Consider the following 115,343-nt stretch of genomic DNA (forward strand, 5'->3'; position numbering starts at 1 on the left):
TCTATGTCCATGTTCCCTTCTGCGCCTCGGTCTGCATCTTCTGCCCCTTCAACAAGATGGCCTATCAGGAAAAGCAGGTGGAGCAGTACATGGAGGCCGTCAAGGCCGAAATCGGCATCTATGCCTCTTCCCCGTATGGTTCGCAGTCCACGATCAGTGCAGTGACGTTCGGGGGCGGAACGCCTTCGGCTCTGTCGGCTGAACGGATGGTGGAGATGCTAAAGAGTGTCCAGGCGAATTACCGGGTGACGCCGGATGCGCAGATCTCTTTCGAGGGCAGTCCGGCAACCTTGACGCTGGAGAAAATGCAGGCCATCCGCGCCCAGGGGGCGAACCGGATCAGCATCGGCATCCAGACCTTCAATGACAAGATGGGGCATCATCTGCGGATGAGCCATGATTCCCGGCGGGCCTTCGAGGTGCTGGAGGAAGCGAAGGAGGCGGGCTTCGAGAACATCGGGATTGATCTGATGTATAACCTGCCTGAGCAGACCATGGAGGAGTGGCTGGAGGATGTGCGAACAGCGGTGCGGCTCGGCATCGACCATATCACGGTATTCTCTCTGTGTGTAGTACCCTTCACAGCACTGTTCAAAATGATCAAGGAAGGCAAGATTCCCCCTACCGGCAGTGTCGAGCTGGAAGTGGATATGTACCTGGAAGCCAAGCGGCTGCTGCAGGAAGAGGGTTATGTCCAGTACAGCGTGTGGGATTTCGCCAAGCCGGGCTTCGAGGACCGGCATGTCCTCTTGTACTATACCCAGCAGAAGGATCTGTTCGCGCACGGCCCGGCCGCCTTCGGTTATGTCAATAAGCTGATGTATATCAACCAGGGAGATATCCAGGAGTACAGTGACCGGCTCCAGCAGCAGTTCCTGTCCGTCTTCATCGCCAGCCAGGCGGATGATCTGGAAGCGATGCACGGCATGATGGCCAAGGGCCTGCGGATGCTGTCCGTGAAGCGGAAGGATTTCACCGGCATGTTCGGATTCCAGCCGGAGGAGGTCTTCGGTACGACGATCGATGAGCTGGTAGCCAAAGGCCTGCTGGAAACGGATGAGCATGAGATCCGCCTGTCGGCGAGAGGTATTGTCTGGGGCAACAACGTCTGCAAGGAATTCTTCTCGGAAGCGAACCAGCAGACCTTCGAGAGCCGTGTGAAGCTGGCACGCGGACAAAAGCCGGCTGAGGCTGCCGGAGAGGAGCTGAAGGGATGAAGCTGTCTGTTGGCACCAACTTTGATGACCGGTTGCCTATCCTGCTGAAGGATTCGCATGTGGATGTTTTCTATGGCAAGCTGTCCTCTGATCTGGTGGGCGGCGGAAGACCAACCTTTGCACTGCCAACCATAGACCGGGCGAGGGTGGAGGAGCATGTGAAGCTGCTGCATGCCTACGGGTTCAAGTTCAATTATCTGCTGAACGCTACCTGCCTGGATAACCTGGAGACCACGAAGGATTTCCATTACCGCCTGCGCGAGCTGCTGGAATGGATCGGCACGCTGCAGCCGGAATATGTGACGGTATCGCTCCCGATGCTGATTGATATGGTGCGCACCGCGCTGCCGGATGTGAAGATCAGTCTGTCTACCTTTGCTAATGTGAATACGCTCAGACAAGCCCGGTATTTCGAGGAAAAAGGCGTCAGCGAGATTACCCTGCCCGAGAGCCGGAACCGTGACTTCGCCTTCCTGGAGAGCCTGAGCAAGAATACCCGCCTCGACTATCAGCTCATTGCGACCAATGACTGTATGCTGGATTGCCCGATGCGCCAGAATCATGCGAACTTTCAGAGCCATGCCTCGCAGTGTAACCATGTGACGGACGGCTTCGCGCTGGATTACTATATGCTGCGCTGTACGGAGCGTAAGCTCCAGCACCCGGAGGAGCTGCTGAAGTCGCAGTGGATTCGCCCGGAGGACATGTATATCTATGAAGAGCTGGGCTACCACAAGTTCAAGCTGACCGAGCGGATGAAGACCACGGAGAAGATTGCCGCGACTGCGCAGTCCTACTCCGAGCGGAAGTATGAGGGGAACCTGCTTAGCCTGCTTAATTCGCGGATGGCCGAAGCCGATTTCGAAATGCCGAACTTCTCGAAGAACATCAAGGAGGATTTCGCACCGTCCGACAAAATGAGACAGGTCTACCGCCTGCTGTTCAGCTTCCAGGCCAGCATCGACAACAAGAGTATGGAAGGCTTCCTGGAGGGCTTCCGCTCGAAGCGCTGCGACCGGATGGACTGTGACAAGTGCGGCTACTGTGCCGAATGGGCCAGCCGGACCGTATCCATGGCGAAGCCCGGAGATGAAGCGCTGAAGGAATTCGAGCAGCTGTTCGCGGCGCTCGCTTCGGGAAGCTTCTTCGAGTCAGCGGCCGGGGTGAAGGCAGTCTGGAGCGCGGAGGGCGAGAGTCTTCTGGGCGCAGTCATTGGGCGCAAGCCTGAGTTCATCCGTGATATGGCCGGGCCTGAGATCCGGAAGAAGGCCGAGGAGCTGGCGGCTGCCCGGGGAAGTGCCCAGGTCTTACGGCAGGATGTCGCCAAGGCCAATGTACTGTGTACCCCGGCAGACTTCCGGATGTTCGCGCTTAGTGATCTGCGGGCACTGGGCTTCGATACGGCTGAGCTGGACTTAGAGGAGGCAGCCGGATGAAGAAGATCATCGGGCTTGCCGGGTCCATGAAGAAGCATCACAGCTCCAGCGAATATCTGCTCTCCGTTGCGCTTGAAGCCGCAGCGGAGCAGGGGGTGCAGACGGAGCTGCTGCGGCTGAATGATTACAACATTCTGCCCTGTGACGGCTGCGGCAACTGCATGAACGGCAAGCACTGCCACCTGCTGAAGGACCCGGAGGACCAGTTGACGGAGCTGTACGACAAGCTGAAGGAGGCGGACGGGTTCGTCTTCGCCTCCCCGGTCTATGCGCTCTCGCTTCCAGCCGTCTGGAAGAACTGGATCGACCGCTGCGAGCCGTGCAGCGACGAGGATCTGGACTTCGAGTACTACAATTACGACCGGGTAGCCGGAGTGAAGGGCAAAGCGTTCAAGGGCAAGGTCGCCGGACAGATTGTTGTCGCAGCGGGACCGGGGCATGAATGGGCGCTGGCCTCGCTGATGCCCTGCTTCACGGCGATCAAGCTGTCGATGATTGCCAGCGCGGGTATCAGCCTGATTGAATATGACGGCCAGCCGGGCATCCGCAAGCGCTCCTGGAGCAAGCCGATTGAAGAAGCGGAAGAGGCGAAGATGATGGCCCGGGCGGTCGGGATGCGGGTAGCCTCCTCCTTGGGCTTCTCTTACTTCGACCTTCCCGGGCAGTCGGGGGCAGGGCGAGAGCAGGGAAGCGGGGGGCAGGATGCTATGAAGCCGAGCCAGGACCCTATGGAGCCGAGCCAGGAACGCGGGGTGCAGGCTGAAGTCTGGTCTCCCTTCACTGTGCAGGACGTCCGGGATGAGGAGGTTACGCTCGGTGAACTGGCTTCGATTCAGCCGCGCATCTTCGTTATCGGCGATCAGCAGGCCAGCCTCCGCTGCGGGCCGCTGCTGGAACAGCTGGAGCAGCAGTTCGGCGGGAGCGCAGATTGTGCGCTGATTGCAAGAGTGGGGCAGCTGCCCCACTTCATCACGCATGAATTCGTGAAGGAGAAGACGAGCCAGACCGTTCCCGGCTTCATGCTCTACTATGACTGGGAGGATAAGCTGGCCTCACGCTGCACCCTGGCGCCTGGACAGCCGGCTATTCTGGTAGGCAGAAGCCCCGGGGAGTGGCGGTTGTTTGCAGTCGATGAAGCAGACGGCCGGGATATAGACCGGGTCGTGGACTATCTGGAGGAAGCTGTCGTATGAGCGGCCCGGCCAGGAAGTTCAAGGGAGGATACACACTACATGCTGAAGACTAAGGGGATACCTTTATTTTATAGCCGGCAGGGCGCCGGGGAGGCCGTGCTGTGTCTGCACGGCAACCGGGACTCTTCGCTCGTCTTCGGGGACCTGGCCCGGGCACTGGAGCCTCATTACCAGGTGATCCGCGCGGACCTGCGCGGACACGGCCAATCGGAATACGCCGGTCCGGCCTTCACCCTGGAGGACATGGTTGATGATATTCTCAGGCTGTTGGATGAGCAAGGGCTGAAGCAGGTCTCGATCATCGGGCATTCCCTGGGCAGCACGCTTGCGCTCCTGCTCTCTGCGCGTGAGCCGGACCGGGTGAAGAAGCTGGTGCTGATGGGGGCCGCCGCCACCTTCGCGGTTCCGTTCAAGCGGCCGGAGCATGGGGAAGAGATCACGCCGGATGCTGTGCGGCAGACGAATGCGGCGGCGGTTCCGTATTTTTTCACCGAGGGCCATGAGGAGGTTCAGCATCAGATTCTGGAGGGCTGGTCCCGGCTGCCTGCCGCGACCCACCGTCTGATGATTCAGATCAAGCATCCCGATCTCCGGCCGATCCTTCAGGGCATCCGGCAGAGATCGCTGATTATTACCGGGGAGGCGGACCGGATTACGCCGCTGCACAAGGCCTTGGAGCTGAACCGGTATTTGCCGGACTCCCGGATGCATTCGGTTCCAGGCGCTGGACACTTTATGTTTCTTGAGGCGGGCGAAGACGTAGCTGCTGCCGCGCTCACTTTTCTTAAGGGGGAGTGAGCATGGGCAGAGTGCTGCTGATCTCGGCGAATACGGAGAAGCGGCCCCCTGTATTCCCGCTGGGTCTTAGCTATATTCACGCCAGTCTTGTCGCTTCCGGCTGGGAGGCAGGCATGCTGGATATGACTCAGCTGGAGTACACCCGGGAGGCCGTTACGAATTACCTTAACGCCTATGCGCCCGATTACATCGGCTTGTCGATCCGTAACCTGGATAATTGCTGCATGCAGTATCCCCGGAGCTTCGTGGATCAGGTCTGCTTGATGGTGGATTGGGTGCGGGAATGGAATAGCAGGACCGGAATCATTCTGGGCGGGGCGGGCTTCTCGCTCCTGCCCCGGCAGTGGCTGCAGGAGACGGGAGCCGATTACGGCATTGTCGGTGACGGCTGTGACAGTATCGTGGAGCTGCTTAGCCAGCTGGAAGCGGGGCAGGTGCCATCCGCAGTAAGCGGGCTCATGTTCAGGACAAGGGCCGGGGAATGGAATTACTGGTCGCCGTATGCGCCTGAACAGCTGGATCAGGAGTATTTTCCCAGCCGCAGCGGGTTTCTGCACAGCTATGATGTGGAGCGTAGGGTCCGTCATAATGTATTGACCAAAAGGGGCTGTGCGCTAAGCTGTACCTATTGTGCTTACCCGTCACTGGAGGGCCGGGCCGTCCGTCTGCGGTCGCCTAAGGGGGTGGCTGATGAGATTGAGCAGATGGTGGTGCAGTATGACATCGGCTCATTTGATTTCGTGGACAGTGTGTTCAACTATCCCCTGGAGCATGCCGAAGAAATCTGCCGGGAGCTGATCGGGCGGACACTTCCGTTATCCTGGGGCTGCTTTCTGAATCCGCGGTTCTTTACGGCAGAATTCGCCGGGCTGCTTAAGCAGGCCGGGTGTACGGAGGTGGAGTTCGGCATTGATTCAGGCAGCGATATCTGTCTCAGGTCGTTCAAGAAAAACTTCCGGCAGGCCGAGATCCGGTCGGTGGTCCAGCTCTGCCGCGATCAGGCGCTGGACTTCAGCTTCTGCCTGCTGATCGGGGGGCCGGAGGAGACGGCGGAGACCCTGCACGAGACGCTGGAGCTGATGGAGGAGCTTGCGGTGCAGCGCATCTTCGGCTTGTTCGGCATCCGTATTCTGCCGTCCACCGATATGTACAGCTATGCAGGTTCGCCGGAGCCGGATGAGCTGCTTCATCCGAAATTCTTCATGTCCCCGCAGCTGAGCCTGGAGCAGGCGAACAGTATCTGTGCGCCGTACCGGGAGCGCAACCCGGACTGGATGTTCATTTGAATGAGGAAGAGCGGGTGGAGTGAAGCATGAGAATACTGGTGGTGTCTACGAATACGCTGCTGAAGCCGCTGCCGGTCCTGCCTGTCGGGGCGGGGATGGTCTACTCGGCCCTCACGGCTGCCGGATTTAAGGCACGCTTTCTGGATCTGGCTTTTGTGGCTGAGCCGCTGGAGGCGCTCCGCGAGGAGCTGCGGGTCACCGGAGCGGATCTGATCTGCCTCTCGGTGCGCAACATCGATAATCAGGTGATCCAGCAGCCGGAGAGCTATCTCTCTTTCTTACAGCAAGTCATGCAGGTATGCCGTGCCTGCAGTTCAGCCAAGGTACTGCTTGGCGGGGCTGCAATGCTGGTAATGCCGGGCGAACTGGTGAAGGAGCTGGGGGCGGATTACGGCATCAAGGGGAGCGGGGGCGAAGCGGAAGCGGTGCGGCTGGCCCGAGAGATCGAGCGGGGGCAAGCCCCGGAGGCAGGCACGGTACGTAATGCAGATCCCGCCTATCATCCGGTGTACAGCCGTATTCCGCCGAAGCCGCTGTTCGCTCCGCAGTATTTTATCCCGAACCCCCGCATCAAAAAAGCCTCGATGGGCTACCAGGCCTCCAGAGGCTGCAGCCGGCACTGCATCTATTGCTCGGAGGGCTACATGAATGCCGGTGCCTGCCGGATTCCTGCGGAGCAGTTCAGTGAAGATATGAAGATCCTGGAGAATGACTATCAGGTGCATAATATTACTTTTGTAGACGGTGTGTTCAATCATGAGGTGGAGGAGACGGTGGAGTTCTGCCGGCTGATCGGCTGCACAAGCCCCTCACTGGAATGGAGCTGCGCCTTGACCCCGGCTCAAGTTACGGAGGAATTGATCCGCTCGCTGAAGGAGAACGGCTGCCGCTTCGTGGACATCGGGGCCGACTCGGGTTCACGGCAGATGCTCCGGCGGATGGGCAAGCAATTCACCACGGAGCAGCTTGTTGAGCTGGGACACCTGCTGGAACACTATCAGCTCCCCTATTCGGTATCGCTGCTGTTCGGCGGGCCGGGAGAGGATGCGGAGACGGTGCAAGAGACGGTCCAGGTGGTCAATCAGATGAACCCTGTGTATATTCTGGCCAGCCAAGGCATTCGTGTCTATCCTCACACTGCACTCTACCATATCGCTCTACAGGAGCAGGTGATCCGGGCTGAGGATAACTTGCTTGCTCCAGCCTACTACCAGTCCAAGGACTACAGCGCTGACCTGCTCACCGATGCTCTGTCCGCATCACGCCACATCTATAAAGATATGCTTATGAATTCAATTGGAGGAAGGACTTGATAGAATGAACAAGCCTGTGTACCCGTTCCGGGAGATCGGGATAGGGCACTATCCGATGGGGAACACACCGGTGTCGCCAGAGGACAGCAAACGGCTGCCGTCACTCATGAACTTGAATCAAGCCGCGGCAAGCTCCAAGCTGGTCTATGTACATATTCCCTTCTGTGACTCGATCTGCCCGTTCTGCCCGTACCCTAAGGCGTTCAACGAGCAGGGAGCCCGCAAGGATTATCTGGCTGCACTGTTCCGCGAGCTGGAGATGTACGGGATGACGCCGCAGATCCGCAATTGCTCAGTGGAGGCGCTATATATCGGCGGCGGGACGCCAAGCGTGCTGGACGAGGAAGAGATTACCGCATTATTCGAGCAGCTACAGGCTACACTTCCTATGCATAATATCGAAGAGATCACATTCGAGGGCAATCCCGCCTCGTTCACCGCTGCCAAGCTGAAGCTGCTTCAGGCGCTTGGGGTGAACCGGATCAGTCTCGGGGTGCAGACGTTCAACGATGAGCTGGGCAGACGTCTTGGGCTGCTTCAGACCGGGGAGGATTCCCGGCGGGCGATTCAGGATTCCAGAGAGGCGGGCATCGCGAACGTCAGCCTGGACCTGATGTACAATCTGCCGGGCCAGACGATGCAGGAATGGCTTGAGGATCTGGCGAAGGTAGTGGAGCTGGATATCGGTCATGTCACGCTGTTTCCGCTGAAGATTATTCCCGGCTTCGGTCTGGCGAAGCGCATTGCCAGCGGCGAGCTTCCGGCCTGCGGCGGACTTGAGCTGGAGCAGCAGATGTATATAGAGGCTTGCCGTTATCTGGAGTCGCAGGGCTATTCGGTGGAATCGACTTATGATTTCGTCCGGCCGGGAGGCCATCATGTGTATAGCCGCAAGCATTTTGACGATTACCTGGACTTGCTCTCTGTCGGACTGGGGGCGTTCGGCGACGTGGGCGGGTATGCCTACCAGAATGTGAAATCACTCCCTGAATATGTGAAAAAGATTACATCCGGCGACCTGCCCATTGCTTTAGGCTACGAAGTGAAGGCAGAGGATCTGCCCAACCAGTTCCTGGCGATGGGCCTGCGCCGTACAGCGATTGACCGCCAGCAGTTCCGCCGCAAATTCGGCGTCTTCCCGGAGGAGCATTTCCCGGAGCTGTTCGACAAGTTCGTGAAGGAAGGGCTGGTGGAGATCCGCGAGGATACGATTGTGCTCACACGTTTCCACGGGTTGTTCTGGGGCAACAATGTATGTAAGGAGTTCTGCGAGGAGCAGATCAAGATGGCTTTTCCAAAATGATGGAGGGGTACTGAGATGAATAGTAAAGTAACCAAAAACGTCTTCTATGAGGATCTTCAGGAGGCCGGGAGGTTCGGGGAACTGGAGCAGCGTCTCATGGGCGAGTCGAACCTGCCGGGACCCCGGGCGAATCTGGGCGCGGCTTCCACCTTCGCGGATGCTTTCGCATCGGACTGGGTGGCCAGCGAAGCCTGGGAGCTGCTTGTGGAGTGGACCGGCAAGACGGAGGCGGAAGCGCCGACGGATGATCCCCGCGAGTTCCTGCCGTTCTGCGCGCTCCAGGCGATGGGCAGCTATTACCGCTATGCGGAGCCTGCCCGCCAGGAGACCATTCTGGAGCGCTGCCGGGCGGCGATGAATGATGCCCGCTGGCGGATGCGCGAGGCGGCAGCGATGGCGCTGCAGCGCATCGGGGAGCAGGACTTCGGCGCGCTCCGAACCTTGTTCGATGGCATGAAAGGCACGGCTAACGCGCTGGAGCAGCGGGCCTTCGTTGCCGCCCTGGCCCACCCGCCGATGCTGAAGGAGCAGGCCAATGTCCTGTATGCGCTGGAGCTGTCCGAGGAGATCCTGGACCAGATTGCCGCCGGACAGACCCGCTACGGCGCGGAAGCATTCCGCGTTCTCTCCAAAGGTCTGGAGTACGCACTTAGCGTCTTCGTGGAACGCGCCCCCGAGCAAGGCTTCCGCATGCTCGCCAAGTTCGCAGTAACGGATGACAAGCGGATGCAGAAGATCGTGAAGTCCAACCTCGGCAAAGCCCGCCTTGCGAAGAAATTCAGCCAGGATGTGGAGCGCATTCAGGTGTTGATGAATGCTTGATGGGGGAGCGGGGGCGGAATGAGGCGCTTCGTGGGGGATTGGAGGGGCGGCGGCGTAAGGCTCCTGAGAAATACGCTTGTTGAGGGAGCGAACCCGTCTGGTTACCCAACTCTGCTGCTCCATGCTCCTTCGCGGACCTGAGGAACGTTATTTTCAAAGAATGGTTACTTCTTTACCGGTTTGCGGACTGTGGTGCGCTTATTGTCTCCCTGTGAGGCGTTTTCAGGCGGCATATCCATCAATAACAGCCCTGTAGTCCGCGAATGCTGGGAAAGTTGGATTTTTCGCGAAATAAGGCCCTCTGAGTCCACTTGGGAGAGCGAGAGAGAGCACCATACCGAGGCCCTAGTCAAGTTAAAGTAACAGAGATAGCCGGCCTGCATTCATAAGTATGCGGTCCGGCTTATTTGCAGTGTTTTGTGTTTATGTATTTGTTAATTTGGATGCAGTCGCACTCTACGTGTGTAGAGTGCGTGGATTGAACTCAGAATTACTCTGTTTCGAAAAATAGCTTAAACCCTTCCTATCCGGATACTTCTGCTATGTTTTGCCTAGCATTTTCCAAAGCCGCAGCAAGCCGAGGCAAAGCTATACCTAACTTTTTCGCTTCCCGCACAACTTCATGTATCGCAAAGCCTGCTTTACTATTGTTGTATTCCATGAAAAGGCGCGCCAAGCTGCCCTTCGCAAAAATCACCTTGTTAAACAGCGTGCCGAGAAGTGCCGGCGGGATCTTAGTCAGCAGCAGAGAAGTCGCATCAGCTTTTCCGCCTCTGGCTTTTATTACCGGAATCATCTCCCTCATACTCCTGCCAACATTTGCGAAGGAGTCGCTATGATCCAAGACTGCCGCAAAACTTCCCAGTCTCAACACCTCGGCTTCCATTGCCGCATTCATGGCGAAGTGATTCCAGAGCCAGTTCTGCATATCCTTGATCCAACGAATTTTAAAATGGGCACTTTCCAATAGCACTTTGACCTTGTTGTTAATAGCTTCAGTGCCTGCCCGTGGCTGCTCCAGAAACAGCATTTTTAAAAAGCCGCCTCTAAGCCTGTTGTCCTCAATGCCACCGCCGCCTCCCGGGAATCCAAAGACCACATTGTTCATAGACAGGGGCGGGATCGATGATTTCAAATCCTGCCAAAGGTTATTGAAGATGAGGATAGGCGTGCTCCCGGCAACTGCCGATAATAATTGTGCTGCTGCCGGAAGCTGTTCCGTGTTGACACTCACAATAATGAGGTCATAACCGGGACTGATTTTCTCATGCAATGTAACGTTCCAGCTTTCTTTTATGAGCTGCTTCCCCTTTCGTGCGTCCCACATTTCAAGCTTAATGCTGCTTCCAAAAGTTTCTTTCCTCCCTTCTCTAACGTAAAATTCCACGGTATGCCCTGCCTGTTCCATCGCCCAAGCATACTGGACCGATATGACACCTCTGCCGAAAAATAAAATTCTCATATTAGCCTCCTGAGCCTATATATTAATCCTTGTTGATTATCCAACAACGTGTTGTATAATTTATTGTATAGAAGCGCTATAGGACCATCAACCATCAGATTTTTAAAATCTGTCGTGTAATCGGTGTACAGAAACTGGAGGCCAATAATGAATAAGCAACCTGAAATTACGGATAAAACAAGACAAACCTTCATCAATGTATTCTGCGATTTATATAGCCAGAAACCCATTGAAAAAATAACCATCCAAGAGATCGCAAAGCGATCAGGATATAACCGCAGTACCTTTTATCAATATTTTACGGATATCTATGAGTTGTTGGATTACGTGGAAGAGCGTGTTTTTAGATCCATTAAAGAGGAAATGGCAAGCAGAGAGTTCTCCACACATACCTTCCAAGATGCTCTTCAATGCCTGGAGAATGCAGAGGAAATTTCAATCCTGAAAGCCCTCTTGGGCGACTATGGTTCTGTTCGTTTTATTGAACGTCTGAAAAGAGAAATTCCTTTTGAGCGATTAATTGTCGACCTTCCGGCAAATGAAGCTTTAGCACCCTATATCATTGAGTTTTACATATCCACACTAATGTCGATGTTTCGCCTGTGGATACGGAATGACAAAGATCTGTCGTCGGAAGAATTGGTCAAGCTGATAGATACCCTATTTACTAATGGGATTGGGACGACGGTGATTCCTTAATATGTTAAAATACAACAATGATATGATGAGGAGGATTGTCCTACGGTAAAAACTCAGATCAGACAACTAACCGTCCAAGACCGGCCTTTTGTATACTGGCATGTGGGTGGTTCCCGCCTCACGTTAAATATTTCACCCAAGGAAGATAAAACCACAAAAATCACGCTCATTTTCGCAGTCACTCCACCTGAAGAGGATCGTCACACCTCCTGGGAGTTTTATGATATTTCAGCATACAAAAACAACTCCCAAACCACCATTCATCTAGGCAAACCGAGACATATTTCCGAGCTTATTCTTTACATACAACGGGAAAAACCTGAGTTGTGGCTCACAGGAAAGCAGCATACGATAGAGAATGCTTGGGAGCTGCTGCAAGCCATGGGTTACTCGAGCCTGGAGCCCGTTTGGGTTAAGCGGTGGTAGAACCTGATTCGGTGTTCTCTGCGATAAGATAGGCTGAAAAACGTAGAGGATAGGATGCCATGAAAGCGTTAAAATTCACTTTAATTTTTCCAAATCTAATGAGTGAGGAGATTGAAAAATGGCTGATCAAACAGTGGCTAGTAGATTAGCAACATTAGGAATCGTTCTCCCCCATGCAAGCGAACCGGCAGCCAAATACGCAAATTACGTAAAAGTGAACGGGTTGTTGTTCGTTTCAGGCAAGGGGCCTGCTGGTACGCCTAAAGGTAAGTTAGGTCAGGAGTATACCACCGCAGAAGGTTATGAGTTTGCACGACAAACGGGGATTGAAATTTTGGCCGTACTACAAACAGTTTTAGATACACTGGATAAAGTGAAACGAGTGGTTAAAATTCAGGGCTTTGTTAATGCGGTCGCCAGTTTTGAAGAGCATCATAAAGTGCTGAATGGCTGTTCTGATCTGATGCTGGATGTTTTCGGAGAAAAAGGTATCCATGCCCGTTCAGTCTTTGGAGCTGTTTCGGTTAGAGACAATCTTCCCATCATTATTGATTCGATATTTGAGGTTGAGGAGTAAATAATCAACTTATTTATGAATCCAGGAGTGATCACTTGATTATTATGATTAACGGAGCGTTTGGCTCTGGTAAGACTACGACTGCTCAAATGCTGCAACCCTTAATTCCAAATAGCATGATTTATGATCCTGAGGAAGTTGGATATATGTTAAGAAAGATCATTACAGAAGATGAAGAGGAACTAACTGATGATTTTCAGGATATAGAATTATGGAGAATACTTGCTGTAAAGACAGCTCAAGAATTATTGAAGAAGTACAAGAAACATCTTATTGTTCCTATGACAATATACAAAGCTGTGAATTTCGAATACATTTACAACGGTTTTAAAAGTATGGATCGAGAAGTTTTTCATTTTTGTCTCTTAGCATCCGAAAACACAATTAAAAAACGTATTGAAAAACGCGGGAACACTTATGATGTCTGGTACCAGCAGCATACAAAAGCAAGTGTAGCTACATTTAATGAGAGTAGATTTCAAGAACACATAGATACTGACCATAGAGAAACTGAAGAAATCATTGAAATAATTTTAAGAAAAACAGTCTAGACTCTCATTCTGCATTTCAGGCTAATGCTACAAGTCGTATGAATTATGCACTGGCGTGACCTCCAGGCACAAGCTTCTCACAGAAAATCTGACTGATCTTCATGACAAGGTTGTCCCCGTCAAAAACAACATTGGATATACTGAGGGTCACTTCACCTTGTGTCTCTGACGTCCTTTATAACTTATCATCTCTACAATTCTAGCTCCTTTCCTATATACCTATACAACACCACCTAGAAGCCATTTCGTGACATGAATTCACAACTCTTGTCTTAATGGGGGGCCGCATTATGAATCTTTGGCCGATGAAATTCATTTCAGTTGTAATTTGTTTGGCATTGGCGGTATGCGGATGTGCTGGCTTGAAAAGCAAGGGAACTGAGCATGTTAGGGCAAGTGATTTCATTATTCCCTTGAACGTTAGCGAAGTGTTGAAGCGTCCAGAGACTGGGGTTATTGAATATTTTGAAAACCGTCGTGAAGATTTTGATATTCTAGGCCATTATCTGTTAGAGAATGAAAAAGTGTTCCAGACTCGGCCTGTCATACTTCAACAAGATTATTCCATCGAGAACATCCAGGACCCTGAAATTCAACAAATCGCTCAAACATTGTTTCGAGAAGGTATTGTAAAGAGGATATCCTCCTTAAATGATGCCCCTAGTAAAAGTATTGACTTTTTGTTTGGTGCTGAAGACAACTTGTATCAACAAGGCATAACCTACCTCAGCCTACCAGAGATGGCCAAAGGCGATCCTTCGAAATTCAGCTATGTGAATGACTATAAGAATCTGGGCGGCGGCTGGTACTATTATGTCTTCCATTATGACAAACTTAAAAATGAAGATGAGTTTCGGAATCTAGCTTGGGCCCAAATCTCAGACAAGGAAAGAAGCACTTTAACCACGCCGAAAGAGAAAGCCAAAGTGATCCTAGAGTCTGGAAAAAACGTTGGCTATTGGATGGATGACAGAAAGTTAGATGTTGTTGTATCCGTTCAACTTGATACGGAAATGAACGGCCTACTGGGACCGATTACAATGTTTTTTGATCCAATGACCAAGGATTTGATCGGGGGCAATCTGCGTTTCTAATAGGCTGGAGTAAAATGCGAACTCCGTTTTTATTTAAATCCCTTCCCCAACTCGGTGAACCCGCAGAAGGTTAGTGGTTCCGGCGTAGCCTACAGGGATACCGGCGGTGATGAGCACCAAGTCGCCATTTTGTACGTATCCGGCAGACCTCGCCAGTTCAACGGCAGCTTCTACGGCTGCATCAGTGCTGGAAGCAGATTCGTCGCGGAGCAGCGGAATTACACCCCAGGTCAAGGAAAGGGCATGCAGCACGTTCTTCTTTGTGGATACGGCGATGACAGGTGCAGCGGGCTTATGCTTGGCGATCATCCGGGCGGTAAATCCGCTTTCGGTCAGGGCGAGAATAGCTTTGGCGGAGAGCGTGAGGGCAGTGCGGACAACAGATTCGCCAATGGCGCTGGTCACGTTGGTGCCAGTCTCGTTACTCTTGCAGTTGGAGCGGCCGTAGCTCCCCAGGACGGACTCAGCGCGGGCTGCGATGCGGGCCATGGTCTCGACGGACTCCAGCGGGTATTTACCTGCGGCAGATTCACCAGACAGCATGACAGAATCGGTGCCATCAAAAATAGCGTTGGCGACGTCACTTGCTTCTGCACGGGTCGGACGCGGGTTCATCTGCATGGACTCCAGCATGTGAGTGGCGGTGATAACCGGTTTTCCGGCCAGGTTACACTTCTTGATCATGTCTTTTTGAACCAGCGGCACCTCCTCCACCGGCAAGTCCACGCCCAGATCGCCGCGGGCAACCATTAGTCCGTCGGCTACGCTCAGGATGGCGTCCAGGTTCTCCAGACCCTCGTCATTTTCAATTTTTGCGATGACTTGGATATCGTCGGCCTTGTGTTGACTCAGAATATGTTTAATCTCGAGAATATCTGCAGCTTTGCGGACGAAGGATTGAGCGATGATGTCGATATTCTGCTCAACGCCGAATTTGATGTGCAGGATGTCCTTCTCAGTTACGCCTGGAAGACTGGTTTTGATGCCGGGAACGTTGACGCCCTTGCGTGGCTTCAGCTTGCCGCCGTTCTTGACGAGGCAGGTAATCTCGGTGCCTTCGGAATTTACGACTTCCAAACGCACTAGACCGTCATCGATCAGGATGCTGCTGCCAGGCTTCACGTTTTGGGGTAACTGCTTATAGGTGACTTGGATGCGGTCCTTCGTGCCGAGCACTTCCTCTGTGGTTAGAACCACGGTTTCTCCTGGTACCAATTCCACGTACTCCGAGGCCATTTTGCCGATACGAATTTCCGGACCCTTGATATCGAGCAGGACGGCCACATATTGGTTTAGTTCCTTGGCTGCTTCCCGGATGTGGCGGATGCATTCTGCGTGCTCCTCCAGCTCACCGTGGGCTAAGTTCAGGCGCGCGACATTCATGCCGGCTTGGATCAGCTTACGGAGCATTTCGGGGCTTTCGCTGGAGGGGCCGATGGTACAGACGATTTTAGTTTTACTCATGAAATTCTCTCCTTCATCGATAAATTATTTAATCTTGTGAAAAATTTCCCTTATCCTTACAATAAAGCATAACGATTCATCAGAAAAATATATATAATTTCGTTCTTCATCAATTTTGATGTAGGAGGCAGGTCATCTTATGAATCTTCATGCCCTTAAAATATTTCACACCATTTCTGAAAAAGGCGGAGTCACCCGCGCTGCGGAGGAATTGCGGATCAGTCAGCCTGCGGTTACGGCCCAGGTCCGTAATCTGGAAAAGGAATTAGGCATACAGCTGTTAGCCCCCAAGGGGCGTGGTATCTTAGTGACCGATGCGGGTCAGATGCTGGCCAGCCATGCCAAACGATTGTTTGCATTGGAACGTGAGCTGGATGAGGCAGTGCGTGAATACAAGGCCGGGTTCAGCGGCATCTTGCGGATTGTAGCAACCTATCTGCCCGCTAATCTGCTGCTGCCGGAATGGCTGGCCCTCTACAAGCAAGAGCATCCTTCCGTAGAGGTGGTCTTGAATACTGCAAATTCTCGGGAAGCGGTGGAGGGGCTGCTACAGTACGATGCCGAGGTAGCCGTATACGGAGGCGGCTGGGAGGAGCAACCGGGCATTGAATGGGAGGAACTCCTGGAGGACGAGCTCTGGTTCATCGTCCCGAAAAACCATCCATACGGCGGACAGGAAATTACTTTAGCGGAGATGATGAAGGTTCCCTTCATTCTGCGTGAAGAGGGAAGTTCTACCCGGGAGCGTCTCTTCTCTTTATGCCGGGCTTTGAACGTGAGTCCTCCCAAGGTCGGTCTACAATTTAATGGGGTGAACGAGATGGTTCGGGCCGTCATCGCGGGCTACGGAGCCATCTTCATCTCCTCCCTGGCGGTTAGGGATAATGTGGAACGCGGGGAAGTGGAGCGTGTGATGGTTAACGGTACTTCGCTGCTGAATCCGATTGCCGTCTGTACCCGGAAGCATGAGGCATTGTCGCCAGCGGCGGCAGCATTTCTCTCACTGGTCCGGGAGCAGTCGAAAGGCTGGGCAAGAAATTAACTGTTCTGCTTGCAAAAGAAGAGTGGCACTGTTAAGACGTTATAGAGAGAAGATTGCGGTTGAGCACATCAGTTTTTCGAAGATAAAGAGAGGACGATCAGAACATGAATGTGGAAGTGTATACGTTAAATGCGTTTGCGAAAGGGGGCAGGACTTCGCCTAAGCGAGAGCGGTGAAATCAATCAGGTTCGGGTTGGCGGTGCAGTGGCTGGCATTGAACGAAGACATATCATTATGTAAGCGGAATTAAGCCACCATACCATAGGGGGCAAGAAATGAAGCTCTCAGACAAAACAAGTACATACCATTTGAAGACATCCATTTGGTTGCTAACCAGCGAAGTGATTAAGCTAACTGGCAGGATAGTTGAAGCGATTTAATGTGACTATACGTGATGGCTGCAAGTTAAGCGAGAAAATCACGGATTCGCAATCAATAATAAATGGACAGCAGCAATAATTCCCATCGGATAGATGATGAAACGAGAGAATGTATTCTTAAATTCGTTGCGGGAGTGCTTTTCGAAAAAAAAGTGCAGGATCGCATGGATCATGAGAAAGATATCTAGCACCCAAAACGTAATCGTCTGATATTGGCTAAAAAGTAAAGCGAGTATGATGGTGTACAGGGGGAGATGGATAAAGGTGAACACTTTATAGGCTTTTGCATCATCCATATCTTGTAGAACGAGAAAAAGTTTCCATTCCGAACGTCGAATTGCATCCATTTCGTGCAGCAGAAATAAAGACAAGTTAAACAAGAATAGTAACAACAATAAATCAGGCATATCAAACCTCCCAAAATTGTATAACAAATGTTTAATACAGATCAATGAATATGCACATTAAAATGTTAATACGTAAAGCTGTTGGAAATGTAACAAGAAAAGTTATATCTGTCTCACTTGAATCCGTTGTCTATAATGAACAAGGTGTTTGCCGAAGAAATAATATGAAAAAAATTCCACCCAGAGGAGGAGACGTTACTTAGCGTCACACACCAATCATGCGAGTCAATCGATTACTCTCCATGCTGCTGATCATCTCCGGTCAAGGTACGGTAACGGGCAAGGCGCTTGCCGAGCATTTCGAGGTATCCTTGCGGACGATCTACCGGGATATCGAGAAAATAGGCGAAGCCGGCATACCTATTGCATCGTCCAGCGGCAAAGGCGGAGGATACTATATTATGGACAGCTATAATATAAGCAGCCTCTTTTTAAACCGGGATGAAGCTCATACGTTTGTAGCTGTAATGAAGAATTTACACGGCTTGTTTGGCCGAAACGAAGCTTTCAATGACATTCTGCTAAAAGTCGAACATACCTATAGGCGGGAGCCGGGTAAGGATAAACTGACTCTGGATCTGTCCCATTTCAGCATGGAGCAGGAGATTAAGGAGTACATTGGGATTATCAGCAAGGCCATCACGGATAACAGGCTGCTAGTGTTCGATTATATCAACAGGGATATGGAATACCTGGAGCGAACGGTAGAGCCGGGCTGGATTGACTTTCGTCACGGCCATTGGTATGTGGTCGGCTTCTGCCGGGTCAGAAAGGACTACCGCAGATTTAAGCTCGTGCGGATCAGGCAATTGGAGCAGGGGCTGCCGTTTGAAAAAAGAGAGCTGTCGGCAGAGCGGATCGCCGATGTCATTGAGCACAATTATTCGCAGGCGGGCATACAGGTTGTGTTGAGATTCACTTCGCGAATTGGCGCGCAGCTTTCCGAGTATTTTGAGAAAGAGAAGATTAGCCGGGGTGAAGATGGCTTCTATCTCGTTACGGATACATTTCCTCATGAGGAGGGTCTGCTGAAGTTCATTTTAAGCTTCGGCAAGGAGTGCGAGCTGCTGGAGCCTCGTGAATTACGGGCGGAGCTGCAGCAATATATGCAAAATATGCTTCTATCCTACAATGACTGACCCCCTGGTGTCAGTCATTGTGTTTTATAGTAGTCATATCGGCTGGAGAAATACATAACGCCGCTATAACTGGGTTAGGAGTGAACCGACTAGATGAAAGCTTGCATTTTGGACGAAGATGTCAATGAATGGGGTACGAAGGACACGCGGACAGGACTGATACACAAGCTGCACAGATTGGAGGAAGAACAGTATATCCTGCGAGAGGGAGAAAGCATCCAAGACTTTACCGATCTGATGCTGCGGCATATTGGTGACCCGGAGCCTGAGCTTCGTGAGCATATTTATTCTACCTTTTACATATGGCTGAAGCGCGATAATAAGTTCACAGATGAGGAAATGCGGCATCTATTGACTGTCCTGATGGACGACCGGTATTTGTTCTACCGGATTGGAAGCGTGGATGACCACAGCGTACTCACCAGGGCATTCGCGGTTCTGCCGATCGCTCTTATTATGCAACGGGACAGAATTCAACCATTCTTGACGCCAAAAGACTTCCAGCATCTAAAGCGCTCGCTGCTTCGCTACTATCAGGAGGAGAAGGACCTGCGCGGTTATCTGGCAGCCGAAGGCTGGGCTCATGCCGCAGCTCACGGGGCAGATGCCCTGGAGGAGCTGATCCGCTATAAGGAAAGTGACATTGAGGTGCAGCACGAGGTGCTTATGGCGATTACAGGAATGCTGCATAACGGTGTCCGGATTTTTGACGAGGAGGAAGACGAACGTATGGCTAACGTTGTGGACACGATGATCAGTGAATCGCTGCTACCACAGCAGGAGATTGCCGGCTGGATTCATAGCTTGGCGCAGTGTACGGAATGGCCGGATACACGCGCACAGAGAGTTGCCAGAGTGAACGGGAAAAATATGGTGCGCAGCCTGTATTTCAGAACACTTGCCCGGCATGACGGGAATCATCGGAGACTTACCAGCGCCATGCTGGCGGCTGAAGCTAAATTAAACCGCTTTAACGGGGTAAACCCTGCATATGGAGGTGATGAAGCTTGAGTACTCACTATTATTTCAGTTGGTTTAATGATTTTTTACCAGAGGGGCTGGTTGAGTGGTTGCAGGAGGATCTACAAGACAGACAATCGCTTGTTATGATTAGCGCTCAACCCTCTGATTATGAAGACGGGCAGATTAACTTTGAGGATATAACGGAATGGACATGGCTCCATCAGGCCAATCTTATGTTTAAGGAGAACCATTTCATCGATTACCGCATGCCGAAGGATGAGGCCCGGCAATGGATTCAGAACGCGTCGGTCATTTTTTTATGCGGCGGAGATCCTGTTCAACAGAACAACTTTTTGGCGGAATATGAATTAACCGATGTGATTAAGAACAGCAATGCCGTTATCTTGGGGGCCAGCGCCGGTTCGTTGAACATGGCTGCCAAATGGGTAACCTCGCAGAGCGCCGATCATACCGTTGAAATAGATACGATTCATGATGGGTTGGACTTTAATCCTTTTGCCTATGAATCTCATTCGAAACGCGATTACGCCTCTTTCGTTCAAGGCTACCTGTTCCCCTTATCGGAGGAGATTGATGTATATGCGGCAGAACAGGAGAGTGCGATTCGTGTAAAAGACGGCGCAATCGAAATAATGGGCCCGGTATATTTAATATCCCGCTCGAAGATTCAGAAAATAAGTGTATGATTACGAAACAACCATAGAACCATTTGAAATACAGTCAGCGATTGAAGCGTTGCTAAAGGTATCCATGCATGTTCAGTCTTTGGAGCTGTTTCGGTTAGAGACAATCTTCCAATCATCATCGATTCAATATTTGAGGTTGAAAAATAAAGGAGAACCCAGGAGGATACCTTGGAATGCCGCTCATCCAAGATGTTGTGATTACCGAATATTCGCAAGACTGCCTCGGCATGATCAACCAACTTACAGAGCTGCTAGGCACCTACTACGTTTGGTGGGAGTGTTAATATATGATGAATTAACATCACTGTAATAATTAGGATAACAACATCATTTCGTTATAACCCGTTATCGAACTATGCACTAAACAACGGAAGACCGAACCATATCTTTCGATATTTTTCAACAGCAGAGGAGCAAAAACATGCGGCTAAATATAACAATCTCCTGCTACAAAACTTAGCTGCAAATCAGTTCTGATCCTACGCACGAAGAGGCCTCTTTACTCACAGGGAGTGGAGGGGCCTCTTTGCTGATTAATACGCGTCTAGTTTTCACTGGCCGTATCTGGTGTAGAGTACATAAAAAATTCCCTTTCTGCTACGCCCCATATTCGGACTGCGCAGTGTGTGGACATCAGATCAAGTTAGCATGATATAATAGGTTAATTACTTTATTTGAAAATGGGGTAAAAATATGAAAAACGAAAAGAAGGAAGATCAAAATATATATAAATGGATCTCCATCATTAGTATTATATTAATACCTCTCACTGCTGGCATCGTAATTGTATTCGATATTAATCGAGGTCCAATGCAATTTCTTATTATGACTTTAGGTCTTTTATGCATCTCTTGGATAAATTGGTCAAAGTACAAAGAGAAATCTAATTCGTAAATACTTCTACTTCACAGTTTGCGTCTACTGTTCACTGGTCCGTAGAATTTAAGAACACAGGAGGAAACCTTGGAATGGACTTTAGGTTAAGACTGGATGGTGCTTTAGATGAAATCTATGAACCTCTATGGAAGCTCAGGATTCAGCTCACTGATGAAGAAAAAGCACTGCTCCGAAGCAAAAAGGTGCGGCGGCTTCATTACATTCGGCATGGAGGAGCTTCTTTCATTAATACCCACCATACCTACAGCCGCTTACAGCATACGTTAGGTGTATTTGCGCTTACAGCGCATTTTGAGCCGGATAATCGTACGTTGCGGGCAGCTGCATTGCTGCATGATATCGGACATGCGCCTTTCAGTCATACACTAGAATCCCTTCCAGGTGTGGATCATCATGAATGGACGCGGGAGGCCGTGTTTTCACAGGAGATCGTTGACATCCTAGCCAGTGCGAATATTCGTACAACTGATGTTATGGACTATATAGATGGGTCAAAGCGTAGCCTCTTGAGGAACAAGGACGGAATTCTTCATGCCGATCATCTGGACTCCTGGGTCAGAAGTGCATTTGTCGGCGGTTATCTGACTATTACAACTGGGGAACTTTTAGAAGCGATGAGCTATAGAAATGGAAGTCTCCAGTTCACACTGGAGGCTGGCAAGCAGGTCACCGAGCTCATATGGGAAGAAGCCCGTATGCAAGCTTCCCCGGCTAACATCGGCGTAAACGCGATCATGAGGAAACTGGCTGGCCGCGTAATACATAAGGATGAAATTGAAGCAGCAAAGTTGCCGGCCATGACGGATACACATATTGAGCAGTTGCTTTGTAGTGATCCGGACACACGGGAAGAGTATGAGCAGTTGCTCATGGAATCATGGCGAATTCGCGTGTCTCGGGAAAAGCCAGCTTTTCCAGTGGAAACGGCAGTTTTGAGTAAGCTCTATCTTGCAATGCCGCTCATCCAGGGTGTTGTGATCACTGAATATTCAGATGAATATTCGCAAGATTGTCTCGCTACGATTAACCAACTTACAGAGCTGCTAGGCACCTACTACGTTTGGTGGGAGTGTTAAAATTAAGGGCTTAATGGTGATGCTGATCGGTGTTACTTTATCCCTATTAGGAGGTCTTTAAATGACGTTCCCGACACATATTGTATCGGCAGGCGGAATTGTAGAAGATGGAAATGGAAATATCTTATTAGTGAAAGCACATGACGATGGTTGGGTGTATCCTGGTGGAATAACAGAAGTTGGAGAAAACCTGATTGATGGCGTGCTTCGTGAAATTAAAGAGGAAAGTGGAATAGAGGCCACGGTTAGCCATTTAATTAGTGTTATATCTAATACAGCGATCCATAAGTGGTATGACGGTGTGACTGATGTTCCAACGAAGGTCATGTTTGATTTCGTGTGCACAGTTGTAGGTGGGGAGCTAACTACTTCGGATGAAACAAGCGATTGCAGGTGGGTTCCAAAAGAAAATGTTCTAGAATTCATTACTTTACCTGCGATCCGTCTGCGTTATGAAGCTTATTTGAACTTTAAGGGTTCTGTGAATTTTATGGATTACGCTACATCCACAACGCACGAATGTAATCTCAAATTTCAAAGGGAAGTTTAGTTGTACGAGAGACGCTACCGGGCAGGTCACCTGAATATGACCAAACGTTGGAATTGAAACTTTTTCAAAACAGTTATCGTCTGTTTGTATCATGGAGGCGATATGATGACGAGAACGAATAGCTTGCTCATAATGTTAGTTTTAGTTGTTGGTATTATACTTGCAGGCTGCACAAAGACAAATACGGAATCCGAAATAACACACACTGAGCCGTTAGCCACGAACACTTCTACCAATACACCATCCGATGCTAACAGCAATACCAATCAATCCGATGTAACCGGTTCCGTTAAGGTAGACAACTCAGGTTCCGAAACAAACGTAACTTATACCTTCAAAAATCAGAGCGATAAAGTAGTGACTGTCGTTGGAGGAGCAAGATATAAGTTATTAAAGGACAATCAAGTAGCAGACGAAGGCAGGGTTCCCATAAAGGACTATATAGATTTGGAGTCTGGTCAGGAGTATACAGATAGCAAGACATTTTTGAACTTGGAGCCTGGTTCATACACAGTACTTATAGAATGGAACAAAACTATTGTATCTTCTGAATTTGTACTGATTTAGAATTGATTAAACGTAAGAATTATCATGAAAAATTCTGCCAAATTTTCTTTTTCCTATCTGGTAGAGCAGCCTGGAGATTGGCAATCAAGAAATTGATTAGGAGTCCACATGGAAAAGACAATAAAAACAATCTCTCTAGCCATGATTCCGAGTATACTGGCCATATTTTTATTAATAGAATATTTTCCTTATACTGGACTTGGAAGAATTTTGAGTATTCCTTCAACTTTGTTTTTTAATACTACTATTTTTTTGATTTCTCTACTTATCACTCGAAAAATAAAATCTAAAGTAATTAAAAGCTTTTATTGGATTACAGTTATCTTAATAAGTGTGCTGGTAGCAATTATTATGCACCCACAAGAATACTCACCTAGCGTTTTAAGTCAAATAAAAGAAATGATATTGCCACATACTATTAAGTGAATACGATGCTGCATACATATGTCCCATGGGCCTGAAGACGGCTGTGGATGTCATAAACCTCAACCAGTAACGTGCTAACAAGCTGCGGCGTATTACGGGCTAGATCTAACTCGATGTGCTGTTATTGGCGATGGAACTTTTGGATGCTGCAAAATGGTGGGTAGGCACAATAAAGCGGACAACGCCTGAGTAGGGCTGTGTTGTCCGCTATGTTTCGCTAGGGTCCCTCGGTTATTGCAAATTTTCCGGGTTGAACTCCTTTAGCCGGATTAACTCCTTTTTACTTTGAGTTCCTTTTCTTGTGGTGGTACGTCCTTGTTCGTCCGTTCTCCGCTCTATAAATCGTCCGGTCAAAAAATTGATATCATCCTCGTCCGCTTGATCCATAGTGGTTGCTCCAGTGAAGTAGCTTCCGCTTGTCGCTCCGATTAAAAACCAATCCTGATTCTGGTACCTGAATCTATACTTGTTGTACCATCTCCAGTTGCTCCCTCCGTAATCGCTAACCAGGACAGACCCCCGATTAATGGTAAGGCTATCAAAAGGATCGCCCCAGATGCCGCCCTCATCCGATCGCAAAATGACATTTTTGGCAATGATGGATAGGGTATACGTATTGTTTTTGCTGCCAAAAGCGATTAAGAGTGACCGTGGAGACGCCTCGTCCATAACCATATCCTTCTCAATGACCGCTGCGAGATCTGAGATCCCGTCTTTATTCAAATCACCTTTGGCGATGGCCTTCTCTCCCAGGACAGGCTCTAAAATGTGCCACCCGGCCGGAATTAGTGCGTTGATGTTATCTGCTTTGGCTACTGGCTTTGGGGTCTGGGTTGAAGCTGCTTTTGCCTCAGCAGTTTGAATATGAGAAGGATCAGTACACCCCAATATGTAGCTTAAAAGGGCAACAATACCTACGGACCTTACTATTAGTTTTTTCATCGAGTCTACTTCCTTCCCATGTTCTACGAGGATTCTTCCCTCATGATGCTTACATTCCTACCCAGTATATCGAATAGTCTCTTAATTTAAAACGCAGTGGATAAGACAAAAAAACTACAAAATTGAAAGAAGTTATAGTTATACAGAACCTATCAAATGGGTTAAAATAGAAGGAGAGGGCTCGGTGCGAATGCCAAGCTCCCATGAAATCTCCGGGGGTTTCGCACCTCAGAATTTGTCGAAAGTTTATAAATAAGAGGATAGTCTTTAAAAGCCAAGGGTGGTTGTATATCTTTTCAAGATTAGAATAAGGGGACAGATGGTGAATTAATGCGGGAAAAGCATGGGTTACACTTTTTTCGCTGTCGCACTCTACACGAGTGCGTGGATTGAAATATGCCAGTAGATAAAGTATTGATACAACCTCGGCGTCGCACTCTACACGAGTGCGTGGATTGAAATAAGGATTACCTGATAACATTCACTACTATCACCTGTCGTACTCTACTTGATTGCGTGGATTGAAATGATTGAATTCGTGGTCTATGGAAAATGCGCATTGTCGCACTCTGTATGATTGCGTGGATTGAAATATCTTTGGGATATCCTCTATAGGAGGGATCTCCTCTTATACAACATCACAAACACACTTCATTTATCATTTTTATGTGCGAATACCAACCTGGGACTTTAAAAAATACGAAAGGAGACTCAATTTCCTAATTGGATTTTTTGTAAATCAGTGTCCACTAGCAAAGAGGGGTGCCGAAGCAGATTTTAACTTCTCCAGATAGCCATGATATTGCAAAAGTGACTGAAGATTATTCTGCGCATGAACTAACAGTTACTCAAGGGGAAATATTGTGGGGGTTAAAGCACTTAAACGAATGGACTTACTGTAAGGCGGATAATAACGTATACGGTTGGGTCCCAACTTTTTGTTTAGCTGATTTACAAGAATCTGGTTAGCCCCTACTCATAAGTAAAAGCACTGAATATCTGCGCAGCCGCAGGACTCAGTGCTTTTTTAATCCTATTCTATTTCTTCAGGCGTATCTCAAATAAATCGTTAGGACTAACTTCAAAATAGAGACACAACTTCATGATCAACTCTGCGGATATTTTCTTTTTATCCATGTTGGTGTTGTGCACCAATTCCATAATGGTAGTTCTTCGATGCCCTATCTCATTAGACAGTTTAAGTACTGAGATATTGTGAACTTTTAAAATTTGGTCGAGTTTAAAGTGCAATGTATATTTATCAAATTCCATAGGGGTCCTCCTACATGAAAAAAATACACTTCTAAAGTGCACATTGAATAATGTTGATACCCAGTCCCTTAATGTAAATGGTACAAAGAATAGATATCTAAAATGTTATCCAAGCCATCCAACAGCTCCCTAACCACTGGGTCTTTCGCCGAATCACCAATACTGGAGTAAGCATAGGTTGGTTGAACTGAAGGGAGAGAAGTGATGAAATAGTCTTCGGGTAACTCATAGGTATGGTTAATATTTGTGAGTTGTAAGTTGTACTGCTTAGGGCTTGGAGTTTCGCCGCTGATGATTTGGTCGATGGTAAGGCGGGGTATCCCTGTCTGTTTTGATAAAGACAGTTTAGAGATCCCTCTCAACCGCAAGAAGATCACCATGTTATTAGAAATTATCTCCCTGTGCTCAAAAAAATTGATACTCACTTTTTACACCCCATTGTACTTAATATACTTTATATTATAAAGGAACATTGAGAATATACGGGAGTACATACACAAAAAAGAAGTTAGTTTCAGACTACTTTGAATCCACGCATCCATTGGAGCGGCTAAGCGCTATTTATAAATTATCCCATATTTCCTGAGCTGAAAATAGAAGTGTGGGAATCACTCCCCCACACCCTCCCCACTCCCCCCGTACATATCCCACAAGTGAGTATCCGACCCGGACCCTGACATGTTAAAATAGGAGCAATGTGTACATCCTATGTGTGAATTTAATCGGGGGCAACAGGTGAGAGCGTTGAGATTGAGAGATTACATGGGCCCTTCGGAGACTTCGGCGCATCGGCAGGCGAAGTGGGTCAAGCGGTTTCTGTATACGTATTGGCTGGTGATTGCTCTGCATTTTCTGGCCCAGCTGGGGTCTTTTGTATGTTTGCCGTATCCCATGGGGGCACATGAGTTCTACTATGATGTGTTGCTGTATCCGACGCTGCTGATGAGTGCGGTGGTGGGGATTACGCAGTTTGTGGATTTTGCGGCACCGAGGTATTCCTTCGTGCTGCTGTTTGTGGCGGGGACGATTATTGCCATGATGATTATCCATCTGAATATGGATATCCGGATTATCGGGGCGTTGATGCTGTTGCCGATTATTGCGTCGGCGATTTTTTTTCGGCTGGATCTGACCTTGTTCACGTCTGCCCTCCAAGCGGCTGCGTTCTTCATTCTGTACCGCTGGGATTACTGGTTCAAGTATTACCTTACAGACTTCGACCTGGTTGCCATTCCGCTCTTCCTGCTAGTCGGGACCCTGGTGGCGGGGATTGTCATTATTAACGGGCGTGAATTGGCGAGCGATCTGGAAGCTACCTTAACGGCCAAGCAGGATCTGATGATCGAGAACGCGGTGATCCGCAAGCTGTCGACCACCGATGCACTGACGGGGCTGTATAACCATATTTCTTTTCACGAATTCTATGAAAAAGCGCTGGAATACGGCAGCCAGGGTGCCCCGTTCCATCTTGCGCTGGTGGATATCGATAATTTCAAGCAAATTAACGATAAGTATGGACACCGTACCGGAGATATGGTGCTGGCGCGGGTCGCCCAGATCATTAAGGACCACATCTCGCCCGCAGATATTGCGGCCCGCTATGGCGGGGAGGAGTTCGCGATCCTGCTGTTTGAGAAAAGCTTCGAGGAAGCCTACGCGCTGATTGAACAAGTCCGCCAGGAGCTGTCGCATACGTCCCATGAAGAGATGGAGAACCGGGCGGTGACCGTCAGCATTGGCCTCAAGAGCTATGACGAAGGCACCACCAAAGAAACGCTCTTCGAAGAAGTCGATAATCTCCTCTATACGGCCAAGCACTCCGGCAAAAATACTACGCTGACCCCGCTGACCCAGCGGAATGCTGTATAGATTATTCCTTTGAAGCTTCACCCTCCGCTGCTTTTTTGCGTGCCCGGAACCGCCGGACCTTCATCAGATTCCCGCACAGCTTGTCGTCGCAGTACCGCTTCGAGCGGTTGCGGGTATCGTCGTAATAGACCCAGAGACAGTCAGGATTCCCGCAAATGCGGAAGCGAGAAGGTTCCTTCTCCAGCAGCGCAGCCGCAAAAGAAGCGGCAATCTCCGCCATAATCTGCCCCCAGTCCGCACCCTGCGGCTGGAGTGAGATCTCTGCGTCACCTGCGGGCGTCCAGACCACACGGCGAACAACCGGCCCGTTGCCCATGTAAGTATTTAACTGCGCAAGCAGTTCTGTAGACGGAGACTCTCCCGCGACCAGCCGCTGGAGCTCGTCCCACAACAAGCCGCGCAGGTCTTTGAGCTGCTCCAACTCCTCCAGCCGGGGAGGAGCTGCCGCCGGCAGCTTGTGCTCCGCCAGCCACTCCGCCAGCCACTTGGGGTCCTCCAGCCGGTCCTGGTCCGTGCTCCGGTCACTAGTCCGCCAATTCCGCCAATAGCTGTTCATGAAATCTACCCACAGCAAGCTTCATCTGTCCTTTCGCGTTACCTTTCCTTTGATTGTAACAGTTAAAAACAAGTTATGCTAGTTACTTGATACACTCCGGCAAATATGTTAAAGTGCTCGTGTAACTGTTATTATGGTTGTTTAGTCGTTACAAAATCATTGACATCCACAAATTACAGGAGGAATTCAAATGGAAAACAAAATTAGCGATGTGCTGATCGAGAACTGGGATTATGTGATGGATGTGGAGGATTGGCAGCCGCCGCTTAGTGCTGCACTTGAAGGCGTGAACAGTGAGCAGGCCGTTTGGAAGCCGGAGGGAGCTGCGGGCAATTCGATCTGGGAGAACGTTAACCATCTGACTTATTATAAGGAGCGTCTGCTGCGTAAGCTCAAGGGAATGGAGAAATTGCCTGATCTGGAGAGCAACGATGCAACGTTCACTGTAACAGGAAGCGGGGAAGAGGATTGGAAACAGGCGGTAGACAAGCTGAAGTCCATTCATGCTTCGCTGCGCGAGATTATTGTAGCTTTGGAAGAAGGCGCATATGAATGGGGCGGCTCTGGACATGCGCCGGGCGAAGAGGTAATGAGCCTGATTCTGCATGATGCCTATCATACGGGACAGATTGTACTGGTCCGCAAGCTGCAGGGCTCCTGGCCAGGCACCCGCCGTTTCGATTAAGACGACATCCATATTTTACAAGCAGCCTGCGCCTCTATACTACTGTTTCAGCTCCAAATCCCCGGGTTAATGGTTGACATGCAGCTAACCCCCGAGAGGAGAGATTGAAGATGGAGCCGAATTACAAGGACAGAAGTGTTGAGGTTGAACGGACAGAGGTGCACCGCAAATCGGATTCCAGTCTGGTCGCATCCACGTTCATTAAATATGCAGCCTACATTATAATCACCTTCGGAGTTCTGTTTTTCCTGGTGAAATACGTATTCCCGATGTTTAAATAAGCCGGCTGCCAAGCGCAGACTTGGCCGGATTTACGCCAAAAAGCCACGATGCCCCTTAGGGGATCGCGGCTTTTTTTTGACATAACCTATACGTTCTTCTGGATCATCTCGTGGGAATCGGCGGTATTCCGGTAAAAGAACCAGCATTCATTCAGCAGTCTAATCTGACGGCAGTCCTTCTTGAAATAGGCCTTCATGAGCTGTTGGCGAAGCCATTGTGGCAAGGGTACCCCTCCTCTGCATGCTTCCTGTGTATAGATAGCATATGGGGGAATACGCCCAAAGGTGCACGGTTAGTTTCAGTTAGCCAAGCCGAATTTCACAAGGCCGCCCGGAACCGGCGCTACTGCACCCGTTCTTCTTCCTCTTCATACCATTGTTCCAGCTGGGCCTGGAGCGCCCGGATTTCGGTCAATAGAGAGATCAGCGGGTAATGCTCCTCCTTAATGGAGGCAAAAGCCTGCTCCAGCCGGTTAATATACGCCAGCCCCGACTCCAAGTGATGCTCTTCGCGCAGCAGCTCCAGCGCCTCGCATTCGGCCACCGCCCGCGGCAGTCCGGGTACATTCTCGGCTGTCAGCTTGTCGATTTCTTTGTTCAGGCGAAGATTGAGGGCGCTTAGCTGGTAAGCATATTCCTCCGGCATCTCCACGAATAGCAATTCCTGATCCTGCTGCATAATTACGTAACGCATTCTAGGCATGTTTCATTCTCCCTCCGGACTTGTCTTCCTTCTTGACAGTGTAGCGTATGGGCAAGTTACAATTCAAGTAGTGATCTAATTTCAGGCAGAGAGGACCGTGAAGGAACGCTATGACCAGTATGAGCAACGAAGAGCTGCAGCAATGGATTGAGCAGGTGTCACTGAAGAGCTTTGGCGTGCCTTTCCGGCATACGGCGAGCTTTAACAGCAGACTTACGACAACCGGCGGACGATATTTTACCAAGAGCCATAATATAGAGATTAACCCCCAGCAGCTGGCGATGTACGGACGGGAGGAGACGGAGAAGATCATTAAGCACGAGCTCTGCCACTACCACCTGCATCTTGCGAAGCGGGGATATATGCACCGGGATGCTGATTTCAAAACACTGCTGGCCCGCGTAGGCGGCAGCCGGTATTGTCAGACCCTGCCGGGCGCCAAGGCCCGTAAGCCGCAGCCTTACCGGTATAAGCTGGTATGCATCGTCTGTGCCACTGAATATCTGCGTAAGCGCCGGGCCGATCCTGGGCGGTACCGCTGCGGTAAATGCTCCGGCAAGCTGAAGCTGATTGCGCTAGAAGCGGGCGCGGGTCCGGCTACTTAATGTTTGATAACCAGACCTAGTAGTCCGGCAAAAGAAGCCGCCTGCTCCGCAGAGATGATACAGCCCTCCAGATCCTGGAGATCCACCAGCAGGCCGGTGAACTCGCAGTCGCTCAGGTCAACGCCCTTCAGCTTGCATCCTGCCAGCGTGGCCTGCTCCAGATTACATTCCGAGAAATACAGGTCTTTCAGGGTGGATTGGTAATAATCCGCGCTGACCAGCGAGCTGCGCTCGAAGGAAGCCCCTTTGAAGTTGGCAAAACGAAACACCGCGAATTCCCCGATACATCCGGTAATGGATACATTTTGAAACCGCGCTCTGGTGAAGTCTGTGCCGATCAAGCGGCAATCCCTGAACTCGGTCCGGTGTATGAAGGCGTCGCTGAAATCCACATTGGACAGGTCGCAATGATCGAAGATCACATCGGTAAGCTCGATGCGCTGCAGCGAGGATTCCGTGATGGTGACGTTTTTGAAAATAGTCTTGTCGAAAGCTACCCTCGTAGCCTCCTGATATTCAATGAGCGCTCCTTCGATGAGGCAGCGGCTGAATTCGTCTTTGGAAGCAAGGGTGTGAATGTCCTGTGGCGTAAGCAGCCCGGGATCTGGGATTCTGGGTGGTTCTATCTTGTTATTCATGTCGGCCTCCTTGGCATTTCTTATGCTTAATGCTATTTGATCTGGCCCATGTCCAGGTTGACCCGGTAATTGCCGTACTTCAGCAGTTCGTCCAAGAAAGCAGTCAGCGCGTCCTGATCCACAGTGCGTACCCGCATTAAGTAACAGCCTTCCCCGCTGATGCGGTACAGCTCAGTGACACTCTCATGGGTCTTCGCAAAAGCCTGAAAAGGCGGATGATCCTTGTTGCTGCTGAGAAAAACCGTTATAAAGGCATGAATGCTCTGACCCATCCGCAGCGGGTTATAACGGATGGTGTAGCCTTCAATGATGCCAAGCTCCCGCATTCTGCGGACACGTGCGCCTACCGCCTGGCCGGTCAGATGGACCATCGCCCCGATATCCTTATGGCTTAATGTGGAATCTTCGATCAGGAGCTGAAGGATGCGGTAATCGGTGTTGTCGATGAGATAAGGGGACATATTCGTGATTTCCTTTCCGGCTGAAAGCAGAACGTAAGAATCTCTTTCGCGGCACAATGTCTTCTGTTCTTGCGCTGATCTATACTTATTGTATCAGAATTTGATCTTAAGGAAGAGATCCGGGAAGAGGTGCATATGATGAAAATAAAGCTGATCCGCCACGCCACCCTATGGCTGGAATACGGCGGTACGACGTTTCTGATCGATCCCATGCTGAGTGCGCAGGGTGTGAATCCGCCGATTATGAATTCGGGCGATGAACGCCGGAATCCCCTGGTACCCCTGCCTGGTCCGGTTCAGCAGTGGATGGAGCCGGATGCTGTGCTGATCACACATCTGCATCAGGATCACTGGGATACAGCAGCGGCAGAAGCGCTGTCCAAGGCACTGCCGGTGTATTGCCAGGAAGGTGATGGGGAGCGAATTGCTGCCCAGGGCTTCGGGCGTGTTACAGAAATTATGGATACCGGCTCTGTGTCCGTGGGCGGTGTGACCCTGACACGTACAGGCGGACATCACGGGACAGGGGAGATAGGAGAATTAATGGGCAAGGTTTCCGGCTTCGTCTTCCGGGCGGAGGGCGAACCTATGCTGTACCTGGCGGGAGATACCATCTGGTGCGAAGAGGTTCAGCAGGTGATAGCCGGGGAAGCGCCGGAGGTGATTATTGTCAACGCCGGAGGCGCCAGCTTCCTCAGCGGAGGCCCCATTACCATGAATGAACAGGATATTGTGGAGGTGTGTCATGCCGCTCCGGCTGCTTCGGTAATTGCTGTGCATATGGATACGATTAACCACTGCCATGTGACGAGGGAACTACTGAAGCAGCGCCTTGAACAGGAAGGCTTGTCCGGCCGTGTTGCCGTGCCGTTGGACGGTGAGTGGATCTGATGATGTAAACGATCTCATAATCTCTCGCTACGCGCTTGACTAACCTGTAGAATCATGATAAATTAATCCTTGTTCATGTTAATGTTCCCTGATAGCTCAGTTGGTAGAGCACTCGACTGTTAATCGAGTTGTCACAGGTTCGAGTCCTGTTCGGGGAGCCATTACTTGGAGAGATACCCAAGTGGCTATAAGGGGACCCTCTGCTAAGGGGTTAGACTGCGTAAGCGGTGCGAGGGTTCGAATCCCTCTCTCTCCGTTTTGATTAAACTTCCCTGCTAGGGATGAGAACCCTCGGTGGTTCGTTGGAGCATAAGCTTCGTTAGGGTTGCTTCGCAATCTCTCGCGCAGCGAGAGTATCCCTCTCTCTCCGTTCTTCAATTAACACATAAGGAGCTCATATTGAGCTCCTTTTTTGCGTTCACCCAGCGGGAGTAGCTGAATCTCTGGATGATACGATCTCCCTGTCTGATGTCGTAATTCCATATAATCGATGTCGCATTTATCTACTAAAAATCCTGCTTATTATGTGATACTTTATAGATGATGTCAGAATAATGTATATGGAGGTGCAGGCGGGTGAGCATTAGGATTGGCAAGATTAGCTTTTGGCATGTACATGCCTGGGATTATACGAAACAGGCCCAGGAGCATGGAGATACGGAAATTGCTGCGGTATGGGACGAGGATGCGGAGCGGGGCAGGAAGGCGGCAGAGAGCTTGAATGTCCCGTTCTATGATTCTTTGGATGACATGCTTGCCCGGAAGGATATAGATGCCGTTATTGTCGATGCGCCAACCCAGATGCACCGGGAGGTCATGATTGCGGCGGCCAGAGCAGGTAAGCATATCTTCACCGAAAAGGTTGTAGCTGCAACGCTGAGTGAGGTGAATGAAATCCTCTCAGAGGTCGAGACTCATGGAGTGAAGCTAACCGTGTCCCTGCCGCGGCTGAATGACGGTTATACGTTATCGGTTACAGACATTCTAAGCCAGGGACTGCTAGGGGAAATTACGTATGTCAGAGTCCGCTTATCCCATAACGGCGCAACAGCCAAATGGCTTCCCGAGCATTTCTATAGCCTGGAGCAATGCCAGGGCGGGGCTTTGATTGATCTGGGATGTCATCCCATGTACCTGACCAGGCTGTTTCTGGGTCAAGAGGTGACCGGGGTCAGCGCGAGCTTCGGATATGTGACGGGCAAGGAAGTGGAAGACAACGCAGTTGCGACGCTCTATACGGATTCGGGAGCAATCGGTGTGGTGGAAGCCGGCTTCGTGAACAGCTATTCCCCTTTTACCATAGAAGTGCATGGAACGGAAGGAACTCTGCTCTATGGAACGCCTGAAGCGAAGCTGCTGGTTAGAAGTAATAAAGCAGCAGATCAAGGGGCTGCCTGGAACGATACGCCTGTGCGGGCCAACCGTGACAGCGCTTTTGAGCAGTGGGTGGCCCACATCCAGAACAACACGCTTGCTTCTGACAATATTCAAGCGGCAACGGAGCTTACCCGGTTAATGGAGGCGGCGAATCTCTCGGCGAAGGCAGGACGGGTGGTCCGGTTAGCCGAACTGAAATCTTAATCACTTATCCGGGTACAGAGCGTAGCTCAAGCAGGAGGTTAACATGAGCCCTTTTCCCTTCGAGATTATGTTTGAGAAGATGGATCTGCTGGAAAGACTGGATATTTCCATCCTGTGGGGACATTATGAAATTTCTGTTCTCCGGTTTCATTTGACCTCTTTTCCGCCGGGGAAGGTCATTGATTTCCATAACCATGCTGAATTTGAATTTCATTTCATCCCGCGGGGCAAGGGAACGGTCATTCTTGGGGATCAGCAGTATCCTTTATCGGAGGGAATGCTCTATTTGACCGGACCGGGAGTGATGCATCGTCAGGAAGCAGATGTGGAAGAGTCGATGGAGGAGTTATGTCTGCATGTCAACATTACGGAGAAGCAGAGAGACGATGCAGACCCATGGGAGGTTGCGGAAGCGGAAGAATGCGTGGAGAAGCTGAGGAGGCTGCCGCTGATCCCTGCGCAGGATTATCACAGGGCGATGAAGTGTTTTCTGGAAGCCTATGAGGCCTGTGACGGCAAGCTTGCGGGATATTACACCTCCATCAAGCATCTCGTGATCAGTATCCTGCTTAAGGTGACCAGAGCGTATGATACAGGCGGGATGGGAGTTGCGGCACCCGTACGGGATATGGTGACCTACCGCTATCAATATGCTGTTCAGTACATGGAAGCGAATTATTCAGCAGCCGTGACGCTGGAGAATGTTGCGGAGAAGCTGAATATTAGTCCGAGGCAGCTACAGCGGATATTTAAGCAGGTTGATTCGGATCACACCTTCAGCCGGATTCTTGAAGATATCCGGTTGCAGGCGGTGTGCAGCAAGCTTGAAGCCAGCAACCTGTCGATCGAACACATCGCGGAGTCCGAGGGGTTCACCAATGCAACCTATCTGCATTCGGTATTCCGCAAGCGGCTGGGCATGACCCCGGCTGCTTACCGCAAGTCCCGTAAAATACATGAACAGTGAGGATGAGATGACGATGAGCAAAGTGTATCGTGTTGGCGTGATCGGCTGTGGAGGAATTGCGAACGGGAAGCATCTGCCTGCCTTAAGCAGACAGGATAAGGTTGAAGTGGTGGCCTTTTGCGATATTATCAAGGAACGGGCTGAAGCGGCTGCTGAACAATACGGCAATGCGGATGCGGCTGTCTATACGGATTACCAGGAATTATTGAAGGATGCTTCCATTGATATTGTTCATGTGCTTACTCCCAATGATGCGCATGCGGAAATATCCATTGCGGGCTTGGAAGCGGGCAAGCATGTGATGTGTGAGAAGCCCATGGCCAAGACAGCGGCAGATGCCAAACGTATGGCTGAAGCAGCGAAACGTACAGGGAAGAAGCTGACTATAGGGTATGACAACCGGTTCCGGCAAGACAGCTTGTATCTGAAAAAAGTCTGTGAAGCAGGCGAGCTCGGTCATATCTATTATGCGAAAGCACATGCTATCCGGCGCAGAGCAGTCCCTACCTGGGGGGTGTTCCTGGATGAGGAGAAGCAGGGGGGCGGCCCGCTGATTGATATTGGAACCCATGCGCTGGATCTGACGCTCTGGATGATGGACAACTACAAACCGAAGGTTGTGCTGGGGACCAAATACCACGAGCTCTCTCAAAAAGAAGACGCTGCCAACGCCTGGGGGCCCTGGGACCCGAAGAAATTCACCGTGGAAGACTCTGCGTTCGGGATGATTGTAATGGAGAACGGCGCAACGATTACGCTGGAAGCAAGCTGGGCGCTGAATTCGCTTGACGTGGATGAAGCCAAGTGCAGCTTGAGCGGAACCGAGGCGGGTGCGGACATGAAAGATGGTCTCCGGATTAACGGGGAGAAGCACAGCAAGCTATACACGAATAAAATTGAGCTAGGTGCCGGGGGAGTAGCCTTCTATGACGGCAAAGAGGAGAAATCTACGGATATCGAATTAAGAAAGTGGATCGAAGCGATCGAACAGGATAAAGATCCGGTCGTGACTCCTGAACAGGCTTATGTGGTCTCCCGGATTCTGGAGGCCATCTATGAATCGGCCCAGACGGGTAAGGCGGTATATTTAGACTAGGCGATCATTGTTAGGTCAGATCTCAAATTTCGTAAAAGCTTCAAATGTTAAAAAAGCAGCGATTCTCTTATAGGAGAATTGCTGCTTTCTGTTTTTGGTCCCTTGATGTTTGGAGGGTTTCTTTTTTGTGTTAAAAAATCTGTTTTCGCATCCCGCTTAAACAGCGGAGCGTCCACCCAAGTGCTAACGTTGATCCTGCTCAAAAAAGCCAGCTGTATCGTATTTGCCGAATTTCCATTTACAATCTGACATCTAGCGTAGATCTTCTGTAGAAGAACCACGCTGCAATCACAAGCGTAACAGCCACCAGTATCCCAGACTCACCCGTCCAGAGATAGGCATTCTTCCCGCTGGTGAACCGGTCGAAAGCGTCCTGAATGATAGCATTCCATGAGGCGTGGAGCAGAACTGCCGGCCATAGGCTCCCCGTGCTTAAGCGCAATAGACTAATAATGATGTTGAATGAGCTGATGGTTATCATGAACAATACGACCGATAAGGCCAGAGAAGGGCCAGAATAGTAGCTGCCGATTAGAATCGCCGGGATATGCCAGATGCCCCAGATCAGTCCGCTCATGAGAATAGGCTTCGGGACGCGGGCCTCTATGAGCCGGGTCAGCATGTAGCCTCTCCACCCTAATTCCTCGCCTGCACTGCTGATGATTCCCATCGCGGTCCCGATGGACATTTGAATAAGGATTGCCCCGGCCAGCGAACCTGCAACATTGCCATTGTGTCCGGTATACTCTGCCAGTCCTGTGATCCAGGCGGTCCCGTAGGCCACCAGGCCAACTGCAACCGGCAACAACAAGATGAACGGAATCGCCCTGAGCGTGCGCCGTCCCCCGAATCTCAGGGAGATATCCGCGAAGCCCTCACGCAGCAGGATACGGGTGAGTATAGAGGAGATCCCGGGCGCCCACATCAGCAGCAAGCCATACACAGGCGTTACAGTAAGAGCCAGTATGTAACTAATAGCCGTAAGAGGAATGAGTAACAGGAAGAATACTAACAAGCCTCTCCTGGCAGATTGGACGGTCTCCTTTTTTTCAATGGTGCTCATTTCAATTTCACTCCTTTGAATGTGTGTAATGCTTGGTAGAGTATAGCAACGAACGGGAATGCGAGGAACAACCTGGAGCCTGGCAGCCCCTTGGGACCTTGGCCCAGTCATCAATGAGACTGTAGATGTAGGGAGACTATTCTACCCTTCAGCCTGACCTCCACCTCCATACACTGCTGGTTCAACCCGTTACCCCTTTAATTAATTGAAGGAATGATGCTGTAAAGAGACAAATGTTATATTAATTCCGCAGAAAAAAAGTATTGTATAAGAAAAGGAAACAACTTCTAAAACGTTCCTGCTTGAAAATCCTCTGTTTTTCTCCTGTTTTCTGCGCATTTTTCGCAAACCTACAATAACCTACTGAATCCTACATATATCATGTTATGTAATATAACACCAACTATTGAATTTTGTATTAATTCCCACAATTATTAGTGACGATTCTCTGACCATGTGTTAATATAAATGACATCATAATCCAAGAAAAGAGAAGCAGCACAGAGAAAGGGGTATACAAGATGAACATGGGGAGAAGTGGATGGCGATGGAGTACTTCATTCAGCAACTAATAAACGGAATATCCGTAGGCAGCATTTACGCTCTGATCGCCCTTGGTTACACAATGGTGTACGGTATCATCAAGCTGATTAATTTTGCGCATGGCGATGTATTCATGGTAGGGTCGTTCATCGGTCTGTACAGTGCCAAATACCTGGCGAATGCCGGATTGCCGCCTATCGTTGTACTGCTCTTGTCGCTGATGATCTCGATGACGATCAGTGCGCTGCTAGGTATCAGCATTGAACGTCTGGCGTATAAGCCGCTTCGTAAATCCACACGGATCGCAGCGCTGATCACAGCCATTGGTGTATCCTTCCTGCTTGAATATACGGGGGTGCTGATCCTTGGGCCGCAGGCCAAGGGCTTCCCGGATATTATGGATAAGAAGCAGTATCACCTGTTTGGTTCCTCCATTCAGGTCGAGTCCAATCAGATCATGATTCTGCTAACAACGATAATTCTTATGCTGGTGCTGCAATATATCGTCAGGTACACCCGAACGGGCAAAGCCATGCGGGCCGTATCCTTCGATGTTGAAGCGGCGCGGCTGATGGGCATCAACGTAGACCGCACCATTTCCGCCACCTTCGCCATCGGTTCGGCGCTTGCCGCTGCAGCGGGCGTGATTTTCGGCATGACGTACAATTCGGTTGATCCTCTCATGGGCGTAATGCCCGGGCTGAAGGCTTTTGTCGCGGCAGTGCTTGGAGGGATTGGCAGTATACCGGGTGCGCTTGTTGGCGGATTGCTGCTGGGAACCGTGGAGACAGAGATTTCTTCCCTCGGGTTCTCGTCCTGGCGTGACGGCGTAGCCTTTGCGGTACTGATTCTAATCCTTATCTTCAAACCATCCGGGCTGTTCGGCAAGAATGTCCGGGAGAAAGTGTAGGGGGAAGCTGCCGTGAAAAAAATAAATAAAAAATTCTGGCTGGGCATTCTTATTGCCCTTGCGTTCTATGGAATCGTAAAAGTTCTTCTAACAACAGAAATCCTTAGTGATGTGAATCAGTCTATGCTGCTGCTCATCGGGGTTAATATCATGCTGGCCGTGTCGCTGAACCTGATTACCGGGATTACCGGGCAGTTCTCGATTGGTCATGCCGGATTCATGTCGGTGGGCGCGTATACCTCGGCGATTCTTACCCTTGACTACAATGTGCCGTTCATTCCGGCGATTCTTGCGGGCGGACTGCTGGCAGCGGTATTCGGTGTATTAATCGGGATGCCTACGCTCCGGCTTAACGGGGACTATCTGGCTATTGCGACGCTGGGCTTCGGTGAGATCATCCGCATCATTATGCTGAATACGGAATATGTCGGCGGAGCTTCAGGGCTCAGCGGCATTCCGGCCAAGACCACCTGGACCATGCTCTTCTTCTTCACTCTGCTCTCAGTCGTCCTGATTAATAACTTCATTAGATCTACTCACGGCCGGGCCTGTATTGCGATCCGCGAGAATGAGATTGCCGCTGAGGCGATGGGGATTAATACAACACGCTACAAAATCATCGCCTTCACCATCGGTGCGCTGTTTGCCGGTATGGCGGGCGGCCTGTCGGCCCATACGTTCTATGTTATTACGCCGGGGAGCTTCAACTTCCTGAAGTCTTTTGAAATCATCGTTATGGTGGTGCTCGGGGGGCTGGGCAGTACGGCAGGCTCTATCGTGGGTGCGGTGTTCGTTACCCTGCTGTACACCTACTTACGTGAATTCCCGGAATGGCGCATGATTATCTACTCCATCGTGCTCATTCTGATGATGATCTTCCGTCCGAGCGGCCTGCTTGGCGTAAGCAAATTCTCATTCTTCAAGTTCAGCAAAAAGGAGGCAAAGGCAAATGACGCAATCGAGAGCAGCGGTACTCCTTGATGTGAAAGCGGCCAGCCGGGCCTTCGGCGGACTGAAGGCGGTCAGCGAGGTCTCCCTTCATATTGATAAAGGCGAGCTGATCGGCCTGATCGGACCCAACGGTGCCGGTAAAACGACACTGTTCAACCTGTTGACCGGAGTGTACCCGCCATCGTCGGGCAGCATTCTTTTGAATAATGAGTCTATCGGCGGGATGAAGCCCTACAAGATCAATCATAAAGGCGCTGCGCGTACGTTCCAGAACATCCGCCTGTTTACGGCTATGACCGTGCTGGAGAACGTTAAGATTGCCTTCCATCAGCATGCGAAGCACTCGTTGTTCTCTTCGATGCTACGTCTGCCGAAGCATTTCCAGGGCGAAGAGGAGATTACCCGGAAGGCGATGGATATTCTCAAAATCTTCAATTTGGCTGACCAGAGTGACGAGGTGGCGAGCAACCTGAGCTATGGGAATCAGCGGCGTCTGGAGATTGCCCGGGCGCTTGCGGCCGGACCCAAGCTGCTGCTGCTTGATGAGCCGGCCGCCGGGATGAACCCGAATGAGACGCGTGATCTGATGAATCTGATTGCCTGGATCCGGGAGGAATTCGACCTGACGATTCTGCTGATCGAGCATGATATGTCACTGGTAATGGGGGTCTGCAGCCGTATCTATGTGCTGGACCGCGGAATCCTGATCGCTGACGGAACGCCGGCGGAGATCCGCAACAATCCGAAGGTCATCGAAGCGTATCTGGGACAGGAGGCGTAGCGCCATGCTTATAGTACAGGGAATCAACGTATATTACGGAGCAATTCATGCCTTGAAGGATCTGAGCATCACCGTGAAGCAGGGGGAGATTGTGACCTTGATCGGTGCCAACGGTGCCGGCAAGTCTACGCTGCTCAAGACGCTCTCGGGGCTGCTGAAGCCAAAGACAGGAAGTATTGAATTCCTCAATAAATCGATAACGAATCAAAGCGTGCAGGCGATTGTCAAAGCAGGGCTGATCCATTGTCCCGAAGGACGGCGTGTATTCGCCAATATGTCCGTCGAGGAGAATCTCGAATTAGGCGCTTATCTGCAGGATGGAAGCAGCCTGGCTGCGGACTTCGAGCATGTCTACCGTACCTTCCCGCGTCTCCTGGAGCGCAAAAAGCAGCAAGCCGGAACGCTGTCAGGCGGGGAGCAGCAGATGCTGGCGATGGGGCGCGCCCTGATGGGCCACCCGAAGCTGCTGCTGCTGGATGAGCCGTCGATGGGGCTGGCGCCGCTGCTGGTCCAGGATATTTTCAAGATTATCAAGGAAGTCAACGATGCAGGAACCACTGTATTGCTGGTCGAGCAGAATGCGCACCAGGCGCTCAAAATCGCCGACCGTGCCTATGTACTGGAGACAGGCCGGGTCGTGCTTGAAGGGGATGCCAAGGAAATGGCCGATTCCGATGAGATCAAAATGGCTTATCTCGGGCACTAACAGGCTATCCATACTACAGCAGCATCACAGAAACAACATATATAAACTAAATAATCAGGAGGCTGGGAGAAACTATGAAGAAACTTGGGGCCATTATCTTGTCGACAGTATTGACTGCGGTATTAGCATCCGGCTGCGGCAACAACACAGAGAACAGCGGTAACTCTGCAAGCGGCGGAAATACGGCCGGAGGCACCATCAAAATCGGGGCTGACCTTGAGCTCACAGGCGGTCAGGCTTCTTTCGGCGACTCCGCATCCAAGGGCGCGAAGCTGGCGGTTGACCAGATCAACGCCGCAGGCGGTGTACTCGGCAAGCAGCTTGAGCTGGTCGTTGCAGACAATGCATCGAAGTCTGAAGAAGCTACCCAGGCGGCACAGAAGCTGATCACCAATGACAAGGTCGTGACCATTATCGGCGCATCCACTTCGACCAACACGCTGGGGATCGTTCCGGTAGCTACGGAGAAAAAGATTCCGCTTGTCTCGGTAGGAGCTACCAATCCGAAGGTTACTGTGGATGAACGCAGCGGCAATGTGAATGAATTCGTGTTCCGCGCGGCGTTCATCGATCCGTTCCAGGGGGAGGTAATGGCTAACTTTGCACTTGATTCCCTGAAGGCTAAGACGGCTGTCATCTATACCGACACTTCGTCCGACTATTCCAAGGGTCTGCAGAAGTTCTTCGAAGAGACCTTCAAGGCCAAAGGCGGCGAAGTGCTGAGCCAGGAGTCCTACCAGCAGAAGGATTCGGACTTCAAAGCAGTTCTGACCCGGATCAAAGCAGCGAACCCGGATGTCATCTACCTGCCTGGTTATTATGAAGAAGTAGGTAAAATTGTGAAGCAGGCCCGTGAGATGGGCATTACCGTTCCGTTCCTCGGCGGCGACGGCTGGGATTCCCCGCAGCTGGCGGAAATAGCCGGTGCCAAAGCGCTGGAGAATACGTTCATGTCCAATCACTACTCGCCTGAAGATACAGCTCCTGAAGTAACCAGCTTCGTAGACGCCTACAAAGCGGCTAACGGCGGAGCGGTTCCTGATGGTATGGCGGCCCTGGGCTATGATGCCCTGAAGCTGGTGGCTGATGCGATTACCCGTGCGGGTGAAGCTGATCCGGCCAAGATTACAGAAGCACTGGCAGCGACTAAGGATCTGCAGCTCGCTACAGGTAAAATCACCCTGAACGACAAGCATGACCCGGTCAAAGCCGCAGTTGTGCTGAAATTCGTGGACGGGAAGCAAACCTTTGAAACCAAGGTTAATCCTTAAGCTGCGAAATTGCATATACTAAGGTGAAGGAACGGGGAGCCGGTCCGCAGGAGGCCAGGGTGTCTCTTGCCTCACCTTAACCGTGAAGAGGAAGGCCCCGAATGGGAGCCTTTCTTTTCGCATCTTACAGGGATACAATGTTGACTATAATAGAACAACTTTGAGGGGGAATCGGCATGATTATTGGCGTACCCGCAGAAATCAAGAATAACGAGAACCGCGTCGCCATCACCCCGGCCGGGGTGGAAGCGCTCCGGAAGGCAGGTCATGAAGTGTATATTCAAGCTTCTGCCGGCATAGGCAGCGGTTTCAGCGACAAGGAATATTCGGATAAAGGTGCTGTGATTCTGGATACGGCCACTGAGGTCTGGAGCAAGGCGGAGATGATTATCAAAGTGAAGGAGCCACTACCGGAGGAGTACGGTTATTTTCGCAAAGGGCTGATCCTCTTCACCTATCTGCACTTGGCACCTGAAGCAGAGCTGACCAAAGCACTGGTGGATAGCGGTGTGACCGCTGTGGGCTATGAGACGATTCAGCTTGAAGACGGCTCGCTGCCGCTGCTGATTCCGATGAGTGAGGTCGCCGGACGGATGGCGGTGCAGATCGGTGCCGGTTTGCTGGAGAAGCCGCATGGCGGCAAAGGCGTTCTGCTTGGCGGTGTGCCTGGCGTGCAGCCGGGAGAGGTCGTCATTGTCGGTGGAGGAATTGTCGGCACCAATGCGGCGAAGATCGCGCTGGGCATGGGGGCGCGCGTCACGGTGCTGGATCTGAATGCGGGTCGTCTGCGCGCGCTGGATGATATTTTTGGCGGGCGGCTGGTGACCGTGATGTCGGATTCCTATCATCTGGAGCAGGCTGTGCGCCGGGCGGATCTGCTGATCGGAGCGGTGCTGATTCCCGGTGCCCGTGCCCCCAAGCTGGTCAAAGAGTATATGGTGCAGCAGATGGAAGAGGGCTCTGTAATTGTGGACGTTGCGATTGATCAGGGCGGGTCGATCGAGACGATTGACCGGATCACCACCCATGAGAACCCGACGTATGTGAAGCATGGCGTGGTCCATTACGCCGTAGCCAATATGCCTGGAGCGGTCGCCAGGACCTCGACACTAGCGCTGACCAATGTGACTATTCCTTATGCGCTGCAGATTGCCAATCTGGGCATTCATGCGGCGGCAGTCCAGAGTGCGGCGCTTGCGCGCGGCCTGAATGTAGTGGCAGGCCAAGTGACCAATGCTGCGGTGGCCGGGAGTCTGGGGTATGAATATGCGGATGGAATCCAGGTGCTGGCTGCGGGCGGGGATAGCTGATCTTAAGAGGGGAGAAGCAGAGGCTGCACACTGCGGTTCTCCCCGTATTTTCCGGGAAATGCGACCTTCAAAAAAAGGCTTGTCAAATCCGCCGACGTTTGATATACTCATTTTTGTTGTCACAAAGAAAAACTTTAAATTTGGCTCGTTGGTCAAGGGGTTAAGACACCTCCCTTTCACGGAGGTAACATGGGTTCGAATCCCATACGAGTCACCATTTCTTCTTCGAATGTATGGGATGAGAATCCTTGGGTTCGTTGGAGCATAGGCATCGTTAGGAATACTTCGCAATCTCGTAACGGAGTGGAGAGTATCCCATACGAGTCACCAATATGCGGTAGTGGTGGAATGGCAGACACGCTATCTTGAGGGGGTAGTGGGTGTATACCCGTGGAGGTTCGAGTCCTCTCTACCGCATAACATGTTAAAAGCAGAAAAACCTTGATGATTCAAGGTTTTTCTGCTTTTTTGTTTTAGGCGTGCCCAGAGGCACGCATTATCTAGTTGGTGCAAGTCCAACCAGGGGAGGGGCCAAACCACTCTTGGAGCTAGGATGCTTGCGCATAGCGAAATTTGTGTGTAAAAACATGATGTTAATGAAGTGAATCCTGTTATGTTGGGTGCTGATTCCCGCTACAATGGACGAGAGCCAAGGAGAACAACAAGCGGATGAAGTTTGTACGGTTCCGTCCTACCGGAAGAAAGACGCTCGTTTGAAGAGGTGGGAGGTTAAGCAGGTAGTTGCAGATATTGCTGAAGAAGATAAAAGGTATTAGTTAAAGCTCATATCTCCATAAAAAAAAGCGGTTCTTACGTATGTAAGGCTGCTTTTTGATCGCAAATATTAAAATGAATGCAAAAAAACCAAATTTTGTTTGACAAAAAAACAAAAATATTTATAATATAAAATGAATATCATTTATCAATTTATCATATATGAAACCGAAAGTCAAGAGAATTTTTGCCTGTTTTGATTTTTTTGTGAGAGGAGTTAGAGGGATTAACAGCTTATTTCCTTGGAGAATAGCACAAATTAAATGAGGGAGGAATTCTTATGTTTTTGTCGCGTATATTCAACTCCTTAAATACTTCCATGCAGGAACAGGCTATGGTCCAGATCCTTGAGCTGAACGAGAAGACGAAAAAATATGGGCTGATGTTGTCTCCTGAAGAAGTGAAACAAATGATTCTTGCCAGGAATCAGGTGCTGATCAGCTATGGACGAGTGGAGCTGAGTATTGAAGTGACTAAGGATTTAATTGAAATGTTTTCCGCGTCTCCCTATGTTCATGAGGATGACTATGCCTCTACATTGAATGAGTTGCATGAAATTTTTTACTATCTCAAAAACGAAACCGAGGACAAGATCGGAGATTACAGGCTGATTGAAATGATGAGAGAGCTCTATGACAACGACTGTGGAGGTTCTGTGGATTTACTGAAGAGCAGGCTTGAAGAGTACGCTGAAGTATTCAGGAGAGAAATACAGCAGAACGAAGCTATGCTTGAGGGAGATGATGACTAGTGGGGACAGAGGACTACAATGATTTTCAATCACTGGTTACCAGGGGGGACATCAAAAGAAAAAATCTTAAACAAAACCAGTACACGGTTTCGCTTATGAATGAAGGACTTCGCACTGGGCTGCTGAACAGTCAGGAAACATACGGTATTCAAAATAGGCTGATGCTGGTCCTGCAAAATCTGATCAAACGCTACACACAAGGAGAAAGTTCATCGGTTACCACAGAAACAGCGGAAAGCCTCTTTATCTCTATGATCTATGCAGTCGACGCTTTTCTTAAGAGTATGGAAACGCCTGAGGAGGCGATGACTTGTCTTAAAAAGGTTGATACTCAAAGCATCTACGAAAACGGTGTGAAGATTGTAAGCAAATGCTTTGAAGAGACAAAACAGCTCTACAATGAAGTCAAAAAGAACAAGCTTGATGTCCCGGTAGATGCCTACAACATGACTATAGATGAGTCTTTGCCCGTATTTATGAAGAAATACGGAATCATCTTTGACGCACATAACACAATGGCCAGCATTGATTATCCTCTCGCGATCGACGATATGCGGCTTCAGGGTGTCTTTTACATTAGACAATATTTAGAGCGTCTTCAGATGGAAACTAACTTTTGCCGCTTCTTCAGCCACGAAGACCTTCTCCATATGCTGGTGAATTTCGGGAGAGTAAGCCGGTTTGATTATCGTATCGAATTATTCAACATCTATGAACTAATGTTACATAATGCAGTCTTCTCTGTTATATCGGGCGGTGAGGCAAGCCAGGTTAAGATTTCGGAGTATCAATTCGAGCGGTTGGAGCGGGAATTGACTCAGGCTACTCCGAGTCAAATTGATTTGCTTGTCCGCGAAGCGATGGTCCGTCTTCAGAATGAACTGTATATCATCGACCCTTCATTAACAGAGTACATGGATCGATGCAGAGATACGCTGGTACAACGTATCGTCAATACAGCACATTCCCGCAGCCTTCATGCCCTCATTTTAACTCGGCAGGAAGAGAGACTCAAGCCACTTGAATTTTCTTTGAATCCGGATGACCATTTGAGCGATATTGAACTGCGGAAATTGCTGGCTGAAATCATGAAGAGAGACAAGAAGGAAGATAAGGCCCTTTTAATCAAATCGAGTCTGTATTCGCTTCATGATTTTTTGGATGTTTTTGAATCTGATAGTCTTTACGGGGACGAATATGAGGCGGTATTCTTTCTGTTTGGAGATACGGAACTAGCGATCTTGGCCAAGATCGTTTTTTATGAGGACCTTCGGAGCGACTTCCTGGATTTTGAAACGATTGTAGCAGACAGCAGCGGAAGCGATGGTGATTGGAGGTCACACTATATTGAATTTATGCAAAAATTGGATGTGGATCGTCTGCGGTCCATTGAGAAACTCATCAATATGATTGATTATGAGGAAATCAAATTTTATTGAGCCGAAAAAATATTCTAGGAGGGACCGAGTATTTGTCATTGGAGCAGGTGCTGAAATACGAGCCGGGCGGTGTAAGCAGTGAAGAAGAATGCAAGAATATGGCCAGGGAACGTGCGGAAGGAGATTGTTTCTGGGGATGATAGGTTACATCTTCAACCCTGATTTTTATGGAAAAGGCTATGCCACTGAGGCTTGCCAAAGAGTTTTAGAATACGGGTTTGAAGCATTAGGAATTCATCGGGTGGTGGCTATGTGTAATCCTGAGAACGCGTCTTCCTGGAGATTGCTGGAGCGATTGAATATGCGCCGTGAAGGGCATTTCAAGAAAAAAGCCTTTTTCAAAAGAACAGATGACGGGCAGCCTGTATGGCATGATGCGTACCAGTATGCAATTCTAAATGAAGAGTGGAGTTCTATCGTATAATCCTATCAATCTTGGAGACAATACTAGTAAACGCCTTACCTGGGAGGTAGTCTACGGTAATGAATTACTCTGAGATCTATGATCTTCACCTTCAATTGTTAAAAGCTTATTCTGCTCATAACAACGGAGAGTACTCGGCCTATCAAAGGGAAATCGATTACTACACGAATCAACTGCGTTTTGCTGAGGATATGGTGCAGAGGATCTTCGTTCTGAATCAATTGGTCAAGCTGCATGAGCAAGAGCGGGAGGGCTTGATCCGGTGGTGTTCAGAAGCATATTTTCATAAAAATTACGATGTTAACGACTCACCGGACGGCAGTCTAGGATAGTGCCGGCCGGTGAGTTTTTTGTGTGGAAGACTAGGGCTATCTGCAATTCATTTAGGAATCCATTTCCATTGACAGCCCTTCCATGTTCCGTTATACCTGCATATATATCAGGATTCGACAGGGACGGGAGGATTTCTACAGTGAATTCATTAATTTCAGTCATGCTCGTAGATGATGAGCCGCTTGCACTAGATCATGTGTACCACTCGGTTCCGTGGGAGGAGAATGGCTTCCAGGTGGTCGCCCAGGCGACCAGCGGGCGCATGGCGCTGCGGATGTTCGAGGAATTACAGCCGCAGATTGTCATCACCGACATCTCCATGTCGCCGATGGACGGCTTGGAGCTGGGGCGGCATGTCGTCCAGCTTGCCCCAAGAACGCGGCTGATCTTTCTGACTGCTTACCGGGATTTCGACTATGCCCGCCAGGCGCTGGAGCTGCGCGCGGCCCATTATCTGCTTAAGCATGAGATTAGTCGTAACCGCCTGCTGGAACAGCTGAAGCTGCTGAAGGAAGGTCTGGCAGTGGAGGCCGCCGAGGAAGAAGGGCACGGACATGCGCTCCATATCCTGCTTAAGGATATGCTGGCAGGCAAGTATCAGGCTCCTGCAGGAAATCAGGAATCCCGTCTGCACCGCCTCGTCGCAGATTATCAGCAGGGTCAGCCCGGACTGCTGTATTTCGAGCTGGAGGCTGCAATGAAGCTGGACGGCAGCCGGAGTAATACGCGCAGTGGCACGGCCCTCGTATGGAAGAATATCGAAGAAGAGATCCGCCGTCAGACAACGGACTTGGAGGAGCTTCAACTTCTAGAGATGGATGAAGGCGGATACATCGTGCTGCTGAAGATAACCTCTTCCAGCAGTCTGCTGCTCCAGCACTATAGCTTGCGGCAACTCGCTGCCCAAGTTCTGCTCTGTCTGGAGTCTTACTATCGGGGGAACCTTCCCAGAGTGATCCTCTCCGCAGGCAATGGCGCAGAATTGCCGGACCGCCGATATGCGGCGATGAGGCAGGCTTATGATTATTCTGTGTTTTTGCCGCCAGGTGCTGTATTTCTGCTGGAGCAAGCTGCTTCTACTCGGGAAGCTACCTGTATTGCTCAAGAGGTCAGACAATACCTGTTATCTCCCGAACGCAGCCTGCTGGAACGGCTGAAGACCGGTCTGGACCACATCGCTACCCAGGCCTACTTGGTAGATTTGCGCGCCGTCATGGGTGAGATCAGAGGCGCATGCCGCAAGGACGGAAGCTTCGCCATAGACCAGGAGCTGGGCACAGACGCGCGGCAAGTAGTTAACAGCTTGTACCGGATTCTCGAAGACTGCTTGCAGCAGCCGCAGAGTCCGAAGCAGTATTCCCGCTGGGTGAACAAAGCGATGGAGTATGTTGCCGGGAATTACGCCGATCCCGATCTGTCCCTGGAGACGGTCGCAGGCCATCTGCAGATCAGCAGCATCCATCTGCGGACAACCTTCAAGCGGGAGACGGGCCAGTCCCTGCTCGACTATACGACGGAATATCGGATCGGGCTGGCGAAGCAGCTCCTGCAGACTGGTGAGTACAAGATCTACGAGGTATCGGAGAAGGTAGGGTACAAAACCAGCCAATACTTCAGCCAGGTTTTCAAAAAAACAACGGGCATACAACCCAAGGACTTCCTGCAGCAGAGGGGCAGCGAATAGCTATGCGAAAAATTAAGAATAAAATTCTCGGCAGCGTGATTCTGATCGTTACGCTGTCGGTAACGGCCATCAGTGCCCTGGCGTATGAGCAGTTCTCTTCGATTCTCGAAGCGCAGGCCCTGCGTGAGGATACCATCCATCTGGAGCAGACCACGAATCAGATGAACCATATGATTGACGATGTGCAGAAATATGCCGCCAATATGGTCAACGATGAGCTGCTTCAGCAGTTCGCTGCAAGGTTGAAGTATTCCTCTACGTATGACGAGCTTAGTGCATACCGCGATGTGGTCACTCAGCTGACCAAATTTAATGTGCTGCGGGACTACCTTGAGAGCTCGGCCATCGTCCGCTCTGATGGGAAGATTTTCTGGTCCTCGCTGTATATTGATCCGTATTTTGAACGGCTGCTGCAAGAGGACTGGTATCAGGATGCCTTGAAGAACAATGCCAAAAGCGGGTTCACAGCCCCCCATCTGATCCAGGACCCCGAGAGCAAAAAAATTGTCAGCTTCTTTATCCGTTTTGATCCCCAGTATGGCGGAGTGCTGCTTTTGAATATTGATTACGCAGCTTTTGAGAGTCTGTTCCAGTACTTGGGCCAGTCCTTCGACCAGGTAGCCTGGATCGGCCCGGGTCAATCATTGCTCTATCAGCAAGGCACCGCCACTGAGATGCCTGCCCACACGCTGAGCGCAGACAGCCCGGACATTCAAGTCGTTAAGCATGACAAGGGTTATTATCTGGCCAGCGCTTTTGAAAAATCGGACTGGTCCGTCTCCACGTTTACCTCCAATGAACGTTTCTATGAATGGGTGGGTTATATTGTCCGCTACTGGGCCGTCTTCCTCGCCTTGTGTCTGGTGCTGTGCTTTCTGCTGTTTCTTCCGATTATCTCCAATATTATCCGTCCGATTCTGCAGATGACCAAAGCGATGAAGCAGGTGTCTATGGGCAACTATAATGTTCAGCTCTCGTTCCGCAGCAATGATGAGCTGTCTGTGCTGAAGAATGGTTTTGAGACGATGCTTGGCGATATTGAGCGGCAGATGAGTGAGAAGGTGGAGCAGGAGCGCTGGAAGCGTAAAATGACGGCCGAGCTGCTGTTCGCCCAGATCAACCCCCACTTCATCTACAATACCCTGAACACCGTGGTATATCTGGCCCGCAAAAAGAATTACGCCGCGATCGAAGAGATGGTTGAATCCTTCATTGGCATTCTGCATGATGCTGTCAATATCGGCGATGCTGGTCTGTATATCACGGTGGAGCAGGAGATGAACATTATCAATCACTTCGTTACCATTCAGAAGTACCGGTATGCCGACCGGTTCGAGGTAGTCTGGAGCGTGGAAGAACAGGCGAAAGGGGACTATATTCCAAAGAGCCTGATCCAGCCGCTGGTGGAAAATGCTATTTTCCATGGATTTGCGGAGAAGGAGTCTGTAGGCCGTATTGAGATCATTATCCGTAAGCGCAGCGGAAGGCTGCTGATCTCGGTCAGAGATGACGGCTGCGGGATGAGCCAGGAGAAGGCGCAGGCCATTACGAATGGAACCCTGCCGCCGGCGCGACTTCGTTCAGGGGCGATGAAACAGATTGGACTGTGGAATATCCGGGAACGAATCGAGTATTTGTACGGGCAGGAAGGCCGCCTGGTCATCCGTTCAAGTGAGCAGGGAGGCACCAGGGTATCGGTTCTTCTGCCCTCACGGCCGCCATCGGCGGAGTGAGAATACTATCATTATTTATACAAAATCATCGGATCGTCTAATTGTTGGGCGATGCCTTCAAGCTTATAGTACTACTATACAGACGGACGGAAGACATTACAGGAACCGCCCGCTGTCACAACAGATGCAAGGGGGATCTTAATTTGCACAATCTATTCAGTAAAAAAGCATCGGTTATAGCGCTTGTCTTAACGTTATGCTTCACCTTGGTGCTGGCCGGCTGCGGCAATGGAAACAACAACGCTTCCGGGGACTCCAGCGGCGCAAGCCCTGCGAACACCTCAAGCGATCCTGCAAACGCTTCCGGTAAATTAACCGTGTGGGGCTGGGACAAAGCCTGGTTCGAGGGCACCGGAGCCAAGTTCAACGAGAAGTTCCCGAATGTCAAGCTGGAGTTCGTTGAAGTCTCGGCGGGGGATTATCTGAAAAAAATTCAGACCTCTATCGCTGCAGGCTCCGGTCTGCCGGATATTATCTGGGGAGAAGCGGCCTTCCGCGGCGCTCTCTATGAGCTTAACGTACTGCAAAGCTTGTCCGAAGAGCCCTACAATTTCGATACCTCCAATCTGCTCGACTTCGAGCTTCCGCTGCTGACGAACAGCAAGGGAGAGCTTGTCGGTCTGGAGCAATCCGGCTCGCCTGGAGCACTGGCTTACAAGCGTGATCTGGCTAAAGAATACTTCGGGACAGATGATCCTGATGCATTGACTGCCATGTTCCCTGATTGGGATACCTTCATTGCCAAGGGCAAAGAAGTCTATGAGAAGAGCGGCGGTAAGACATTCATGCTGGGAAGCCTGATGGATGCGTATACCATCCTCTCCAACCAGGGGACAACCGCAGTTGTAGACGGAACCAAGGTGAATACTCAAGAGCTGCTTAGGATCTTCACTCAGCTGCAGTCCATCCGCGACAATAACGCAGAGGGCAAGCTGGCAATGTGGTCACCCACCTGGAATGCTTCGTATTCGCAGGACAACGTAATCTTTTATCCGTCGGCGAACTGGTCGCCAGAATTCGTAATCAAGCCTAACGACAAGGCCAGTAATGGCCGCTGGGGTCTGATGGTGCCTCCGGAAGGCGGATATCCATACGGCGGTACTACTATCGGTATTTGGAAGGACAGCAAGAATAAAGATGCGGCCTGGGCGTATCTCAACTGGCTGTTAGGCACGGACGAAGGCGCTGAAGCCAACTTCGCCGTCTCCGATTATATTTTGCCGCTGAAATCCTTCTTCAAGGATACCTCCAAGCTATCTTCCGGGGCGGATGAATATTTCGGCGGACAGGATCTTGGAAAGTTCTGGGTAGAGAAGGTGTTCCCGAACATGAAGTCCAAAGCAGTGACCAAATACGATCAGGATATCTACAGCTCCTCTGAGCTGGTGCTTCAGGTCATGGCGCAGGATAACAGCTTCGATGCGAAGCAGGCCCTGGACAAGTGGGAAGAGCAGCTGAAGAAGAACCATCCAGAACTGACATTTGAATAGACCATATACTATATAAAAAGCGGCGGCCCGCTCGAAAGAACAGGCTGCCGTTTTAACGGATAGGAAGTGAAGAATCATGAAAACGAAGGGAATCAGCAGCAAAAATAAATGGCCGTACCTGTTCATCACGCCTTATTTCTTATCCTACGCCGTACTGAGCTTGTTTCCAATTCTCTTCACTCTATATATCAGTCTTACCGACTGGGATTTGTACGGCAACCGGAATTTCATCGGATTCAGCAATTACACGCAGTTATTTTTCCATGATGCCTTCTTCTGGAAATCCCTGCTCAATGTCATTATCTTCATGGCGGTATACCTTCCGGCCCTTGTCCTTATGGGAATGCTGGTAGCCAGCCTTATCGAAAGCAAGCTGATCCGCCGCAAAACCTTCTTCCGCCTCAGCGTATTCAGTGCCTATATGACAACTCCGGTCGCAGTCGGAATTATCTTCTCCCTGTTGTTCGACTGGCAGGGAGGGTTCTTCAATAATATGCTGATGGAGCTGGGCATTATTCAGGAGAAGATTAATTGGCTGGGCTCCGCCAGTTCCTCCCGCTGGGTAGTCATCCTGATGGTCTTCTGGAAAAATCTTGGGTATTTCGTCATGTTCTACACGGCGGGGATGGCCAGTATTGATACTTCTATCTACGAGGCAGCAGTCATTGATGGAGCCTCCTCCAAAGATGTGTTCACGCGCATTACGATTCCGCTGCTGAAGCCGATCAACCTGTTCCTGATTATTACCTCTATTATCAGCGGCCTCCAGCTGGTGGAAGAACCGATGCTGCTGTTCAGCGGCTGGGCTTCCGGCTCCAGCATGGTAGGGGGGCCAGACGGGTCCACCTTCACACCGATCTGGTACATGTTCGATGCTTCCTTCAACGGCAGTGCGTTCAAGTATGGTAAAGGGGCAGCGATCGCTTACGGCACCTTCCTGTTCATCGCCTTGTTCTCAGTAGTTGGCATGAAATGGATCAACAGGGGCGGTGACGACAAATGAGAGCGAAGAAATTCTTTACCGTATTGCTGCTTAGCCTGATCGCTATCGCGTTCCTGTTCCCGTTCTATATGATGATTGTGATGGGAACCTACTATTCCGAGGACCTGTTTAAGCAGCTTCCGATTCTGCCCAGCGGCTATCTGCTGGAGAATCTGCAGACGATCATGTCCGCCAGCTTCCTGCGGAATTATTGGAACAGCTTCTATGTTGCCGTGTTGTTCACCCTGGTGACGGTTGGGGTGGCCTCGATTACCGGGTTTGCTTTTGCCAAATATGAATTCAAGGGTAAAAATGCGCTGTACGGCTTCATTCTGCTGACGATGATGATTCCCGGACACCTTGGTCTGATTGCATATGTGATGGAAATGAAGTGGTTCCACCTGAACAACACTCATGCGCCGCTGATTCTGGCCGGACTGAATAATGCCTTCGGCGTATTCTTCATGACCCAGTTCATCCGCTCCTCCGTCCCGACAGAGGTTATTGAGAGCGCGCGGATCGACGGCTGCTCGGAACCGGCTATTCTCACAAGAATTGTTGTTCCGTTCCTCATGCCGGCCATCAGCACCCTGGGGCTGATCTCCTTCCTCGGGTCCTGGAACGGCTATCTGCTGCCGCTGGTCACGATCAACAAGCCGGAGTTGTACACGCTGCCGCTGGGCATTGCCAATCTGTCCACCGTCTTCCGCACGGATTATTCAGCTAGTATCTTGGGTCTGACCCTCGGTACGCTGCCGCTGATTATTCTCTTCCTGTTCGGCTCCAAGACCCTGGTCAGAGGACTTACCGGCGGAGCGGTCAAAGGCTAACTCACTAAATTAGGTAAGAAACCGGAAAAAATAGGAAATAAACCTCTCTTGTGGTGAAATGGAGTACGCTCAGCCATTTCACCGGAGAGGTTTTTTTGTGTATGAATAGAGTGCACGGGAAAAGAAGGATTTTGCCAAGATAAGGTAGAATAACAGTAGCTACAAGAAGAATAATGCCGGTCGGCCCACACATGGAGAACTGCTGCTCCAACTGGAACTAAGATGGCGGCAGATTCAATAATTCAGCTACTTGACGGCGGTATCTGTCTGCCTTGCGCGTACCGTGAATCAGGTTGGACAGCCGATAGGGTGGGATGTCATGTAATTCACAGAATTTCTTCTGATCCAAGTGCAGTTCTGCCAGACGCTGCTTAATGGCCCAGCCGTAGGCAGTAATAGGGCGTTTGCTGTTCAGATTGCTCACCTCGTATCGACTATCCAGCCGGTATGATATAAAATAGGTAAAGATATAATAATAGTTAATTATATACTTTTTTACGTCATTTTTCAATAAAAAATAACGTTTTTACGTATTATATTTTTTGGGGAGGCAGTTGACTGATGCAATCCATCTATGAACGTATTGAATTATTGATTAAACGGCAAGGAATTACGAAGAAATCCTTCTGTGCACAGCTCGGAATCAGCACCGGCAATATGGGAGACTGGAAGCGTGGCAAATCTACGCCTGGCACACATAAGCTGATTGAGATTGCTGCATTTTTTCATGTGAGCTTAGATTGGCTGATCCTGGGCAAACAGCCCCAGACGATTCAGGAAAGCGGCGAGGATTATTTTTTTGGCCAAATGCGGCAATTGAATTGCCAAACGGAGGAGCTGCTGCCGGAGGAAAAGAACTTTATTAAGGAATATCTGGCCTTTACCAAGTATCGTAAGGATAAGGACAAGGATCAGGATACGAAAGGCGAAAATTCTTAAGCTGGTACCTTTACTTTTGAGCGCAACCGATTTATAATATTGAATGTTGGCCTCAAACAATGCTTCAACGTTAGACACACCGCGCGGTAGTGGTGGAATGGCAGACACGCTATCTTGAGGGGGTAGTGGGTGTATACCCGTGGAGGTTCGAGTCCTCTCTACCGCATATTTTTCATAAAAGCCGAGATCCTTGATCATTCAAGGGTTTCGGCTTTTTTTGAACTCAAAAACACCCCTCGCACGGAACTAATCCGGGCATGAAGGGTGTTTTTGTTGAATCCGCTCTAGCGCAGCAGCTTCTCGATATCCTCTTCGATCTGATCCGGTGTTGTCTGCGGGGCGAACCGCTTCAGCACACGGCCTTCCTGGTCCACCAGGAACTTGGTGAAGTTCCATTTGATGCTCTTCGAGCCGAGTACTCCCGGTGCCTCTTTGGACAGATACTTGAACAGGGGATGGGCGTCGGCGCCTTTGACATTGATTTTCTCGTACATAGGGAAGGATACACCGTAATTGATCTCGCAGAACTCGGCAATATCCTCGCTCTCACCCGGCTCCTGTCCGGCAAACTGGTTGCTGGGGAAGCCCAAAATCTCAAAACCGCGGTCTTTGAATTTATCGTACACTTCCTGGAGACCCTTATATTGCGGGGTGAGTCCGCACTTGCTGGCTGTATTCACGACGAGCAGAACCTTGCCTTTGTACTTGGAGAGTGATTCTTCCTGGCCCCGTAGGGTGTTGGCTTCAAAATCATGGACATTCATGAATGATTCCTCCCGAACATTGATTTATCACAATTTAATTGTACACTATTCACCGCCGGAAGCAAGTTTTAAAAGGTAACAATCTGCCGGGTCGTTTCAAAAATGTGAGGTTGTTTAAGTTAAGTGTAAGTGTTCTTACAAAATTTGTGTTAAAAAGGAGAGATTTTAAAGATGAGTACATTGAAACTAAAACCCCTATATACTGCTACAGCCAAGGTTCGCGGAGGCCGTGAAGGTTCGGTGGAATCGTCAGACGGAGCGCTGAAGCATGATCTCAAAATTCCGAAGGAGCTTGGAGGTCCTGGTGGTGCAGGGACAAATCCGGAGCAGCTGTTCGCGGCAGGTTATGGTGCGTGCTATGAGAGTGCCCTTGCTAATATTGCCCGTAAAGAAGGCGTAAAGCTGCAGGATGTCGAGATTACCTCGAATGTGCTGATAGGCAAGGACGAGAGCGACGGAGGCTTCAAGCTGGCCGTGAAGCTGGATGTGAAGCTGCCGGGCATTGAGCGCTCTGTGGCAGAGGATCTGGCTAAGAAAGCCCATGATTTCTGCCCGTACTCCAAGGCGACCCGCGGAAATATCGAGGTTGAACTGAACGTTCTGTAGAGATAGATAGCAATGTTCAATTGAATAGCATGCGTATTCGTAAGACCAGACAGTCAATGTCTGGTCTTACGTTATGTAGAGCCGCAGAACCACGGGTAGGAATGGACAAAGCTGGGAATAATGGCTAAATAGAGTCTGAGAAGGCCGGAAGTGTGGTAAATAGCTTGCAGGAGCCTGTACTTTGGTTGACATCACCCCGGAAATTCTTTAATATGTCTAAGTATCTGTTAATGTCGCGCGTGCTATTAACTACCAAAAATTTAAATAATGGGTGATGAAGATGTCTTACAAACCGAGTATTACGAATGTGACCAAAGCCAGCAGCAATGATAAGGAAGGATTGTACGAGTTCATTATCAAGCTTGCTGACGGAACGGAGTGCCGCGCGTTCTACAACCGGTTTCCGGAATGGAAAATGACGAACATCAGCCGCCTGCTCAAGACTCCTTGTCCGGTATGCCGCAAAGATTTCATCTGCAAATGCATGGAATCCTTCACTGCTGATTTCGAAGAGCAAATGACCGGGGACGAATGGATTAACAAGGCTATTGCAGAATAATTAGACGAACGGACGTTGTAGGCGCGGGAGCTATCCCGCGTTTTTTGCTTTTTTTTCAAAAGGAGATAGGAATGTTACACTATGCTTAAGAGGAAGGGGGCGGCGATGTGGCTGAGGAGCGGAAGGAAATGCAGGGTGAATCTATTGTGCTGATCGATGGGGTCTGTCATCTGTGCCAGGGAATTGTCCGGTTCATTATTCCGCGTGATCCCAAGGCGCACTTCAAATTCGCCTCCTTGCAGAGTGATGCGGCCCGGGAACTGCTTAAGGCAGGCGGTCTGCCCGAGCAGCAATTAGATACTGTGGTGCTGATAGAGAACGGCAAGTATTATACGAAATCGGCAGCAGTGCTGTGGATTGCCCGCAGACTCCGCTTCCCGTGGCCTGCCGCATATGTGTTCATCCTAATCCCGGGACCGCTGCGTAACGCTATGTATAAGATTGTGGCCAGGAACCGCTACCGCTGGTTCGGCAGGGATGAGCAGTGTCTGCTGCCGACACCGGATATGAAGCGCAGATTTCTGTAGCCGGTAAGGGGGATTCTGAGGGATTCTCTCAAATAGTGGTGAAAAAAGTTATTGCTGACTTCTTATATCTATGCTACTATAGCAGTAAATTACAGGAACAGTAACGGAAGCACCGTTCAATGACCGTATTCACGGTTATTGGCGGTGCTTTTTTGCTGTTCTTTTTCTTATGTATTCAAGAGAGGAGGAGGAGTTCATGACGGCAAGAATCGTGCTTGCAGTCCGGGAGAGCCAATATATTGAACCGCTACTGCATTACTTACATCATAGCGAATATGGGGAGATGCTGCGGATTACGGCTTTCAGCAGACTGGACGCTTTTATGGAATTTATGACAGGCGATGAGCTGCCGGATGCGGTAGCCGGGGACCCGTCCTTCATTGAAGCCTGGCTGGTGGAAGGGAGAAGTACAGTTCCCTTTGCATTCTTAAGCGAAGGCGGAGAATTGCCGAATGGGCGGGATCTGGCAGGGGGAAGGCATATTGCCAAGTATCAGGCACTGCCGTCGCTGCTGGAAGCGATTCTCCAGCTGAGTGATCTGAAGCGGGTCCGGACGGCTGCTCTGCCTAAGGAAGCAACGCTGCTGCTCGGTGTTGTCTCAGCCAGCGGCGGCAGCGGCAAAACCACGGTAGCGCTGAACATGGCGAAGCAGCTTGGAGCGGTTGGCCTGTCCGTATTCTATCTGAATCTGGAGAGTGTGGACAGCAGCGGATTCATTCTGCGGATGCCGGGCAGCCATGTTCCCGGTCTGGAGCGGCTCTTATATGAGCTAAAGGCCGGAGGACCAGAGAATAAGGGAGGAAGAGGGGAGCCGAAATGGACCGATTATGCGTTCAGACATGACAGTCTGCGGTGTGATGCCTTCAGGCCTGTAGAGAATTTCAAGGAGATGCTCCAGATGTCCCGGCAGGACACGCTGGATCTACTGGAGGGGCTGGCCGGAGCCGGAAGCTATGATGTGGTTATTGTAGACACCGGTGCTATTGAGGAGGAGCGAGCTCAGGCAGTTCTGAACAGATGCGGTGTCCTGCTGTGGGTGCTAAAGAATGATCAGGCCAGTATCCGCAAAACCGAACGCTGGCTGGATTATATTGCCAGTCCTCATTCCAACATGCAGCCGGAGCTGGTGAACAGGAGCCGATTCGTCATGAACGGCTGCACCGGAGTGGAGAATGAAGGGCCGCTATCCGTTGCGCTCCGGCTGGATGCTGTACTTCCGTATATTCCATCCTGGGGGTTACAGCATTATGGAGAACTCTGCCTAAGCTCTCCCCAATTCATTGACGGCATTCAGCAGCTCTCCAGAGCTATCGTAGAGCCAGAATTGCCTGGGGTGTTCACCGGGATTCCAGTATGAATGAAGAGATGTTCCGCGCCTTGCGCAGCGACATCCGTGCAGGGCTGGATGTGACCTCGGTCATCGGGAATGATGAGCTGGCTGCTTATATTGAACGGATCATTCTGGAGAGGGAACAACTACGCCTCCTGACTGCCCAGGAGAAGCACGAGCTGGTGAAGAAGCTGTTCGATTCCTTCCGGGGGCTGGATATTCTTCAGCCGCTGGTGGATAATCCGGCGATCACTGAGATTATGATCAACAGCCACGAGGAGATCTTTATCGAGGAAGAGGGGATGATCCGCAGGCTGCCGCTGGCTTTTGAATCGGGGAGCAGGCTGGAGGATATCATTCAGATTATCGTCTCCGGCGTCAACCGTGTGGTCAATGAATCCTCGCCGATTGTGGATGCGCGGCTGCAGGACGGCTCGCGTGTCAATATCGTACTGCCGCCTGCCGCGCTGAAGGGTCCTGCTATGACCATCCGCAAATTTCCGGAGACACCGATGACGATGGAGGAGCTGGTGAGGCGTGAAGCGCTCTCGGAGGAAGCAGCTGAGCTGCTGCGGATTATGGTTGCTGCCAAATACAATATTTTCATCAGCGGGGGTACTGGCTCGGGCAAAACAACCTTTCTGAATGCCCTGTCGCAGTTCATCCCGCCGCAGGAGCGCGTCATTACGGTGGAGGATTCGGCAGAGCTGCAAATCGTTACGGTTCCGAATCTGGTCTCCCTGGAGACCCGGAATGCTAACACAGAGGGGCGGGGCGAGATCACGATCCGTGATCTGATCCGCACTTCGCTACGGATGCGGCCCAACCGTATTGTCGTCGGCGAGGTGCGGGGCGCTGAATGTCTGGATATGCTGCAGGCGATGAACACCGGCCATGACGGTTCGTTGTCAACGGGGCATTCGAACAGTGCACTGGACATGCTCAGCCGCCTGGAGACCATGGTGCTCAGCGCTGCTGATCTGCCGGTAACCGTCGTACGTCAGCAGATCAGCTCAGCGATCGATATATTCGTGCATCTGTCGCGGCTGCGTGACCGCTCACGCCGGGTGATGGAGATCAGTGAGGTTGCGGGTATCCGCAGCGGCGAAGTCATACTGAATCCACTATATGAATTTCGGGAGTCGGGCGAACAAGATGGCCGGGTGCAGGGGAGACTTGAGGTCTGCGGCCATCCGCTTCTGCATACAGACAAGCTGCGGATGGCCGGAATCCTTGATTATCCGCTCAAGCAGTATGAGAGCAGAAGCTCTGCGAAGGAGGCGAGTGTACCTTGAACATCATGAAGAAGAGAGACCGGCTTCTCCCTGTAAGGCGAAGCAAAGGGTTCATGAAGGGGACACCGCCCGTAATGCCGGTTGGCGCATCTCAAGGGGGAGGGCAGATGCTGTTGCCGGATTATACCGTATATGAGTTGACCTCCCTGCAAAAAATTCTGGTCATTCTGTGTGCCGGCGCCCTGTTGTTCGGTATTGGTTACTTGTTCTATCACCGGCTGCTCCTGGCTGCACTGCTTGTCCCCGGAAGCGCCTACGGGCCGCGGCTGCTGCGCGAATATCTGCTGCAGCGCCGCCGGGCTGCGCTGAATCTGCAATTCAAGCAGATGCTGTTCTCGCTCTCTTCGTCGCTCTCGGCCGGACGTTCGGTGGAGAATGCCTTCCGCGAGGCGGTGCAGGATCTGCGGATGCTTGACCCGGAAGGCGCAAGTGACATGATCTCCGAGCTGAATATTATCTGTGCCCGGATGGAGAACGGGGAGCCGATTGAAGATGCGCTGTATGAATTCAGCAAAAGAGCAGGAATGGAGGATGTGGAGCGCTTCGCAGATGTGTTCATGGTCTGCAAGCGTACGGGCGGGGATCTGGTTGAGATTGTACGCCGCACATCCTCCATCATCGGCGAGAAGCTGGATATCCAGCAGGACATCGCAGTCAGTATAGCCCAGAAGAAATTCGAGGCGAAGGCGCTGCTGGTCTCTCCGCTGATGATGGTGATGTTCATGAGTCTGAGCGCCGGAGAATATATGCAGCCTATGTATACTGGTGCAGGAATAGCAGTGTCTACACTGGCGCTGATTGCATTGTTCCTCTGTTACCTCTGGACCCATAAGATCATGGATATTCCGCTGTGAAGGAGGGTGAGTGAAGGGATGTCATTGATCTGTGGTGTGATTATGCTTCTGCTCGCAGCAGGCTGGCTCATTCTGAGGATGAGATGCGGCAGCCGTTATGCTGCTCTGCGGGAGCTGCCTATGGAAGGCCTGCGGCTGCGGCGGCTGGGTGAGCCTCTATTGTTACTAGTAGAACAGGGCAGAATCGCCAGTTATCTCCCCTCTGTGATGTTTCGGATACAACGTTCGCTACAGCGGATCTATGGTATGCGTTACAGTGCAGAACGGACCTTACTGTTCATGGGGGAGATGCTTAGCTACAGCTGGCTGCTTGCCGCAGGAGGAAGTGCGCTGACAAGCTTTACGGGAGAGCAGGCGGGAATAATCCTCGGTGGGCTCTTGGCAGTTGCACTCCCGGTGGCGATGGTTAGCGATCTGCACAAAAAGGTACGTGTACGGGAGCAGAATATTATGCTGGAGCTTCCTGAGCTGCTGAACAGTATTGTTCTGCTGGTCGGCGCAGGTGAGACCGTTCAGCGGGCGATTTTCCGCTGTGTGAACAGCCGTCATGGGGATAGCGCCCATCCGCTCTACGCTGAATTAATGAAGATGACAGCTGAATGGGACGGCGGTTACTCCTTCCAGCAGGCGTTCGAGAACTTCAGTAAGCGCTGTGCTGTACAGGAGGTCTCCATCTTCACCACTACAGTGCTGCTTAATTACCGCAGAGGCGGGGCCGACTTTGTTCTGTCACTGCGGGATCTGTCACGGATGCTCTGGGAGAAGCGGAAGGCGATCAGCCGCACACGCGGGGAACAAGCATCGTCGAAGCTGGTTTTTCCGATGGTGGTTATCTTTTTGATTGTGATTGTGCTGGTGGGAACACCGGCGATTATGATGTTAAAAATGTAGGAGGTAGAGGCGTATGTTAACGCAGATGGCAGAAGGAGCAAAAAGCTTTTGGAGAGATGAGGAGGGGCTGGGAACGCTGGAGATGATCCTGATCATCGCTGTGCTGATTGCGGTCGTTCTGGTATTCCGTGAGGAGATTGTGAAGGTGGTTAAGGATCTGATCGGCACGGCCGGAGATAAGAGTCAGGAAGTCTTTGAGTGATTCCGCTGCGGGAGGATGAGGGGAGCTTCACTATCGAGGCTTCACTTCTGCTGCCGATGCTTATGGGGATTACGATGGTGCTGCTGTTCTTCTCCTTGTACAGCTATCAGAAGTCGATGCTGCTGCAGATTGCCTCAGCTACTGCGGAACGGGCTGCATATAACTGGGAGAATAGCAACCGGGCGGTAAGCGGAGAATTCCAGACCGGAAATGTTGATCCGCTGTACTGGAGAATCGGTGAGGATGGACTATTGGCTTCGCTATTCGGTTCAGGAGCAGAGAATGGCAGTACGGCCATTACACTGCCTGGTAATGCTGAAGAAGGAGGGCCTCTGCCGGTAGTGAAGCTGCGCCGGGCATCACAGATGGTGCCTGCCGGATTACAGGGAGAAATGAGCTATGTCTACGGATTGACTGGCCGCAGAATCAGTACGGAGCTGAAGAAGGTGCTACATCTGCCTGTTCTGGACAATCTGCTAGCAGATAGAGCCGCACCTGAGGTATATGCCCGCTCCTACGTTACGGAGCCTGTTGAATTCATAAGAACAGTGGATCTCATGCGTTACTACGGGTCGAAGTTCAAACAGGATTCCTCCGCCGGTAAGGAGGGCACCGGCATGGAGAAAAAGCATGCAGCCCAGATGCTTGATAAGCTGCAATAAGGATGACTGGTGATGGAGCAGCTTGGACCGGGGTGTTCAAGAATAAGGTTAAGGGGAAGTTCGGATGCGTATTTTCAGTCACAGCAGGTGCTTAAGCAAATCGCCTGGCCGGAGCCGCTGCTTGAATTACGGCGGTGATCCTATTAGCAGTAGTACATCCCAAGGCACAGGCAAATGGTCACCAGGATATATTGTCAGATGTCTTCGCTCAGCGGAAGGTTCGGTATCTATCTTTCTTATTATGGTGCTTGCCTTTGTATTTCTTTTTAATGCTGTGCTGATCGATTACGCACGGATTGCGGCGGTGAATGTGCAGGAGGAACGTCTGGCGAGAGCTGCTATACGCTCTGTAATGTCCGCTTATGACATTGAGCTGCGCGAGAACTATGGCTTATTCGCCTTCGGCGGCGGGGACGGCAATCAACTGCTATCGAAGGTGCTTAATGACAATCTGTACGAGAGCGGACGGGGGGATGCGTTTAACCTGCTGCCCGTGATGGTGGATTCCTCTTCGCTGGACTGGAGCCGCCCGCTGGGCACCTATGAGGTCTTCCGGCGGCAGATTATAGAAGAGATGAAATACAAAGCGCCGGTTGATTTCGCCCTGGAGCTGGCAGGCAAGCTTAAGCCGTTATCGGCGGCGATGACGGAGGCTTCACGGACAACAGAGATACTGGGTGACTTGCAGCCCTTATATGATCAGCGTGAGGAAGCGCTGGATCTTATGCTGAAGAAGCGCAAGGAAGCTGCTGACAGTGCGCAGAACCTGCAGAAGCTGCTGATGAATCCTCCGGGTGACAGTATTCCGGCGCGTTCGCTTGCATCCTTGGCCGCAAGCTCCGATATCCCGGCGATGTACGGGGATTATGTCAACAAATATTATGACGATTATTACCGTCCCCCCAAGACATGGCCGAAGTACACGGCAGTGCTGTCGCAGTATCAGGTTCAGATTGTTGAAGTAACAGGCAAGATACCGGCAATTCTGGCTGACTTCCAGGAGAAAAATAGCCGTCTGCTGGATGAAGCAGAGGCTACCCTTAAGCAGGTGAATGCGCTGAATCTTCAAATGAAGAGTGTCATTGATCAGGCGGATGCGGATGCCAGTACTGCGGGGGATGATCCTGCCCATAACTGGGACATTCCGGACACGGCCGGAGAGCTTAGCTCAGAGCCTCTTAAGAAGCTGAGAGCACAGGTGGAGGGACTTATCCTTCCCCCAGCTGAGCTTAGTGAGCTGGGGAATAACATCGGGGTACAGCGAAGTGCCGCGCTTCCCTTGGAGCCGCTGGTCTCCGGTTTGCCGGCTATATTAAGCACAGCATCCGGGCTGTATGCCGACTATTCTCTTATGAGTGCAGGGGTTCTTAATGCTTCCCGGGCAGTTCACGGCTATTTAAGCAGCTACGGGCAACACGGTACTGTTATAACACAGGAAGCGGAACAGATTGAGAGCCGCCGCACTGCTGACAGCCAGCGCAAGCAGATAGAAGGTCAGGCGAAGAAGAAGCTTGGCGATGCGATGAAGCTGCTGGATCAGATCCGCGCGCTGGGAAGCAGCGCACAGGAAGCGATGGAGCAGTATGGTAGTCTGCGTCAATACTACCAGCAGAATGTCGCCTTTAACGAAGGGCTGGAGCAGGAGCCTGGGGCTGCTGTGAATACTGGCGATCAATATGCTGCGGGCAAGTCATCCATGAAAGATATGGATGGGATATATGCTGCTATGGGCAGTGTGTTGGCAGGAGCCAGAGACCGGCTGTACCAGACGGAGTACTCTGCGATGTATTTTCGGCATTTCGATCTGTCTGCGCTAACCTCACTGGCCTCCGGGTCTGCTGAAGGATTCGGTGAGCAGCTGGGAGAACAGCTGAAGCCGCAGGCGCAAGAGCTGGAATATATTTTGTACGGATTCTATAATCCTGCAGGCAATGTGGCAGCCGCTTATGGCGAGATCTTTGCTCTGCGGCTGGCTGTGCGGACGATGGAAGGCCTGATTGAGAAATCTGGTATGGGAAATCCGCTTGTCGTCCTGGCTGCTGCACTGCTCTACGGTATTGAGCAGGCTATCCAGGATATGATACAGCTCTGCACCAAGGGGGAGATTCCCTTATCCAAATATATGACTGCACAGCTCAGCTATCGTGACTATCTTCGGCTGTTTCTCCTATTGCATGGGGGAGGGGAAGAACAGTTGTCCCGGATGCTTGCGCTTATCCGCCTGAATACCGGTATCAATCCGGTAGAGAAATATACATATGCCTCCGCCGGAATCACGATGGGGATGCAGCTTTGGTTTCTGCCGGGTGTAGTGAAGCTGGTGAATTACAGTGCCGGACTGCCAGGTGATGTACGGGGGAAAGTTTATTACAGACAAGCAGCGGCTGACTTTTCTTACTAAGGGGGAGGGTAGAATGAAGCGGTGGCTGAGGAAATCGCCGGACCCTAAGGATGAAGGCAGCATGGTTGTGGAGGCGGCACTGATTCTGCCTGTGTTCCTGCTATTTGTCCTGTTCCTCATCTTCATTATCCAAATGACCTTGTATTCAACAGCGCTGCAGAGTACGGCTTCTGACACTGTCAAAATAATCTCAACCCATATGTACCCCGCAGCTCTGGCAATGCAGCAGCAGGAGGGGGAAGGTGGTGGCGGGGGAGATGAAGCCGGAGAAGCAGGTGAGGGTGAGCACTCAGATGATCCGGACTCCTCCACCATCTGGAGCATACCGCGCCTGTCGATAACGGAATGGAGTGAGGATTACGTGGAGAAGCTTCCGCAGCCGATGGAATCCTGGGTCAAGGCTGTGGTCCGGGAGGGAGAAGGGCCGCTGCAGAAGGTGCAGGCGGGAGCATCCGAGGCTGCACTGGATTTGGTGCTTAAGCCGATGCTCCGGCCATATCTATCATCGGACTGGCTTGAATATAGCAGAATTCATGTATCCAATGTCACTGTACCCGATCTGAGGCAAGGGACGCATCCATATTTCGGCATGGTAGTCAGCTATGAGCTGCCAATGCGAGTCCCGTTCCTGAATGAAAAAATCGTGCTGGAGGCCAGCGCAGTTGAACGCTTATGGGTCGGCAACACCGATTCAACCGGGGAAGGAAATCCGGCTGAACCTGCTGAGGAGACCGGAACCATTATGATCCTGGAGAAGCCGAATCCGGGAGTGGCGAATCACCAGGGCATTATCAAGGTGAAGGTGCCTCCCGGGGCATCGGCCAATCTGTCGATCTTCTATAAGAGCGGCCAGAGTACTGCCAAGTATCTGGGCTGGAAGCAGGCAGATGAACACGGGTACATCGAATGGGAATGGAAGATCGGCGTGAATACTACGCCGGGCACCTGGCCCTTCGTGGTTAGTCTGGCTGATGGAGCTACGCTTCAGGCGACTTTTACAGTGGTCAAAAAATAAAAGAGTAGAGAAAAGAGGAGCACGGATGACGGAATGGGCGTTATGGGGCTGCCTGCCGTTCCTGACAGCAGCATTATTCACAGATATACGCTGGATGAGAATTCCTAACTGGATTACACTGCCTGCGCTGATTGGCGGACTGCTACTGCAGTTGATTATCAATGGCTGGCAGGGGCTGCTGTTTTCACTTTGCGGCAGCGTAGCAGGCTTCCTGCTCCTGCTGATTATGTATTTTACCGGGGCGGTGGGGGCTGGCGATGTGAAGCTCTTTGCGGCTATCGGCGCTTGGACAGGAGTGCTTTTCTCGCTTCAGGTTATTGTCTATTCGGTGCTCTTGGGGGCAGTCGTAGGCTGGATCATCATTCTCTACAGAAGGGAGACAGGACGCAGGCTGCGCAGCATGATAAGCAGAACAGCGGGGTTCCTGCTGCTTCGTAATATGAGTCTCGTCAAGGGCCGGGAGGGAGAGTTGCTTCGGTTTCCTTTTATGCTGGCCGTGTTCCCGGGCTTCATCTGTGCTTATATTTATTTCTGACTTGGAGCTTATTGTTGACAGCTTAGGAGGTGAAGGGATTGTTTGGACTAGAACGTGATTTCATCCAGCAGGATGGAATAACGATGCTGTTGGGCAGATCCGGGGGTCTGAGCGAAGGAGAGCTAAATATGGTGCAGGCCCGGATGTTGATGACCAGCGGGATACCGCATCATTTACGGCTGCTGCTCAGAGAAATAGATCTGCAGGTCACACTGGAATATACGGTAGCAAGACGTAAAATGCTTGGAGCTCTGCTTAAAAGCGGGAAGCTGAGCATGACGGAATTCTTCGGGCTGATGCTGCAGATCGCTGCCGGGATGGAGGAGGGGCAGCTGTATATGCTGCGTACAGAGCAGTATGCACTTCATGAGGATTTTATCTTTATCGAAGGTCCGCTCAGCAGCGGCAAGGTCTTCCTGACTTATATTCCGTTGGAACTCACAGAGCCTGCACAGAAGCCGGGAGAAGCCTTGAAATCGCTGATCATGGTCTTCATGGGAGCCATCCAGGAGCTATCGGGTGACGGGATACAGCGGTTGCTGCAATATTGCGGGGAAGAAGCCTTTAGTCCAGCGGGGCTGAAGGAACTGCTCGCAGAAATGCTGACGGAGGTTACACCCCATAAGGACCATGTTGAACGAAATGAGCCTGCACATCTAAGTCCTATGGCTGGCGCAGGCACCTCTGCCGCGGTACCAGGAACGAGGATAGACTGGGCGCAGCCTCAGGCTCGCAGACTGGAAGAACCGGGAAGGGAGAGGTCCGCGGCCGCAGCGTTCTCCCGAATACATGGAGATAAGGAAGCGCAGCCTTCCGGTTCGATGCTTAATCCCACGCCTTGGATGGGTGCTTCACCACCGTTGAAGCGAAAGGATGGATTATCAGGGGTTCAGACAACAATGGATGCAACACTTGGACCTGTTCAGGCTGAGGACAAGCAGAGTCCTCACAGGACGTATATATTGCTGGGGGCATTATTAGTTGATGCGTTACTATGGAAGTTTCTGTATCTGAATGACCCCCGCACATTGTGGCTGGCAGTTTGTGCTGCGGTGACTCTGATACTTGCGGCTGTATGCTGGCTGGTATGGAGTGGAAGGCTGGCTTGGGGCGAAGCAGAGGAAGAGTTGGATGATCTGGGGGAGGGGCCAGAGGATTATAACAGTACAGCCCGGAACCGTAAGCTGAGGAGCGACATGGAATGGGATTTCAGCAGGAATCCGGTAAATCAGCATCGTTCTCCTGCACCGGTCTACACTCCTCAGCAACAAGAAGCAACTGTGAGGGGGCACGGATTCACAGCTACACCGGCTGGCAGACAACAGGCTCCGCCGGGGATGGCCGCCAGTAGTCCGCAGAAGAAGGAAGCGGCGATGGCTACAGCGCTGCTGACCCGGGAACCCGTTCAGGCTACAGGCAGCAGTCTTCCCCAGGCCGGAAGGACAGTGCCTTATCTGGAAAGAAGTGACCCGGATGACGGGGGAGCTCCCGAACGAATTGATCTGAACCGGCCAAGCTTCATTATTGGACGCTCCTCTGAAGTGGCTCAGTACATTGAGAAATCGGAGGGGGCTTCACGGGTCCATGCTGAAATCTTCAGAGTCTCAGGAGGATACATTCTGAAGGATCTGGATTCCAGGAACGGGACGCTGCTTGCAGGTGAAGCTATGGTTCCCTACAAAGAATACCCGCTGACCGAAGGCAGCGTGTTCACCATTGTTAAGGGTACCTATACCTTTCGCACAGCTTAGCAGAGGTAGATGTGATGAATGGAATGGTGCGTTTGCAGCAGCCTACTGATTTTTCAGTTGCTCCAGTGCAGGCTGTAGCGTGGGATAGTTGAAGGTGAAGCCGTGGTTAATTGCTTTGGAAGGAAGCACACGCTGGCCTTCCAGCAGAATCTCGGACAGCTCGCCTACAGCAGTTTTTAGCAGAAACGCCGGAAGGGGGAACCAATGCGGGCGATGGTAGACCTTGCCGATCATCCGTCCGAACTGTTCATTAGTGACCGGCTGTGGAGCTGTGGCATTAACGGGACCCTCGATCTCAGGCTGAAGAATGCAGAATTCGATCAGGCGCACAATGTCTGTAAGGTGAATCCAGGACATCCACTGCTTGCCGGTGCCGATTTTGCCGCCGAAGCCAAGCGAGTAAGGCAGCTTCATTTTGGGAAAAGCACCGCTCTCATTGCCAAGCACAACCCCGGTGCGCAGCTTGACCAGACGGATACCGGCATAGGCTTCATCCGCAGCCTCCTCCCAGGTCTTGACCACCTCGGAAGGGAAATCGACAACCCGGGTCTCGGAAGCTTCGGTATAGGTATCCTGCACCGACGTACCATAAATGGCGACTGCTGAGGACTGGACGATCACGCTTGGCTTATGCTGGAGTGAATTCAGCAGCTTACCGGCAGCGGCAACGGTTTCAAGACGCGATTCCATAATCGCCTGCTTCCCCTTAGGGGTCCAGCGCTGGCTAAGCGAAGCTCCGGCAAGATTAATCAGCGCATCTGCGCCTTCTGCCGCTTCAGGATTGGCTGCCAGTCTGTCCCAGGTGAGATAGCTAAGCCCCGGATGATCCAGCTTGTTCTCGGGGTTCTTGCGCCCGACACTGATGATCTGATGTCCGCTCTGCAGCCAATATCCGGTAAGCTCGCTGCCGATGAATCCGCTGCCTCCGCAAATGATATATTTCATAGAGGTTGCTCCTTAATATGCTTTATTTGACCAGATGCTTGTAAGGCGCGTAGTCAATGCCGTTCTTCTCCAGGAAGGTGATCAGGAACCTGTTGTCACGCCGGGGCGTAGCAATAATGTACCCTTGGATACAGTGCTCACGGGTAACCTCAGTTGCATGACTCTCTACAGCCAGCTTGCCGATCTCAGCGGCGATAGAGTGCTTGGCAATATCGCGGAACGGGCTAGGCACCGGCTGTACAAGCTGGTCCAGAAAAGCCTTCATCTCGTCGCTCCACAGCGGACGGCTGCGTTCCACCCAGTAGTTCTGCCAGTCCAGCTTGGATTTTCCGTCAGCCTTGGGCAGCACCTTCAGGAATTTGCGGAACATAAAATAGCCGCCGATGCACATGCAGCCCAGCAGTAAAAAGGTCCAAAATGCGATGGAGTTCATAAACCAGTTGCTTGGAGATGTGGATAATAAGCTTGAGGGTAAATGGAAATGCATGAATACACCGCCTTTGACAATGATGATTGTCACTTTCCTTTTGCTCCTCTTGAGTATAGCGTATTTCCTTAGGTTTGCGAAGCGGAAGCGGCCTTTCGGGGCTTGCCTAGATTTATTCTCCCGATCACGGTAGAATAAGGGTTAATTCGTGAAGGAAAGAGGGAAATTAAGCATGCTGAAAATAGGTTCACATGTGTCCTGCGCGGACAAGGGTCTCCTGAGCGCGGCCAATGAAGCAAATGAGTACGGATCTACCTCGTTTATGATATATACGGGAGCGCCGCAAAATACGCGCCGGAAGCCGATTGAATCGATGTTCCCCGAGGAAGGCAAACAGAAGATGCGGGAGAATGGCGTCGGCGAGATTGTGGTTCACGCCCCTTACATTATTAACCTGGGCTCCTACAAGGAAAATACCTATCAGCTGGCAGTAGATTTCCTGCAGGAAGAGATCCGCCGGACCCATGCGCTTGAGGTCAAGCATATTGTCCTGCATCCGGGTGCATTCACTGATAAGGATGCTGATTACGGCATCCAGCGCATTGCAGACGGCCTGAATGAGGTGCTGGGCGGTACGAATGAGACCGATGTGCATATCGCACTGGAGACGATGGCTGGTAAAGGCACAGAGATTGGCCGCACCTTCGAGGAGCTTGCCTCCATTATAGATAAGGTTGAATTTAATCAGCGGCTATCGATCTGTCTTGACACCTGCCACATTCATGATGCCGGATACGATATCGTGAACGATCTGGATGGGGTGCTGAAGAAGTTCGATGATACGATCGGCCTGGAGCGGCTCGGCGTGATCCATCTTAATGACAGCAAGAACCCGCGCGGAGCGGGCAAAGACCGTCATACACCGATTGGCTCTGGCTACCTAGGATTCGAGACGATCAACAATGTAGTCCAGCATGAAGCACTCGCAGGTCTGCCGTTTATTCTGGAGACGCCTTGGATCGGCAAAGACGCCAAGAAGCTCCGTCCCATGTATGAAGTAGAAATCGCCCTGCTGCGCGGCAATGTCGCTGAACGCTTCGGTGCGGAATTCCTGCAGGAGCTGGAAGAGCTGCATGCCTTTTTTGCCAAGCAGGAGCTGGATTCCCGCCGTTATGTGCTGGATGTATGGGAGCTGCTGAAGAATGACGCCAAGGCCAAAAAAGCAGATCCCCGTGAACCGCTGGAACGTCTCTATGATCAAGTCATAGCTGCCGGATTATTCCCTCAGCTTAGTGAGGAAGCCGTTAATCACCGGTTGATCGCCTGGCTTGCAGGCAAACAGCTGCTCGTGAAGGCATAGACCCGCATAGATAACGCAAGCAGATGAGAGGATGAACGGAGAACTATGGAATTACATGTGAAGAGAGAGCATTCAACAGGCAGACCTTATCCGGACCGGGCGCGTATGCTCATATCTTGTCCTGACGGACCGGGGATTGTAGCAGCGGTATCGCATTTTTTGTATCAGCATGGCGCGAACATCGTGCAGTCGGACCAATATACGATGGACCCGGACGGCGGAATGTTCTTCATGCGAGTAGAGTTTGACCTGCCTAAGCTGGATGAGCGGCTGGAAGAGGTACGTAACATCTTCGGCGGTGTTGCCGAACGCTTCAAGATGAACTGGCAGATCTTCAAGGTAAGCCATAAGAAGCGGCTGGCGATCTTCGTCTCCAAGGAGGACCATTGTCTGGTGGAGCTGCTCTGGCAGTGGCAGGCAGGCGACCTGGATGCAGATATCGCGCTTGTGGTCAGCAACCACACCGATATGCAGGCTTATGTGGAATCCTTTGGCATTCCGTTCCATCATATTCCGGTCACCGCAGAGACGAAGGCTGAAGCTGAAGCGCATCAACTGGAGGTTATCGGTGAAGATATCGATGTAATCATACTGGCCCGCTACATGCAGATTATCTCGCCTTCATTCATCGAGCATTACCGGCACCGGATCATCAATATCCATCATTCGTTCCTGCCGGCCTTCGTCGGTGGTAAGCCGTACGCCCAGGCCTATCAGCGCGGAGTCAAGATCATCGGGGCGACTGCCCATTACGTGACCGAGGAGCTTGATGGCGGACCGATTATCGAGCAGGACGTTCAGCGGGTCAGCCACAGCGATGATGTGAATGAGCTGAAGCGCATTGGACGTACCATTGAGCGGGTCGTTCTGGCCCGTGCCGTCAAATGGCATATTGAGGACAGAATCCTCGTGCATCACAACAAAACAGTAGTATTTAATTAATAAGCTAATCTTGCAGTAACCATTACAACCACTCCGGTAAAAGTCAGCAACCCAGCTTAACGCAGGGGATATAGAACATCGTTCTGGCCTGGCTTTTACCGGCATTTATCTTCAGCGGGAGCTTCCCGCAGCCTCAGGCTTCACACCCTCACAAGGATAATCTAATACACTTCTCAACTACTAAGGTAAAAAAGCATTTTACCGGCATTTTGGACATAAGCGCCAAGATGTATTTTGCTATGTGCAGAAATCACATTCAAAGGGGGTAAAGGGCTTGTCAACAAAGCACGGACGTCTATTAAAACGCAATTATTTCTTCGCCGGACTCATCCTGCTCATCGGCTTCGGCGGACTGCTCGGCTATGATCTCTATTTCAAGCCTTATGTACTGTCACAGACCGTTGTCAAAATCAAGGTGGACGGCGGGGGCTTCCTGCCGAAGAATCATGAGCTGACAGCAGAGAATCTCTATCTGGATTCCGTACAGACCAAAGACATCCCGGCAGGGGTAGTCCGTAGTCTGGAGCAGGTGGAACAGAAGATTACGAATGTCAATCTGACGGATGGCAGTATTTTGACCGAGTCACTGGTGGATGTAAGCGAGCTGGAGCCGCAGCAGGACGAGGGGATTTTCCCGATTCCCAAAGACGCCATCTATGCCATCAACGGTTCTCTCCGCAGCAGGGATAAGGTAGATATCTATCTGGTCGAAGGAGACTCACCCGCAAAAGAACGCCGAGGATACAGTCCGGCTGCTGCAGCATCTGTAGCTACTCCCGGAGGGGAAAAGGCCTCAGACGCTTCCTCCCTGTTGGAAGCAGAGGTTCCGCCCGAGGTACCTGCGCGTAAAGTATTCTTAAGCGGAGTGACTGTAAACTACGTGCGTACGGAAGATAACAACGATGTACTCGACTCAGAGAATGGCAATAACAATAACCGCTTTACTTCCACCGGGAAGGTGGCAGCCCCGGAATTGAAGCTGAAGAAGAGTGACGGTGAGCTCCTGGGAGCTTATCTCGAGCAGGGCAAGAAGCTATGGATTGTCCGGGTAGAGTAGGCGTGGACAGAAGGGAAGGGGGAATGAGACTTGAGAATATTCAGTCTGGGCATAGATCAGCTGACGATCAATGAGATTAAGCTGGCAGGCTTCACCGTTATTGCCCAAAGTGTGCTGCCGGAGCCAGAACATGCCGGAGGTCATCTGTTAATGGTAACGAGCGAGCAGGTGCCGGTAGCGGAATTAAGAGAGCTAAGAGGGAGGTATCCGGACTCTTCAATTTTGTACATCTATCTGCAAAAAGGGGTGCGGGGTTACCAGGCTATACATATGCAGTGTGAGAGTCTGGGTATATTTTTCGTGCCCCCGCGTTCAACCTCAGCAGCTATCATCGATAAGCTGCGCTATATGCTCGAAGATGAGCATAAGGAGAGCGGTAATGTGGTAGGCTTTTTCGGCTCGGGGCCAGGTATTGGCTGCACGAGTATTGCCAGGCTGTTCGCCAGGAGGATTGCCGCTTCAGGGCTGCGGGTGATTATGCTGGGTCTCGACCTGTACGATCCGGGCTATGACCGGAAGACGGCGGTTAGTCTGGACAGGCTGCGGCCGCGGATTACCGGTAAAATGCTGCATGATGAGGATTTCAGCGCGCTGGTGAAGCAGGAAGGCTATGCCTATCTGCCCGGGAACTTCGATTATCTAAGCGCCCAGGATTATCAGGAGGAGGAGATCGAATATCTGCTGGCCAGAGCAAGTGAAAGCGCTGATGTGGTGATTGCGGATTTCGGGTCGATTCCCGAGAGCGCCGCGTGGTATGTGGGGATGCAGAAGTCGGTGCTGCGCATGATCGTTACACACCCGCGGCATGAACACAGGCTGCAGCCCCTGATGGAGCTGGCCGGACATATGGACCTGCATCCGCAGGACTTCCAGTGGGTAATTAACCGCAGCAATGTGGAGGAGCTAACATCACCGAAAAGCCTGGCCCTGCGTTTTGGCAGCGAGCTTTTGCTGGAGCTACCGTATTATCCATCTTTTCCAGAGAGCCTGCCACTGGGCAAAAAAGAGCTTCAGCAAGTGGACGATAAGGTCCACGCATTGCTTGTATCACTGGGCCTCGCCCAGGAAACCCGCAAGAAGGGGATATTTCAATGATGAACAACAAGGATGACAGCTTGCCGTTGCAGCAGAAGCGTGTGCTGTCCGGATGGGCTCCGCTGGACCCTGAGCAGGGCAGGCGGCAGGGACAATGGGACGAGAGCTTACAGGCGGTGCCTGGACGCGTGGACGGAACGCAGAGCAGACGGCTATTCTCACTGAAGCAGAGCGTACTGCGTACCAGTAAGCCCGGCAAAGAGGACTTTTACAGCTTCCTGCACACCATGAAAAGTGAAATGAACGCCGGGCTGGAGCGTGAGGATGACGGGTATTTCGAACTGAATGCGAAGGCGCTGGTTGGTGATCCGCAGGCGGTCAGCTTTTTCATGAACGAGATTGAGAAATATCTGCGCCGGACGCCGTTTACCGGAAAAGTGCCGGAGGCTTACCGCACAGCTGCTGAAGCGCTGTTTCATGAATGGAAGGGCTTCGGCCCCGCCTACCGCTGGTTCACAGACCGTGCCTATAGCGAATCAACGGGACTGCAGATGATCGGGCGGCAAATTTTTTATAACCATCAGGGGAGGTTTGTGGCGTATCCCTATGAGATGCCTTCGCTGGACCGGGTGGAGCAGCTTAAGCGTTCTCTCCTCAAGAGTGATCCCGGCAAGAAGCTGAACAAGGATAATCCTTCCGTTGAATTCAAAATGGATGATCCTCTCTGGCCCGGCCGATTCATTCGTCTAGCTATCTGGGTCTCCCCGCGGGTCTGGGAGGGCTTCACTACCATCTCGCTGCGGCGGCAGGTCGTTGAATTTCTGGATCTGGATGATCAGGCCGGCACGGAATGTATTCCTGCGGAAGCGATTGATCTGATTCGGGCGCTTACCGGTACGTTTCGCAACACGATTATCGCGGGCGCGGTAGGGTCGGGTAAAACCACTTTTGCCAACACGATTGTCGGCGAGCAGCTGCTCGGTTCCTCTTCCTGTATGGGCGTTGTGATGATCGAGAAGCATCCGGAGTCGATTTTACCGTATCAGATCAAAGGCCACCGGATCATTCCCATTCAGGCTTCCAATGAGGAATTGATGGAGGTAGGAGTGGAGTCGCTGCGGCATGACCCGAACATTTTGTACATGACAGAAATGAGATATAACGAGTGGGAATTCTATCTGTGGAGTGGAGAGAAGGGCTATGACGGCATTACGGGCACCTTTCATACCGTAGATTCGGAGGATATTCCTTATCAGGGGGCGTTTGCTGTATCTACACGGATCGGCGGCAGCCTGAAGGGGCATTTAATCTCAGCGCTGAAATCCTGTGAGCTGGTGTTCATTCTGGAGAGTGTCCCGGATGGGAAGAAACGGCTGGCACGGATCTCCGAGGTCTTTTATGAAGAGGCCAGTAATTCAGTCTTCGCCAATGATCTGATGCGCTGGGAACCGGAGCAGGCGGGCTGGACCTATAATGACAAGCTGACCCAGGCGCTGATCGATAAGATGAAGAAGAAGAATGCCAGAGCGGCACGGATGCTGCTGCAGGAGCTTGGACATCTCGCTGCGCAGAAGCCGATGACTGACCCGCTGAAGGAAAGTCTGAAGTCCAAAATCGTTTTGAATGAATGAGAGGAGGGAGTGCCTGTGGAGCTGCTGTTCTATATCATCCAGTTTGTGCTTCACCTGCTCGTTGCAGGCGGACTCTGGCTGCTGGTCAAGCCGCTGATTGAGCGGCATCTATGGCAGTGGGGGCAAAAGCTGGATCTGCGGATGAGCTTGTTCGGCCACAAGGTCAGCAGCGCGAAGAGGAAAATGTGGCTGTACCGCCATCTGGATGATCTGCTGTATTTTGCCCATAAGCGATACGAGCCAGGCATCAGTGTGCTGCGCTTCGTCGCCCGTTCGGGGATGCTGTTCCTCGGTGTATTCCTATCGAGTCTGCTGACTCTTAAAGAGCTGCCGGGGCAGATGAGCTTCAGCAATCCTTTTCTGGAAGGCATGGTGTTGAATGATGGCGCACCTGTGGCGAATGCCTGGCGGCTTCCGCTGTTCCTGGCGGTTCTCTCGGCCTGTATTCCTTATCTGCGGATGAGATATACCTACGCCCAGCGCAAAGTGCGGGGGAGCTACGATCTGCTCGATGTGATCAAAATCGCCACCAAATTCACGCATTTGTCTGCGGATTCCATTTTGTCCAAGACCAGTGACTTGCTGCCGGGGGAGAATGTGTTGAAGACGCCCTTGAGGCTGCTGGGGGCAGCGTTCGCTGGTTATAGCAATGAACGGGAGCTGAACGAGGAAGCCGGGCGTTTTGCCGGAGCGATTGGCACGACGTTTGCCGTAGAATTCGTATCGGATCTGCTCTATTGCGAGAAGGAAGGCACCCGTTATCTCAAAAGCTCGCTCATGACGCTTAACCGCTCAATGGAGCTGCAACGGGAGACTATTCTGACGGTGAAGGCCAGCAGCAGGGATGCGATCAGCCTGGGGCTGTACGGTAATCTGATTGTGCTGGTGTCTTCTGTGGGAACGTTCATGTACATGCTGAAGCCGGATGTGTATTTCAAATTGCAGTTCGAGACAACAATTGGACTTACATTTATGATGGTGATCCTGACGGGCCTATTCATCTCGTTCATGATCAGTACCATCCTCGCCAGACCCAGACTGGACTACCATTAAGGTGATGAATGATGGATAGATTACTACTTTTAATAGCTGTAACAGGTATTGTGTATCTTGCCTTACTGGTCTTTGTCAGCAGCAGCAGCCGTCAGCAGCGGTATGTGCTCCGTCTGGGCCAGCAGTGGAAGGCTTTCGGGGAACGTGTGCACAATGAGCGGCTGCAGCAATTGCTCAATCAGAGCGGACTCTCTATATCAGCAGCCAAAATCACCCTGTTCCGATATGCGGCGGCTTTCCTCTATCTGCTGGCCCAGGTAACGGGAGACTTCATACGATCAGAGCCACTGTCAATATACGATCCTCTGGTTGCTCTGCTGATTATCGTAATTACCAGCCCGCAGCGGGTGCTGCCGTTCGGTTGGGTGCTGAGCTGGCTGCATCAGAAGACACTGATTCAAAAAGACGGGGAGCTGATCTCCTTCATCCGTCTCTATGAGAACAACCGTCTGCGTAAGCGGGGGTATGTGGAATTTGGCGCCTTCTGCGCCGGGACGGCCAACCATTTCAGTTACATCCGCCAGGATCTGTATGAGCTGTCGGAGCGGGCGGTGGATGAGGGGACGGAGCGGGCCATTGAATGGTTTTGCAGCAAATTCCCGGAGAACCACATGTTTATCAACGATATCCGTTCGATTCTGCTTGCGACAGAAGGGATGGATGATGACCATGAAGCAGCGAAGTATCTGCAGGAGCAGGGCAAAATTATTACCAAAATCTCAAGTGACCAATATCTGAAGAAATGGTCCTTTATCGGGGACATTTCCACGATCATCAATGTCATTCCGTCGATCGCCACCTTTCTGATGATTGTGTCGCTGGCGATGCAGTACATCATGCTGATCAAAGGGAATTTTAACGGCGTAGGGATGTTCCAATGATCAATTTAGGCAGGCTGGCAGCAAGAAAAAGAACCAAATGAAATTTTTGTTATATTCAAGAATCATTTTAAAATATACAATCAAAAGGGAGATATTAACAATGAAAAAAGACGCTATTTCTACTGGTTTGTTTATCGCAATCGGGTTCCTGTGTGTGGCTATTGTAATTGCTGTATTGATTCCTGTAGTACGGGACGTAATCGATAAAGCGGATGACAACAGACCTGAAATCCCGAAGGTTAGTCTGATTCAGCCCGCAGATTCCGTGGAAGCAGCAGTAACGTACACAATCGCTGGCCCTTTGGTTTAACGGAGATGAAGAAGGACTCAATTTCCGTCGCGCTGTTTCTGGCTATTGGCTTTGTGATTGCCGGAATTTTTATCGCTGGGGCTACAAGCATCATCGGCGGCAGCCAGGATGATATTATTACCCATGTCAAAGCTGTCGAGAAGTATTAAAAGGAGGCGCTGCGCTTGAAGGCAACCGTCCTCCGGGCCTTGTTCATGTGGCTGGTGCTGTTCATAATCCTGCAGCCGATTTTTACGTACATTGATTATTTGCTCGACCTGCAGGTCAAAGCCAACACCTCGTATATCACGCAAAAGGCAGCGACAGAAGGGATGGTCACTGCCTCCATGAAGGCTGAGGTCATCTCTAACCTGAAGGCTGTAGGATTTCCCGAAGGCTCGATTAAGATCACCAGCGGAACAGAAGTGATCCTTGAACGCAAACAGCGGATTGATGTGTACGTGACCGCACCGCGGGTGAACCTGTTCCCTTACAATTTCTCCGGTGTATCCCAGCCGGCACAGTACTATGGACATGGCTCGATCATGAGTGAATATCTCGATTAATTAAGGGATGAAGCTAACCTATGGATTATATTATCAAGCTCGCCTTTGTCCTGTTGATCTTTATTTATTCCTGGTTTTTTCAGATTCAGAATCAGGAATGGGACCAGGTGCGCAGCATGCTTAAGGATGCCAATAATATGGCCGTCCATGACGCATCTCAGGAGTTGGACGAAGCAGCGAGGGCCCAAGGCCGTCTGGTCATTGATCCCGCTGAGGCTTATACCACCTTCCGCCACACCTTGCAGAGTAATCTGGGACTGGATGACGGCTTATCCCCCTTGGCGGGGAGCCGGCTTCAGGCTCAAGTGAAGATCGTCAAGTTCGACATCGTGGATGAATCTACGGGCGATACTTTTCCGCTGCTCTATGAGGACAGTACTTACGGTATCACCAAATACATACAAGGTCCTTCGGTCATCGCCGTTATTCAAACACAGCACCCGGTGCTGATCTCCAGAAGCAAGGTTCAAGAGGCCATTACAGTGCCGGCGGTTCAGGAGTATAAGCTGAATCGATGAACTATCCGGCAGGGTAATCCTGCACCGAGGCGAGCCTTAGCAGGTCGTACAAACTACTAAAGGAGAGATTCAGATGAAAAAGATAATGATGAAAGCAATGTTAGCAACTGCACTGTTAGCAGGTTCGATTTCAGGCCAAGTAGGATCTGCACATGCGACAGCTGCGAAACCGACGGCAGCACCTATTATGAGGGACAACCTGTCTAAGTATGGATTGGTGAAGGATGTGGAGCTGCCGGTGACAGTTACGGCTGGGGGACTTAGTTATACGTTGGAGAAGATTATGATCTTTGATGCGAAGTCGAAGGATGCCCAGGCGCTTGCTAAGCAATATGGTTATGACCTGGACGGTGCTCAGTATTTTATTTGGACAAAGATCACTATAGAAAATAAGGGAGATAAAATTATACAAAAGAACTCAAAGGATTTGAGTGAAAAATGGCGTTTGAACTTTGGAGATCTTTCTAAAGGGGAAGCTTATGTCAGTATGCCGTTGAAAACTGTACTAGTTCAAAACTATAAGCCTAACAACAAACAAGCTCTTTGGTCATGGGTATTGAAACCAGGGGAAAAGTTGAGTTCGTACCAGGGGTATTTATACAGTGGCAAGTTCAACTATTTTGAGATTTGGTTAGATAACAAAGGGGCATCGGCCACAAAGTACATTGTGAATGAGAAGAAGTAGAGGATAAAGAAAATGAGAACTAAACAACTTTGGATTGCCGCAATGGTTATCCTGTTAGCTTTTGGGTTACTTGTGCCAACTCTCACCTATTCTGCAGAGAGTACAGGGGCTAAGCAAGGCAGCGTCAGCATACCGGTGACAACCGGGTTAACCGGCTCAGGAAATAGTGCCAAGACGTTTTATCTGGATCTGCCCAGCGGGGTCACCGGCCCTGCGATTAAATCAGGGACATTGAAATATTTAGGAAATAACAGTACTGTAGGAGCGATTACCATTGAGAACGGGAAGATCAAGGTCACGCTGAAGGGAAATGTGAAGGATGAGACCTTTCCTGTGGTGGGAAAAGATGGACTGTTTACAAAGCCCTTTTTGAGCACCCCCGGAAACTCCATCTGGCGCTATGCTGATGGGCGGCGCTGGCAAATCAACGATTACAAAGAGGACAAGGGCTACAATGTAAGCTACAACAAAAACGCAGACGATTACGGAACGCCATCTGCAATACCACCTAAAACAACGGTTTCAACGAAGTCGGACCCCGTGAATCCTAGTGCAGCAACCTGGTATAAGCTGAATCAAACTCCGGTTCCATCTAGTAGTGTGATTCAATCTAGCATTAAGCTTAATCAGGGTGATCTTATAGGCGATACTGGAAACGTCAGTGTTAAGAACGGTAAATTCGTGATTACATATACAGTTCCTTCTAAACTCTTTGAGCCTGAGCAAGTATCAGGTAGCTTTCCTAAAGGACAGTGGGTAGAGGGAAGGCTATATTACGTGACCCTCCCCTACTACTTCAACGCCGAAGCCAAAGTCACATCCTACAGCTACGCCGGTTCGGTCACCTTTGATTATTCCCCACCTGACCAAGCTACGCTAAACGGAACGGCCACGCTGGAGAAGCCGAGTCCAAACCCAATCAAGCTGGAGGGCAGTAAGGTCGATGTGAAGATCAACGTTAAAGGGGAGCTGCTGGGTTACACAAATTCCTCTAACATCGAAGAATGGGTATTTTATGCCAAAGAAAAAGACGGTTCAGCGAAGGCTGACATGAAGAAAGAATACGGAAAAATGCTCACCGCATCGAAAAGCTTTGACTTCCAGATCCCGGCCAGCCGGGTGACCAGTGACAGCTTCAAGCAGGATTACGCGCTGACGGTAATCATTCGGTTCAAGAATCCGGTCATTACGAAGACGGGGACGATAACGTCCCTGGAGCAGAAAATGGAAGTCTCGGCCGGGGTGTACAAGAAGGACAATCCGGTCAGCTATCCATCCGTACCGAACAAGCCGACCAAGCCCGAGGGCAAGCCACCGATTGCCCGGATCAGCGCACCCAAGTATGTCAAAGCCGGGTCTGACATGATGGTATATGGAGGAAATTCCTCCGACCCGGACGGTTATATCACCGATTATGCCTGGGGAACTCCTGGAGCAGAAGGCGGGATTGAAAATACGGCCAGAGGTTATGTCTGGTACACACGGGATAAGGTCGGTCAGACATTCCCCATCAGTCTTACTGTGGTCGATAATGACGGGCTGATCGGGAGCACCAGTACCGAGGTAACGGTCATTGAACCGATTCCATCCGCAACATTGGAGATCACCGGATCGCTGAAGCAGAACCGGAAAACCACGCTCACCAACAGCAGCACAAGCCCGACACGATTCCCGATCATTAAGTCTAAAACTCAGGTCACGATCAGCGCAGTCAGCGGCGGGACTAATGCAGATATCAAATACAGCGGCAGTCTGGCCGAGCTGGAGAGCAAGGACGTTCTCTTCCGGAAGCCAGGGAAATACAAAGCAAATATTCATGTTGAGAATACAGCCGGCTATGGTGCAGATGGGGAAATCACGTTCGATATTGCACCGGATGAAGTCCCAAGTGTGTATTTTGACGTTGCCCAAAAAATGTATCGGGACCCGGAGAAGGGGAATAGAGCGATCATCCAAATTACGGACAGGTCCTTTTCCACAGACAAGGACGTCCTGAACCGTCGAATCTGGGAGTATCGGTACGACTCCAATAATGACGGGCGGTTTACCGATGAGAATTGGGAGATCTTCAATAATGAAAATGAGATTAATCCTAAGCTGGAATTGACTCAGGTGGGGAGATACGAGATCCGGTTGACGGTCTTTGAAGAGTTTGGTCAACCGACCATTGAGGATTACGTGACGGAGGCGGATCGGCGTTCTGCAGATTCGTATACCGATCCGATCAAACAAGCGCTGGTGGAGCGGACGGTAGAAATAGATAACCGCGCGCCAGAAGTCGATTGGGACTTGTAGGGGAGGAAGGCAGACATTGAAGAGATTCAAGAGAAGTATCATTTTGCTTATGGCCTACTTGCTGCTCATTCCCGCACTGCCGCAGCCAGTTGTCGAAATGACGAGACTGGCCAGTACGGTGCAGGCGGCAGAGGACAATTTCATTTATTACCGGGATATTGTCTTTGAAGCTGGGCGAGGGGGACATGCCAATCAGGATGATAAGGTTGTCATTGATTTCCCTGCTCTGAAGGTAACCAATCTTAAATTTAATAAAACGACCAAAAGAATGACCTATGATATTGTTCCAGGCTCTAACTTGCATGTCACCTATACAACGGGGAGGCCTGATTGGGGCGGATATACGGAGCCCATGGAAATCGAAATGTGTAGTTCCATTTATACCAAAGAGGCGTACCAGTATGAATTAAACAGAAATGCTTATGGTGATGATAATAACTGGAGCTGTAATGATCCTAGAACACCTGACTTTTATGGTCAGTATTATAACTGGTCAGCAGATTGGGGAAAGTTACACACCAATGCAGTAGCATCTCAAGGATATTATATGCCTGCTGTTATTGATGTAGATATGTCCAATATACGGAACTTGATGGCGAACACCTATCCGAATGAGTATGCACAAGGATATAACTATTATCAGCCAAGTGATTATACGCCAGGACTAGATAAAGATCCAGAAATGTTCCGCATTCGAGTGTTGGCTTGGACGAAAACCTATTGGTGGTCGCCGTACATGACTAGAGTAGCTCAATTGATACCCAATTATGCCCCTAGCCTGTCCGTAGGAACAGCGAATGGAATTACGCTGGTTAATGCTCCGGGCCTCAGCGGAATCAACATAGAGGGGTATGTCAGCGATCCAGATAACGAGGACGTTACCGTCACCGCCGAGATCCCTGGTGTCTTCTACAAGAAGACGGTGGTGCCTCAAGCCAAGCTGTCCAAACCATTCAATATCCCACTGGACGTGCTGCAAGACTCGATCCCGCCGGGAACCTACACCGTGAACATCACGGCATCCGACCCTTCGGGAATGACGGCGAAGGCGGCGCTTACGATTAATGTCAAACAGCAGATGAGGAACAAGTCGTTTGTCCTGGTCAATACACCAGTGGAAACAAGGACGAAATTCTTTGACTCGGAGTGGGACCCTAAGCGGGAAGAACGGTATCGGTTCGATCATGACCCGTACTTTTTTGATAATTCGATGGGGATCATTTGGGATTCTGGATTATGGCGAAGTTCACCCTATACGACCTTCCCGTATAGCGGTTCCTACGTGGCCACGTTCCAGGGTCGCGACAATCCCAAGGATGACGACCGGTTCGATGTGTACCGGAAATGGAGCCGGAATAACCTGTCTTCGATGACCTTCCATGTGCACCGCAAGCCAATTGCGCTATTCAGTGCCAGGCTGTCAGGCGGTTGGCTGCAGATCACGGACAGCTCCTACGATTTGGATCATGTCACCGCCTCCAATAAAGGGATCATGGACTGGCAATGGCAATACAAGAAGACAGAAGGGCAGGTCTGGACGGATGGATATCCGCCGGCACAGCTACCGACTAATGACCAGTATGATATCCGGCTAAGAGTGCGGGACATCGATGGCGAGAATGGGATTGGCGTCTGGAGTGACTGGTCGCAGCAAACGGTAGGGGCAGCCGGCAACCTGCCGCCGGTAGCGCTGTTCACCGTCGAGCCCAACATCGTATCGTACCGTAAGGCTACCACAATCACGGACAAGTCCTTCGACCCGGACAATGATCCACTGGATGTATACAGCTGGACAGTGATTAAGGATGGCTGGCAGCAGGTATGGAGCCATTGGGGCAATCCAACGGTGCCGCCGAATATCGCTGCCTACGGCGTGGGGACGTATCTGTTGACGCTTCAGGTCCATGATAACCGCGGCCTATGGTCACAGCCCTACAGCCAAACGGTACAAGTTATAAACCATCCCCCAGCAGCAGCCTTCAATATGCCGGTGGAAGTGTACCGGGACACTGTCATAACCATGGAGAATATGACACCGGATCCGGACGAGGACGGGGATTGGCTGAGCTATGCTTGGAACGCCAGAATAAATAACAGCCCATATTATTACGCCGGGGGTAACCGAAACCAGGTGATGACCATCCGGGACCTGATCGCACGTAGCGGCATATCACAGCAACAAGCCATTTCAGATGGCTGGGAAATGCGCCTGACCGCCTCTGACGGATCGCTTTCCTCGAATGCGACACGGATGTTCAAGGTCCTCAACCATGTGCCTACGGCCGCCATTAATGGTCCTGCAACGGCGTATCAGTTCGATACGAAGCTGTATACATCGTCAGATCATGATGATGATCCATCGGATATCGCCAGTCTTCAATATTTTTGGAAGGTGACAGATAGCGACAGCACCACCAAATTATATAAGACGCCGAGCATCGAAATCAGCTTCCCGGAACCGGGGATATACACCCTGGAACATTGGGCAGTGGACCAGATTGGGGCGAAGTCAAATATTGAGTCACTCAAAGTGAATGTAATCAAAAACGAAGCCCCGTCCATGACGATCACTTCTCCTCCGGGTACAACCGCGAGCCCAACGGTCCTGGATGCAGAGAAGCAGGGGGACCCGTTGATTCAGTGGACCTACTCCGATCCGGAGAATGATCCTCAGGAAAAGTACAGGCTTGAATTTTTCACCAAAGAAGGGCTATTGGAGAAAACGGTAGAGAATACAGATGGCAGCGGATCGATCCGTCAGTATCAAGTTCCAAACCCAACATTCAATCGCTTCGAGTACTTCACGGTATTGGGGCGGGCGTATTCCAAGGGCTCCTGGTCGGAGATTTCCAATGAAAAAATGTTCATCATCGACAACCCGCCGAAGCCAGGATTCACCTTAACCACGGATACAGGAAAAGATGCCACGAAGGTACCGATCTACCGGACGGATGTGCTTAATATCAAGAGCACGGCAACAGATGAGGATATTCCGAAAGGAGACACCATAAGTCATCAGTATTTCTTGAAACCGGCGGCTGGTGTAGAGGGGCTTGTGAGCACAGAAGGCGATTTTAACAAAAAGTTTACTTCAAACGGTGTTTTTACGTATCGGCAGCTCGTTACGGACTCCCTGGGACTGTTCAGAGAGCTGTCCCATAGCATTACCGTGTTGAACCGGTTACCTAAGGTCACGATTACCTATCCGACAAGTGATAGTCCCAACAAGCCAACGATTGCCAGCACGCTGACACCGATCATCAAGTGGGATTACCAGGATGAGGACGGCGATCTGCAGCAGCGCTTCAGAGTGAAAATTATTAATATGGCAACCGGTGCAATCAAAGTTCAATCCGGTGACCAGGTATCCAGTTCAAAACAATGGAAGGTACCGGATGGAGCCTTAGCAGAGTACGAAAAATATGCTGTAGAAGTTGAGGTCTTCGATGGATTTGAGTGGAGTGTTGTGTCCGCAAGAAAGTACTTTATGGTTAACCTGCTTAGCATCAAGGGGGCTGTCCGTCATACAGAGGAGTGGAATGGCAACCGTCAGGCGTACAATCTGAAACAGAGCGGCTCGCCTGAAAGCCCGCGGGGGTATAGTGTCTATTGGGCTGGCGAGAAATTTGTGCTGCAGGGGACAGCTACCGGACTACCGGATACCGTGCAAGTCACAATGACTGGAGGATACACGGCGGCGCTGAGTCCGACCGGGAGTGAAAAGACCTTATGGACGGGTGAGCTGGCCGACCCATCGTTCGAACAGCTGCCGGATGGTCCTGTTACTTTTACCTTTACCGCAACTAATGAGTACCAGACCAAGGTGGATACAGTGGCAGTAACGATTCTCGGAGATTGGACAGAATATTATCAGAGCCATCGTGTAAAATAACGCGGGACGCAATCCTTATGCCTTATGTACTACTGTGATTTTGTTTTACTTGGCATCAAGCGGGCGGAGGGTGATCGTTCAGACGATTCCCTCGGTCCGTTCTTCATGCAGCCGCAGCCTTGGGGCCGCAAAATCTGCCGGATTAGTAGTTTGGGGGTTATGTAGACTGGAACTTCTGAGGTCCGCAGAATGACTCCGGTCCATATAGTAAGAGAGTTTGCCGCTGAATATTTTGTGGGCGCACAGGGATGAAGCGAAATCCTCCGGAGTGACGAAGCAGGAGGGCTTGGCTACCGGATGAACAGTAGTTTCCTCCAATACAGAGGCGACGAACTGGGAGCAGAAAAAAGCATTCTCCCGGTCAATCCGGATGTTCAGCAGTACGCCGACCAGACCGAGCAGATGATATTTATAACGCTCCTGATTCTGCATCATACCCTGGACATGGTTATACATAGTATTGTACTCTTCCTCACTGACTCTGAGCTGGTAGATGGCACAGTCTGCACTGTTGTAGAACGGATGGATGAAGTTCTCATGGATAAGTCCGGCAATAAACGGGTTGTACACTTTTTTTCGGCCGAAGCTGTAGACCTCACGCAGCTCACTGTCAAAAGCAATCGAGGCATGATTCAGCTCCGCTTTGGTGAACCATTTAATAATTCCGCTGAAGGCCGTGCCTGTTCCGGTCAGCACAATATAAATGTCTCTGTTTGCAGTCATCTTCTGAATTCCTTTCTGCTGGAAATTATGGATAATCCGGCTAAAATTCCGCTGAGGTACTTCCATCTTACTGTATAAATCCGCTTTGTAAAACAAACTTTAGTCTTAATTAGAAACTAGACTTAAGGCTAAGTTTCTGGATTCCTATCCGTATCTCCAAAAAAGAACCTCCTGTAGCACCGTGAATCTGGCACAGGCGTGCATAGACCCGGCAGAAGCCGCTAAATATAAGCTGCAGCAAAAACAATTGGAAATGCTTCCACTTCCGTGATACAATAATAGTCAAAATGACATTCTTGATTCGAGGAGGATTATTGTAATGACTGAACAAGCAAAAGATCAAGCCATTCATAAAGAAGAAAACTCAACGGTGGACAACCTGGCCATCACTACAATCCGTACACTTGCCATTGATGCCATTGAAAAGGCAAACTCCGGACATCCGGGTATGCCGATGGGCTCCGCACCTATGGGATACCAATTGTTCGCCAAGACGATGAATCATAACCCGGACCACCCGACTTGGGTCAACCGTGACCGCTTCGTGTTGTCTGCCGGACATGGCTCCATGCTCCTTTACAGCTTGCTGCACCTCAGCGGCTATGATCTGCCTATGGAAGAATTGAAGCAGTTCCGCCAATGGGGCAGCTTAACTCCGGGACATCCGGAAGTCGGCCACACTGCCGGTGTAGATGCGACAACCGGTCCGCTTGGACAAGGTATCGGTATGGCTGTTGGTATGGCAATGGCTGAAGCGCAGCTGGGTGCGACTTACAATAAAGATGAACATAACGTGATTGACCATTATACGTACGCCATCTGCGGCGACGGTGATTTGATGGAAGGGATCTCTTCCGAGTCTGCTTCACTTGCCGGACACCTGAAGCTGGGCAAGCTGATTGTAATGTACGATTCGAATGATATCTCCCTAGACGGCAAGCTCAACCTTGCATTCTCCGAGAATGTTGCTAAGCGTTTTGAAGCTTACGGCTGGCAGGTTCTGCGCGTAGAAGACGGTAACGATCTTCCTGCACTGGCTAAGGCTCTTGAAGAGGCTCAAGCAGACAGCAGCAAACCGACGCTGATCGAAGTGAAGACAGTCATCGGCTACGGCAGCCCGAACAAGCAAGGTAAAGGCGGCCACGGCGGTACCCACGGCTCCCCGCTGGGTGCTGATGAAACGAAGCTGACGAAGGAATACTACAAATGGGTATATGAAGAAGATTTCTATGTACCGGATGAAGTCCGTGCCAGCTTCGCTGAAGTGAAGGCCAAAGGAATCGCCGCTAACAAAGCATGGGATGAGAAATTTGCAGCCTACAAAAAAGCATACCCTGAGCTTGCTGCACAGCTCGAAACTGCACTAAGCGGTGAGCTTCCTGCAGGATGGGATGCCAATCTGCCGTTCTACAAAGCAGAAGACAAAGCCGTATCCACCCGTGTGGCTTCCGGTAATGCGCTGAACGGATTGACTGGCGGTATCCCGCAGCTGGTTGGGGGTTCTGCCGATCTGGAGAGCTCGACCATGACGCACTTGAACGGTCTGTCCCAGTTCACCTCAGAATCCTATGACGGCCGTAACATCTACTTCGGCGTACGTGAATTCGGAATGGCTGCAGCCATGAACGGGATTGCACTGCACACTGGTCTTAAGGTGTTCGGCGGTACGTTCTTCGTCTTCACAGATTACCTGCGTCCGGCTGTCCGTCTGGCTTCCATCATGAAGCTGCCGGTAACCTATGTGCTTACTCATGACAGTATTGCTGTTGGTGAAGACGGTCCTACCCATGAGCCGATTGAACAGCTTGCTTCCCTGCGTATCATTCCGGGTCTGACGGTCATTCGTCCGGCTGATGCCAACGAAACCTCTGCAGCTTGGGCATACGCTATGGAGAATACCGCCAATCCGGTAGCACTGGTCCTGACCCGTCAGAACCTGCCGATCCTGGCTGGAACCGTAGACGGTGTACGCGATAACATCAAACGCGGCGGGTATGTGGTCTCTGATTCCAAGAACGGCACTCCACAGGCACAGATCATTGCTACAGGCTCTGAAGTACAGCTGGCGGTTAAGGCTCAGGCTGCGCTTGCCGAAGAAGGCATTGATGTTCGTGTCATCAGCTTGCCGAGCTGGGATCTGTTCGAGAAGCAGGATAAAGCATACCGCGATTCCGTTATCCTGCCTGAAGTGAAAGCCCGTCTGGCTATCGAAATGGCGCAAACCTTCGGCTGGGAACGTTATACAGGCGACCAGGGTGACATTCTGGGAATCACTACCTTTGGCGCTTCCGCCCCTGGCGACACCGTAATCAGAGAATATGGCTTCACTGTAGAAAATGTAGTCAGCCGCGTAAAAGCGCTGCTATAATAGACGGATCTAACGACAAAGGGGAGAATAAGCACATGAGTCAGTTTACAGGCGCGACAATTCAAAAAGCAGCCAATATTTATTACGACGGAAAAGTGACCAGCCGTACAGTTACACTGGAAGACGGCACTAAGGTGACACTCGGCATTATGCTGCCTGGCGTATACGAATTCGGCACCGATGGCCCCGAGACGATGGAGATTCTCTCCGGCAAGCTTAAGGTGCTGCTTCCCGGTACTGAAGTGTGGAAGGACATTGACGGAGCGGAAACCTTCCATGTTCCCGGCAACTCCAAGTTTGCCCTGGAAGTATTCGCATTAACTGATTATTGCTGTTCTTACCCGATTGTGTAAAAGAAACTGGTAGAAAAAAGCACCCCTGGAAGATTCATGGTCCCGGGGTGCTTTTTTTTGTGTTGTCAGCTTCAGCGGAGCTCAGCTCCCCGTGCTTTTGTAATGCCTCACGCCTATGCGCCATACCAGCAGAGACACTCCGAGGAAGGCAGCTCCAGAGGGAAGCGAGAGGAAGCCCAGCCAGCGGGGATAATCCCAGCCGCAGACGGTGGCCGCCGGATAGAAGCTGATGAACAGCATTGGGAGCACAAAGCTGAACACGGATTTTAGCATTCGCGGCAAATAGGGCTCTGGGCAGCGGGTAATCTGGTAGCTGGCGTTGGTCAGCAGAAAGATCCAGTCCAGCCCTTTGATCGTGAAAAAAGCAAGACCTGAGGTTAGCACGAACACTCCGCAGTACATCAGACAGCCTCCGGCCAGCGCCATCGCCAGAATGCCGAGTCTGCCGGGCGTCAAGGGAACGCCGAGCTGTCCCAGCGCCCAGCCCGCAGCACAGATCCCTGTAAACGGCCGGACCAGCCGGTGCAGATGGAATCTGGAAGCGGCGACCTGCACGAACAGGGACCGCGGGCGGAGCAGCAGCCGGTCGAAATCGCCGGAGCGCAGCAGATGCCACGGGAAATAATCAAAGCCGCGGCATACGCTCTCGGCAAGTCCGAAGGAAGCCACCGCCAGCGAGTACACCAGAATGATATGGGCGACGGTCCATTCGCCGATATTACCAAAGCGGGAGAACAGCAGGACGGTAGCTATGGGATCGGAGATCACCACAGTAAGCACCTGAATCAGCATCAGCCACCAGCCCTTATATTCCATGCCGGACAGCAGATGCATCCGCAAGTATTTGCAATAAATTTTACCTTCAGCAAGCATACGTTACTCTCACCCTCCCTGGACGATAATGCTGTGTAATCTGCGTTTCATGATCATCCGGCCCGCCGCGATAAAGATAAGGCTCCAGAGGAGCTGTAAGCCGATGCCGGGCAATGCGGCGGCAGGAGCGACGCTGCCTATATATAGCTGCAGAGGGATGTCGGCGAATCCGCCAAACGGCTGCAGGTATAGGAAGGTCTGCATGAAATCAGGCCACAGCCGCAGGGGGAGGTAGGTGCCGGACAATATGCCGCTTAGCAGTAGAAGCATATAGGTCGGTCCGTCCCCCCAAGTGATATTCAGCCGGATCGCAGTCACAAGCATAGCGAAGGCTGAGCACAGCACAAACGCCATAACCGCCGACAGAAGGAAATAGAATAGTGCAGGCAATGAGGCAGGGCCCCCTAGGGCATACCCGGCAGGCATCAGGAGCCCGGCGAGTACGGTGGCCAGCCCCCTGATCCAACTGGTGCCGAGCTTGCCGGCCGAGCTTTTAACAAACCAGTGGGTGTACAGGTTCATGGGCCGGCACAGCTCGATACCGACGTCGCCGTTGTTGATTTTGCCCATAATTTCGCTGTCGATGTTCATACTCTGGAGTACAAACAGCCCCTGAGCCAGCCAAACATAGGATATGGCCTGAGGGAGGCTGAGTCCGTTATTGTTCCAGGAGCCATTCTCGCTGTATGTATAGAACACGGTAAACAGCACACATTCTATAAGCGCCCAGAACGCACCGACCATCGTGCCAGATATAGCGGACACCCGGTACTGGAGCCCTTCTGCCATGCGGATTCGGAAGAGGGAGCTGCAGGCCCGCCATGTATATCTAAAGTTCATTGTGCACCTCCTGATGGGTGGATGGGCTTAACCCAAAGCCAAGTCATTGTACATAGCAGCAATCATCGCATCCGTGTTCACTTTCATGACGACCTCCGGCGCATATTTCTGCTGCAGACCTGAGAGCTGCCCGTCATAGAGCAGTTGGCCGTGCCCGATCACCATGACCCGCTCGCATAATGCCTCAATATCGTCCATATCGTGTGTAGTCAGCAGCATCGTAATCCCGTACTTACGGTTCTCTTCCTTCAAAAAATTGCGCAGCGCGAGCTTGGATACCGCATCAAGTCCGATGGTTGGCTCATCCAGAAAGAGAAGCTTCGGCCGGTGCAGCAGTGCTGCCACCAGCTCACATCGCATCCGCTGCCCGAGCGAAAGCTGTCTCACCGGAGTCCTTAAGAGCGCTTCCACACCAAGTGTTGCCGATAACTCGGATAATCTTAAGCGGTAGTCGCCTGGAGGAATGGCATAAATATCCTTCAGCACGTCAAAAGAGTCTGCCACCGGAACATCCCACCATAACTGTGAGCGCTGGCCAAACACAACGCCGATCCGGGATACATGCTCTACGCGGTGCTTCCATGGAATCTTGCCCAAGATAGTGCATTCTCCGCTGTCGGGTGTCAGGATGCCGCTCATTACCTTGACGGAGGTGGATTTGCCGGCGCCGTTCGGGCCAATGTAACCTACCAGTTCACCCTCCTCAATATCAAAGCTGATGCCGCCGAGCGCGTCCACCTGGGTAACATTCCGCATAAACGCTCCTCTCAGCAGTCCCCATTTTCCTTCGGGCCGTTTGTACACCTTGAAGCTTTTACGGATATCTCTCAGTCTAATTTGCATATCAGTCGCCTCCTTCGTGCAGAAGATCATATCATCAGGGGAGGAGAGGGGGACAGCCGCGTCGGGCGCCTTCTGGATCCTTGCCGACAGGCTGACAGGGGGAGAATCATTTATTTTCTTCATTTTCCATAAAAATGCTTGTTATGTTGACATTTCTGTGCTATATTAATTTTATAGTTAACGCAAGGAAAACGTATGTTTTTTTGTACATATACTGTAAAATAAACTTCCCGTACCGGTGATTAAATCACCGGTACTTTTGCGTTCTCACTCCTGACAAGAAGGCCATGCTCGCATAGTAAAAGGGCGCAGCCGATACTGCCTGGCTGCGCCCTGATTACGAGTTACATATACAGAATGTATGCGGAAAACCGAACACGATTGGCTGCGCACCGGCACATGGTCCATTATCATGGTTCGCTCGGTAAAGTGATTCTGCTCTTAGCGGCCTGCCTCTGCCAGCGGACCTGTCCGCTCATATTCCCAGATGCTCTGGCTGCTCTCCGCATCATAGATCTCTCCGGTACGGATGAAGCCGTGCTTCTCATAGAAGTGATGGTTCCGGACGGCCCACGAGGGAGTATCCAGCGTCCAGCGCTTGGCAGCAGGATACTGTACAAATAAGAAATGCAAAGCTTCATGCCCGAACCCTTGGTTCTGATATAAGGGATCGATAAAAATCCGGCCCAGATGACATTCCTCTTCTGTGGGCGACGGGAAGATTATCATCCCGCCGACAATTCCACCGTCTTTCAGAAGCTTGTAGTAATGGCCCTGCTGCATTTGTTCCGCCTGCCAGGGCACTGAATTATAACCGGGAGGGCCATCCTCCTCTTTATCCTGATATTGGCGGGCATCATCATCGAAGGTTCTTTTTTGTACATCCGCCAACATGGCCGCATCTTGAGGCCGGGCGAGTTCAAAGGTCAGCATTGAAACTTCCTCCCCTGTTTACAATAGTGTGTGAAACACCATCATAAACAGATTCTGGAAAAGCCGCCGTTACATTAGTTACCTTCGCCGATCTTCCGGCCGATCCAGTCTTCGTAGGATTTGACCACAGCGGACAGGTCCTCGTCGCCGTAGCCGTGATTGAAGCCTGCCTGGAACATGCTCTTGGCTACGCCGAGCATAGGGGAAGGGACGCCAGTGGAATCACTGAGCGAGGACGCCAGCTTAAGATCCTTGAGCATCAGGGCAAGGGAGAACTGGTTGCTGAAGTCGTTATCAATGATCTTCTGGCCCTTCAGCTCGGCCTGCTTGCTGCCTGCTGATCCGTTCTTCACCAGCTCCAGGAACTTATCTGCGGGTACCCCGGACTTCACCGCAATGGAGAAGCCCTCGGCGAGCGCGACATTGTGAATGCCGACCATGGCATTGTGAGCCAGCTTGGCTACAGCGCCGCTGCCGTTAGCGCCCATATGCAGCAGCAGACGGCCCATGGAGTCGAAGAGATCCCGGTGCTTCTCAATCACTTCGGCATGTCCGCCGACCATGAAGACCAGTGTGCCGTCGATAGCTGCCGGCTTGCTGCCGGTTACAGGGGCATCAAGGAAGCTGCCGCCCCGTGCTTCAACTTCAGCAGCGATCTCCTTTGCAAGGCCGGGAGAGATGGTGCTGGAATCGATTACGGTTGTTCCCGGCTGAAGGGTGGCGAGAATGCCATGGTCACCGTGGAAGACTTCACGGATCGAATCATCGTTGCTGATCATGGTAATAATAACATCCTTGCCTTCCGCTGCTGCCTGCGGTGTGGCGGCTGTCTTCGCACCTTCCTGTTCCAAAGGTTTGCATTTCTCTGCTGTACGGTTATACACCGTAACCTCAAAACCGCTTCGCAGCAGGTTCGACGCCATAGGTGCTCCCATTGTTCCGAGTCCGATAAAGCCGATGTGCTTCATTTCAATTCCACCTTTGCTTTCCTGAGATCATATTATAGAAACTAAGTTTGCCTTCATTCTATCAGAAGGTTACAGCCTGTTCCACAGAACAGGTCTGCTTATCTGCTTAGTAACCGCTTTCAGCTATTTTTTCATAAACAGGGTTCGGAAAGCCGGGGATATGCCTTAAGACCTTGCCAGTCAAGGCAAATTAAAGTATTCTAGATTATAATGTTGCAACACACGGTGTCAAATCTAAAGAGATAAACAGGAGGTTACCATTACCGATGTCCAAGAAGATTAATTTTGACTACACCAAAGCCCTTTCCTTCTTCAGCCAGACCGAGATCGACTACTTCGCCGCTCCGGTGAAGCTGGCCCACGAACAATTGCATAACAAGAGCGGAGCAGGCTCCGATTACCTGGGCTGGATTGATCTTCCTACAGCTTATGACAAGGAAGAGTTCGCCCGTATTCAGCAGGCCGCCAAGAAGATTCAGAGTGATTCCGAAGTGCTGATCGTGATTGGTATCGGCGGCTCTTATCTGGGGGCACGCGCAGCTATCGAGGCGCTTTCGCATTCCTTCTACAATAACCTGTCCAAGGACAAGCGCAAGACACCGGAGGTTTATTTTGCCGGTAATAACATCAGCTCTACCTACATCACGCATCTGCTTGACCTGGTAGAAGGCAAAGACTTCTCCGTGAACGTAATCTCCAAATCCGGTACAACTACCGAGCCAGCTATTGCTTTCCGTATCTTCCGTGCAGCACTGGAGAAGAAATACGGTAAGGAAGAAGCACGCAAACGGATCTACGCTACAACAGACAAGGAGAAGGGCGCACTTAAGAAGCTGGCTAACGAAGAAGGCTATGAGTCGTTCATTATCCCTGATGATGTAGGCGGACGTTATTCCGTACTGACACCGGTAGGCCTTCTGCCTATCGCCGTAGCGGGAATTAACATTGAAGAAATGATGCAAGGGGCCGCAGCCGCAGCCGATGAGTTCAACAATCCCGATGTGGCTACGAACCAGAGCTATCAATATGCTGCAGTACGTAACGCGCTCTACCGCAAAGGCAAGACGACAGAAATCCTCGTGAACTACGAGCCGTCCCTGCACTTTGTCTCTGAATGGTGGAAGCAGCTGTACGGCGAAAGCGAAGGCAAGGACTTCAAGGGAATCTATCCGTCCTCGGTGGACTTCTCGACAGATCTGCACTCCATGGGCCAATTCATTCAGGAGGGTAACCGCAACATTTTCGAGACGGTTATTCAAGTGGAGAAGGTACAGCATCATGTAACGATCGAGAATGATCCGGATGATCTGGACGGCCTCAACTTCCTGACCGGCCAGACGATGGACTTCGTTAATAAGAAGGCATTCCAGGGAACTATGCTGGCGCATACCGATGGACAGGTGCCGAACCTGATCGTTACCATTCCTGACCAAACGCCGTATACTTTCGGCTATCTGGTGTACTTCTTCGAGAAGGCTTGCGGGATCAGCGGATACCTGCTGGGTGTGAATCCGTTCGACCAGCCGGGTGTTGAAGCCTATAAGAAGAACATGTTCGCACTGCTGGGCAAACCAGGCTACGAGAAAGAAAAGGCAGAACTGGAAGCAAGACTTACCGAATAGTCCCACTCTAACCGCAGATCATTCATAGTAAAGTAAGTCATCAGGGAGCAGTCCATAGGTAACCACTACCAGGGCTGCTCCTAATATATATCAAGTCATCACATGCAAAGTAAGGAATGGACAACAATGCTGGAACAATACAGGACGGTACGTACCCCCGGCTCGCGGGAGGTCGTAATCCGTAAATCACGCTTCATCGGGCATGTTATGCCGGTGGAGAACGAGGAAGAAGCTGTGCAATTTATCGATTCGATCAAGAAGCAGCACTGGAATGCTACGCATAACTGCTCTGCTTATATGATCGGGGAGAGGGATGAGATCCAGAGACAGTCGGATGACGGGGAACCGAGTGGAACGGCCGGGAAACCGATTTTGGAAGTAATCCGCAGCCAACAGGTGAAGAATGTCGCTATTGTAGTTACCCGTTATTTCGGAGGCATTATGCTGGGTGCAGGCGGGCTGATTCGGGCCTATACCGATGGCGCTGTACTGGCGCTGGAAGCCGGAGAGGTCATTACACGTGTGCTGAGACGGGAGGTATTCGTGGAAATCGAGTACACCTGGCTGGGCAAGGTGGAGAATGCACTGCGGGGCCGGAATATCCAGACCGGAGAGACTTTGTTTACGGATAAAGTTACACTGCTGTGTCTTCCGCGTAATGATGAAGGTGACGCATTTATCGCATGGATAACCGATCTTACGGAGGGGCAATCCCTCGTTACGGAAGGGCGGCGGCTTTACTACAGCGAAGGGGAATAGATTATGGCAAGAAGAGCAGTGGAACAGGAGTTGTCGAGAGAAAGAATTCTGGAGGCGGCGAGGCATCTTTTCATCACCAAAGGGTACCGTGCCATTTCGATGCGCAGCATTGGTCAGCACCTGGGTTATAGCCACGGCTCCCTGTATTACCATTTCAAAGAGAAGGCCGAACTTTTCTACGCGATTGTAGTTGAGGATTTCAATCATGTGGCTTCGCTGCTGAATCAAGCAATGACCTCTCCGCCTGAAGAGGGAATGACCCGGGTGGAGCAGCTGATTATGGAGTTCATCCGGTTCGGGCTGAACCATCCGTATCAGTATGAGATCATGTTCATGATCCGCGACGAAGAGCTGCTGGCGTATTGCCGGGCAGAACAGGGCCGATGTTTCGAGTTATTTGCAAGCATTGTCCGCCGTCATATGAAGGAAGAGGGATATGTATCGGAGGACTGGCAGAACGTGCCGTTGACCTTATTCTTATCGGCTCACGGATTCATTTCGTATTATATTCAGGATAAAGTGTTGTTTGAAGATGTGAAGCAAGCCGCCCTGACACATGTCAAGGTATTAAGCCGCAGTTTATAAAAAGCTGTTTTTTTTAACAGCTCGTACTTTAGAGCGTTGCATTGGTATAACTTTGCATGGTGAAAGTGTTACAGGAACTATAAATTGTATAGAGAGCAGCTTCGCGGTCCATGCGTAGCTGCTCTTCTACAAGGGCAGGCAGTGCTAGCCTTCCATAATTTTAAGGTGGCACTGGCGTTGCCTTGGACCATCGAACTCGCAAAAATAGATGCCCTGCCAGCGGCCCAGCAGCACAGCCCCTTCATGAATAATCAGGGTCTGCGAAGGACCGGCCGTAATGGATTTCAGGTGGGAAGCCGTATTGCCCTCCGCATGGCGGTATTTGGGATGCTCCCAGGGATAGACCTCATCCAGACGCATCAACACATCGCGCTTCACATCAGGATCGGCGTTCTCGTTAATCGCAATCCCTGCGGTGGTGTGCGGACAATAGACAATCAGCAGTCCGTTAAGAACTCCGCTATTCTTCACATAAGCCTGAACCTCGCGGGTAATATCCCGCATTTCATCCCGTTTGCTGGTGGTGATCTCCATAGTATGAAGCATCATGAACAGCCCCTCTCTGGTTTGGATATAACAAGTGCTACGTATACTTTTACCCAAAAACTAACAAAGTAATTGACGGCAGCAAGCGGTATTTGGTAAAGTAGGAATAACTTTAAACCAAGTATATTAATAGGAATAATCAAGCCTTAAAGTCGAGTATACCGACCGGTTATCCGGAGGTGGGAGGTTGACCATTGAATTCGCTGATCAGGCACAAGGGCTGGACCTGGGGATTTAGATCAACGGTTGTACTGTATTTCGTCATTCTGATTGTGCTGCCGATCCTTGGGGTCTATTACAATTCATTCTCAGCCGGGCTCGGAAGCTTCACTGAAAGTGTGAGCGATCCGATTGCCTGGAAGTCGGTCCTGTTAACACTCAAGCTGGCGGTCATTGCGGCTCTTACGAATGTGCTGCTGGGTACGATGATCGCCTGGGTCCTTATCCGTTATAAGTTCCGGGGCAGGGCGCTACTGAACAGCCTTGTCGATCTCCCGTTTGCCCTGCCAACTGCGGTTGGCGGACTGATGATTCTGCTGCTGCTGGGCCCGGGAAGCCTGATTGGGGGCCTTGCGGAATCGCTGGGCTTCACGATTGTTTTTCACCAGCCTGCCATCGTGATTGCCATGGTCTTCGTCACATTCCCCTTCGTCATCCGGGCGGTGCAGCCGCTGCTGGAAGAGCTGGACGCTTCGGAAGAAGAGGCAGCCTACACGATGGGAGCGAAGCCAAGCAGGGTCTTCCTACAGGTGATCTTGCCGTCTATGGCACCTGGCATGATCGGCGGCGGGATGCTGGCCTTCTCGCGGGCGCTCGCTGAATTCGGTGCGGTAGTTCTCGTGGCAGGCAATATTCCGGGGCGAACGCTGGTATCTTCTGTTTATATTTTCGGAGAGGTCGAAAGTGATAATCCGGCGGGAGCTGCCGCGGTGTCGATCATTCTGTTGACCTTATCCTTCCTGATTCTCTGGCTGATCAGCCTCATGCAGATGCGGGGGAGAAGATCATGAGAAGATTGTGGATTGGACTGACCTACCTCGTGTTCTTCGTCCTGATTGCAGCTCCGCTTGGCAGGATGACAATGGGGGCCTTCAGCGAAGGCTGGAGCGGCTTCTGGAACGCCCTGACCCGGCCCGAGGCGCTGCATGCGCTGCTGATGACCGGATATGTTGTAGTGGTTGTGACGCTGCTGAATACGCTGTTTGGGATCATGACGGCCCTGTATCTGGTACGGGCGAACTGGCTGGGCCGGCGCCTCAAAAGCCTGCTGAACAGCATCGTGGATCTGCCTTATGCGGTATCGCCGGTTATCGGCGGGCTGATGATCGTTCTGCTGCTCGGGCCGGACAGTGCGCTGGGTGCGTTGTTTGAGCAAATTGGAGTGAAGATTGTGTATGCTTTTCCGGGAATGGTGATTGCTACGCTGTTCGTCACGTTCCCGCTAATGGTGCGTGAGGTGATGCCGGTACTGCAAGAGATCGGGTCCCAGCAGGAAGAGGCCGCGTCCACACTTGGCGCATATGGCTGGACGACCTTCTGGAAGGTGACCTGGCCTTCAATCCGCTGGGCGGTCATCTATGGAGTGATTCTGACGGTGGCCCGCTCACTGGGTGAGTTCGGTGCGGTGCTCGTCGTCTCAGGCAATATTATGAACCGGACCCAAACGGCTACCACACTGGTCTATCAGGATGTCGAGAATTTCAATGTTACGGCTGCGGGCGGGATAGCACTGGTGCTGGCCGCATTCTCCGCAGGACTGCTGCTGCTTATGGAATGGAGCAAGAGAAGAAAGGGAGGGCACTAATTATGCATGTAGAGGTCCGGGGACTCGATAAGCATTTTGGCGATTTTCATGCGGTGAAGGATGTCCATTTCGGCATTACCAAAGGCCATCTGATTGGGCTGCTTGGCCCAAGCGGCGGCGGCAAAACCTCGATCCTGCGGATGCTGGCGGGCCTTGAGACGCCGGACAGCGGCGAGATTATTTTCCACGGCCGGGCGGTGAACCATCTTCCGCCGCAGGAGCGTGAGATCGGATTCGTCTTCCAGAACTATGCGCTGTTCAAGCATATGACGGTGTTCGAGAATATCGCCTTCGGCCTGAAAGTCAAGAAGGCTAGTAAGTCAGTCATCCGTGACCGCGTCACCGAGCTGGTGGAGCTGACCGGACTGAAGGGCTTCGAGAGCCGGTATCCGCATCAGCTGTCCGGGGGGCAGCGCCAGCGGGTGGCTTTTGCCCGGGCGCTGGCCCCTGAGCCGCAGCTGCTGCTGCTGGATGAGCCGTTCGCGGCGATTGATGCGAAGATCCGCCAGGAGCTGCGTTCCTGGCTGCGGGAGCTGATCGAACGTGTCGGGATCACCTCTATCTTCGTCACCCACGACCAGGATGAGGCGATTGAAGTAGCGGATGAGATTATGATCATTAACCAGGGGCGGCTGGAGCAGAAGGGTACGCCTTGGGATATCTACAAAGAGCCGAAGACACCGTTCGTGGCAACCTTCATCGGGGAATCGACGCTGATCGGGAGTGCTTCCGAGCTGAAGGGCTTCGAAGGCGCAGGCGGCGGTAAGCCGACCAAGGCGCTGATCCGTCCGGAATATATTGAGGTGGGCCATCTGCATGAATTCAAAATAGCTTCGGCCACGGAGCAGGGCGTTGTGAAGCATCTGCATTTCCGCGGCAGTGAATGGCTGGTGGAGGTTGAGATCAATGGACATAAGCTGGTCACCTACCGTTCTCTGGAGAAAGAAACGCTGACTCCGGGCCAGGAAATATCTGTGCTGGTACACCGCGCCTACCTGTTCAATGAGGAGCGGAGCTGGATTCAGGAGAATGGGCTGAAGAAAGATCCGATGCCTGTATTTATCTAAAAAATAAATGAGTAGGATGTGTCGCCGGTATGTGGCTTATCAGAAGGAGCAGACAACTGCACGGATGGCTGACGGTCTTACTGCTGGCGGTGTTCGCCCTGACCGCTGCCGGCTGCGGGAATGAGCAGCAGGCTGCAGGAGAAGCAGGTGCGCCGCCGCAGGGAGATCTAACGCTTGTGGTGGGTGCCTACAGCGTGGTGAAGGATGCCATGGGCGAGATTCTCCCCGGGTTCGCAGAGAAGTGGAAGGCGGATACCGGTCAAACTATCGTATTCCAGCAGTCCTATGAGGCTTCCGGAACCCAGGCAAGGGCGATTGCCGGCGGCTTCGAGGCGGATGTCACGCTGCTTGCCATGGAAGGCGATATCGGGAAGCTGGTCAAGGCGGGCCTTGTGGAGAAGGACTGGAAGAAGCGAGGCGGCGAGGCAGGCATGGTGACGCGGTCGGTTGTGGCCCTGGGGACGCGGGAGGGCAATCCGAAGGGAATTCATGATTTTGCCGATCTGGCGAAGCCGGGGGTCAAGGTGCTCTACCCTAATCCGAAGACCTCCGGCGGTGCCCAGTGGGATATCAACGCGATCTACGGGGCCGGTCTGAAGCGTTCTGAGGAGCAGGAGGGGGCGAAGGACCCTGCGGCTGCCAAGGCCTTCCTGGAGAGCATACACAGGAACGTCGAATCTCTGGATAAAAGCGGGCGGGCCTCCATGGCTGCCTTCGAGTACGGCGTAGGCGATGTGATCGTCACTTATGAGAATGAGCTGCTGGCGCGGATTGCAGAGGGTGTGAAGTATGAGGTGGTCATCCCGAAGAATACGATTCTGATCGAGAATCCTGCGGCCGTGGTGGATAAATACGCGGATAAGCATGGTACCCGTGCGGCCGCAGAAGCGCTGGTCGATTATCTGACGACGCCTGAGGCACAGGAGATATTCGCCAAGTTCGGCTTCCGTCCCGTGAACCAGCAGGTCTATGCGGCACATGAGAGCCAGTATCCGGTTCCTGCCGGGCTGTTCGATATCAGCTATCTTGGCGGCTGGGAGGAAGTCCGCACCACGCTGTACTCCAAGCGGGGCATATGGTATCAGGTGCTGGCCGGGATCTAGGCGGGTAGTTGAGACGGAAGAGGATTAGAAGACACCTGCTTATTGTGGGGTGCGAAGGATTAAGGGAGCTGTTCTCCGGCCGGATCAGGCTGAAGGACGGCTCTTTACTGTCTTACAGGCCGGGGTGCAAAGGACCGGCTGCTGTTCTATAATGAACTGACGGATATTCGAGAAAAAAGACGATGAGGTGGGCAGGCATATGGATACATTAGTGTTCCTTGGAACAGGGGATGCCATGGGTGTACCCCGGGTCTACTGTGATTGTGAGACCTGTACGGAAGCAAGAACCACCGGGCGCAATAACCGCCTGCGTTCTTCTGTGCTTATAGATAACGGCAGCGGCTTCCTGGCGATTGACTGCGGACCGGACTGGCGGAGACAGATGGAGCTGCAGGGGAACCGCACCATGAAGCGTCTGCTCGTGACACATGCGCATTTCGATCATATCGGCGGGCTGCCGGAATGGGCGGACAGCTGCCGCTGGATGGGCTTCCGGGGAGAGCTGTACGCTCCGGCGGAGGTCATTCCCGTCATCCAGCGCCAATACCCGTGGCTCAGCGGGCATATCGACATGATCCCTTGCGATGACGGCATTACGCTGGATGGCTGGCAGATTAGCACATGGCGGGTGAACCATGGCAAGAATGGTTACTCCTATGCCTACAGGCTGGAGAAGGAGGGATATATCTGGGTGTACTGCCCGGACTCGATCTCTCTGACCACGGAGGAAACCAGGCGTATGCATGGAGCGGACCTGCTGGTGCTGGGAACCAGCTTTTATTACGAGGCAGCTGAATTATCTACCCGCTCTGTATATGATATGACCGAAGCCGCTGACCTGCTGGAGACGGTTCAGCCGCGCCGTGCGGTCTACACGCATATGTCGCATGATATCAATCTGGAGAAGGATTATATTCTGCCGGAGAAGGTTACGCTGGCCGTTACGGGGATGAGGCTTCCGCTGTGCCGGGAGCAGATCTGAGTATTGAAGGGAAGCAACAGGTTCACGGATAACCCAAAAAGGAGCTTTCCAGAAAGTTAGTTTGTACTGACTTTTTGGAAGGCTCTTGCTCGTTGTTTAGGAATTATGATTTTCTTTTGTTGGGATGGGCTCCATGCTTCATAGCCAGTAACTTTGTTCTTTGTACGATTATTTATGGGGTTTGCTTAACGCAGCGATTGGTCTGTAAAATAATCACCCTGTGCGATTTCGGCCAGCAGGCCGCGCTCCTGCGGGTTCCAGCCGAAACGCTCGCGGGTCAATGCCGAAGACACGGGATTGTCGGTCGAGACAAACGGGCCCAGCCAGCCGAAATACGAAGCGGCTTCTTCCATTTGTATCTGCTTGGACGGCACACTCGCCTCCCGCGCAATCGCTTCCGCAATCTGCCTGAAGGGCAAGCCTTCTTCCCCGGCAGCATGGAGCCGCGTGCCCGCCGGAGCCTGCTCTATGGCCAGCCTGAATAGACGCGCCGCATCAAGCCGGTGTACGGCGGGCCAATGATTGATCCCTTGCCCGATATAGGCGGCAGCGCCCTTGGATCTTGCGGCCCGGATCAGGGAGGGCAGCAGGCCGCCTTGGTCGCCGTTGCCGTATACGATCGGCGGCAGACGTACCAGCGATGCCCGGACGCCGGATCCGGCAAGTGCGAGCACAGCCTTCTCCGACGCCACCCGTCCTCCTCCGATAGATGAGGCATCTCCTGCATCCTCCTCGGTCGCCAGCCTTCCGGGAGTGAGCGTCATAGTGGGGATCGCAATTACAAGCGCTCCAGACCGCCCGGACTGCCCGGCTCCCAATGCCTGAATGGCGCGGCAATCCGTGCCGACTGCTGCCGCCATGAAACGGGCCGGCGTACGGGCCGGACTTCCGCCCAGCATAATCTTCAGCTTCATCTTCAGGCTGGCATGGGAGAACTTATGATAAAAGGCCGTATGGATAACCGCGTCCGCTGCAGCCGCTTCCCGGCGCAACAGGTCTGTGTTCTCGACAGAGCCGCGGACAGCTCTCGTTCCTGAGGCCTCCAGCCGCTCGGCCGCTTCCTTGGAGCGTACCAGCCCGGCCACTTCATGTCCGCCCTCCAGCAGCTCCCGGACCACTGCTGATCCGATAAAGCCGCTTGCTCCCGTTACAAAAATACGCATCCAGGTATCCTCCTTATAGAATCAAGCCTCTAAATCCCTGTACAAAGCAGCTTGTTCCAACGATGATTTCCGCTTCGCCGCTTGGCTTATCCGGATAAGATCAGTATAGACGGCCCGATACCCTTTCATTTGACTGTTCTGCTTGATTTCTTGCCCGATTCAACGGAAAAGCCCCCCGTTGACAAGATCGGAGGGCTTGCTGGGTAGCATTCAGGAGATGAGGCCCGATTTCCACTTCGCGATATCCCGGCTCGGCGGATTGCCGAAGAAGCGGCTGTAATCCCGGCTGAACTGGGAATCGCTGATATATCCGACCAGTTGGCACGCCGTGGTAATATCCCGCCCGCCGGACAGCATCAGCCGCTGCGCTTCCTGCAGCCTTAGCGCTTTCTGGTACTGGAGCGGGCTCATGGAGGTCACCGACTTGAAATATTCGCGGAAGGAGGACTCGCTGAGATGGACCATGTCTGCCAGCTCGGCGATTCTCAGCGATTCGGCGAAGTGGCTCCGCAGCCAATCGATCGCTTTGGCGACGCGCTGGACATTCGATCCGGCCAGCACAGTCTCGGCCACATACACGCCGATTGGACTACGCAGCAGCCGGACGAAAATCTCATCCGCTGCAAGCGAGGCCAGCAGGCCGTTATCGCCGGGCTCGTCCAGACACGCGACCAGCCGGGCTACCGCGCCGATCAAGGCCGGTTCACCTTCCAGCACATAGCTTGCGCTGCGCTTGCCGGTTTTTGGCAGACCGTTTGGGTAGATCTTCGGTATGAGCGCAGCGATTTTGTGCGGATCGAGATAGACGCCTACTCCAAGGAAAGGCTCCGAAGAGCTTGCCTGAATCGTTTGCATGCTGATGGGCACCGCTACGGGCGCAACAAGGATACGTGAGCCGCTGTATTCGGAGGTCTGTTTGCCGATCTTGATGATTTTGGTCCCCTGCGCTGCAATCCCCACGGTTGGCCACTGCATCGTGTACATGTAATCGGACGGCTCTGTTCTGGAGTAGCGGTTGAAATACAATCCTTGTATCGCTGTCTCGGCAGTCCCGTCACGTGTAACATGAGCCTCGATCAAGCTGGCTAACCGGGAGGTTTCCAGCCTTGTTTGCTCTTCAGCTGATTCTTCAATATGTGTTTTGGCCACGACAATTCATTCCTCCTCTCTTAACCATCCATACTTTGTGCAAGTATACAATACTCTCCCCCATATTTCCCCCAAGTGATCACCAAGTATCCGTAATGATTTCCGCATAATCCCCGCATAACTCCGCAGTGTCTTTTGAAGCTATAGCATTCATTTCCCTTCACAAATGCTTTCCATGTATTTCAGCCCTAAGACCGATACGGGAATCCGCCCCCCGCCGCTGGGGCCCTTGCCAGGGGTCTAGTACACTAGTGGCATCGGAGCCGCAGAGAGTGAGCCCACGACGGGGTCGACTTCCAGTTTTATGAATATGATGCGTATATTTCTTTATTTTCAAAAAGAGAAGGAGGTACTATACTATAACGATGTGTCATAATCCATTCAATCGATCATCGTGGAGGTTTATGAATATGAGTAATGATATAATCCCGATTCTGTTGGATATTCCAGAGAGCTTTGAGACTAAGCGGCTGCTTGTCCGTGCTTTGCGGCCTGGAGACGGTAAGGAAATGAATGAAGCCATCCGGGAGAGTCTGGATGAGCTGAAACCCTGGATGCCCTTTGCCCAGAGTATGCCGACTGTGGAGGAAACTGAGCAATACGTCCGTGAATCGCAAGTAGCCTATCTGAATCGTACCACTCTGAATATGGAGATTTTCCGCAAGGAGGACGGCAGATTCGTGGGCAACATAGGTCTGCATCATGTGGATTGGGATTGCCGCTGTTTTGAGGCAGGATACTGGATCAGAAGCTCTTGCTCGGGCAATGGATATATGACGGAAGCGGTGAACGGGATAACGGATTTTGCCATCCAAGTGCTTGAAGCCAACCGGATTGAAATCCGTTGCAGCGCCCTTAACGGGAAAAGCGCCGCCGTCGCGGAGCGTGCTGGATTTACACTGGATGGTATTTTGCGGAAAAATACCCGTGAGCCGGACGGGGAACTGCATGACAGCAAGGTATATGCCAAGGTGCGGGGTGCTGAATTTTAAATAGGAGCTGATGTTGTGAAGAAGAAAGGTGCTTTTGCCAGATTAAGTACATACATGCTTAGACATAAGCTGATTTATGCCGTGTTGCTGTTGGTGACGTTATTCAGTATTGTGCTCGATCTTACGATGGCCTGGTTCCTGGCCCGGATTACGGATGCTGCTGTCCGGCTGGATGTGGAGGCGTTCAAGGGACTTACCTGGTTCGGGATTCTATTCTTGCTGGTTACGGGATTGAATACCTTCGTCAGTGCGTATCTCAAGACCAATGTATCGGCCAAAATCAGAAATGAGCTGCGTCAGGACATGATGGGGCATACGCTGGCCTTGCCGCAGTCTTATTTCGACCGCAATCATTCCGGTGATTTGTTGTCCCGTTTCACGAATGACAATCAGTCGGTGGGGGAAGCCTGCGGGCAGGTGATGCTGGATCTGCTGCGCAACCCGCTGCTGGCGGTAGCCTCCTTCGGCTATCTGCTCTATATTAACTGGCTGCTGGCGCTGATCTGCCTGTCCATCGGTCCGCTGCTGTTCCTGACCGGTAAAATCTTCGGCAATGCGATGCGCATCAACAGTGTGCGGGTGCAGGAAAGTATGAGCCGGACTACGGCTTTTCTGAACGATATTCTGGGCAGCAGTATGGTGTTCAAGGCATTCTCCATGGAGCGCAGGCTGCAGAAGCAATATGTTGGCTACAGTGAGGATATTGCCTCAGGAGAGAAAAAGAAAGCGAGAATCGAAGGAGCCACCGGAGCGATCTCCTCCTTGCTGGGGAATCTGACCTTCCTGCTGGCTCTGGTGATTGCCGGGTGGTTCGTGGCGAATGGAAGACTTGAGGTCGGGGCGATGATTGCCTTCATTCAGCTGATGAATTATCTGGTTGGGCCGTTCTCGTCCCTGCCGGGCCTGGTTGCTTCCATGCAGCAGTCGCTGGGTGCGGCGGAGCGGATCTTCGAGGTGATGGATGCGCCTGCTGAGGTTGAGGTGCTGCCTGAGGTCCAGGCGGAGCTGCCGGGGTTCGGGGAGCTTCAGCTCGCAGAGGTGTCATTTAGCTATCCGGGCAGTGAGAAGCAGAGCCTTAACAAGGTTAGTCTGGAGCTGGCACGCGGCCAGCAAATGGCCGTAGTAGGTCCGAGCGGCGGCGGGAAATCCACCCTGTTCAAGCTGCTGCTGGGCTTCTACCAGACGGATGCAGGTGAGGTTGCGATCAACGGCCGTCCGATCAGCGGAATACCGCTGGCAGAGCTGCGCAGCTACTTCGCCTATGTGCCTCAGGAGTCGGGCCTGTATTCCGGGAGCATCCGGGACAATATCGAGAGCGGCAAGCCTGGTGCGTCAGACGAAGAGATTATCGAGGCGTTGCGGCAGGCGAATGCGTATGAGTTCGTGACGGAGCTGCCGGAAGGCATACACACGGATATTGGCGAGCATGGCTCCCGGTTGTCCGGCGGTCAGAGGCAGCGGCTGTCCATTGCCAGAGCGATGCTCAAAAATGCGCCGATTCTGCTCCTGGATGAAGCTACGGCTGCCCTCGACAATGAGTCGGAGCGAATGGTCCAGCAGGCGATCCGTAAGCTGATGAAGGATAAGACAACGCTTGTGATCGCCCACCGGCTCTCAACGATCCAGAATGCCGATGTCATCCTGGTGATGGAGAACGGGGAAATTGTGGAGCGCGGTGGACATGAGGAGCTGCTTGCGGCAGAGGGGCGGTACTCGGATCTGTATCATTCACAGCTTGAGCAGGAGGCGGCGGAGGAACAGTTAACCACTATAGCCTAACTTGTTATAGAGTATCGATTGCCTGGATAACCTGTCCCAGCGCCTTCAATCTTCTGTCCAGAAGCGTCCGCTGCGGGCTCCCGGCCTTAGACTTAGCATAACTGGATTCTACGGATGGGATTAACCCGAGAAGAACATGGCGGGCTTCTGCCAGCTCGGCAGGGGGATAAGAGAGCGGCTTCTGATTCCAGACATGGTCCAGAACAGCTAACCCGATGTGCATGGCGTTCAGGCGTTTCTGGACCAGAGTAGTATTGGTACCGCTGTGCGTCATCTGGGTTAAGGCGCTCTCAAGCTTACGGATGGTCGATTGCATAGAGGCTATGGATTGCAGTTGTTCCTCATTAGAAATCTCTTCCATGAAGGCACTTCCTTTCTACTTAGTATAAAAGGGTGGCGCACCGCAGTTCGTACCATGAACCTGCGGGGGGCCACCCTTTTTGGAAAGATAATTTAGATGTTCTGGGGTCCCCGCAAAGTACCTGAATATACATCGAAGCTAAAGCCCCACTTTGTGGGGTTATTTAGCATAAGATGTTCTGCTGTTGTTGCAGGAGCTTATGCTTCTTGACCTGCGTTAAGAATGAACTTATCAATGGCGTATTTCACGCCGTCCTCATTGTTGCTGAGGGTAACGAAATCGGCAATTTCCTTCAAGGCTGGAATGGCGTTCGCCATTGCGACACCGAGGCCGGCAGCTTCAAGCATCTCATGATCGTTCCAGGAATCGCCTACAGCGATGGTCTCGGACAGGTCGCAGCCGAAATGCTTAGCCAGGAATTCAAGCGCCAGGCCCTTGGTGCCTTCATGGTGCATGATCTCCAGGAAATGCGGCTTGGACTTCGTAATATGCACCGAATCGCCGAGCAGGCTGCGCAGGATCGGGGACAGCTCATCGAGGAAGTCCGGATCGTCGATAATGAGCATTTTTGGTGTTTTTTGCGGAACCAGCTTCGTTTCCCAGTCCGGCTCGATATAGTACTGCGTTCCGTTCAGAGTCGAATAGTCAATCAGCTTCTGGTTCTCTTCGCGGGCATACAGCTTGTCGTCAATGTAAGTCTGCAGGTGCAGATCATGCTCCACACAATACTGGAACAGCTTGCGCACCGCGTCCTGCGGCACATAACGCTCATAGAGCACTGCTTCATCGAGCAGATTCTTCACCAGTGCGCCCTGATAGGTAATGATCGGCACGTTCAGACCGGTCTGGCGGGCAATCGCCTGGGCGGAAGCATAAGCGCGTCCGGTAGCCAGAGTAACTACTACGCCAGCGGCTACAGCCTGCTCCAGCGCGGTTTGGGTGGCCGGGGTCACTTCCTTGTCGTCATTAATCAGGGTATCGTCAATATCAATGGCAATCAATTTGTACATTTGGGTTCTCTCCTAAGTATGGTTTGTAGTCCGGCTATCCGCTATAACTTCTATAGGAAGGGGGACGGAAGCACGGCTCTTTTGTCTGTAGCAATGGAACTTATTAATGTTAATCTGGTAAAAGGGTTCGCGGATTCGGGCTCAGCCCTCCGCCTGCGTTCCTGACGGAGCGGGGCTGAGCTCCGCCAGCAGCATTGCGGCCAGAATGCAGCCGCAGCCGAGCAGCGCGGATACGCCCAGCGTCTCTCCGCCGAAGAGCAGGCCGGTGACGGCAGCGAACACCGGCTCCATGGCATAGATGATCGCCACCCGGGACGGGGTGGTGTACTTCTGGCAGGCCGTCTGAATCCAGAAGGCGAAGGCGCTGGTCGGGCCGATGGAGATCAGCATAGCAGAGAGCACCTCCGGCTGGCGGAGCAGCTCTCCGCTATGCAGCAGCGGGCCGCTTCCATCCACGAGCAGGGAGGCGGCGATGCTGAGCAGGCCTACGAAGCCAAGCTGAAGCGCCGCCAGCGGGAGGGCCGGATAACGCGGTGCGTATCTGCCGGTATACGCGATCTGCAGCGCAAAAGCCACGGCGCAGAGCAGAATCAGGCCATCGCCCTTATTCAGGGAGAAGGCAGAGCCGGTAAAGGTCAGCAGATACAAGCCCCCCGCTGCAAGCCCGGCGCTCAGCCAGGTATATCTGGAGATGGCCGTCTTCAGCAGTGCCAGAGACAGGAACGGCACCAGCACCACCGACAGCCCGGTGATAAATCCCGTGTTGGAGGTGGTGGTGTACAGCAGCCCGACGGTCTGGAAGCCGTAGCCGAGGAACAGGAAGAGGCCCAGCAGCAGGGCATGCATCACCATGCGTAAGCTCAGCTTACGCCATTCCTGGCGGTAGAAGACAGCGGTAATCAAGGCCAGCAGCACGGCGGCACCTGTAAACCGGATGCTGTTAAAAGCAAGCGGCGGCAGCACCCGCACGGCAGACTGCACGATCAGAAACGTGCATCCCCACATCATCGCCACCAGTAGCAGACTTAGATCGGCGATTCGGGAGCGATTCACAGGGTTCATCCTTTCAGGGCCAGTTGAGTTGTCCAAATTGTATCCTAAAACAGGGGGCAGGACAAGCCGAAACTGTGCGGCATCCTTGGCCCTGCGGGCGTGAAGAGCCTGGAAACTACATATAAGCTGGACAAAAAAGGAAAGCCTTGGTATACTTCGGTAACCGCACACCTGTTCTTATTTCAAGACATCCAGAAGCATTTATACTTTCATCTAAGGAGCGGATTCACCATGATGGGCAAATCCCATTTAGTTATCAGCACCGGGGTTACCCTGTCCGCCATGAGCCTGCTAGGGCATGCTATTACCCTTCCTGCTGTTGCTGTCGCCGTCGTCAGCTCGCTGCTGCCCGATATCGACGAGCCGAATTCCATGCTGGTACGCAAGGCCGTGCCGGAGTTTTTGCTGCGTATTCTGCAGGTGTCGCTGATCGGAGCGGGCATTTATCTTTATTTTGCCGGGATAGCGGAGCCGCCCTGGAATATCGCACTGGCGCTGCTGGTGGGCAGCGTATCCTTCCTGCCCAGCCGCAGGCTGCGGCATCTGGTGATGCTGCTGATTGCGCTGGCCTTGTTTGCTTTTGCCGATGTCTATGATCCGTGGAACTATATCGCCGCCTGTGTGCTGGTCGTAGCTTCCATAGTTCCTCACCGGGGAATCACGCATACGCTGTATGCCGTTGCCGGATGGGGCGCGCTGCTGTACTTCGTCTCCCTTGACATGAATGACGGCGGCAGTCTGTGGATTGCCGGGAGCCTGTCCTACGGGCTGCATCTTCTCGCCGACTCCCTGACCCAGCGCGGGATCACCCCGCTGCCTCCGATTCCATTTAAGCTGCGGCTGAAGCTGATGAGCACCGGCACGAAGAAGGGCAACGCGGTGGAGAAAGTATGCGTGATGCTTACGCTGGCGCTGGTGTTGTATGTGTTCGTGCTTGTATAGCAGCGAACCCGGCAAGCATACGAAGACAAAGAACCCCACTAGCTCTGCGCAGGATGCGGCAGGTTAGCGGGGTTCTTTTAAAATATAAAATTCGGCTTGCTATGAAGCTATTCCTCAAGAAACACAAGTCCGATGAAGTCCTCCGGCTCAATACGGCCGAAGTAATGCTTCAGATCGAGATCAGCCAGCGCCTGGCGGACCTCTGCTTCCTCATAACGCTTGCCGCGCAGCGCGTTCTCCACATCTGCCACATCGCCGACGCCGAAGAAGTCGCCGTAGATTTTGATCTCCCGGATGATGGAATCTTCAATGTCCATGCGGATATCCACGAGCCCTGCCGGGAATTTGCGGGTGTGCTTCACGTTGCTTTTCGGCGAAAGACCGTAGTTCCAGTCCCAATTCTGGTAATGCTCCTTGGAGATTTCATTGATCCGCACCCAGTCGTCCATCGTCAGCTTGTACTGCGGCACATCAGCGGCCTCCATGCCAAAGATCGAGCGCAGCAGCCCCTCGCGGAATTGTTCAATCGTCATATCAGGATTGCCCAGCAGCTCCTTGATATTGGCGACCCGGCTGCGCACGGACTTGGTGCTCTTCGACTTGAACTTCTCGGGATTCACGTTCAGGGAAGCCTGCACATCGTCCAGATTCAGGTCAAACATCAGGGTGCCGTGGCTGAACATGCGTCCGCGTGTGGAGAATTGGGCGTTGCCGGAGATTTTCTGCTCCCCGACCTGAAGATCATTGCGTCCGCTCAGCTCGGCATTCACGCCCATAGACTTCAGATAGTCGATGACCGGCTGGGTGAATTTCAGGAAGTTGTGGAAGGACTGGCCGTCATCCCTGGTAATGAAGCTGAAGTTGAGGTTGCCGAGATCGTGATACACCGCGCCGCCGCCGGACAACCGCCGTACGACCTGAATGTTGTTGTCCTTTACATACTCCTGGTTGATCTCCTCGATCGTATTCTGATGCTTGCCGATGATGATCGACGGGCTGTTAATATAGAAGAGCAGGTAGCTCTCGTCCATCGGCAGGTTTTTGAGCGCAAACTCCTCAATGGCCAGATTGATCGATGCGTCTGTAATTCCGGTATTATCGATAAAAAGCATTCGTGATTCCTCCGCGTGACCATAGTAAACTGCTGTACTTATTCTAAACTAAAAGAGAGATTTCTTCAAAAGGGAACGGGGATGGCGGGTGGAGGGGCGGGGGCTATTGGCGGGTAGGATGGGGGAATAAGATGAATTGGCGTGGGTGGCGGATTGAAACGGTTGACGGATGAGTGTCTGAGCATCATGAACAGGTGCGGCATGTATATGGCAGTTAAATGTATTTCGTGCAACTAAAGGATGGGAAATCAGCGGGTTTATCCGTTTAAATGCACTTTGTACAATTAAAAATAGGAGATGCTGCTATTATTTGAGATAGGGTTAGTTTTAGATGTACAAACTGCAATTAAAACGCACTCCGCGTGAATATCGGTCCCTTTAGTTGTACAAAGTGCAGTTAGAGTATTCGCAGTTCGCAGCGGCCGTCACAAATAGCATCAGCCTTGAGATCAAGTCGGGGTTACGGGGCTATGCAGAAAGTTTACGGGTTCAAGGCAGGGGGCATAGGCGATATAGCATTGACGAATTTCCGGGAATTGGCCAATAATTGGGAGAACGGTAATAGAGCTTTTGGTTAGTGAAGTGAGACATACATAGAAGTAAATTACCTGATGGAGCACTGATAGATTATCTATAGTGGACAGGGAGGATGTATGATGGGAAAATATGGACACGGAAGATATATAGGACTGGAAAGAAGGACGCGGCGGATATATACAATGGGGAAATATGGACATGGAGGCTATACATATGCTTGAAAAATACGGCCACGGCGGTGATCTGCTGACCGCCGCCGAGTTATACGGGGACAGCGGCAGCGGCTTCCTGGATTTCAGCGCCAATATTAACCCTCTGGGTCCGCCGCCTGGTGTGCTGGAACTGCTGCGGGATGCGGTCTCCGCGATCACCGCATACCCCGATCCGGGTCACCGCAGGCTGAAGGCGCTGCTGGCGGAGGAACTGGGTCTCGGCACGGAGTGGATTACCGTGGCGAACGGGGCAGCAGAGTCGATGGCGCTGCTGCTGCTGGCGGTGGCTCCGCGCCGGGTGGGCATCGTGGAGCCGTGCTTCTCCGAGTACCGCCAGCTCGCGGAGCAGTTCGGTGCGGAGGTCTTGTCCGTTCAGGGGACCAGCCGGACGGATTACCGGGCTGCCGTGGACAGCATCTCCGGCCTGCTGGAACAGGTCGATCTGCTGTTCCTCGGCCAGCCCAATAATCCGAACGGCGTCCAGTATCCGCTGGACGCGCTGCGGCAGCTCGCGCAGCAGGCAGAGGCCTGCGGGACGGTGCTGGCGGTGGATGAAGCGTTCATCGACTTCATCCCGGAGGCGGACCGGCAATCTCTACTGCCGGAGCTGGGGGCTTATCGTCATACGGTGCTGGTGCGCTCGATGACGAAGTTTTTTGCCATTCCGGGGCTGCGGCTGGGCTTCACTGCCGCGCATCCGGCGCTTGCCGCGGCGATGACCGGCAAGCAGGTGACCTGGAGCGTGAACGGCCTGGCGCTGCTGGCCGGGGAAGCTTGCCTGCGCTGCGGCGACGGCTACGGGCAGGAGACGCGCGCGCTGATCGCAGCCGAGCGGCAGCGGCTGCGGGAGGGCTTGCTTGAGCTCGGCTGCGGCGTGCCGCCGGGCGAAGCGAACTTCCTGCTGCTGCGGCTGCCCGCTCCGTGGAGCGCGCAGGAGATGCAGCAGCGTCTGGGTGCGGGCGGCATTCTAGTCCGCAGCTGCGCGATGTACCCCGGCCTTGAAGCCGGGCATATCCGCGTCGCGGTCAAGGGCCGCGTAGACAACGACCGTCTGCTGCGGCAGATGGGGGAGCTGCTGCGGGCGGGATTGTGAGCAAGAACGGCGGCAGTGCAGGCTGCGAGCGCGCGAAGAGGGCTAATCGGAGCGAACGGAGAGGAGCGAAGGATATGAAGGAAGTAAAGGAAGTGCAGGAAGCGAAGGTAAAGCTGCCCTTTAAGGCCGAAGACGGGGAGCAGACGTACCGTAGTAAGGTGTGGCCCGGGCTGACGCTGGAATGGCGGGAGGGCCATCTGCTGATGGAGTTTCCGGCTGAAGCGGATAGTATATCGAGTGCAGTATATGGCGGAGGCGCGGGGCGTCTGAAACGTGCGGTGAACCAATACGTCAGCCGGGACTACGAATGCAGCAATCCGGTGCAGGATCTGGAAAACAAGCTTCAGGAATGGGGCTACCCGCTGGAAGGCTGCGCGGGTCTGATGACAGCAGTTCCGCTGGAGCACGCCGCTGTTGCCGAGGAGGATACGGGATCAGCGGGGATTTTCTGCTGCGTAACAGCGGCTGCGGGCAATGCTGCCCGGGCCGGGTCGCAGCGCAGCGTGCTGGCAGCCTACCGCGCGGGCACAATCAATATTATGCTCGGCATCGACGGCTGGCTGTCCCAGTCAGCCATGGTCAACGCGGTGATGACCGCCACCGAAGCGAAGGCAGCGGCGCTGACAGATCTCGGAATTGTGGATTCCGAGAATGGGCTTAGCGCAACCGGAACGACTACGGATGCCATTGTGCTTGCGGTGAGCGGAAGCCGCCGCTATGCTGCGGAGCATGTGTATGCCGGAACGGCGACCGACCTCGGCGGCGCCATCGGCAGACTGGTTTACAGCACGGTGACGGAGAGCCTGCGTTCGGTGATGGCAGCGAAATCCGTGAGCGGGGCGCGAGAGGAAGCATTGCAGGCTGTACACGGAGTAAACTCGGAAGCATCGCAGGCAAAGCAAGGAGTACACGCGGGAGCGTTACAGGCTGCACATGGGGGGCACGCTGAGGTATCACAGGTTGTGCACGGAGTCGTCGCGGGAGCGTTACAGGCTGCAAACGGAGTCGACGCGGAAGCGTCACAGGCACCACGTTCTGCGCTGCCCCGTGTCTCTCAGAGCGGCGGCCGGGAATGACGAACACGGACTGCTATACAGAGCGGCGGGGTGAGCCAAGGTGAAGCTTGCTATCATCCTGCTCTCTGCTTATATTGTGGACCGGGTGGTTGGTGATCCGCGCAGCCTGCCCCATCCGGTTATTTACATAGGGAAGGGCATTAGTGCTCTGGAGCGGTGGATTCGCCGCTTCGCCGCAGCTCCAAGTGCTCTGAAGCGTGCCGGTATTCTTCTTCCGCTGCTGGTGGCGGGCGGCGCTTGGGCGCTGACCGCGCTGCTTGTTATGCTGCTC

116 protein-coding genes and 5 tRNA genes (2 of these 121 running past the window's edge) are annotated in these 115,343 nt (G+C 51.8%); 92 read left to right on the forward strand and 29 right to left on the reverse strand.

Annotation, left to right across the window (positions count from 1 at the left end; all coding sequences use genetic code 11):
• The 8 genes in view from hemW (NST69_RS04225) to NST69_RS04260 are tightly spaced (at most 39 nt apart) and all read left to right on the forward strand, a layout consistent with a single transcriptional unit that may run on beyond the window.
• On the forward strand, positions 1–1,217 hold the 3' portion of the coding sequence (gene hemW / locus NST69_RS04225) for a radical SAM family heme chaperone HemW (RefSeq protein ID WP_342548583.1). The gene continues 166 nt to the left of window position 1, outside the view; the window shows 1,217 of its 1,383 coding nt (coding positions 167–1,383); its start codon lies off the left edge, out of view; the stop codon is at positions 1,215–1,217.
• Complete coding sequence (locus NST69_RS04230) at positions 1,214–2,653, forward strand: U32 family peptidase (protein WP_342548584.1); 1,440 nt, start codon at positions 1,214–1,216, stop codon at positions 2,651–2,653. The genes hemW (NST69_RS04225) and NST69_RS04230 overlap by 4 nt, the downstream gene beginning before the upstream one ends.
• Positions 2,650–3,846 carry a flavodoxin family protein gene (locus tag NST69_RS04235; RefSeq protein ID WP_342548585.1) on the forward strand — a complete coding sequence of 399 codons (1,197 nt, stop codon included), beginning with the start codon at positions 2,650–2,652 and terminating at the stop codon, positions 3,844–3,846. The genes NST69_RS04230 and NST69_RS04235 overlap by 4 nt, the downstream gene beginning before the upstream one ends.
• 39 nt (positions 3,847–3,885) lie before the next feature.
• Positions 3,886–4,644, forward strand: coding sequence for an alpha/beta hydrolase (locus NST69_RS04240; RefSeq protein WP_036723297.1), 759 nt, complete (start codon positions 3,886–3,888; stop codon positions 4,642–4,644).
• A 2-nt stretch (positions 4,645–4,646) separates the two neighbouring features.
• Complete coding sequence (locus tag NST69_RS04245; protein ID WP_342548586.1) at positions 4,647–5,930, forward strand: radical SAM protein; 1,284 nt, start codon at positions 4,647–4,649, stop codon at positions 5,928–5,930.
• A 26-nt stretch (positions 5,931–5,956) separates the two neighbouring features.
• On the forward strand, positions 5,957–7,243 hold the full coding sequence (locus tag NST69_RS04250; RefSeq protein ID WP_342548587.1) for a radical SAM protein: 1,287 nt from the start codon (positions 5,957–5,959) through the stop codon (positions 7,241–7,243).
• A 4-nt stretch (positions 7,244–7,247) separates the two neighbouring features.
• A complete protein-coding gene (gene hemW, locus NST69_RS04255; protein WP_342548588.1) occupies positions 7,248–8,546 on the forward strand; it encodes a radical SAM family heme chaperone HemW in 1,299 nt (432 codons plus the stop codon).
• 15 nt (positions 8,547–8,561) lie between these two features.
• Positions 8,562–9,368 carry a hypothetical protein gene (locus NST69_RS04260; RefSeq protein ID WP_342548589.1) on the forward strand — a complete coding sequence of 269 codons (807 nt, stop codon included), beginning with the start codon at positions 8,562–8,564 and terminating at the stop codon, positions 9,366–9,368.
• A 523-nt stretch (positions 9,369–9,891) separates the two neighbouring features.
• On the opposite strand, the gene NST69_RS04265 is transcribed toward NST69_RS04260, so the two are convergent.
• Positions 9,892–10,830, reverse strand: a complete 939-nt coding sequence (locus tag NST69_RS04265) for a 2-dehydropantoate 2-reductase N-terminal domain-containing protein (protein WP_342548590.1) — start codon at positions 10,828–10,830, stop codon at positions 9,892–9,894.
• Positions 10,831–10,977: 147 nt separating this feature from the next.
• On the opposite strand from NST69_RS04265, the gene NST69_RS04270 reads away from it, so the two are divergent.
• The 4 genes from NST69_RS04270 (at position 10,978) to NST69_RS04285 (ending at position 14,177) form a co-directional block, all read left to right on the forward strand.
• The gene (locus NST69_RS04270; RefSeq protein WP_339313030.1) at positions 10,978–11,529 is read left to right on the forward strand and encodes a TetR/AcrR family transcriptional regulator; all 552 of its coding nucleotides are present in this window, start codon (positions 10,978–10,980) and stop codon (positions 11,527–11,529) included.
• Between the two features lie 544 nt (positions 11,530–12,073).
• The gene (locus tag NST69_RS04275; protein ID WP_342548591.1) at positions 12,074–12,532 is read left to right on the forward strand and encodes a RidA family protein; all 459 of its coding nucleotides are present in this window, start codon (positions 12,074–12,076) and stop codon (positions 12,530–12,532) included.
• Between the two features lie 44 nt (positions 12,533–12,576).
• A complete protein-coding gene (locus tag NST69_RS04280) occupies positions 12,577–13,083 on the forward strand; it encodes an AAA family ATPase (RefSeq protein WP_342550078.1) in 507 nt (168 codons plus the stop codon).
• Between the two features lie 290 nt (positions 13,084–13,373).
• Positions 13,374–14,177 (forward strand): hypothetical protein, encoded by an 804-nt coding sequence (locus tag NST69_RS04285; protein WP_342548592.1) that lies wholly within the window; start codon positions 13,374–13,376, stop codon positions 14,175–14,177.
• 33 nt (positions 14,178–14,210) lie between these two features.
• On the opposite strand, the gene pyk is transcribed toward NST69_RS04285, so the two are convergent.
• Positions 14,211–15,641 carry a pyruvate kinase gene (pyk, locus tag NST69_RS04290; protein ID WP_342548593.1) on the reverse strand — a complete coding sequence of 477 codons (1,431 nt, stop codon included), beginning with the start codon at positions 15,639–15,641 and terminating at the stop codon, positions 14,211–14,213.
• Positions 15,642–15,780: 139 nt separating this feature from the next.
• On the opposite strand from pyk, the gene NST69_RS04295 reads away from it, so the two are divergent.
• Positions 15,781–16,683: a LysR family transcriptional regulator gene (locus NST69_RS04295; RefSeq protein WP_342548594.1), complete on the forward strand. Its 903-nt coding sequence runs from the start codon at positions 15,781–15,783 to the stop codon at positions 16,681–16,683.
• 418 nt (positions 16,684–17,101) lie between these two features.
• On the opposite strand, the gene NST69_RS04300 is transcribed toward NST69_RS04295, so the two are convergent.
• Positions 17,102–17,470 carry a DUF6713 family protein gene (locus NST69_RS04300; protein ID WP_036723313.1) on the reverse strand — a complete coding sequence of 123 codons (369 nt, stop codon included), beginning with the start codon at positions 17,468–17,470 and terminating at the stop codon, positions 17,102–17,104.
• A gap of 218 nt (positions 17,471–17,688) precedes the next feature.
• Here NST69_RS04300 and NST69_RS04305 point away from each other — a divergent pair, with 218 nt between their 5' ends.
• The 7 genes from NST69_RS04305 to NST69_RS04335 all read left to right on the forward strand — a co-directional run bounded on the left by NST69_RS04305 (position 17,689) and on the right by NST69_RS04335 (position 23,795).
• Positions 17,689–18,609, forward strand: coding sequence for a YafY family protein (locus tag NST69_RS04305; RefSeq protein WP_342548596.1), 921 nt, complete (start codon positions 17,689–17,691; stop codon positions 18,607–18,609).
• A gap of 93 nt (positions 18,610–18,702) precedes the next feature.
• A complete protein-coding gene (locus NST69_RS04310; protein WP_342548597.1) occupies positions 18,703–19,620 on the forward strand; it encodes a DUF2785 domain-containing protein in 918 nt (305 codons plus the stop codon).
• Positions 19,617–20,279, forward strand: a complete 663-nt coding sequence (locus NST69_RS04315; RefSeq protein WP_342548598.1) for a Type 1 glutamine amidotransferase-like domain-containing protein — start codon at positions 19,617–19,619, stop codon at positions 20,277–20,279. The genes NST69_RS04310 and NST69_RS04315 overlap by 4 nt, the downstream gene beginning before the upstream one ends.
• Positions 20,280–21,247: 968 nt before the next feature.
• Entirely contained in the window at positions 21,248–22,252 is a 1,005-nt protein-coding gene (locus NST69_RS04320) for an HD domain-containing protein (RefSeq protein WP_339313037.1), read from the forward strand.
• Between the two features lie 61 nt (positions 22,253–22,313).
• Positions 22,314–22,802, forward strand: a complete 489-nt coding sequence (locus NST69_RS04325; RefSeq protein WP_339313038.1) for an NUDIX hydrolase — start codon at positions 22,314–22,316, stop codon at positions 22,800–22,802.
• Positions 22,803–22,904: 102 nt separating this feature from the next.
• Complete coding sequence (locus tag NST69_RS04330; protein WP_342548599.1) at positions 22,905–23,369, forward strand: hypothetical protein; 465 nt, start codon at positions 22,905–22,907, stop codon at positions 23,367–23,369.
• Between the two features lie 108 nt (positions 23,370–23,477).
• Entirely contained in the window at positions 23,478–23,795 is a 318-nt protein-coding gene (locus NST69_RS04335; RefSeq protein WP_342548600.1) for a hypothetical protein, read from the forward strand.
• A 231-nt stretch (positions 23,796–24,026) separates the two neighbouring features.
• Here NST69_RS04335 and NST69_RS04340 read toward each other — a convergent pair whose 3' ends face one another.
• From NST69_RS04340 to NST69_RS04350, 3 genes are all read right to left on the reverse strand, one after another.
• On the reverse strand, positions 24,027–24,737 hold the full coding sequence (locus NST69_RS04340) for a hypothetical protein (protein ID WP_342548601.1): 711 nt from the start codon (positions 24,735–24,737) through the stop codon (positions 24,027–24,029).
• A gap of 1,038 nt (positions 24,738–25,775) precedes the next feature.
• On the reverse strand, positions 25,776–26,009 hold the full coding sequence (locus NST69_RS04345) for a helix-turn-helix transcriptional regulator (RefSeq protein WP_209876390.1): 234 nt from the start codon (positions 26,007–26,009) through the stop codon (positions 25,776–25,778).
• Between the two features lie 68 nt (positions 26,010–26,077).
• Entirely contained in the window at positions 26,078–26,434 is a 357-nt protein-coding gene (locus NST69_RS04350) for a hypothetical protein (protein ID WP_209876391.1), read from the reverse strand.
• Positions 26,435–26,759: 325 nt separating this feature from the next.
• Between NST69_RS04350 and NST69_RS04355 the strand changes: the two genes are divergently transcribed.
• Positions 26,760–27,878 (forward strand): GGDEF domain-containing protein, encoded by a 1,119-nt coding sequence (locus NST69_RS04355; protein WP_342548602.1) that lies wholly within the window; start codon positions 26,760–26,762, stop codon positions 27,876–27,878.
• Between the two features lies 1 nt (position 27,879).
• On the opposite strand, the gene NST69_RS04360 is transcribed toward NST69_RS04355, so the two are convergent.
• On the reverse strand, positions 27,880–28,452 hold the full coding sequence (locus NST69_RS04360; RefSeq protein WP_342548603.1) for a CGNR zinc finger domain-containing protein: 573 nt from the start codon (positions 28,450–28,452) through the stop codon (positions 27,880–27,882).
• A gap of 172 nt (positions 28,453–28,624) precedes the next feature.
• Between NST69_RS04360 and NST69_RS04365 the strand changes: the two genes are divergently transcribed.
• Together NST69_RS04365 and NST69_RS04370 are read left to right on the forward strand one after the other, a co-directional pair.
• On the forward strand, positions 28,625–29,119 hold the full coding sequence (locus tag NST69_RS04365) for a DinB family protein (protein WP_342548604.1): 495 nt from the start codon (positions 28,625–28,627) through the stop codon (positions 29,117–29,119).
• Positions 29,120–29,229: 110 nt separating this feature from the next.
• Positions 29,230–29,400, forward strand: a complete 171-nt coding sequence (locus NST69_RS04370; RefSeq protein ID WP_200869223.1) for a hypothetical protein — start codon at positions 29,230–29,232, stop codon at positions 29,398–29,400.
• 86 nt (positions 29,401–29,486) lie between these two features.
• Here the strand turns inward: NST69_RS04370 and cmpA are convergent, their stop codons facing one another.
• Positions 29,487–29,624, reverse strand: a complete 138-nt coding sequence (gene cmpA, locus NST69_RS04375; protein WP_143803736.1) for a cortex morphogenetic protein CmpA — start codon at positions 29,622–29,624, stop codon at positions 29,487–29,489.
• 119 nt (positions 29,625–29,743) lie between these two features.
• Positions 29,744–30,103, reverse strand: a complete 360-nt coding sequence (locus NST69_RS04380) for a hypothetical protein (RefSeq protein ID WP_036697237.1) — start codon at positions 30,101–30,103, stop codon at positions 29,744–29,746.
• Positions 30,104–30,222: 119 nt separating this feature from the next.
• On the opposite strand from NST69_RS04380, the gene NST69_RS04385 reads away from it, so the two are divergent.
• Positions 30,223–30,708, forward strand: coding sequence for a SprT family protein (locus tag NST69_RS04385; RefSeq protein ID WP_339314774.1), 486 nt, complete (start codon positions 30,223–30,225; stop codon positions 30,706–30,708).
• Here NST69_RS04385 and NST69_RS04390 read toward each other — a convergent pair.
• On the reverse strand, positions 30,705–31,346 hold the full coding sequence (locus NST69_RS04390; RefSeq protein ID WP_342548605.1) for a pentapeptide repeat-containing protein: 642 nt from the start codon (positions 31,344–31,346) through the stop codon (positions 30,705–30,707). The two genes, NST69_RS04385 and NST69_RS04390, sit on opposite strands and share 4 nt — an antisense overlap.
• A 32-nt stretch (positions 31,347–31,378) precedes the next feature.
• A complete protein-coding gene (locus NST69_RS04395; protein ID WP_342548606.1) occupies positions 31,379–31,807 on the reverse strand; it encodes an Lrp/AsnC family transcriptional regulator in 429 nt (142 codons plus the stop codon).
• A 138-nt stretch (positions 31,808–31,945) separates the two neighbouring features.
• Here NST69_RS04395 and NST69_RS04400 point away from each other — a divergent pair, with 138 nt between their 5' ends.
• The 6 genes from NST69_RS04400 to NST69_RS04425 all read left to right on the forward strand — a co-directional run bounded on the left by NST69_RS04400 (position 31,946) and on the right by NST69_RS04425 (position 36,342).
• Complete coding sequence (locus NST69_RS04400) at positions 31,946–32,698, forward strand: MBL fold metallo-hydrolase (RefSeq protein WP_342550080.1); 753 nt, start codon at positions 31,946–31,948, stop codon at positions 32,696–32,698.
• 85 nt (positions 32,699–32,783) lie between these two features.
• A tRNA-Asn gene (locus NST69_RS04405) sits at positions 32,784–32,859 on the forward strand.
• Between the two features lie 6 nt (positions 32,860–32,865).
• Positions 32,866–32,954 (forward strand) — tRNA-Ser (locus NST69_RS04410).
• 320 nt (positions 32,955–33,274) lie between these two features.
• On the forward strand, positions 33,275–34,279 hold the full coding sequence (locus tag NST69_RS04415) for a Gfo/Idh/MocA family oxidoreductase (RefSeq protein WP_339254183.1): 1,005 nt from the start codon (positions 33,275–33,277) through the stop codon (positions 34,277–34,279).
• A gap of 43 nt (positions 34,280–34,322) precedes the next feature.
• On the forward strand, positions 34,323–35,246 hold the full coding sequence (locus tag NST69_RS04420) for an AraC family transcriptional regulator (RefSeq protein ID WP_339254185.1): 924 nt from the start codon (positions 34,323–34,325) through the stop codon (positions 35,244–35,246).
• Positions 35,247–35,259: 13 nt separating this feature from the next.
• The gene (locus NST69_RS04425; protein WP_339254187.1) at positions 35,260–36,342 is read left to right on the forward strand and encodes a Gfo/Idh/MocA family oxidoreductase; all 1,083 of its coding nucleotides are present in this window, start codon (positions 35,260–35,262) and stop codon (positions 36,340–36,342) included.
• A 238-nt stretch (positions 36,343–36,580) separates the two neighbouring features.
• On the opposite strand, the gene NST69_RS04430 is transcribed toward NST69_RS04425, so the two are convergent.
• Positions 36,581–37,405, reverse strand: a complete 825-nt coding sequence (locus NST69_RS04430; RefSeq protein ID WP_339254189.1) for a type II CAAX endopeptidase family protein — start codon at positions 37,403–37,405, stop codon at positions 36,581–36,583.
• Between the two features lie 547 nt (positions 37,406–37,952).
• Between NST69_RS04430 and NST69_RS04435 the strand changes: the two genes are divergently transcribed.
• The 17 genes from NST69_RS04435 to NST69_RS04515 all read left to right on the forward strand — a co-directional run bounded on the left by NST69_RS04435 (position 37,953) and on the right by NST69_RS04515 (position 54,317).
• Positions 37,953–38,858, forward strand: a complete 906-nt coding sequence (locus tag NST69_RS04435) for a branched-chain amino acid ABC transporter permease (protein ID WP_036723345.1) — start codon at positions 37,953–37,955, stop codon at positions 38,856–38,858.
• 12 nt (positions 38,859–38,870) lie between these two features.
• Positions 38,871–39,839, forward strand: coding sequence for a branched-chain amino acid ABC transporter permease (locus NST69_RS04440; protein ID WP_339254191.1), 969 nt, complete (start codon positions 38,871–38,873; stop codon positions 39,837–39,839).
• Entirely contained in the window at positions 39,808–40,590 is a 783-nt protein-coding gene (locus NST69_RS04445; protein WP_339222793.1) for an ABC transporter ATP-binding protein, read from the forward strand. Before NST69_RS04440 ends, NST69_RS04445 begins: the two co-directional genes overlap by 32 nt.
• A gap of 4 nt (positions 40,591–40,594) precedes the next feature.
• Positions 40,595–41,296 carry an ABC transporter ATP-binding protein gene (locus NST69_RS04450; RefSeq protein ID WP_339254193.1) on the forward strand — a complete coding sequence of 234 codons (702 nt, stop codon included), beginning with the start codon at positions 40,595–40,597 and terminating at the stop codon, positions 41,294–41,296.
• 74 nt (positions 41,297–41,370) lie between these two features.
• Entirely contained in the window at positions 41,371–42,567 is a 1,197-nt protein-coding gene (locus tag NST69_RS04455) for an ABC transporter substrate-binding protein (RefSeq protein WP_339254195.1), read from the forward strand.
• A gap of 176 nt (positions 42,568–42,743) precedes the next feature.
• Positions 42,744–43,877, forward strand: a complete 1,134-nt coding sequence (gene ald / locus NST69_RS04460; protein WP_339254196.1) for an alanine dehydrogenase — start codon at positions 42,744–42,746, stop codon at positions 43,875–43,877.
• A 142-nt stretch (positions 43,878–44,019) separates the two neighbouring features.
• Positions 44,020–44,094: transfer RNA gene (locus NST69_RS04465), tRNA-Glu, on the forward strand.
• Positions 44,095–44,211: 117 nt separating this feature from the next.
• Positions 44,212–44,294, forward strand: a tRNA-Leu gene (locus tag NST69_RS04470).
• Between the two features lie 637 nt (positions 44,295–44,931).
• Positions 44,932–45,402, forward strand: a complete 471-nt coding sequence (locus NST69_RS04475; RefSeq protein WP_339254199.1) for a DUF6323 family protein — start codon at positions 44,932–44,934, stop codon at positions 45,400–45,402.
• A complete protein-coding gene (locus tag NST69_RS04480; protein ID WP_339254201.1) occupies positions 45,402–46,841 on the forward strand; it encodes a DUF6179 domain-containing protein in 1,440 nt (479 codons plus the stop codon). Before NST69_RS04475 ends, NST69_RS04480 begins: the two co-directional genes overlap by 1 nt.
• A gap of 136 nt (positions 46,842–46,977) precedes the next feature.
• Positions 46,978–47,265: a GNAT family protein gene (locus tag NST69_RS04485; RefSeq protein WP_339254203.1), complete on the forward strand. Its 288-nt coding sequence runs from the start codon at positions 46,978–46,980 to the stop codon at positions 47,263–47,265.
• Between the two features lie 59 nt (positions 47,266–47,324).
• Positions 47,325–47,597, forward strand: coding sequence for a hypothetical protein (locus NST69_RS04490; RefSeq protein WP_339254205.1), 273 nt, complete (start codon positions 47,325–47,327; stop codon positions 47,595–47,597).
• 140 nt (positions 47,598–47,737) lie between these two features.
• On the forward strand, positions 47,738–49,282 hold the full coding sequence (locus NST69_RS04495; protein WP_339254207.1) for a response regulator: 1,545 nt from the start codon (positions 47,738–47,740) through the stop codon (positions 49,280–49,282).
• 2 nt (positions 49,283–49,284) lie between these two features.
• Positions 49,285–51,015 carry a histidine kinase gene (locus NST69_RS04500; RefSeq protein WP_339313058.1) on the forward strand — a complete coding sequence of 577 codons (1,731 nt, stop codon included), beginning with the start codon at positions 49,285–49,287 and terminating at the stop codon, positions 51,013–51,015.
• Between the two features lie 143 nt (positions 51,016–51,158).
• The gene (locus tag NST69_RS04505) at positions 51,159–52,505 is read left to right on the forward strand and encodes an extracellular solute-binding protein (protein ID WP_339313059.1); all 1,347 of its coding nucleotides are present in this window, start codon (positions 51,159–51,161) and stop codon (positions 52,503–52,505) included.
• Positions 52,506–52,581: 76 nt separating this feature from the next.
• On the forward strand, positions 52,582–53,508 hold the full coding sequence (locus NST69_RS04510) for a sugar ABC transporter permease (protein WP_342548609.1): 927 nt from the start codon (positions 52,582–52,584) through the stop codon (positions 53,506–53,508).
• The gene (locus NST69_RS04515) at positions 53,505–54,317 is read left to right on the forward strand and encodes a carbohydrate ABC transporter permease (protein WP_076082389.1); all 813 of its coding nucleotides are present in this window, start codon (positions 53,505–53,507) and stop codon (positions 54,315–54,317) included. The genes NST69_RS04510 and NST69_RS04515 overlap by 4 nt, the downstream gene beginning before the upstream one ends.
• A gap of 217 nt (positions 54,318–54,534) precedes the next feature.
• Here NST69_RS04515 and NST69_RS04520 read toward each other — a convergent pair whose 3' ends face one another.
• Positions 54,535–54,732, reverse strand: coding sequence for a hypothetical protein (locus NST69_RS04520; protein WP_036697411.1), 198 nt, complete (start codon positions 54,730–54,732; stop codon positions 54,535–54,537).
• Positions 54,733–54,878: 146 nt separating this feature from the next.
• Between NST69_RS04520 and NST69_RS04525 the strand changes: the two genes are divergently transcribed.
• Positions 54,879–55,256, forward strand: a complete 378-nt coding sequence (locus NST69_RS04525) for a helix-turn-helix transcriptional regulator (protein ID WP_036727506.1) — start codon at positions 54,879–54,881, stop codon at positions 55,254–55,256.
• Positions 55,257–55,339: 83 nt separating this feature from the next.
• Positions 55,340–55,422, forward strand: a tRNA-Leu gene (locus NST69_RS04530).
• A gap of 118 nt (positions 55,423–55,540) precedes the next feature.
• Here NST69_RS04530 and NST69_RS04535 read toward each other — a convergent pair.
• Positions 55,541–56,020, reverse strand: coding sequence for a glutathione peroxidase (locus tag NST69_RS04535; protein WP_036727508.1), 480 nt, complete (start codon positions 56,018–56,020; stop codon positions 55,541–55,543).
• Positions 56,021–56,191: 171 nt separating this feature from the next.
• Here NST69_RS04535 and NST69_RS04540 point away from each other — a divergent pair, with 171 nt between their 5' ends.
• The 13 genes from NST69_RS04540 to NST69_RS04600 all read left to right on the forward strand — a co-directional run bounded on the left by NST69_RS04540 (position 56,192) and on the right by NST69_RS04600 (position 68,648).
• On the forward strand, positions 56,192–56,626 hold the full coding sequence (locus NST69_RS04540) for an organic hydroperoxide resistance protein (protein WP_036727509.1): 435 nt from the start codon (positions 56,192–56,194) through the stop codon (positions 56,624–56,626).
• 280 nt (positions 56,627–56,906) lie between these two features.
• Positions 56,907–57,185, forward strand: a complete 279-nt coding sequence (locus NST69_RS04545; RefSeq protein ID WP_036727511.1) for a hypothetical protein — start codon at positions 56,907–56,909, stop codon at positions 57,183–57,185.
• A 128-nt stretch (positions 57,186–57,313) separates the two neighbouring features.
• Positions 57,314–57,712, forward strand: coding sequence for a thiol-disulfide oxidoreductase DCC family protein (locus NST69_RS04550; protein WP_342550081.1), 399 nt, complete (start codon positions 57,314–57,316; stop codon positions 57,710–57,712).
• A gap of 196 nt (positions 57,713–57,908) precedes the next feature.
• Positions 57,909–59,069 carry a hypothetical protein gene (locus tag NST69_RS04555; protein WP_342548610.1) on the forward strand — a complete coding sequence of 387 codons (1,161 nt, stop codon included), beginning with the start codon at positions 57,909–57,911 and terminating at the stop codon, positions 59,067–59,069.
• Positions 59,066–60,337: a CpaF family protein gene (locus NST69_RS04560; RefSeq protein WP_342548612.1), complete on the forward strand. Its 1,272-nt coding sequence runs from the start codon at positions 59,066–59,068 to the stop codon at positions 60,335–60,337. Before NST69_RS04555 ends, NST69_RS04560 begins: the two co-directional genes overlap by 4 nt.
• A gap of 74 nt (positions 60,338–60,411) precedes the next feature.
• Positions 60,412–61,191 carry a type II secretion system F family protein gene (locus NST69_RS04565; protein ID WP_342550082.1) on the forward strand — a complete coding sequence of 260 codons (780 nt, stop codon included), beginning with the start codon at positions 60,412–60,414 and terminating at the stop codon, positions 61,189–61,191.
• An 18-nt stretch (positions 61,192–61,209) separates the two neighbouring features.
• Positions 61,210–62,082 (forward strand): type II secretion system F family protein, encoded by an 873-nt coding sequence (locus NST69_RS04570; protein ID WP_342548613.1) that lies wholly within the window; start codon positions 61,210–61,212, stop codon positions 62,080–62,082.
• Positions 62,083–62,095: 13 nt separating this feature from the next.
• Positions 62,096–62,284: a Flp1 family type IVb pilin gene (locus tag NST69_RS04575; protein WP_340943436.1), complete on the forward strand. Its 189-nt coding sequence runs from the start codon at positions 62,096–62,098 to the stop codon at positions 62,282–62,284.
• The gene (locus NST69_RS04580) at positions 62,281–62,946 is read left to right on the forward strand and encodes a TadE family protein (protein WP_342548614.1); all 666 of its coding nucleotides are present in this window, start codon (positions 62,281–62,283) and stop codon (positions 62,944–62,946) included. The genes NST69_RS04575 and NST69_RS04580 overlap by 4 nt, the downstream gene beginning before the upstream one ends.
• Before the next feature lie 64 nt (positions 62,947–63,010).
• Positions 63,011–65,347 (forward strand): hypothetical protein, encoded by a 2,337-nt coding sequence (locus NST69_RS04585; RefSeq protein WP_342548615.1) that lies wholly within the window; start codon positions 63,011–63,013, stop codon positions 65,345–65,347.
• 13 nt (positions 65,348–65,360) lie between these two features.
• Positions 65,361–66,362 carry a TadE/TadG family type IV pilus assembly protein gene (locus tag NST69_RS04590; RefSeq protein WP_340978755.1) on the forward strand — a complete coding sequence of 334 codons (1,002 nt, stop codon included), beginning with the start codon at positions 65,361–65,363 and terminating at the stop codon, positions 66,360–66,362.
• Positions 66,363–66,387: 25 nt separating this feature from the next.
• The gene (locus tag NST69_RS04595) at positions 66,388–66,897 is read left to right on the forward strand and encodes an A24 family peptidase (RefSeq protein ID WP_340978756.1); all 510 of its coding nucleotides are present in this window, start codon (positions 66,388–66,390) and stop codon (positions 66,895–66,897) included.
• A 38-nt stretch (positions 66,898–66,935) separates the two neighbouring features.
• Positions 66,936–68,648 (forward strand): DUF6382 domain-containing protein, encoded by a 1,713-nt coding sequence (locus NST69_RS04600; RefSeq protein WP_340955487.1) that lies wholly within the window; start codon positions 66,936–66,938, stop codon positions 68,646–68,648.
• 42 nt (positions 68,649–68,690) lie between these two features.
• Here NST69_RS04600 and NST69_RS04605 read toward each other — a convergent pair whose 3' ends face one another.
• Positions 68,691–69,593: a TIGR01777 family oxidoreductase gene (locus NST69_RS04605; protein WP_342548616.1), complete on the reverse strand. Its 903-nt coding sequence runs from the start codon at positions 69,591–69,593 to the stop codon at positions 68,691–68,693.
• A 22-nt stretch (positions 69,594–69,615) separates the two neighbouring features.
• Positions 69,616–70,080, reverse strand: coding sequence for a DUF2621 family protein (locus NST69_RS04610; protein ID WP_339257319.1), 465 nt, complete (start codon positions 70,078–70,080; stop codon positions 69,616–69,618).
• A 172-nt stretch (positions 70,081–70,252) separates the two neighbouring features.
• Between NST69_RS04610 and NST69_RS04615 the strand changes: the two genes are divergently transcribed.
• The 14 genes from NST69_RS04615 to NST69_RS04680 all read left to right on the forward strand — a co-directional run bounded on the left by NST69_RS04615 (position 70,253) and on the right by NST69_RS04680 (position 86,224).
• Positions 70,253–71,380 (forward strand): deoxyribonuclease IV, encoded by a 1,128-nt coding sequence (locus tag NST69_RS04615; RefSeq protein WP_036727528.1) that lies wholly within the window; start codon positions 70,253–70,255, stop codon positions 71,378–71,380.
• A 45-nt stretch (positions 71,381–71,425) separates the two neighbouring features.
• A complete protein-coding gene (gene purU / locus NST69_RS04620; protein ID WP_340955483.1) occupies positions 71,426–72,322 on the forward strand; it encodes a formyltetrahydrofolate deformylase in 897 nt (298 codons plus the stop codon).
• A gap of 274 nt (positions 72,323–72,596) precedes the next feature.
• Positions 72,597–73,379: an SAF domain-containing protein gene (locus tag NST69_RS04625; RefSeq protein ID WP_340955481.1), complete on the forward strand. Its 783-nt coding sequence runs from the start codon at positions 72,597–72,599 to the stop codon at positions 73,377–73,379.
• Positions 73,380–73,409: 30 nt separating this feature from the next.
• Complete coding sequence (locus NST69_RS04630; RefSeq protein ID WP_342548617.1) at positions 73,410–74,474, forward strand: hypothetical protein; 1,065 nt, start codon at positions 73,410–73,412, stop codon at positions 74,472–74,474.
• A complete protein-coding gene (locus NST69_RS04635; RefSeq protein WP_342548618.1) occupies positions 74,471–76,045 on the forward strand; it encodes an ATPase, T2SS/T4P/T4SS family in 1,575 nt (524 codons plus the stop codon). The genes NST69_RS04630 and NST69_RS04635 overlap by 4 nt, the downstream gene beginning before the upstream one ends.
• A gap of 15 nt (positions 76,046–76,060) precedes the next feature.
• Positions 76,061–77,098 (forward strand): hypothetical protein, encoded by a 1,038-nt coding sequence (locus tag NST69_RS04640; RefSeq protein ID WP_342548619.1) that lies wholly within the window; start codon positions 76,061–76,063, stop codon positions 77,096–77,098.
• A gap of 11 nt (positions 77,099–77,109) precedes the next feature.
• Positions 77,110–77,979, forward strand: coding sequence for a hypothetical protein (locus NST69_RS04645; protein WP_155991577.1), 870 nt, complete (start codon positions 77,110–77,112; stop codon positions 77,977–77,979).
• A 100-nt stretch (positions 77,980–78,079) separates the two neighbouring features.
• Positions 78,080–78,289, forward strand: coding sequence for a hypothetical protein (locus NST69_RS04650; RefSeq protein WP_342548621.1), 210 nt, complete (start codon positions 78,080–78,082; stop codon positions 78,287–78,289).
• Positions 78,290–78,294: 5 nt separating this feature from the next.
• Positions 78,295–78,438, forward strand: a complete 144-nt coding sequence (locus NST69_RS04655) for a hypothetical protein (RefSeq protein ID WP_155991580.1) — start codon at positions 78,295–78,297, stop codon at positions 78,436–78,438.
• 15 nt (positions 78,439–78,453) lie between these two features.
• On the forward strand, positions 78,454–78,834 hold the full coding sequence (locus NST69_RS04660; RefSeq protein ID WP_036727543.1) for a hypothetical protein: 381 nt from the start codon (positions 78,454–78,456) through the stop codon (positions 78,832–78,834).
• A 20-nt stretch (positions 78,835–78,854) separates the two neighbouring features.
• A complete protein-coding gene (locus NST69_RS04665; RefSeq protein WP_342548623.1) occupies positions 78,855–79,352 on the forward strand; it encodes a hypothetical protein in 498 nt (165 codons plus the stop codon).
• A 73-nt stretch (positions 79,353–79,425) separates the two neighbouring features.
• Positions 79,426–80,037 carry a hypothetical protein gene (locus tag NST69_RS04670; protein ID WP_342548624.1) on the forward strand — a complete coding sequence of 204 codons (612 nt, stop codon included), beginning with the start codon at positions 79,426–79,428 and terminating at the stop codon, positions 80,035–80,037.
• 12 nt (positions 80,038–80,049) lie between these two features.
• Entirely contained in the window at positions 80,050–82,332 is a 2,283-nt protein-coding gene (locus tag NST69_RS04675; RefSeq protein ID WP_342548625.1) for a hypothetical protein, read from the forward strand.
• A gap of 16 nt (positions 82,333–82,348) precedes the next feature.
• Positions 82,349–86,224 (forward strand): hypothetical protein, encoded by a 3,876-nt coding sequence (locus tag NST69_RS04680; RefSeq protein ID WP_342548626.1) that lies wholly within the window; start codon positions 82,349–82,351, stop codon positions 86,222–86,224.
• A gap of 78 nt (positions 86,225–86,302) precedes the next feature.
• On the opposite strand, the gene NST69_RS04685 is transcribed toward NST69_RS04680, so the two are convergent.
• Positions 86,303–86,947, reverse strand: a complete 645-nt coding sequence (locus NST69_RS04685; protein ID WP_342548627.1) for a hypothetical protein — start codon at positions 86,945–86,947, stop codon at positions 86,303–86,305.
• Between the two features lie 319 nt (positions 86,948–87,266).
• Here NST69_RS04685 and tkt point away from each other — a divergent pair, with 319 nt between their 5' ends.
• Complete coding sequence (tkt, locus tag NST69_RS04690) at positions 87,267–89,315, forward strand: transketolase (RefSeq protein WP_036727551.1); 2,049 nt, start codon at positions 87,267–87,269, stop codon at positions 89,313–89,315.
• Between the two features lie 35 nt (positions 89,316–89,350).
• Positions 89,351–89,668 carry a pyrimidine/purine nucleoside phosphorylase gene (locus NST69_RS04695; RefSeq protein ID WP_339254261.1) on the forward strand — a complete coding sequence of 106 codons (318 nt, stop codon included), beginning with the start codon at positions 89,351–89,353 and terminating at the stop codon, positions 89,666–89,668.
• 81 nt (positions 89,669–89,749) lie between these two features.
• On the opposite strand, the gene NST69_RS04700 is transcribed toward NST69_RS04695, so the two are convergent.
• From NST69_RS04700 to NST69_RS04720, 5 genes are all read right to left on the reverse strand, one after another.
• Positions 89,750–90,541, reverse strand: coding sequence for an ABC-2 family transporter protein (locus NST69_RS04700; protein WP_036727554.1), 792 nt, complete (start codon positions 90,539–90,541; stop codon positions 89,750–89,752).
• 9 nt (positions 90,542–90,550) lie between these two features.
• Positions 90,551–91,381, reverse strand: coding sequence for a hypothetical protein (locus NST69_RS04705; RefSeq protein ID WP_340978784.1), 831 nt, complete (start codon positions 91,379–91,381; stop codon positions 90,551–90,553).
• A gap of 27 nt (positions 91,382–91,408) precedes the next feature.
• On the reverse strand, positions 91,409–92,224 hold the full coding sequence (locus tag NST69_RS04710) for an ATP-binding cassette domain-containing protein (RefSeq protein WP_235191955.1): 816 nt from the start codon (positions 92,222–92,224) through the stop codon (positions 91,409–91,411).
• A gap of 441 nt (positions 92,225–92,665) precedes the next feature.
• Positions 92,666–93,157 carry a GNAT family N-acetyltransferase gene (locus NST69_RS04715; RefSeq protein ID WP_340978785.1) on the reverse strand — a complete coding sequence of 164 codons (492 nt, stop codon included), beginning with the start codon at positions 93,155–93,157 and terminating at the stop codon, positions 92,666–92,668.
• A gap of 74 nt (positions 93,158–93,231) precedes the next feature.
• Positions 93,232–94,131 (reverse strand): NAD(P)-dependent oxidoreductase, encoded by a 900-nt coding sequence (locus NST69_RS04720; protein WP_327196471.1) that lies wholly within the window; start codon positions 94,129–94,131, stop codon positions 93,232–93,234.
• Between the two features lie 260 nt (positions 94,132–94,391).
• Between NST69_RS04720 and NST69_RS04725 the strand changes: the two genes are divergently transcribed.
• The 3 genes from NST69_RS04725 (at position 94,392) to NST69_RS04735 (ending at position 97,091) form a co-directional block, all read left to right on the forward strand.
• Complete coding sequence (locus NST69_RS04725; RefSeq protein WP_036700477.1) at positions 94,392–95,747, forward strand: glucose-6-phosphate isomerase; 1,356 nt, start codon at positions 94,392–94,394, stop codon at positions 95,745–95,747.
• A 126-nt stretch (positions 95,748–95,873) separates the two neighbouring features.
• The gene (locus NST69_RS04730; RefSeq protein WP_209876642.1) at positions 95,874–96,506 is read left to right on the forward strand and encodes a YigZ family protein; all 633 of its coding nucleotides are present in this window, start codon (positions 95,874–95,876) and stop codon (positions 96,504–96,506) included.
• Positions 96,507–96,509: 3 nt separating this feature from the next.
• Complete coding sequence (locus tag NST69_RS04735; protein WP_036727562.1) at positions 96,510–97,091, forward strand: TetR/AcrR family transcriptional regulator; 582 nt, start codon at positions 96,510–96,512, stop codon at positions 97,089–97,091.
• A 144-nt stretch (positions 97,092–97,235) separates the two neighbouring features.
• On the opposite strand, the gene NST69_RS04740 is transcribed toward NST69_RS04735, so the two are convergent.
• Positions 97,236–97,637 (reverse strand): secondary thiamine-phosphate synthase enzyme YjbQ, encoded by a 402-nt coding sequence (locus tag NST69_RS04740; RefSeq protein ID WP_036727896.1) that lies wholly within the window; start codon positions 97,635–97,637, stop codon positions 97,236–97,238.
• Between the two features lie 194 nt (positions 97,638–97,831).
• On the opposite strand from NST69_RS04740, the gene cysT reads away from it, so the two are divergent.
• The 5 genes from cysT (at position 97,832) to NST69_RS04765 (ending at position 102,593) form a co-directional block, all read left to right on the forward strand.
• Positions 97,832–98,647 carry a sulfate ABC transporter permease subunit CysT gene (gene cysT / locus NST69_RS04745; RefSeq protein ID WP_342548630.1) on the forward strand — a complete coding sequence of 272 codons (816 nt, stop codon included), beginning with the start codon at positions 97,832–97,834 and terminating at the stop codon, positions 98,645–98,647.
• Positions 98,644–99,441, forward strand: a complete 798-nt coding sequence (locus tag NST69_RS04750) for a sulfate ABC transporter permease subunit (RefSeq protein WP_076082476.1) — start codon at positions 98,644–98,646, stop codon at positions 99,439–99,441. Before cysT ends, NST69_RS04750 begins: the two co-directional genes overlap by 4 nt.
• 2 nt (positions 99,442–99,443) lie before the next feature.
• Positions 99,444–100,508 carry a sulfate ABC transporter ATP-binding protein gene (cysA, locus tag NST69_RS04755; RefSeq protein ID WP_036727567.1) on the forward strand — a complete coding sequence of 355 codons (1,065 nt, stop codon included), beginning with the start codon at positions 99,444–99,446 and terminating at the stop codon, positions 100,506–100,508.
• A 29-nt stretch (positions 100,509–100,537) separates the two neighbouring features.
• A complete protein-coding gene (locus NST69_RS04760; RefSeq protein WP_342548631.1) occupies positions 100,538–101,611 on the forward strand; it encodes a sulfate ABC transporter substrate-binding protein in 1,074 nt (357 codons plus the stop codon).
• A gap of 199 nt (positions 101,612–101,810) precedes the next feature.
• Positions 101,811–102,593: an MBL fold metallo-hydrolase gene (locus NST69_RS04765; RefSeq protein ID WP_340978791.1), complete on the forward strand. Its 783-nt coding sequence runs from the start codon at positions 101,811–101,813 to the stop codon at positions 102,591–102,593.
• A gap of 185 nt (positions 102,594–102,778) precedes the next feature.
• Here the strand turns inward: NST69_RS04765 and NST69_RS04770 are convergent, their stop codons facing one another.
• Complete coding sequence (locus NST69_RS04770) at positions 102,779–103,756, reverse strand: SDR family oxidoreductase (RefSeq protein WP_342548632.1); 978 nt, start codon at positions 103,754–103,756, stop codon at positions 102,779–102,781.
• A 210-nt stretch (positions 103,757–103,966) separates the two neighbouring features.
• A complete protein-coding gene (locus tag NST69_RS04775) occupies positions 103,967–104,905 on the reverse strand; it encodes an AraC family transcriptional regulator (protein WP_342548633.1) in 939 nt (312 codons plus the stop codon).
• 410 nt (positions 104,906–105,315) lie between these two features.
• On the opposite strand from NST69_RS04775, the gene NST69_RS04780 reads away from it, so the two are divergent.
• Together NST69_RS04780 and NST69_RS04785 are read left to right on the forward strand one after the other, a co-directional pair.
• Positions 105,316–105,897: a GNAT family protein gene (locus NST69_RS04780; RefSeq protein WP_342548635.1), complete on the forward strand. Its 582-nt coding sequence runs from the start codon at positions 105,316–105,318 to the stop codon at positions 105,895–105,897.
• A gap of 15 nt (positions 105,898–105,912) precedes the next feature.
• Positions 105,913–107,676: an ABC transporter ATP-binding protein gene (locus NST69_RS04785; protein WP_342548636.1), complete on the forward strand. Its 1,764-nt coding sequence runs from the start codon at positions 105,913–105,915 to the stop codon at positions 107,674–107,676.
• A 4-nt stretch (positions 107,677–107,680) separates the two neighbouring features.
• Here NST69_RS04785 and NST69_RS04790 read toward each other — a convergent pair whose 3' ends face one another.
• The 3 genes from NST69_RS04790 to NST69_RS04800 all read right to left on the reverse strand — a co-directional run bounded on the left by NST69_RS04790 (position 107,681) and on the right by NST69_RS04800 (position 110,100).
• On the reverse strand, positions 107,681–108,037 hold the full coding sequence (locus tag NST69_RS04790) for a hypothetical protein (protein WP_342548637.1): 357 nt from the start codon (positions 108,035–108,037) through the stop codon (positions 107,681–107,683).
• Positions 108,038–108,234: 197 nt separating this feature from the next.
• Positions 108,235–109,047: a Cof-type HAD-IIB family hydrolase gene (locus tag NST69_RS04795; protein ID WP_339254278.1), complete on the reverse strand. Its 813-nt coding sequence runs from the start codon at positions 109,045–109,047 to the stop codon at positions 108,235–108,237.
• Positions 109,048–109,188: 141 nt separating this feature from the next.
• Positions 109,189–110,100, reverse strand: coding sequence for a DMT family transporter (locus NST69_RS04800; protein WP_340955454.1), 912 nt, complete (start codon positions 110,098–110,100; stop codon positions 109,189–109,191).
• Between the two features lie 231 nt (positions 110,101–110,331).
• On the opposite strand from NST69_RS04800, the gene NST69_RS04805 reads away from it, so the two are divergent.
• Positions 110,332–111,042, forward strand: coding sequence for a metal-dependent hydrolase (locus NST69_RS04805; RefSeq protein ID WP_342548639.1), 711 nt, complete (start codon positions 110,332–110,334; stop codon positions 111,040–111,042).
• A gap of 107 nt (positions 111,043–111,149) precedes the next feature.
• Here the strand turns inward: NST69_RS04805 and NST69_RS04810 are convergent, their stop codons facing one another.
• Positions 111,150–112,154, reverse strand: coding sequence for a lipoate--protein ligase (locus NST69_RS04810; protein WP_342548640.1), 1,005 nt, complete (start codon positions 112,152–112,154; stop codon positions 111,150–111,152).
• 750 nt (positions 112,155–112,904) lie between these two features.
• On the opposite strand from NST69_RS04810, the gene cobD reads away from it, so the two are divergent.
• The 3 genes from cobD to cbiB all read left to right on the forward strand — a co-directional run.
• Positions 112,905–113,996, forward strand: a complete 1,092-nt coding sequence (cobD, locus tag NST69_RS04815) for a threonine-phosphate decarboxylase CobD (protein WP_342548641.1) — start codon at positions 112,905–112,907, stop codon at positions 113,994–113,996.
• A gap of 74 nt (positions 113,997–114,070) precedes the next feature.
• Positions 114,071–115,072, forward strand: coding sequence for an adenosylcobinamide amidohydrolase (locus tag NST69_RS04820; protein ID WP_342548642.1), 1,002 nt, complete (start codon positions 114,071–114,073; stop codon positions 115,070–115,072).
• Between the two features lie 40 nt (positions 115,073–115,112).
• Positions 115,113–115,343, forward strand: the beginning of a protein-coding gene (gene cbiB, locus NST69_RS04825; RefSeq protein WP_342548643.1) for an adenosylcobinamide-phosphate synthase CbiB. Its footprint extends 735 nt past the window's final position; the window shows 231 of its 966 coding nt (coding positions 1–231); it begins with the start codon at positions 115,113–115,115; its stop codon lies off the right edge, out of view.

Origin of the sequence: Paenibacillus sp. FSL P2-0089 (assembly GCF_038595095.1) — a bacterium.
Taxonomy (GTDB): Bacteria; Bacillota; Bacilli; order Paenibacillales; family Paenibacillaceae; genus Paenibacillus_AQ; species Paenibacillus_AQ silagei.

Bases quoted from the DNA above. Each gene is read 5' to 3' on its own strand.
- NST69_RS04230 (WP_342548584.1), top strand. From the start codon at position 1,214: ATGAAGCTGTCTGTTGGCACCAACTTTGATGACCGGTTGCCTATCCTG.
- NST69_RS04235 (WP_342548585.1), top strand. From the start codon at position 2,650: ATGAAGAAGATCATCGGGCTTGCCGGGTCCATGAAGAAGCATCACAGC.
- NST69_RS04240 (WP_036723297.1), top strand. From the start codon at position 3,886: ATGCTGAAGACTAAGGGGATACCTTTATTTTATAGCCGGCAGGGCGCC.
- NST69_RS04245 (WP_342548586.1), top strand. From the start codon at position 4,647: ATGGGCAGAGTGCTGCTGATCTCGGCGAATACGGAGAAGCGGCCCCCT.
- NST69_RS04250 (WP_342548587.1), top strand. From the start codon at position 5,957: ATGAGAATACTGGTGGTGTCTACGAATACGCTGCTGAAGCCGCTGCCG.
- hemW (WP_342548588.1), top strand. From the start codon at position 7,248: ATGAACAAGCCTGTGTACCCGTTCCGGGAGATCGGGATAGGGCACTAT.
- NST69_RS04260 (WP_342548589.1), top strand. From the start codon at position 8,562: ATGAATAGTAAAGTAACCAAAAACGTCTTCTATGAGGATCTTCAGGAG.
- NST69_RS04265 (WP_342548590.1), bottom strand. From the start codon at position 10,830: ATGAGAATTTTATTTTTCGGCAGAGGTGTCATATCGGTCCAGTATGCT.
- NST69_RS04270 (WP_339313030.1), top strand. From the start codon at position 10,978: ATGAATAAGCAACCTGAAATTACGGATAAAACAAGACAAACCTTCATC.
- NST69_RS04275 (WP_342548591.1), top strand. From the start codon at position 12,074: ATGGCTGATCAAACAGTGGCTAGTAGATTAGCAACATTAGGAATCGTT.
- NST69_RS04280 (WP_342550078.1), top strand. From the start codon at position 12,577: ATGATTAACGGAGCGTTTGGCTCTGGTAAGACTACGACTGCTCAAATG.
- NST69_RS04285 (WP_342548592.1), top strand. From the start codon at position 13,374: ATGAATCTTTGGCCGATGAAATTCATTTCAGTTGTAATTTGTTTGGCA.
- pyk (WP_342548593.1), bottom strand. From the start codon at position 15,641: ATGAGTAAAACTAAAATCGTCTGTACCATCGGCCCCTCCAGCGAAAGC.
- NST69_RS04295 (WP_342548594.1), top strand. From the start codon at position 15,781: ATGAATCTTCATGCCCTTAAAATATTTCACACCATTTCTGAAAAAGGC.
- NST69_RS04300 (WP_036723313.1), bottom strand. From the start codon at position 17,470: ATGCCTGATTTATTGTTGTTACTATTCTTGTTTAACTTGTCTTTATTT.
- NST69_RS04305 (WP_342548596.1), top strand. From the start codon at position 17,689: ATGCGAGTCAATCGATTACTCTCCATGCTGCTGATCATCTCCGGTCAA.
- NST69_RS04310 (WP_342548597.1), top strand. From the start codon at position 18,703: ATGAAAGCTTGCATTTTGGACGAAGATGTCAATGAATGGGGTACGAAG.
- NST69_RS04320 (WP_339313037.1), top strand. From the start codon at position 21,248: ATGGACTTTAGGTTAAGACTGGATGGTGCTTTAGATGAAATCTATGAA.
- NST69_RS04325 (WP_339313038.1), top strand. From the start codon at position 22,314: ATGACGTTCCCGACACATATTGTATCGGCAGGCGGAATTGTAGAAGAT.
- NST69_RS04330 (WP_342548599.1), top strand. From the start codon at position 22,905: ATGATGACGAGAACGAATAGCTTGCTCATAATGTTAGTTTTAGTTGTT.
- NST69_RS04335 (WP_342548600.1), top strand. From the start codon at position 23,478: ATGGAAAAGACAATAAAAACAATCTCTCTAGCCATGATTCCGAGTATA.
- NST69_RS04340 (WP_342548601.1), bottom strand. From the start codon at position 24,737: ATGAAAAAACTAATAGTAAGGTCCGTAGGTATTGTTGCCCTTTTAAGC.
- NST69_RS04345 (WP_209876390.1), bottom strand. From the start codon at position 26,009: ATGGAATTTGATAAATATACATTGCACTTTAAACTCGACCAAATTTTA.
- NST69_RS04365 (WP_342548604.1), top strand. From the start codon at position 28,625: ATGGAAAACAAAATTAGCGATGTGCTGATCGAGAACTGGGATTATGTG.
- NST69_RS04370 (WP_200869223.1), top strand. From the start codon at position 29,230: ATGGAGCCGAATTACAAGGACAGAAGTGTTGAGGTTGAACGGACAGAG.
- NST69_RS04380 (WP_036697237.1), bottom strand. From the start codon at position 30,103: ATGCCTAGAATGCGTTACGTAATTATGCAGCAGGATCAGGAATTGCTA.
- NST69_RS04385 (WP_339314774.1), top strand. From the start codon at position 30,223: ATGAGCAACGAAGAGCTGCAGCAATGGATTGAGCAGGTGTCACTGAAG.
- NST69_RS04390 (WP_342548605.1), bottom strand. From the start codon at position 31,346: ATGAATAACAAGATAGAACCACCCAGAATCCCAGATCCCGGGCTGCTT.
- NST69_RS04395 (WP_342548606.1), bottom strand. From the start codon at position 31,807: ATGTCCCCTTATCTCATCGACAACACCGATTACCGCATCCTTCAGCTC.
- NST69_RS04400 (WP_342550080.1), top strand. From the start codon at position 31,946: ATGAAAATAAAGCTGATCCGCCACGCCACCCTATGGCTGGAATACGGC.
- NST69_RS04420 (WP_339254185.1), top strand. From the start codon at position 34,323: ATGAGCCCTTTTCCCTTCGAGATTATGTTTGAGAAGATGGATCTGCTG.
- NST69_RS04425 (WP_339254187.1), top strand. From the start codon at position 35,260: ATGAGCAAAGTGTATCGTGTTGGCGTGATCGGCTGTGGAGGAATTGCG.
- NST69_RS04430 (WP_339254189.1), bottom strand. From the start codon at position 37,405: ATGAGCACCATTGAAAAAAAGGAGACCGTCCAATCTGCCAGGAGAGGC.
- NST69_RS04435 (WP_036723345.1), top strand. From the start codon at position 37,953: ATGGAGTACTTCATTCAGCAACTAATAAACGGAATATCCGTAGGCAGC.
- NST69_RS04445 (WP_339222793.1), top strand. From the start codon at position 39,808: ATGACGCAATCGAGAGCAGCGGTACTCCTTGATGTGAAAGCGGCCAGC.
- NST69_RS04450 (WP_339254193.1), top strand. From the start codon at position 40,595: ATGCTTATAGTACAGGGAATCAACGTATATTACGGAGCAATTCATGCC.
- NST69_RS04455 (WP_339254195.1), top strand. From the start codon at position 41,371: ATGAAGAAACTTGGGGCCATTATCTTGTCGACAGTATTGACTGCGGTA.
- ald (WP_339254196.1), top strand. From the start codon at position 42,744: ATGATTATTGGCGTACCCGCAGAAATCAAGAATAACGAGAACCGCGTC.
- NST69_RS04475 (WP_339254199.1), top strand. From the start codon at position 44,932: ATGTTTTTGTCGCGTATATTCAACTCCTTAAATACTTCCATGCAGGAA.
- NST69_RS04485 (WP_339254203.1), top strand. From the start codon at position 46,978: ATGATAGGTTACATCTTCAACCCTGATTTTTATGGAAAAGGCTATGCC.
- NST69_RS04490 (WP_339254205.1), top strand. From the start codon at position 47,325: ATGAATTACTCTGAGATCTATGATCTTCACCTTCAATTGTTAAAAGCT.
- NST69_RS04500 (WP_339313058.1), top strand. From the start codon at position 49,285: ATGCGAAAAATTAAGAATAAAATTCTCGGCAGCGTGATTCTGATCGTT.
- NST69_RS04510 (WP_342548609.1), top strand. From the start codon at position 52,582: ATGAAAACGAAGGGAATCAGCAGCAAAAATAAATGGCCGTACCTGTTC.
- NST69_RS04515 (WP_076082389.1), top strand. From the start codon at position 53,505: ATGAGAGCGAAGAAATTCTTTACCGTATTGCTGCTTAGCCTGATCGCT.
- NST69_RS04525 (WP_036727506.1), top strand. From the start codon at position 54,879: ATGCAATCCATCTATGAACGTATTGAATTATTGATTAAACGGCAAGGA.
- NST69_RS04535 (WP_036727508.1), bottom strand. From the start codon at position 56,020: ATGAATGTCCATGATTTTGAAGCCAACACCCTACGGGGCCAGGAAGAA.
- NST69_RS04540 (WP_036727509.1), top strand. From the start codon at position 56,192: ATGAGTACATTGAAACTAAAACCCCTATATACTGCTACAGCCAAGGTT.
- NST69_RS04545 (WP_036727511.1), top strand. From the start codon at position 56,907: ATGTCTTACAAACCGAGTATTACGAATGTGACCAAAGCCAGCAGCAAT.
- NST69_RS04550 (WP_342550081.1), top strand. From the start codon at position 57,314: ATGCAGGGTGAATCTATTGTGCTGATCGATGGGGTCTGTCATCTGTGC.
- NST69_RS04555 (WP_342548610.1), top strand. From the start codon at position 57,909: ATGACGGCAAGAATCGTGCTTGCAGTCCGGGAGAGCCAATATATTGAA.
- NST69_RS04560 (WP_342548612.1), top strand. From the start codon at position 59,066: ATGAATGAAGAGATGTTCCGCGCCTTGCGCAGCGACATCCGTGCAGGG.
- NST69_RS04565 (WP_342550082.1), top strand. From the start codon at position 60,412: ATGCCGGTTGGCGCATCTCAAGGGGGAGGGCAGATGCTGTTGCCGGAT.
- NST69_RS04570 (WP_342548613.1), top strand. From the start codon at position 61,210: ATGTCATTGATCTGTGGTGTGATTATGCTTCTGCTCGCAGCAGGCTGG.
- NST69_RS04575 (WP_340943436.1), top strand. From the start codon at position 62,096: ATGTTAACGCAGATGGCAGAAGGAGCAAAAAGCTTTTGGAGAGATGAG.
- NST69_RS04585 (WP_342548615.1), top strand. From the start codon at position 63,011: ATGCGTATTTTCAGTCACAGCAGGTGCTTAAGCAAATCGCCTGGCCGG.
- NST69_RS04590 (WP_340978755.1), top strand. From the start codon at position 65,361: ATGAAGCGGTGGCTGAGGAAATCGCCGGACCCTAAGGATGAAGGCAGC.
- NST69_RS04595 (WP_340978756.1), top strand. From the start codon at position 66,388: ATGACGGAATGGGCGTTATGGGGCTGCCTGCCGTTCCTGACAGCAGCA.
- NST69_RS04605 (WP_342548616.1), bottom strand. From the start codon at position 69,593: ATGAAATATATCATTTGCGGAGGCAGCGGATTCATCGGCAGCGAGCTT.
- NST69_RS04610 (WP_339257319.1), bottom strand. From the start codon at position 70,080: ATGCATTTCCATTTACCCTCAAGCTTATTATCCACATCTCCAAGCAAC.
- NST69_RS04615 (WP_036727528.1), top strand. From the start codon at position 70,253: ATGCTGAAAATAGGTTCACATGTGTCCTGCGCGGACAAGGGTCTCCTG.
- purU (WP_340955483.1), top strand. From the start codon at position 71,426: ATGGAATTACATGTGAAGAGAGAGCATTCAACAGGCAGACCTTATCCG.
- NST69_RS04635 (WP_342548618.1), top strand. From the start codon at position 74,471: ATGATGAACAACAAGGATGACAGCTTGCCGTTGCAGCAGAAGCGTGTG.
- NST69_RS04645 (WP_155991577.1), top strand. From the start codon at position 77,110: ATGGATAGATTACTACTTTTAATAGCTGTAACAGGTATTGTGTATCTT.
- NST69_RS04650 (WP_342548621.1), top strand. From the start codon at position 78,080: ATGAAAAAAGACGCTATTTCTACTGGTTTGTTTATCGCAATCGGGTTC.
- NST69_RS04655 (WP_155991580.1), top strand. From the start codon at position 78,295: ATGAAGAAGGACTCAATTTCCGTCGCGCTGTTTCTGGCTATTGGCTTT.
- NST69_RS04665 (WP_342548623.1), top strand. From the start codon at position 78,855: ATGGATTATATTATCAAGCTCGCCTTTGTCCTGTTGATCTTTATTTAT.
- NST69_RS04670 (WP_342548624.1), top strand. From the start codon at position 79,426: ATGAAAAAGATAATGATGAAAGCAATGTTAGCAACTGCACTGTTAGCA.
- NST69_RS04675 (WP_342548625.1), top strand. From the start codon at position 80,050: ATGAGAACTAAACAACTTTGGATTGCCGCAATGGTTATCCTGTTAGCT.
- NST69_RS04685 (WP_342548627.1), bottom strand. From the start codon at position 86,947: ATGACTGCAAACAGAGACATTTATATTGTGCTGACCGGAACAGGCACG.
- tkt (WP_036727551.1), top strand. From the start codon at position 87,267: ATGACTGAACAAGCAAAAGATCAAGCCATTCATAAAGAAGAAAACTCA.
- NST69_RS04695 (WP_339254261.1), top strand. From the start codon at position 89,351: ATGAGTCAGTTTACAGGCGCGACAATTCAAAAAGCAGCCAATATTTAT.
- NST69_RS04700 (WP_036727554.1), bottom strand. From the start codon at position 90,541: ATGCTTGCTGAAGGTAAAATTTATTGCAAATACTTGCGGATGCATCTG.
- NST69_RS04705 (WP_340978784.1), bottom strand. From the start codon at position 91,381: ATGAACTTTAGATATACATGGCGGGCCTGCAGCTCCCTCTTCCGAATC.
- NST69_RS04710 (WP_235191955.1), bottom strand. From the start codon at position 92,224: ATGCAAATTAGACTGAGAGATATCCGTAAAAGCTTCAAGGTGTACAAA.
- NST69_RS04715 (WP_340978785.1), bottom strand. From the start codon at position 93,157: ATGCTGACCTTTGAACTCGCCCGGCCTCAAGATGCGGCCATGTTGGCG.
- NST69_RS04725 (WP_036700477.1), top strand. From the start codon at position 94,392: ATGTCCAAGAAGATTAATTTTGACTACACCAAAGCCCTTTCCTTCTTC.
- NST69_RS04730 (WP_209876642.1), top strand. From the start codon at position 95,874: ATGCTGGAACAATACAGGACGGTACGTACCCCCGGCTCGCGGGAGGTC.
- NST69_RS04735 (WP_036727562.1), top strand. From the start codon at position 96,510: ATGGCAAGAAGAGCAGTGGAACAGGAGTTGTCGAGAGAAAGAATTCTG.
- NST69_RS04740 (WP_036727896.1), bottom strand. From the start codon at position 97,637: ATGCTTCATACTATGGAGATCACCACCAGCAAACGGGATGAAATGCGG.
- NST69_RS04750 (WP_076082476.1), top strand. From the start codon at position 98,644: ATGAGAAGATTGTGGATTGGACTGACCTACCTCGTGTTCTTCGTCCTG.
- cysA (WP_036727567.1), top strand. From the start codon at position 99,444: ATGCATGTAGAGGTCCGGGGACTCGATAAGCATTTTGGCGATTTTCAT.
- NST69_RS04760 (WP_342548631.1), top strand. From the start codon at position 100,538: ATGTGGCTTATCAGAAGGAGCAGACAACTGCACGGATGGCTGACGGTC.
- NST69_RS04765 (WP_340978791.1), top strand. From the start codon at position 101,811: ATGGATACATTAGTGTTCCTTGGAACAGGGGATGCCATGGGTGTACCC.
- NST69_RS04770 (WP_342548632.1), bottom strand. From the start codon at position 103,756: ATGCGTATTTTTGTAACGGGAGCAAGCGGCTTTATCGGATCAGCAGTG.
- NST69_RS04780 (WP_342548635.1), top strand. From the start codon at position 105,316: ATGAGTAATGATATAATCCCGATTCTGTTGGATATTCCAGAGAGCTTT.
- NST69_RS04790 (WP_342548637.1), bottom strand. From the start codon at position 108,037: ATGGAAGAGATTTCTAATGAGGAACAACTGCAATCCATAGCCTCTATG.
- NST69_RS04795 (WP_339254278.1), bottom strand. From the start codon at position 109,047: ATGTACAAATTGATTGCCATTGATATTGACGATACCCTGATTAATGAC.
- NST69_RS04805 (WP_342548639.1), top strand. From the start codon at position 110,332: ATGATGGGCAAATCCCATTTAGTTATCAGCACCGGGGTTACCCTGTCC.
- NST69_RS04810 (WP_342548640.1), bottom strand. From the start codon at position 112,154: ATGCTTTTTATCGATAATACCGGAATTACAGACGCATCGATCAATCTG.
- cobD (WP_342548641.1), top strand. From the start codon at position 112,905: ATGCTTGAAAAATACGGCCACGGCGGTGATCTGCTGACCGCCGCCGAG.
- NST69_RS04820 (WP_342548642.1), top strand. From the start codon at position 114,071: ATGAAGGAAGTAAAGGAAGTGCAGGAAGCGAAGGTAAAGCTGCCCTTT.